The 115343-nt window shown below is 55.6% G+C and carries 94 protein-coding genes, 1 tRNA gene and 2 pseudogenes (2 of these 97 cut by a window edge); 45 read left to right on the top strand and 52 right to left on the bottom strand.

Translation table 11 applies throughout. The features are described from left to right. The 10 genes from EPE01S_RS07780 to fdnG form a co-directional block, all read right to left on the bottom strand. Positions 1-320, bottom strand: the 5' end (the start) of a protein-coding gene (locus EPE01S_RS07780) for a LacI family DNA-binding transcriptional regulator (protein WP_062744065.1). It extends 667 nt beyond the left edge of the window; 320 of the gene's 987 nt are visible here — the first part of the coding sequence; the start codon lies at positions 318-320; its stop codon lies off the left edge, out of view. Between the two features lie 125 nt (positions 321-445). After that, the gene (locus EPE01S_RS07775; RefSeq protein WP_062744064.1) at positions 446-1105 is read right to left on the bottom strand and encodes an OmpA family lipoprotein; all 660 of its coding nucleotides are present in this window, start codon (positions 1103-1105) and stop codon (positions 446-448) included. A gap of 113 nt (positions 1106-1218) precedes the next feature. Then, positions 1219-1782 carry a DNA-3-methyladenine glycosylase I gene (locus tag EPE01S_RS07770; RefSeq protein WP_062744063.1) on the bottom strand — a complete coding sequence of 188 codons (564 nt, stop codon included), beginning with the start codon at positions 1780-1782 and terminating at the stop codon, positions 1219-1221. A gap of 75 nt (positions 1783-1857) precedes the next feature. Next, a complete protein-coding gene (gene selB, locus EPE01S_RS07765; protein WP_062744062.1) occupies positions 1858-3696 on the bottom strand; it encodes a selenocysteine-specific translation elongation factor in 1839 nt (612 codons plus the stop codon). Beyond that, a complete protein-coding gene (gene selA, locus EPE01S_RS07760; RefSeq protein WP_373279666.1) occupies positions 3693-5072 on the bottom strand; it encodes an L-seryl-tRNA(Sec) selenium transferase in 1380 nt (459 codons plus the stop codon). Before selA ends, selB begins: the two co-directional genes overlap by 4 nt. A gap of 8 nt (positions 5073-5080) precedes the next feature. Next, positions 5081-5692, bottom strand: coding sequence for a glutathione S-transferase (locus EPE01S_RS07755; protein ID WP_062744060.1), 612 nt, complete (start codon positions 5690-5692; stop codon positions 5081-5083). A 3-nt stretch (positions 5693-5695) separates the two neighbouring features. Beyond that, positions 5696-6622: a formate dehydrogenase accessory protein FdhE gene (gene fdhE, locus EPE01S_RS07750; protein WP_062744059.1), complete on the bottom strand. Its 927-nt coding sequence runs from the start codon at positions 6620-6622 to the stop codon at positions 5696-5698. Further along, positions 6622-7272 (bottom strand): formate dehydrogenase cytochrome b556 subunit, encoded by a 651-nt coding sequence (gene fdoI / locus EPE01S_RS07745; RefSeq protein ID WP_062744058.1) that lies wholly within the window; start codon positions 7270-7272, stop codon positions 6622-6624. Before fdoI ends, fdhE begins: the two co-directional genes overlap by 1 nt. Beyond that, the gene (gene fdxH / locus EPE01S_RS07740; protein WP_062744057.1) at positions 7269-8153 is read right to left on the bottom strand and encodes a formate dehydrogenase subunit beta; all 885 of its coding nucleotides are present in this window, start codon (positions 8151-8153) and stop codon (positions 7269-7271) included. The genes fdoI and fdxH overlap by 4 nt, the downstream gene beginning before the upstream one ends. Before the next feature lie 3 nt (positions 8154-8156). Next, positions 8157-11204 carry a formate dehydrogenase-N subunit alpha gene (gene fdnG, locus EPE01S_RS07735; protein WP_157075999.1) on the bottom strand — a complete coding sequence of 1016 codons (3048 nt, stop codon included), beginning with the start codon at positions 11202-11204 and terminating at the stop codon, positions 8157-8159. Between the two features lie 175 nt (positions 11205-11379). Here fdnG and fdhD point away from each other — a divergent pair, with 175 nt between their 5' ends. The 3 genes from fdhD to EPE01S_RS07715 are packed head-to-tail and all read left to right on the top strand — an operon-like array spanning position 11380 to position 14152. Next, the gene (gene fdhD / locus EPE01S_RS07725; RefSeq protein ID WP_240043776.1) at positions 11380-12171 is read left to right on the top strand and encodes a formate dehydrogenase accessory sulfurtransferase FdhD; all 792 of its coding nucleotides are present in this window, start codon (positions 11380-11382) and stop codon (positions 12169-12171) included. Between the two features lie 34 nt (positions 12172-12205). After that, positions 12206-13555 (top strand): AAA family ATPase, encoded by a 1350-nt coding sequence (locus EPE01S_RS07720; protein WP_062744054.1) that lies wholly within the window; start codon positions 12206-12208, stop codon positions 13553-13555. Positions 13556-13567: 12 nt separating this feature from the next. Beyond that, positions 13568-14152: a retron system putative HNH endonuclease gene (locus tag EPE01S_RS07715; protein WP_062744053.1), complete on the top strand. Its 585-nt coding sequence runs from the start codon at positions 13568-13570 to the stop codon at positions 14150-14152. Here EPE01S_RS07715 and EPE01S_RS07710 read toward each other — a convergent pair. Next, positions 14149-14925, bottom strand: coding sequence for a DeoR/GlpR family DNA-binding transcription regulator (locus EPE01S_RS07710; protein ID WP_062744052.1), 777 nt, complete (start codon positions 14923-14925; stop codon positions 14149-14151). The genes EPE01S_RS07715 and EPE01S_RS07710 overlap by 4 nt on opposite strands. A 179-nt stretch (positions 14926-15104) precedes the next feature. Here EPE01S_RS07710 and EPE01S_RS07705 point away from each other — a divergent pair, with 179 nt between their 5' ends. The 5 genes from EPE01S_RS07705 to EPE01S_RS07685 all read left to right on the top strand — a co-directional run bounded on the left by EPE01S_RS07705 (position 15105) and on the right by EPE01S_RS07685 (position 21253). Beyond that, positions 15105-16445, top strand: a complete 1341-nt coding sequence (locus EPE01S_RS07705; RefSeq protein WP_062744051.1) for an aspartate aminotransferase family protein — start codon at positions 15105-15107, stop codon at positions 16443-16445. A gap of 262 nt (positions 16446-16707) precedes the next feature. Then, entirely contained in the window at positions 16708-17325 is a 618-nt protein-coding gene (gene sodA, locus EPE01S_RS07700) for a superoxide dismutase [Mn] (protein ID WP_062744050.1), read from the top strand. A gap of 331 nt (positions 17326-17656) precedes the next feature. Further along, positions 17657-19162: a sugar ABC transporter ATP-binding protein gene (locus EPE01S_RS07695; protein WP_062744049.1), complete on the top strand. Its 1506-nt coding sequence runs from the start codon at positions 17657-17659 to the stop codon at positions 19160-19162. Beyond that, positions 19159-20163 (top strand): ABC transporter permease, encoded by a 1005-nt coding sequence (locus EPE01S_RS07690; protein ID WP_062744048.1) that lies wholly within the window; start codon positions 19159-19161, stop codon positions 20161-20163. Before EPE01S_RS07695 ends, EPE01S_RS07690 begins: the two co-directional genes overlap by 4 nt. Before the next feature lie 22 nt (positions 20164-20185). Beyond that, positions 20186-21253, top strand: a complete 1068-nt coding sequence (locus tag EPE01S_RS07685) for a sugar ABC transporter substrate-binding protein (protein ID WP_062744047.1) — start codon at positions 20186-20188, stop codon at positions 21251-21253. Positions 21254-21319: 66 nt separating this feature from the next. On the opposite strand, the gene EPE01S_RS23610 is transcribed toward EPE01S_RS07685, so the two are convergent. Beyond that, positions 21320-21628, bottom strand: coding sequence for a FidL-like protein (locus tag EPE01S_RS23610; protein ID WP_162900999.1), 309 nt, complete (start codon positions 21626-21628; stop codon positions 21320-21322). Between the two features lie 170 nt (positions 21629-21798). Further along, positions 21799-22596 (bottom strand): winged helix-turn-helix domain-containing protein, encoded by a 798-nt coding sequence (locus EPE01S_RS22825; RefSeq protein ID WP_072277424.1) that lies wholly within the window; start codon positions 22594-22596, stop codon positions 21799-21801. Positions 22597-22970: 374 nt separating this feature from the next. Between EPE01S_RS22825 and EPE01S_RS07670 the strand changes: the two genes are divergently transcribed. Further along, positions 22971-23243, top strand: a complete 273-nt coding sequence (locus EPE01S_RS07670) for a FaeA/PapI family transcriptional regulator (RefSeq protein ID WP_062744045.1) — start codon at positions 22971-22973, stop codon at positions 23241-23243. Between the two features lie 106 nt (positions 23244-23349). On the opposite strand, the gene EPE01S_RS23240 is transcribed toward EPE01S_RS07670, so the two are convergent. From EPE01S_RS23240 to EPE01S_RS07635, 7 genes are all read right to left on the bottom strand, one after another. Further along, positions 23350-25761, bottom strand: a complete 2412-nt coding sequence (locus tag EPE01S_RS23240; protein WP_062744044.1) for an FKBP-type peptidyl-prolyl cis-trans isomerase N-terminal domain-containing protein — start codon at positions 25759-25761, stop codon at positions 23350-23352. Then, entirely contained in the window at positions 25761-26276 is a 516-nt protein-coding gene (locus EPE01S_RS07660; RefSeq protein ID WP_157075998.1) for a YuaE family lipoprotein, read from the bottom strand. Before EPE01S_RS07660 ends, EPE01S_RS23240 begins: the two co-directional genes overlap by 1 nt. A 63-nt stretch (positions 26277-26339) precedes the next feature. Then, positions 26340-26975 carry a response regulator transcription factor gene (locus EPE01S_RS07655; protein ID WP_062744042.1) on the bottom strand — a complete coding sequence of 212 codons (636 nt, stop codon included), beginning with the start codon at positions 26973-26975 and terminating at the stop codon, positions 26340-26342. 491 nt (positions 26976-27466) lie between these two features. Continuing rightward, positions 27467-27829, bottom strand: a complete 363-nt coding sequence (locus tag EPE01S_RS07650; protein WP_062744041.1) for a YibL family ribosome-associated protein — start codon at positions 27827-27829, stop codon at positions 27467-27469. 73 nt (positions 27830-27902) lie between these two features. Then, positions 27903-28484, bottom strand: coding sequence for a mannitol operon repressor MtlR (mtlR, locus tag EPE01S_RS07645; protein WP_373279667.1), 582 nt, complete (start codon positions 28482-28484; stop codon positions 27903-27905). Between the two features lie 44 nt (positions 28485-28528). Next, positions 28529-29677, bottom strand: a complete 1149-nt coding sequence (gene mtlD, locus EPE01S_RS07640) for a mannitol-1-phosphate 5-dehydrogenase (RefSeq protein ID WP_062744040.1) — start codon at positions 29675-29677, stop codon at positions 28529-28531. 99 nt (positions 29678-29776) lie between these two features. Next, on the bottom strand, positions 29777-31702 hold the full coding sequence (locus EPE01S_RS07635) for a PTS mannitol transporter subunit IICBA (RefSeq protein WP_062744039.1): 1926 nt from the start codon (positions 31700-31702) through the stop codon (positions 29777-29779). Between the two features lie 557 nt (positions 31703-32259). Between EPE01S_RS07635 and EPE01S_RS07630 the strand changes: the two genes are divergently transcribed. Further along, positions 32260-32523: a hypothetical protein gene (locus EPE01S_RS07630; protein WP_062744038.1), complete on the top strand. Its 264-nt coding sequence runs from the start codon at positions 32260-32262 to the stop codon at positions 32521-32523. A 55-nt stretch (positions 32524-32578) separates the two neighbouring features. Here EPE01S_RS07630 and EPE01S_RS07625 read toward each other — a convergent pair whose 3' ends face one another. Beyond that, entirely contained in the window at positions 32579-33292 is a 714-nt protein-coding gene (locus EPE01S_RS07625; protein ID WP_062744037.1) for a DUF3053 domain-containing protein, read from the bottom strand. A gap of 332 nt (positions 33293-33624) precedes the next feature. Here EPE01S_RS07625 and EPE01S_RS07620 point away from each other — a divergent pair, with 332 nt between their 5' ends. After that, positions 33625-33918, top strand: a complete 294-nt coding sequence (locus EPE01S_RS07620) for an HTH-type transcriptional regulator (protein WP_062744036.1) — start codon at positions 33625-33627, stop codon at positions 33916-33918. Between the two features lie 162 nt (positions 33919-34080). On the opposite strand, the gene glyS is transcribed toward EPE01S_RS07620, so the two are convergent. Together glyS and glyQ are read right to left on the bottom strand one after the other, a co-directional pair. After that, positions 34081-36150 carry a glycine--tRNA ligase subunit beta gene (gene glyS, locus EPE01S_RS07615; protein ID WP_062744035.1) on the bottom strand — a complete coding sequence of 690 codons (2070 nt, stop codon included), beginning with the start codon at positions 36148-36150 and terminating at the stop codon, positions 34081-34083. Between the two features lie 9 nt (positions 36151-36159). Beyond that, the gene (glyQ, locus tag EPE01S_RS07610; RefSeq protein WP_062744034.1) at positions 36160-37071 is read right to left on the bottom strand and encodes a glycine--tRNA ligase subunit alpha; all 912 of its coding nucleotides are present in this window, start codon (positions 37069-37071) and stop codon (positions 36160-36162) included. Positions 37072-37300: 229 nt separating this feature from the next. Between glyQ and EPE01S_RS07605 the strand changes: the two genes are divergently transcribed. Then, positions 37301-38296, top strand: a complete 996-nt coding sequence (locus EPE01S_RS07605; RefSeq protein WP_062744033.1) for an acyltransferase — start codon at positions 37301-37303, stop codon at positions 38294-38296. On the opposite strand, the gene EPE01S_RS07600 is transcribed toward EPE01S_RS07605, so the two are convergent. The 3 genes from EPE01S_RS07600 to EPE01S_RS07590 form a co-directional block, all read right to left on the bottom strand. Further along, on the bottom strand, positions 38289-38726 hold the full coding sequence (locus EPE01S_RS07600) for a SemiSWEET family sugar transporter (RefSeq protein WP_255210139.1): 438 nt from the start codon (positions 38724-38726) through the stop codon (positions 38289-38291). The genes EPE01S_RS07605 and EPE01S_RS07600 overlap by 8 nt on opposite strands. Before the next feature lie 214 nt (positions 38727-38940). Next, on the bottom strand, positions 38941-39861 hold the full coding sequence (locus EPE01S_RS07595; RefSeq protein ID WP_062744032.1) for a GlxA family transcriptional regulator: 921 nt from the start codon (positions 39859-39861) through the stop codon (positions 38941-38943). A 1-nt stretch (position 39862) separates the two neighbouring features. After that, positions 39863-40405: an isochorismatase family protein gene (locus EPE01S_RS07590; RefSeq protein ID WP_062744031.1), complete on the bottom strand. Its 543-nt coding sequence runs from the start codon at positions 40403-40405 to the stop codon at positions 39863-39865. A 170-nt stretch (positions 40406-40575) separates the two neighbouring features. Here EPE01S_RS07590 and EPE01S_RS07585 point away from each other — a divergent pair. The 3 genes from EPE01S_RS07585 to EPE01S_RS07575 all read left to right on the top strand — a co-directional run bounded on the left by EPE01S_RS07585 (position 40576) and on the right by EPE01S_RS07575 (position 42997). Then, positions 40576-40670 (top strand) — tRNA-Sec (locus EPE01S_RS07585). 539 nt (positions 40671-41209) lie between these two features. Next, positions 41210-41578 (top strand): SymE family type I addiction module toxin, encoded by a 369-nt coding sequence (locus EPE01S_RS22815; RefSeq protein ID WP_072277423.1) that lies wholly within the window; start codon positions 41210-41212, stop codon positions 41576-41578. Positions 41579-41962: 384 nt separating this feature from the next. Then, positions 41963-42997 carry a hypothetical protein gene (locus EPE01S_RS07575; RefSeq protein ID WP_062744030.1) on the top strand — a complete coding sequence of 345 codons (1035 nt, stop codon included), beginning with the start codon at positions 41963-41965 and terminating at the stop codon, positions 42995-42997. 60 nt (positions 42998-43057) lie between these two features. On the opposite strand, the gene EPE01S_RS07570 is transcribed toward EPE01S_RS07575, so the two are convergent. From EPE01S_RS07570 to EPE01S_RS07505, 14 genes and pseudogenes are all read right to left on the bottom strand, one after another. Next, on the bottom strand, positions 43058-43531 hold the full coding sequence (locus EPE01S_RS07570) for an anti-virulence regulator CigR family protein (protein ID WP_062744029.1): 474 nt from the start codon (positions 43529-43531) through the stop codon (positions 43058-43060). Positions 43532-43642: 111 nt separating this feature from the next. Next, entirely contained in the window at positions 43643-44854 is a 1212-nt protein-coding gene (locus EPE01S_RS07565) for an aromatic amino acid transport family protein (RefSeq protein ID WP_062744028.1), read from the bottom strand. A gap of 187 nt (positions 44855-45041) precedes the next feature. After that, positions 45042-45644, bottom strand: coding sequence for a helix-turn-helix transcriptional regulator (locus EPE01S_RS07560; RefSeq protein WP_062744027.1), 603 nt, complete (start codon positions 45642-45644; stop codon positions 45042-45044). Beyond that, on the bottom strand, positions 45641-47365 hold the full coding sequence (locus EPE01S_RS07555) for a PglL family O-oligosaccharyltransferase (protein WP_255210138.1): 1725 nt from the start codon (positions 47363-47365) through the stop codon (positions 45641-45643). Before EPE01S_RS07555 ends, EPE01S_RS07560 begins: the two co-directional genes overlap by 4 nt. A gap of 582 nt (positions 47366-47947) precedes the next feature. Next, positions 47948-48040: pseudogene (locus EPE01S_RS23905) on the bottom strand (hypothetical protein); the annotation flags it as partial. Between the two features lie 85 nt (positions 48041-48125). Further along, positions 48126-48395, bottom strand: a complete 270-nt coding sequence (locus EPE01S_RS23400) for a hypothetical protein (protein WP_137268951.1) — start codon at positions 48393-48395, stop codon at positions 48126-48128. Positions 48396-50491: 2096 nt separating this feature from the next. Continuing rightward, the gene (locus EPE01S_RS07540) at positions 50492-51019 is read right to left on the bottom strand and encodes a fimbrial protein (protein ID WP_084344170.1); all 528 of its coding nucleotides are present in this window, start codon (positions 51017-51019) and stop codon (positions 50492-50494) included. 14 nt (positions 51020-51033) lie between these two features. Continuing rightward, complete coding sequence (locus EPE01S_RS07535) at positions 51034-51510, bottom strand: fimbrial protein (protein ID WP_062744016.1); 477 nt, start codon at positions 51508-51510, stop codon at positions 51034-51036. 14 nt (positions 51511-51524) lie between these two features. Further along, positions 51525-52025 carry a fimbrial protein gene (locus EPE01S_RS07530; protein ID WP_062744013.1) on the bottom strand — a complete coding sequence of 167 codons (501 nt, stop codon included), beginning with the start codon at positions 52023-52025 and terminating at the stop codon, positions 51525-51527. Positions 52026-52035: 10 nt separating this feature from the next. Continuing rightward, positions 52036-52638, bottom strand: a complete 603-nt coding sequence (locus tag EPE01S_RS07525) for a fimbrial protein (RefSeq protein WP_062744135.1) — start codon at positions 52636-52638, stop codon at positions 52036-52038. 86 nt (positions 52639-52724) lie between these two features. Then, positions 52725-53474, bottom strand: a complete 750-nt coding sequence (locus EPE01S_RS07520; RefSeq protein WP_062744011.1) for a fimbria/pilus periplasmic chaperone — start codon at positions 53472-53474, stop codon at positions 52725-52727. Positions 53475-53480: 6 nt separating this feature from the next. Beyond that, positions 53481-56027, bottom strand: coding sequence for an outer membrane usher protein (locus tag EPE01S_RS07515; RefSeq protein ID WP_062744008.1), 2547 nt, complete (start codon positions 56025-56027; stop codon positions 53481-53483). Positions 56028-56079: 52 nt separating this feature from the next. Continuing rightward, entirely contained in the window at positions 56080-56625 is a 546-nt protein-coding gene (locus tag EPE01S_RS07510) for a fimbrial protein (protein WP_062744005.1), read from the bottom strand. A 93-nt stretch (positions 56626-56718) separates the two neighbouring features. Beyond that, positions 56719-57243 carry a fimbrial protein gene (locus tag EPE01S_RS07505; RefSeq protein ID WP_062744003.1) on the bottom strand — a complete coding sequence of 175 codons (525 nt, stop codon included), beginning with the start codon at positions 57241-57243 and terminating at the stop codon, positions 56719-56721. Positions 57244-57673: 430 nt separating this feature from the next. On the opposite strand from EPE01S_RS07505, the gene EPE01S_RS07500 reads away from it, so the two are divergent. From EPE01S_RS07500 to EPE01S_RS07485, 4 genes are all read left to right on the top strand, one after another. Beyond that, the gene (locus EPE01S_RS07500; protein ID WP_062744001.1) at positions 57674-58456 is read left to right on the top strand and encodes a transcriptional regulator; all 783 of its coding nucleotides are present in this window, start codon (positions 57674-57676) and stop codon (positions 58454-58456) included. Further along, positions 58453-58908, top strand: a complete 456-nt coding sequence (locus EPE01S_RS07495) for a FidL-like protein (RefSeq protein ID WP_062743999.1) — start codon at positions 58453-58455, stop codon at positions 58906-58908. Before EPE01S_RS07500 ends, EPE01S_RS07495 begins: the two co-directional genes overlap by 4 nt. A gap of 402 nt (positions 58909-59310) precedes the next feature. Further along, positions 59311-60072, top strand: coding sequence for a 2-dehydro-3-deoxy-D-gluconate 5-dehydrogenase KduD (gene kduD / locus EPE01S_RS07490; protein ID WP_062743996.1), 762 nt, complete (start codon positions 59311-59313; stop codon positions 60070-60072). Between the two features lie 58 nt (positions 60073-60130). Next, a complete protein-coding gene (locus EPE01S_RS07485; RefSeq protein WP_062743994.1) occupies positions 60131-60769 on the top strand; it encodes an RpiB/LacA/LacB family sugar-phosphate isomerase in 639 nt (212 codons plus the stop codon). 71 nt (positions 60770-60840) lie between these two features. Here the strand turns inward: EPE01S_RS07485 and EPE01S_RS07480 are convergent, their stop codons facing one another. Both EPE01S_RS07480 and EPE01S_RS07475 read right to left on the bottom strand, forming a co-directional pair. Continuing rightward, positions 60841-61161, bottom strand: coding sequence for a cupin domain-containing protein (locus tag EPE01S_RS07480; protein WP_062743992.1), 321 nt, complete (start codon positions 61159-61161; stop codon positions 60841-60843). A gap of 3 nt (positions 61162-61164) precedes the next feature. Beyond that, a complete protein-coding gene (locus tag EPE01S_RS07475) occupies positions 61165-62346 on the bottom strand; it encodes an oligogalacturonate lyase family protein (protein ID WP_062743990.1) in 1182 nt (393 codons plus the stop codon). Between the two features lie 516 nt (positions 62347-62862). Between EPE01S_RS07475 and EPE01S_RS07470 the strand changes: the two genes are divergently transcribed. The 3 genes from EPE01S_RS07470 (at position 62863) to EPE01S_RS07460 (ending at position 67289) form a co-directional block, all read left to right on the top strand. Continuing rightward, entirely contained in the window at positions 62863-64437 is a 1575-nt protein-coding gene (locus tag EPE01S_RS07470; RefSeq protein WP_062743988.1) for an MFS transporter, read from the top strand. An 85-nt stretch (positions 64438-64522) separates the two neighbouring features. Next, positions 64523-66565, top strand: a complete 2043-nt coding sequence (locus EPE01S_RS07465) for a right-handed parallel beta-helix repeat-containing protein (protein WP_062743986.1) — start codon at positions 64523-64525, stop codon at positions 66563-66565. A gap of 43 nt (positions 66566-66608) precedes the next feature. Then, the gene (locus tag EPE01S_RS07460) at positions 66609-67289 is read left to right on the top strand and encodes an oligogalacturonate-specific porin KdgM family protein (RefSeq protein ID WP_062743984.1); all 681 of its coding nucleotides are present in this window, start codon (positions 66609-66611) and stop codon (positions 67287-67289) included. Positions 67290-67393: 104 nt separating this feature from the next. Here EPE01S_RS07460 and EPE01S_RS07455 read toward each other — a convergent pair whose 3' ends face one another. From EPE01S_RS07455 to EPE01S_RS07435, 5 genes are read right to left on the bottom strand one after another with little or no spacing between them, the layout of a single operon-like run. After that, positions 67394-68374, bottom strand: coding sequence for a metallophosphoesterase (locus EPE01S_RS07455; protein ID WP_062743981.1), 981 nt, complete (start codon positions 68372-68374; stop codon positions 67394-67396). 12 nt (positions 68375-68386) lie between these two features. Next, a complete protein-coding gene (locus EPE01S_RS07450) occupies positions 68387-69214 on the bottom strand; it encodes a carbohydrate ABC transporter permease (RefSeq protein WP_167550582.1) in 828 nt (275 codons plus the stop codon). An 8-nt stretch (positions 69215-69222) separates the two neighbouring features. Further along, positions 69223-70134, bottom strand: coding sequence for a carbohydrate ABC transporter permease (locus tag EPE01S_RS07445; protein WP_062743979.1), 912 nt, complete (start codon positions 70132-70134; stop codon positions 69223-69225). A 10-nt stretch (positions 70135-70144) separates the two neighbouring features. Continuing rightward, a complete protein-coding gene (locus EPE01S_RS07440) occupies positions 70145-71425 on the bottom strand; it encodes an ABC transporter substrate-binding protein (protein ID WP_062743977.1) in 1281 nt (426 codons plus the stop codon). Between the two features lie 28 nt (positions 71426-71453). After that, the gene (locus tag EPE01S_RS07435; protein WP_062743974.1) at positions 71454-72557 is read right to left on the bottom strand and encodes an ABC transporter ATP-binding protein; all 1104 of its coding nucleotides are present in this window, start codon (positions 72555-72557) and stop codon (positions 71454-71456) included. Between the two features lie 849 nt (positions 72558-73406). Here EPE01S_RS07435 and EPE01S_RS07430 point away from each other — a divergent pair. Together EPE01S_RS07430 and EPE01S_RS07425 are read left to right on the top strand one after the other, a co-directional pair. Beyond that, positions 73407-76622 (top strand): autotransporter outer membrane beta-barrel domain-containing protein, encoded by a 3216-nt coding sequence (locus EPE01S_RS07430; RefSeq protein ID WP_062743972.1) that lies wholly within the window; start codon positions 73407-73409, stop codon positions 76620-76622. 65 nt (positions 76623-76687) lie between these two features. Next, entirely contained in the window at positions 76688-77149 is a 462-nt protein-coding gene (locus tag EPE01S_RS07425) for a CaiF/GrlA family transcriptional regulator (RefSeq protein WP_162901002.1), read from the top strand. On the opposite strand, the gene EPE01S_RS07420 is transcribed toward EPE01S_RS07425, so the two are convergent. Continuing rightward, positions 77144-77788 (bottom strand): hypothetical protein, encoded by a 645-nt coding sequence (locus tag EPE01S_RS07420; RefSeq protein WP_062743968.1) that lies wholly within the window; start codon positions 77786-77788, stop codon positions 77144-77146. The genes EPE01S_RS07425 and EPE01S_RS07420 overlap by 6 nt on opposite strands. A 130-nt stretch (positions 77789-77918) precedes the next feature. Further along, positions 77919-78503: an HD domain-containing protein gene (locus EPE01S_RS07415; RefSeq protein ID WP_062743967.1), complete on the bottom strand. Its 585-nt coding sequence runs from the start codon at positions 78501-78503 to the stop codon at positions 77919-77921. A 61-nt stretch (positions 78504-78564) separates the two neighbouring features. Between EPE01S_RS07415 and EPE01S_RS07410 the strand changes: the two genes are divergently transcribed. From EPE01S_RS07410 to EPE01S_RS07340, 15 genes and pseudogenes are all read left to right on the top strand, one after another. Further along, complete coding sequence (locus tag EPE01S_RS07410; protein WP_062744133.1) at positions 78565-79023, top strand: MarR family winged helix-turn-helix transcriptional regulator; 459 nt, start codon at positions 78565-78567, stop codon at positions 79021-79023. Positions 79024-79115: 92 nt separating this feature from the next. Further along, positions 79116-79544 (top strand): organic hydroperoxide resistance protein, encoded by a 429-nt coding sequence (locus EPE01S_RS07405; protein ID WP_062743965.1) that lies wholly within the window; start codon positions 79116-79118, stop codon positions 79542-79544. A 286-nt stretch (positions 79545-79830) separates the two neighbouring features. Beyond that, positions 79831-81507, top strand: coding sequence for a kdo(2)-lipid A phosphoethanolamine 7''-transferase (gene eptB / locus EPE01S_RS07400; protein WP_062743963.1), 1677 nt, complete (start codon positions 79831-79833; stop codon positions 81505-81507). An 801-nt stretch (positions 81508-82308) separates the two neighbouring features. Beyond that, entirely contained in the window at positions 82309-83919 is a 1611-nt protein-coding gene (gene dppA, locus EPE01S_RS07395) for a dipeptide ABC transporter periplasmic-binding protein DppA (RefSeq protein ID WP_062743962.1), read from the top strand. 203 nt (positions 83920-84122) lie between these two features. Then, a complete protein-coding gene (gene dppB, locus EPE01S_RS07390; protein ID WP_062743961.1) occupies positions 84123-85142 on the top strand; it encodes a dipeptide ABC transporter permease DppB in 1020 nt (339 codons plus the stop codon). Between the two features lie 9 nt (positions 85143-85151). Continuing rightward, positions 85152-86053, top strand: a pseudogene (gene dppC, locus EPE01S_RS07385) (dipeptide ABC transporter permease DppC). 8 nt (positions 86054-86061) lie between these two features. Further along, positions 86062-87048: a dipeptide ABC transporter ATP-binding protein gene (dppD, locus tag EPE01S_RS07380; protein ID WP_062743960.1), complete on the top strand. Its 987-nt coding sequence runs from the start codon at positions 86062-86064 to the stop codon at positions 87046-87048. Further along, entirely contained in the window at positions 87038-88039 is a 1002-nt protein-coding gene (dppF, locus tag EPE01S_RS07375; protein ID WP_062743959.1) for a dipeptide ABC transporter ATP-binding subunit DppF, read from the top strand. The genes dppD and dppF overlap by 11 nt, the downstream gene beginning before the upstream one ends. A gap of 582 nt (positions 88040-88621) precedes the next feature. Then, complete coding sequence (gene bcsO / locus EPE01S_RS07370) at positions 88622-89341, top strand: cellulose biosynthesis protein BcsO (RefSeq protein WP_062743958.1); 720 nt, start codon at positions 88622-88624, stop codon at positions 89339-89341. Continuing rightward, positions 89332-90129 carry a cellulose biosynthesis protein BcsQ gene (gene bcsQ / locus EPE01S_RS07365; protein ID WP_062743957.1) on the top strand — a complete coding sequence of 266 codons (798 nt, stop codon included), beginning with the start codon at positions 89332-89334 and terminating at the stop codon, positions 90127-90129. Before bcsO ends, bcsQ (EPE01S_RS07365) begins: the two co-directional genes overlap by 10 nt. 96 nt (positions 90130-90225) lie before the next feature. After that, positions 90226-92325 (top strand): UDP-forming cellulose synthase catalytic subunit, encoded by a 2100-nt coding sequence (gene bcsA, locus EPE01S_RS07360; RefSeq protein ID WP_062743956.1) that lies wholly within the window; start codon positions 90226-90228, stop codon positions 92323-92325. Beyond that, positions 92322-94928: a cellulose biosynthesis cyclic di-GMP-binding regulatory protein BcsB gene (gene bcsB, locus EPE01S_RS07355; protein ID WP_062743955.1), complete on the top strand. Its 2607-nt coding sequence runs from the start codon at positions 92322-92324 to the stop codon at positions 94926-94928. Before bcsA (EPE01S_RS07360) ends, bcsB (EPE01S_RS07355) begins: the two co-directional genes overlap by 4 nt. After that, positions 94928-98983, top strand: coding sequence for a cellulose biosynthesis protein BcsC (locus tag EPE01S_RS07350; RefSeq protein WP_062743954.1), 4056 nt, complete (start codon positions 94928-94930; stop codon positions 98981-98983). The genes bcsB (EPE01S_RS07355) and EPE01S_RS07350 overlap by 1 nt, the downstream gene beginning before the upstream one ends. Positions 98984-98985: 2 nt before the next feature. Beyond that, a complete protein-coding gene (bcsD, locus tag EPE01S_RS07345) occupies positions 98986-99450 on the top strand; it encodes a cellulose biosynthesis protein BcsD (RefSeq protein WP_062743953.1) in 465 nt (154 codons plus the stop codon). Positions 99451-99461: 11 nt separating this feature from the next. Next, the gene (locus EPE01S_RS07340) at positions 99462-100460 is read left to right on the top strand and encodes a glycosyl hydrolase family 8 (protein ID WP_062743952.1); all 999 of its coding nucleotides are present in this window, start codon (positions 99462-99464) and stop codon (positions 100458-100460) included. Between the two features lie 127 nt (positions 100461-100587). Here the strand turns inward: EPE01S_RS07340 and bcsG are convergent, their stop codons facing one another. The 3 genes from bcsG to bcsE are packed head-to-tail and all read right to left on the bottom strand — an operon-like array spanning position 100588 to position 103984. Then, on the bottom strand, positions 100588-102243 hold the full coding sequence (bcsG, locus tag EPE01S_RS07335; protein WP_062743951.1) for a cellulose biosynthesis protein BcsG: 1656 nt from the start codon (positions 102241-102243) through the stop codon (positions 100588-100590). Further along, a complete protein-coding gene (bcsF, locus tag EPE01S_RS07330; protein ID WP_062743950.1) occupies positions 102243-102431 on the bottom strand; it encodes a cellulose biosynthesis protein BcsF in 189 nt (62 codons plus the stop codon). Before bcsF ends, bcsG begins: the two co-directional genes overlap by 1 nt. Then, on the bottom strand, positions 102428-103984 hold the full coding sequence (gene bcsE, locus EPE01S_RS07325; protein WP_062743949.1) for a cellulose biosynthesis protein BcsE: 1557 nt from the start codon (positions 103982-103984) through the stop codon (positions 102428-102430). The genes bcsF and bcsE overlap by 4 nt, the downstream gene beginning before the upstream one ends. A gap of 288 nt (positions 103985-104272) precedes the next feature. Between bcsE and bcsR the strand changes: the two genes are divergently transcribed. The 6 genes from bcsR to hmsP form a co-directional block, all read left to right on the top strand. Continuing rightward, a complete protein-coding gene (gene bcsR / locus EPE01S_RS07320; protein WP_062743948.1) occupies positions 104273-104464 on the top strand; it encodes a cellulose biosynthesis protein BcsR in 192 nt (63 codons plus the stop codon). Beyond that, positions 104464-105195 carry a cellulose biosynthesis protein BcsQ gene (gene bcsQ, locus EPE01S_RS07315; RefSeq protein WP_062743947.1) on the top strand — a complete coding sequence of 244 codons (732 nt, stop codon included), beginning with the start codon at positions 104464-104466 and terminating at the stop codon, positions 105193-105195. Before bcsR ends, bcsQ (EPE01S_RS07315) begins: the two co-directional genes overlap by 1 nt. Continuing rightward, positions 105192-107801, top strand: a complete 2610-nt coding sequence (gene bcsA, locus EPE01S_RS07310) for a UDP-forming cellulose synthase catalytic subunit (protein WP_062743946.1) — start codon at positions 105192-105194, stop codon at positions 107799-107801. The genes bcsQ (EPE01S_RS07315) and bcsA (EPE01S_RS07310) overlap by 4 nt, the downstream gene beginning before the upstream one ends. 10 nt (positions 107802-107811) lie before the next feature. After that, the gene (gene bcsB, locus EPE01S_RS07305; protein ID WP_062744132.1) at positions 107812-110076 is read left to right on the top strand and encodes a cellulose biosynthesis cyclic di-GMP-binding regulatory protein BcsB; all 2265 of its coding nucleotides are present in this window, start codon (positions 107812-107814) and stop codon (positions 110074-110076) included. Beyond that, positions 110076-113354, top strand: coding sequence for a cellulose synthase subunit BcsC-related outer membrane protein (locus tag EPE01S_RS07300; RefSeq protein ID WP_062743945.1), 3279 nt, complete (start codon positions 110076-110078; stop codon positions 113352-113354). Before bcsB (EPE01S_RS07305) ends, EPE01S_RS07300 begins: the two co-directional genes overlap by 1 nt. Before the next feature lie 151 nt (positions 113355-113505). Further along, positions 113506-115343, top strand: partial view of a biofilm formation regulator HmsP gene (hmsP, locus tag EPE01S_RS07295; protein ID WP_062743944.1) — the 5' portion only. The gene runs 160 nt beyond the window's last position; the window shows 1838 of its 1998 coding nt (coding positions 1-1838); the start codon lies at positions 113506-113508; its stop codon lies beyond the right edge, outside the window.

Genomic DNA, 115343 nt, shown 5'->3' with positions numbered 1-115343 from the left:
CGATGATCATCGTGGGTTTCATCGGCGATGATGAGCAGGTCAATATCAAACCGCGCAAGCGATTGCGCGGTGGCCCCCATCATTTCGACGAAGCTGATATCGTTAAAGGGTAACGGTGTGACAGGAAACAGCAGACCCACGGCATTGGTCCGCCCGGTTTTCAGGCGACGCGCGACCGCGTTAGGCCGATATCCGATACGTCGGGCTTCCTGTTCAATACGCAGGCGGGTTTCCTGTGCCACATCATCATAGCCATTAAGGGCACGACTGATGGTGGTAACAGAGAGCCCAAGAGTGCTGGCAATAGCTTTAAGTGACATATTTACAGAGGGTGATCAATTTGTGCGCAGGTTAGCACAGATCCTACATGCTCACTATGATGCGGCGAAATTATTCGGAAAAACAGGAATAATCGCCCCGGCACAGACAGGCCGGGGCGGGTGTATTACAGCGGGCTGAGGGTGATCTCAACGCGACGGTTTTGCGCTTTGCCTTCCGCAGTGCTGTTGGAGGCGATAGGGTTATCCGGACCCATGCCGCTGGTACGAACGCGGCTGGCGGCGACGCCCTGGGTAATCAGCGCGCTACCCACGCCGTCCGCACGCTGCTGTGAAAGGGTCATATTCAGCTGACGGCTGCCGCTGCTGTCGGTGTAACCGACAACGTTCACTGCCGTTTTTGGATACTCTTTCAATACCATCGCCACGCCGGTGAGGGTGTTGGCACCCGCCGGTTTCAGCGTGCTGCTGCTGCTGTCAAAGGTGACATTGTTCGGCATGTTCAGCACGATATTATCGCCATTACGCGTTACGCTCACGCCCGTGCCTTTCATTTTGTCACGCAGCTTCGCTTCCTGTACATCCATGTAATACCCGGCTCCACCGCCCAGTGCAGCCCCGGCAGCCGCACCAATCAGTGCACCTTTACCCCGGTCTTTCTTGGAAGAGGAGAGCATCCCTACCCCTGCACCCAGCGCCGCGCCAATACCCGCGCCAATGCCGGATTTACCTGCTTCGCGCTCTCCGGTGTAAGGGTTGGTGGTACAACCTGCCACGCTCAGGGTGCCGCACAGCACCAGAGCCAGTGTGATGACGCGTTTTTTCATTGGGGGTTCCTTCTCATTGCAGCATCTGGACAACGTTGCCCATAAATGCGGCCATTATGCCGCTGAAATATGGAGGAAATACCCAGGCTTATTCTCAATTTTGTAAGCGAAAGCTACTTGTTGTTATCAGGATGACAAAAGCACGCCGTGGTATGCTCGCTGATCAGCCCACAGGCCTGCATAAACGAGTAGCAGGTTGTGGAGCCGACAAATTTGAATCCGCGCTTTTTAAGGGCTTTAGACAGGGCATCTGAGGTCGCGCTGGTGGTCGGGGCCGCCCGATAGTCCTCGAAACGGCTGATCTGTGTCTGATGCTCAACGAAGCTCCAGATAAAGGTGTTAAACGGTTCACCTGCGGCTTCCATCGCCAGCAGGGCATGTGCATTGGCCATAATGGCGGCGATTTTTCCCCGGTGACGGATGATCCCGCTGTCCTGCATCAGACGTTCGATATCCTCTTCATCCATGGCGGCAACGGCCCGGACATCAAAATGATGAAAAAGGCGGCGATAGTTTTCGCGTTTTTTTAATACCGTTAACCACGACAGTCCGGCAACCTGGCCTTCCAGGCAGAGCATTTCAAACAGCGACCGGCTGTCTGTCAGTGGAACGCCCCACTCTTCATCGTGGTAGGCAATATAGAGAGGATCCTGTGAAACCCAGCCGCAGCGTTGCATCGTCAATGTTCCTTATCCGAAGGGGATGCCATGGTAGCGTTAAACTCCGCCTCTGCGCCAGAGGCCCTTTCGGCGCTAGCGGAACATATCTTCATCGCGCAGCAGATGTTCATTACCGCGACGGCGGGTGAAGCCGCAGCGATCAAAATACTCCAGGATCTGCACCGCCAGCTTGCGCCCGATCCCGAGCTGGTCACGAAAATCGCCGGCGCTGGTACTCTGCTGCTGTACTGCCCGCTGGCGGATGATGTCAGCAAAACGCATAAGGCAGCCATGACTGTAATAACGGTCTTTTACGATGGCAGTGATCTCGCCGCTCTGCGCCGCCTTGCGTAACAGCTGCCGCATCTGCTCTTCGTCACAGTCATGTTTTAAGGCCATGTCGCGCACCCACCATGCGCCGGTGGTAAACAGTGGTTGGATCTGTAACCAGATCGCTTTCTCCCGGTCATCAAAACGGATAGAGAAATCGGGCAGATGCAGCCAGCCACGGTTATTCATCAGTTTGTTACTGCTCATTAACCCGTCGATTAAGCTAAAGACCAGTGATTCAGGCAGCGTCGGTAACGCCATACGGCGGAGGCGGTCACGGCCAATACCTGGCCGATCGTTATGATTGTTGTGGTAGTTTCCCAGCGCGACCAGCAGGTCGTTCTGCCACTCTCTGGCCTTTACCTGAGGGCACAGATACCCGCCTTCAACAGCAGGCATTACCGCCGTCAGCACATCAGACAGGGCCTGGTCCGTCATTTGCAGCAGCCACCCCAACGCCTGAGGGGTGAAGGGGTGCTGTTGCAGTAGCAGTCGCACTTTTTCTGCCGCATCCCGTGCGTGTTCCCGCTGCTGCAGCCAGGCAATAAATTCCGGCTGACGCCTTCCGCGCTTCGGTGGCGTCAGCAGCAGCACCCTTGCTGCGCCCAGTGTCTCCCGCGCGCTGATGTCGCGCAGGATCAGCCGGTCTTCATCGGTCAGCCACAGCGGTTTATCGAGGTGTAATTCGGCCAGGTTATCCTGCAGTAATGCGATGCGGCCGGTAACATGGCTGGCCGCGTGATGCAGATGCAGCGTCTGCCCCTGGCGTAGCGGCTGGCGCAGCGTCAGGGCGACTATGGCCCGATCGCACGGCTGCACGGGGGGGGCGGTCAGCAGCCAGTCGCCCCGGCCAATCTCATCCTTTTCCACGCCGCCGGTGAGGTTCAGCGCAATGCGCTGGCCGGAATGGGCGTGCTCCGTAGGCTGGTTTTGCGCGTGCAGGTTGCGCACCCGCACCCGCTTGTTCATTCCCGTCAGCCAGAGCGAATCGCCGGTGTGTACATCCCCGGACAGCGCGGTGCCGGTGACCACTACTCCAGCCCCTTTAACGTTGAAGACACGATCGATAGCCAGGCGGAAAGTACGGCCGGTTTTCGCCCGTGGGGCAGGAAGATGGCGCAGATGGTCGCTCAGTTCGGCAATACCGGCACCGCTCTGCGTGCTGGTGGTGAACAGGGTGAGGTTTTCCCAACCCGACTGGCGCACCAGCTCGCGGATCTGCTGCGCAACGGTGTCACACTGCGCAGGGTCTACGTTGTCACATTTGGTCACCGCGACGGTCAGTGAAGGTTGTCCGCTGAGTTGCAGGATCGCCAGGTGCTCGCGGGTCTGCGGCATAATGCCATCATCGGCAGCGACGACCAGCAGGGCATGATCGATACCGCCGATGCCACTCACCATATTATTGAGAAACTTCTCGTGGCCGGGGACGTCAATGAAGCCGATGACCTCTCCGTCGGATCGTGGCAGCCAGGCATAGCCAAGATCAATGCTCATTCCCCGGGCTTTTTCTTCCGGTAAACGGTCAGTGTTAGCGCCAGTAATGGCCTGAAGCAGAGAGGTTTTTCCGTGGTCAACATGGCCCGCCGTGGCAATAATCATGTCGTCATCATCCTGATAAAGAGAGTGTCATCTTCCAGTGTCCGCAGGTCAAACCACAGACTGCCATTAAAAATACGGCCGATCACCGGCACCTCACCGGCACGCAGCCTGGCGGCCAGCGCCATCAGCGTCCCACCGCTGTCGTCCAGCGGGGTAAGGGTGAGGGCGACGGAAGGGAGTCGTTCAACCGGCAGAGAGCCACTGCCAATTTGAGACAGGCATTCCGCGGTACTGACCCTGAACGAACCCGCCAGCGCTGCCGCCAGCGGCGGTAACAGGCGCTGGGCCTGAAGGGCGATGTCGGACTGTGGGCGGGTCAGTAGCCTCAGTGTGGGAAGCCGGTTCGCTAACTGTTCCGGGTGAAGATAGAGCTGTAACGTTGCTTCCAGCGCGGCCAGCGTCATCTTATCCACCCGCAGCGCCCGTTTCAGCGGGTGCTGCTGCAGCCGGTCAATCAGCGCTTTTTTGCCCACAATGATGCCCGCCTGTGGCCCGCCGAGCAGTTTATCTCCGGAGAAGCTGACCAGGCTGACGCCAGCGGCAATCAGCTCCCGGGGCATCGGCTCCTTCGGCAGGCCGTAGTGGCTGAGGTCAATGAGCGAACCGCTGCCCAGATCGCTGATGACCGGCAGGTTAAGCTCGTCGCCCAGCGCCACCAGTTCGGCCTCGCTCACCGCTTTGGTAAAACCCTGTACCTGATAATTGCTGGTGTGTACCTTCATCAGCAGCGCGGTCTGTTCCGTCACGGCGGCGCGGTAGTCCTTCAGATGGGTACGATTTGTGGTGCCGACTTCGCGCAGCCTGCAGCCTGCCTGTGTCATCACATCGGGGATACGAAATGAGCCGCCGATCTCCACCAGTTCGCCACGTGATACCACCGCTTCTTTTCCCGGGGCCAGCGCAGCCAGCATCAGCAGGACCGCCGCCGCATTGTTATTAACGATACAGGCATCTTCCGCACCGGTCAGCTGACAGAGCAGGTCGGCCAGCGCCCGATCGCGGTGCCCGCGACCGGCTTCATCCAGAGCATACTCCAGGGTCACCGGCTGGCGCATCACCCGGGTGACGGCGGCGACAGCGGACTCCGCCAGCACGGCCCGGCCAAGGTTAGTATGCAGCAGGGTGCCGCTCAGGTTCAGCACCGGCAACAGGCCGCTACGCCCGACTTTTTCAAGATGCTGGTGGGTATGGTGGGCCCAGTCCGAGCACCAGTCGGGGAGATGCTGATGCTGACGGATATGCTCTCTCGCCTGTTTTTGTAACTGACGGAGCAGTGTCACCACCTGCTCATGGCCCCAGCGTTCACTCAGGGCCTGAAATTCTGCCTGGCGCAGCAGGCGATCAATGGAGGGAAGTTGGCTGAACAGTGTCTTCATTAAGGGGCTCAGTTAGCGGGCGGTTCCGTACGGGCAAAGCTGTCACGCTGGAACAGGGTGGTAGCCAGTGCCACCAGCGTGGGCCGGTTCACATTCCAGGCGGGTGCTACGCGGCGATAATTGAGGTAACCCAGCGTGCAGGCGGTGGCGATATCGGCCAGGGTGATCTGCGGGCTGTTCAGCCATTTTCCCTGCGCAGCCGCCGCTTCGAGTGCATCCAGCCCACGCTGGATTTTATCGCGCTGACGCAGCATTTCACTGGCAGACTGCTGGTCCGGCGCTTTCTGCTGTTCGCGAACGATCAGCAGTGCGGCATCGCAGACGCCATCCGCCAGCGCCTCCAGCTGGCGAACTTCAAGCTGGGCGCGCGGGTCAACGGGCAGAAAGGCAGGGTCGATATGTTGGAGCTCAAGCCAGGCGGCGATAATCGACGAGTTATACCAGACCTCTCCGTCATCACTGACCAGCGCAGGAACCTTGCCCAGCGGAGTATAGTCCTTCACATGGCTGCCTTCATGCCACGGGGATTCGTTGATGAACTCGAAAGTCATGCCTTTTTCCAGCAGCATCACCGAAATTTTACGCACATACGGACTGGTGTAATTACCGATAAGCTTCATCGTCTAGTCTCCCGGGAATAAAAATGGATTCAGACTGCTGCGGGCGAAGCCTTCCTGCTCCATGCGCGCATCAAGAATTAATGAGGCGAGGTCGTCAGCCACCGGTTCGACCGCCGGGTCCTTTTCCTGATAGAGCATCTTCAGGTAGGTGCCGCAGTCACCGCAGCTTTCTGCCTTGATGGCTGCCGTTTCATTATCCAGTGACCAGTAGTGCAAGTCCTGGGTCTGTTCGCAGTTACTGCATTTGGCGCGAACCACATGCCATTCGCTTTCACACAGGTTGCAGTGCAGATAACGCAGCCCGTCTTTGTGGTTGCCCATATGGATCACGCTGGACACCGGCACACTGGCACAGACCGGGCAGAACTGACGTTGTTCACCGGCTTCCGCCCGGGCTTTGCCGGGGATCAGCGCGGCCATCTGCGCCCAGTACAGGGATAATGCCGCCCAGATAAACGGGGATTTATCGCTGCTGACCTGGGCAAACTCACTGGCAAACAGCGCGCTGGCCATGGCTTCCAGCTCGGCGGAGGAGGCTTTTTCCAGATTTTCCAGCACTGCCAGCGCCTGACCGGTCATTTCAGGTTTAAGTTCAGCGATCAGGGAATGCAGCAGGCGCTGCCAGTGGTTGTCGCGCGGCAGGGTATTGATATCCAGCGGAGGTTTGCCGAGACGGGCGCTTTCCTCCAGCCGGGCGTACAGATCCTTTTCTAACGGATGGTCGTAGAGCACGATCTCCTGAGCGGTCGCAATGACTGCCGCAAAGCGCAGATAGTCACCCAGGGGGTTCTTTTCTGCCAGCTGCCGTAAACGGGCGGCGCGGCGGCTGTAAAGCTGCTTCAGCCTGGGGAAAAGTAACGGCGGAATACTCGCCGCCGTTGTCGGGTCGCTTTTCTCCAGCCTGTCCTGCGGGATAATGCGAATAGTCATCAGGGACCTTTTTCCTGTTGTTTTTGCTGGTTTTGCTGCTCTCGCACGCTACGATACCAGCGCGGGTGATGCTTTTTAGCCCAGGTTGCGGTGACCCAGCCTTCGACCATCGCCGTTATCGTGCCTTTGATCCAGAGCGCGGCGTAGACGTGTACCATAATCACCACGATCAGAACCACCGCCGCCACCGAATGCACCACCAGCGCTCCCCGTATCAGGGGAATGCTGAAGAGGGGGGCAAAGTAAGGACGCCAGATCACCACGCCGCTGGCCAGCAGCAGAATTAAGCTGATGATAGCTGCCCAGAATACGCACTTCTGACCGAAATTATAGCGCCCGGTGTCGCCGGCCTCCTCGTTTTGAACAATTTTATGAATATTTTTTGCCCACACTACGTCCTGCCTGTCGAAAAGATTGTGTCGCCAGTAGCGGAAAAACATCAACAGAAAGGCAGCGAACATCACTACACCGACAAAAGGATGCAGGATGCGCGCCAGTTGCGGCGTACCGAGGATGTGCATCAGCCAGTTAAACGAGGGGAAGAAAAACCCCAGTCCGCTGACGGCCGCCAGGATAAAACAGAGCACTACCAGCCAGTGATTAAGACGTTCAGGCGCGCTGTAGCGCTGAATACGCTGATGGGGTTTCATCGATCATCCTCCTGATGTTCATCCTCTTCGGCCCGGTTCGGGCCGACCCCGACATAGTGGAATACCGAGGCGGCAAAGGTAGCGGCAAAGCCAAACGCAGCCAGTGGTTTCCAGATACCTTTCCAGAAGGTGACGGCCGGACTGATGGCCGGATCCTGCGGCAATCCGTGATACAACGTGGGCCGGTCAGCATGATGCAGCACATACATGACGTGTGTGCCGCCCACGCCTTGCGGATCGTACAGGCCGGCATGGTCATAGCCGCGTCCTTTCAGTTCCCCGACGCGCTCTGCCGCCACCTGCTTCATCGCCTCTTTACTGCCAAAGTGAATCGCACCGGTGGGACAGGTTTTCACGCAGGCCGGTTCCTGGCCAACGTTTACCCGGTCGACGCACAGGGTACATTTGTACACCCGGTTATCCTGCGGGTTAAGACGCGGCACATTGAACGGGCAGCCGGCAATGCAGTACCCGCAGCCGATACACTGTTCAGACTGGAAGTCGACGATACCGTTGGCATACTGAATGATCGCGCCCTCTGACGGGCAGGCTTTCAGACAGCCTGGGTCAGCACAGTGCATACAGCCATCTTTGCGGATCAGCCACGCCAGCCGGCCGTTTTCCTCCACTTCAGAAAAGCGCATCACGGTCCAGGATTTGGCGGTCAGATCGGCGGGGTTGTCGTATACCCCGACGTTAGTCCCGATTTCATCGCGGATGTCGTTCCATTCGGAGCAGGCCACCTGGCAGGCTTTACAGCCGATGCAGGTGGTCACGTCGATCAGTTTGGCCACCTCCTGCTGGTGGTCGCGGGCCTGCGGGGGAGGGGTCAGGTCATTGGTTGCCGAACGGCGAATGATGTCCTGTGATTGATAAGCCATCGTTTACACCTTCTCCACGTTAACCAGGAACGCCTTGAACTCTGGCGTCTGCGTATTGGCATCACCGACGAAAGGCGTCAGCGTATTGGCGAGGAAGCCTTTCTTCGCCGCGCCGAGGAAGCCCCAGTGGATCGGAATTCCAATGGTATCGACCGGTTTACCATTCACGGTCAGCGTCTGCAGGCGTTTGGTCACCACTGCTTTCGCTTTGATGTAGCCGCGATTCGAACTGACCTTCACCGTATCGCCGTGCCCGATGCCCAGCCTGTCCGCCAGCGCTTCTCCGATTTCAATAAACTGTTCCGGCTGGGCGATGGCGTTCAGCCGCGCGTGCTTGGTCCAGTAATGGAAATGTTCGGTAAGCCGGTAAGTGGTGCCGACATACGGGAACTGCGGTGCCTGTCCCATGTTATTCAGATCGTCGGTGAACACCCGTGCTGCCGGATTGGAGATCACCGACGGATGCAGCGGGTTAGTGCCAATCGGCGTTTCAAACGGCTCGTAATGCTCCGGGAACGGCCCTTCCGCCATTTTATCCAGCGCAAACAGTCGCCCCATGCCTTCAGGCTGCATGATGAACGGTCCGGCATCGCTGCCCGGTGGTGCATTACCATAGTCGGGAATGTCCTGACCGGCCCATTTGGCACCGTCCCAGTGCAGTAGCTGGCGTTTCGGATCCCAGGGGTGACCCTGCGGATCGGCAGAGGCGCGATTGTAGAGAATGCGGCGGTTCAGCGGCCACGCCCAGCTCCAGGCTGGGGTATTTCCCAGCCCGGAAGGATCGCTGTTATCGCGTCGGGCCATCTGATTGCCTTCCGGAGTCCAGCTTCCGGCGAAGATCCAGCAGCCGCTGGCGGTGCTGCCGTCGCTGCGCAGCTGGGCAAAGCTGCTCAACTGCTGGCCTTTTTTCACCAGGATTTCGCCCTGATCGTCCCGCAGGTCATGCAGCGCCCGGCCGTTACTTTCCCTCGCGACTTCCTCCGACGCCGGTGCATCAGGTGTCTGATAATCCCAGCTCATGTTCAGCACCGCCTCCGGCAGCGCACCGCCCTCCCGGGCATACAGCTCGCGCAGGCGGAGGTAGATCCCGGCCAGGATCTCGCCGTCATTCCGCGCTTCACCCGGTCCGTCAGCTCCTTTCCAGTGCCACTGCAGCCAGCGCGCCGAGTTGACAATGGAGCCGTTCTCTTCCGCAAAGCAGGTGGACGGAAGACGGAAGACTTCCGTGCCGATTTGTGACGGATCGGCGCGGTTGAACTCGCCGTGGTTTTCCCAGAAACTCGCCGTTTCGGTGGTGAGCGGATCGATAGTGACGAGGAATTTTAGCTTCGCCAGCGACTCCGCTACCTTTTGCTTGTGCGGGAATGACGCCAGCGGGTTAAAGCCCTGGCAGAGGTAGCCGTTGACCTCGCCCCGGTGCATCATGTCGAAATACTGCAGCACGTCGTAGCCTTTATCCCACTTCGGTAACCAGTCAAACCCCCAGCTGTTTTCCGGCCGGGCGTGGTCGCCATAGAACGCCTTCATCATGCTGATAAAGAACTTCGGATAGTTGCTCCAGTAGTTGACCTGGCCGGGCAGCAGCGCTTTTGGCGTGTTGGCGGCAAGGTAGTGCTCGAGATCGGCCTGTTTTTCGGAGGGTAGCGTCATATAGCCCGGCAGGCTCTGTGACAGCAGGCCAAGATCGGTCAGCCCCTGGATATTGGAGTGGCCGCGCAGGGCGTTAATGCCGCCGCCCGCCATGCCCATATTGCCCAGCAGCAGTTGGATCATCGCCATGGTGCGGATGTTCTGCGCCCCCACGGAGTGCTGCGTCCAGCCCAGTGCGTAGAGGAACGAGGCGGTCCGGTCCGGTGCGCTGGTCTCGGCCAGCAGTTCGCAGACGTGCAGGAAGTCTTTTTGCGGGGTACCGCAGATATTTTCCACCACTTCTGCGGTGTAGCGGCTGACGTGGTGTGACAGCAGGTTATAAACACAGCGTGGGTGGGCGAGCGTGGGATCGCGTCGGGCAAAGCCCTGCTCATCCAGCTCATAGTGCCAGCTGGTTTTATCGTAGCTGCGCGTTTCAGGGTCATAGCCACTGAACAGGCCATCATCGAAGCTGAAATCTTCCCGCACGATCAGGCTGGCGTTGGTGTAAGCCGAGACGTACTGATGCTGAATTTTGCCTTTTTCGAGCAGATAGCGCAGCACGCCCGACAGGAAGGTAATGTCGGTGCCGGAACGAATGGGCGTGTAAAAATCCGCCACCGATGCCGTACGCGTAAAGCGCGGATCGATAACGATCAGTTTTGCGTTGTTATGGATTTTGGCTTCCATCGCCCAGCGGAATCCTACCGGATGCGCTTCAGCGGCGTTGCCACCCATCACGACGACCAGATTCGCATTGCGGATGTCGACCCAGTGATTGGTCATCGCACCGCGACCGAACGTTGGAGCAAGACTTGCTACCGTAGGTCCGTGTCAGACGCGCGCCTGGTTGTCGACGGCAAGCATACCGAGCGACCGGGTCATTTTCTGCGTTAAGTAGCCGGTTTCATTGCTGGAAGCCGAGGCGCAGAGCATTCCGGTCGTAAGCCAGCGATTGACGGTCACGCCCTCTTTATTCTGTGCTACGAAGTGCGCATCGCGGTCATCTTTCATCAGCCTGGCGATGCGGTTAAAGGCATCATCCCAGCTGATACGCTGCCATTTATCGCTACCGGCCGCGCGATATTCCGGGTACTGCAGGCGGCTTTCGCTGTGAATAAAGTCGAGCAGCCCGGCCCCTTTCGGGCACAGTGCACCGCGACTTACCGGATGGTCGGGATCGCCTTCAATATGGAAAATGCGTTCTTTCACATTCTTTGCCCCATCACCCATGCTGTACATCAGCAGGCCGCAGCCTACCGAGCAATAGGTACAGGTATTCCGGGTTTCACGGGCACGTAACAGCTTGTACTGACGGCTTTCCGCCAGCGCTACGCCGGGCGTAAAACCGAGAGCGGCGGCGGTGGTGCCTGCCATTCCTCCCGCACAAATTTTAAAGAATCGTCTTCTGCTGACTTTCATCACGTCATTCCTGGTTCGACATTGGTCATTTATTTTGCCCCGCTCAACTGAGAGGTTCACAATAAGCGCAGGTACTTTTTAGCGTTTACGATGTGAAATAATACCACAAGATTAATGTGGTTGATGAGGCGAGTGGGATTCATTGAGCGACGAACAGCACAAAACAGAAGACAGCCTGCCGCCGGTCGCCGGCTTACGTCAGATTGCGGTCTGGCAGCGCGATGCACTGGATGACCCCCGGGCAGACTGGCTGGCTGAAGAAGTGCCGGTGGCGCTGGTGTACAACGGTATCTCACATGTTGTGATGATGGCGACGCCGAAAGACCTGGAGGCCTTTGCCACAGGCTTCTCCCTGTCGGAAGGTATTATTGCCTCACCTGCGGATATCTTCGGTATTGATGTGGTGCCGGGGTGTCAGGGAATTGAGGTGCAGGTTGAACTGTCCAGCCGCCGCTTTATGGCTTTAAAAGAGCAACGCCGGGCGATGGCCGGACGAACTGGCTGCGGCGTTTGCGGCGTGGAGCAACTGGCTGAGATCGGTAAACCGGTTCAGCCGCTGCCGTTTACGCAGCGCTTCGATCTCCGCCAGCTCGACAGCGCGCTGCGCCAGCTTAAGGATTTTCAGCCGGTAGGCCAGCTGACCGGCTGTACTCATGCTGCCGCCTGGGTCACGCCAGCGGGAGGACTGAGTCTGGGCTGTGAAGATGTGGGCCGCCATGTGGCGCTGGATAAACTACTGGGGCTGCGTAGTCAGGCACCGAAAGCGCCAGGCGCGGTGCTGGTCTCCAGCCGGGCCAGCTATGAGATGGTGCAGAAGTCCGCGATGTGCGGCGTGGAGATCCTGTTTGCCGTGTCTGCCGCTACGCAGCTGGCGGTGGAGGTGGCCGAACGCTGCAACCTGACGCTGGTGGGCTTCAGCAAACCGGGGCGCGCCACGATCTATACGCACCCGCAGCGGCTGGTGTAATATTAAGCAACGTGACACAGTGAGGATGTGACTTATGCGACAGCCCTATCGCCTGAAGAGCATAACGCTCAGGGATATTGGTGTTTTTGAACATACGCATTTTGATTTTCCGCCGATCGAAAGTGTAGAAAAGGATGCTGCAAAAGCGGAGATTCATATTTTTACCGGGCCGAATGGCTGCGGGAAAAGCACTATTTTGTATGCAATGGCGGCGATATTTGAGGTGGCTGAGGATAAGTCGCTAATCTTTAAACGTTTTCGCAATAATAAAAGTACCGTTGATTTCAGTTTTCTGCATGAGCACGGGCGTTATAGTGTCGAAAGTTCATCACCTCTTGATCGAACAAGTGACGGGTTGAACCCCCTTAAGTTTTTGGGAGAAAGTTCATTTTGGAGCAGCGATTCTGACAGCGTTTTTAAAACTTATTATGGGCGCTTTGATAAAAATAATCGTCTGAAAGAGTCTGTGTTTCCCTTTGCTGCTTTTGCCTATGCGGGCAATCGCTCTCCGCAGGGTGAATTCAATGTCAAGGCCATACAAAATATCACCGACTCACCGTTTGAAGACGCGCTCTCCTTTGATAAAACGGTGCGTCCAGACATTCTGGCGCAGTGGATTGCTAATAATCGTACCAAAGCGGCACTGGCGCAGGCAGATAACGATAGTGAGGACGTTAAACGTTATAATGCGGCATTGCTGGCAATCAGTGATTTTATCCAGGATGTGTGCCAACTCAATGTCAACTTCCGTCTGAAGCGGACGCCGCTTGAAGTGATTGTGGATGTAAATGATATTGCGGTGTCATTCGATGTCCTGCCCGAAGGCCTGAAGTCCATTATCTCCTGGGTAGCTGACCTGGCGCTGCGGCTGGAAGATATTCCCTTCGTTGAGCAGCGCGATATTTTCTCTCAGCCCATTATTTTGTTCCTGGACGAAGTCGATATCCATCTTCATCCTAAATGGCAGCGCCGTATCCTGCCTGCTGTCCAGAAACTGCTGCCTAATGCTCAGGTCTTTGTCTCCACGCATTCGCCGTTTGTCGTCGGTTCCGTTGAGGATGCCTGGGTCTATCGTCTGCCTGACCCACAACGCACCGTGTGTCTTGACCCGTCGATGCCTGAAACTATTATCCCGGAGGCCTCTGCAGCGGGGAAAAGCGTTCAGCTTATTCTTGAGGAAGTCTTCGATGTCAGCGAGCAGTTTGATGTGGAAACCGAAGGAATGCTGAACGACTTTTACCATGTCCGTGACGCGTATCTTAAGCACCCTGTTGACGATAGCGCACTGATGACTCTTGCCGATAACATTCGTCAGCGTGGGGAAGAGCTGGAACTGATTATCGAAATGGAACTGCGCCAGATCGCACGCCGCATTAAAGGATAGGGATCATCAGGGATGAGAAAACTGATACGTATTGCGCAGCCACCTTGTCTGGCTGCCAGATTTATGGAATGGACCGATCGCTATATGACCGCTCGTGAAGTGAATGCGGCGGCGGCTTTTAGCTGGTATTCCAGGGCCTGTTATCAGGATGTGCGAACGGCATTGCTCGCCATGACGCAGCATCATTGTGCGTTCTGCGACGGATTCGTCGGGACAGAAGGGCGCGAAACGGTAGAACATTTTCGCCCGAAGAGCACTTACCCGCAAGAGGCTTTCCTGTGGCGTAATTTATTCCCCTGTTGCGACGTATGCCAGAGTGCCAAGCGGGAACGTTATGATGATCTGCTGCTTAAGCCTGATGAAGAAAACTATCAGTTTGAACATTTTTTTATTTGTAATTATGGCACCGGAGAATTACAGCCTGCGCCGGAAATCAGCGCTGCGGATCAGGGGCGGGCAGAAAAAACCATTGAGTTTTATGGACTGAATCTACCATTAAGGAAACAGGCCAGAATCAGGGAACTCAAAAAATTTCTTGCCGTGGGCAATGATATACATATTGATGAATTCCCTTACCGCTATTTCCTTGCTATCTAAGCCAGCACCACCTGCGGCAACACTGCTTTCAGCGCAGCAAATGCTGCAAGGCTTTCCGCGCCGCTGTCGGTCACCAGCGTGCTGATCTGTTGCAGGCTGGCATAGCTGATGCGGCTGGTGTGGCCGAGCTTGGTGTGGTCGGCCAGTACGATCAGCCGTCCGGCCTGCTCGCGCATCGCGCGGGCGATCGCCGCCTCATGCGGCTGAAAACTGCTGGCACCCTGCCTGGCGTCCAGCGCCACCGGGGACAACAGCGCCACATCGGCACGATAGCGGTAGATCTCACCCACTGTCAGCTCGCCACGCGTCTCCTTTGCCCCGGCCAGCATGTTGCCGCCCAGCAGGATCACCTGATTGTTCAGTGATTCGTGTTCTTCCGCTGCGCACAGCATTAATGCAGCGTTGAGGCTGTTGGTGATAATCGTCAGGCCGGACATGGAGCGTAACTCTTCCGCCAGCATGGTGGTGGTGCTGCCCGCATCAAGAAACACTGTCTGACCGGACTGCAGCAGCTGCGCCGCCACGCGGGCGATGGCGCGTTTCTCTTTTGCCATCACGGCGCTGCGCACGGTCAGCGGCGGTTCCGGTGTGGCACCCGGCGCCATCAGGCCACCGTGTACACGGCGTGCCAGGCCCTGGGCTTCCAACTCAATAATGTCGCGGCGCGCGGTCTCCCGTGAGATCCCCAGTTCTTTTATGATCCGTTCGGTACTGACCTGGCCGAGCGTGCTGAGCAGCGCACGAATGCGGTGTAAGCGTGTTTCCTGCAACATGATTCCGATCCCCTGGCTCTCTCTGGGGCATAGCCTAACCGACAATGCGCCACTCTGCATGTGTATTTTATTGTGTTTGTGTATTTTGTTGCATTTGGTGAAAAAGTTGCCATGATAAGTAGCAGAAACCCCTGACTGCCTGCCACCGGGCAACCTTCAATTTTGCAACGGGAGTGATCATGGCTACACGTTCAACCATCATGGATACCAACAGTTTCCGCGCCGAACATGCCGACGGCCTGAGCGCTGACGTACGCAAGCTGACCGACAAGCGTAGCAGGGTGCTGGGTGAGTCATATCGTCTTTTCTACCGCAAGCCGGTGCATCTGGTGCGTGGTCAGGGCCAGTATCTGTGGGATGCCGCCGGTGATAAATACCTTGATGTGTATAATAACGTTGCCAGTATTGGCCACTGCCATCCGGCAGTGACGGATGCGGTGTACCGGCAGATGCAGCAGCTGAACACCCACACCCGCTACCTGCATGAAGCGATTCTTGACTACTCGGAACAGCTGTTAGCCACCGCTCCGGCAGAGATCGACCGTGCTATGTATATGTGCACCGGTTCAGAGGCCAATGACCTGGCGATCCGCGTGGCGCGTGCTTTCAGCGGCGGTAGCGGAATTATCGTCACCCAGGAGTCCTATCACGGCACCAGCGATCTGACCTCGGGCGTGTCTCCGGCGCTGGGCAGTGGACAGCCGCTGGCTGCGACCACCCGTCTGGTGCTGCCACCAGATCGTTACCGCGTTGATGCTCCCGATCTCGGTGCCTGGTTTGCCGCTGAAATTCAGAAGCAGATCGATGATATGGCCGCACATGGCATCAAATTTGCCGGTTTCCTTGCGGATTCCATCTTCTCCTCCGACGGTGTACTGCCCGGGCCAAAAGGTTTCCTTCGTCAGGCGATTGACGTGGTGCATAAGAATGGCGGCATCTTTATTGCCGATGAAGTGCAGCCGGGCTTTGCCCGGACGGGGGAGGCGTTCTGGGGCTTTGCCCGCCATGGCGTGGTACCGGATGTGATCACCACCGGCAAGCCAATGGGCAACGGCATCCCGGTTTCCGGCCTGCTGGCAAAAAGCGATGTGCTGGCGGCCTTCAGCGATGATATCCCTTACTTCAATACCTTTGGTGGTAATCCGGTGGCCATGGCCGCCGCGCAGGCGGTACTGAACGTGATTAAAACTGAGGGGCTACAGGAACACAGCCGCGTGGTGGGAGCGAAACTGCTGGCGGAACTGTCGACGCTGAAAGAGAAATATGCGTGCGTGGGCGATGTGCGTGGGGCCGGTCTGTTTATCGGGTTCGAACTGGTGAAAGATAAATCCAGTAAAACCCCGGATAAGCAGCTGGCGCTGGATGTCACCGAGATGCTGCGTGAAAACCACGTACTGACCTCTGTGGCAGGTCCGTATGGCAACGTGCTGAAACTGCGCCCGCCGCTGGCATTTCAGGCGAGCGATATCGACTGGCTGGTGGGGGCACTGGACAAATCACTGGCGGCGCTGGGGCGTTAACATGCCGGGCCGGTCGGAAAAAAGGAGGTCCCTGCTGGTCGTTTCATTCCGCGATAACGGGAATAATCCCTTAGATCATTTCGTTGTAACCTGAGGGGGATTGGATATAACCACCCGTTCCCGCCGGGCTTGCTGTATAACCTTATCAACGTCGGGGCATTGATAACCCTTTTCCCGATCATTTATTTAACTATAATGATCCGACTGCTTACGCGGTGCTGAACAGCGAGCGCCGCCCATAATCTGAATGGAGACGATGAACATGAGTTATTCACTGCCATCCCTGCCTTATGCGTATGACGCACTGGAACCGCATTTTGACAAGCAGACCATGGAAATTCACCACACTAAGCACCATCAGGCTTATGTGAACAACGCCAACGCTGCGCTGGAAGGCACCGAGTTTGCCAACCTGCCGGTGGAAGAACTGATCGCGAAACTGGATCAGCTGCCTGCGGACAAAAAAGGCCCACTGCGTAACAACGCGGGCGGTCATGCTAACCACAGCTTCTTCTGGAAAGGCCTGAAAACCGGCACCTCTCTGGGCGGCGACCTGAAAGCAGCCATCGAGAAAGATTTCGGCAGCGTTGATGCGTTCAAAGCAGAATTTGAAAAAGCGGCCACCACCCGTTTCGGTTCTGGCTGGGCGTGGCTGGTTAAAAAAGGCGACAAGCTGGCGGTTGTCTCAACGGCAAACCAGGACAGCCCGCTGATGGGCGAAGCGATTTCTGGCGCATCCGGAACCCCGATCATCGGCCTGGATGTGTGGGAACACGCCTACTACCTGAAATACCAGAACAAACGCCCTGACTACATCAAGGCGTTCTGGGACGTGGTTAACTGGGATGTGGCTGCCGAGAACTTTAAAGCAGCGAAGTAATCCTGAGCGCGCGGGCAAACCTTAAAAGAGGTCTGCCCCGGAAAACCGCCCCTGTTCTGATAAACCGGCGACCTGTTCGCCGGTTTTTTTATGCCCGTGCGGCAGCAGACCTTTCTGACAGGCAGCATAACTGTCTTATATCTGGCCAGAACTCCTCTCTTTTCCACTGGTTATCTTCCTGTGACCAGCGCTTCCCCCTGTAGTGTATGGACATCTGGATGGCTAATATTATTATGTGTTAGCTTATACCCTTTCGGTCGTTGCCTGCCGTGACAATCCATTAAAAAATGCAGCGCACCCCTTTATTTATTGAGCCTGAGAAAACACGCCCATGACCGCGATAAATCGCCTTGAAATGCGCCAGATCTCCATCGCTTTTGGCGGTTTTGCGGCGCTTAAGTCCGTCGATCTGACGCTGGACGGGCATTCCATTCATGCCCTGACTGGTGCTAACGGTGCCGGAAAATCCACGCTGATGGCGGTACTGTCGGGCGCTTACGATCATTACAGCGGCGAGATCCTGCTGGACGGTCAGCCAGTGAGTATCCGTTCCCCGCGCGATGCTAAACAGCTGGGTATTCACCTGGTACAACAGGAAGTCGATGTGGCGCTGGTCGCCGGCCTGACGGTGGCAGAAAACATCATGCTGGATCGGCTGGCGGAAGGGGGGCAGCTCTATCGCTGGGGCGAAATGCGCCGCCAGGCGCGTGCACTGCTGGCGCAGCTGGATGTGCAGATAGACGTCAGACGCAAGGTGGAGCAATGCACGCTGGCGGAAAAACAGCAGATTTTGCTGGCCCGTGCTCTGTCACATCACTGTCGTTTTCTGATCCTTGATGAGCCCACTGCGCCCCTGGATCAGCATGAAAGTGAAAAGCTGTTTGCCGTGGTTCGTCAGCTGCAGGATCAGGGTATTGGCGTGGTGTTTATCTCACATCGCATTAATGAGCTGAGCGCAATTTGCGACCGGCTGACCGTCCTGCGCGACGGCGCACTGATTGAAAGCGGCCCGATGCAGGGACTGAGCGGCGAACAGATCGTCGAGAAGATGCTCGGGCACCAGCTTGATGATATCTATCCCCCGCCGCGTCCACCGTTCAGTGAGGAGACGCTGCTGCATATTGCCGGGCTGCATGATGAACATTTGCTGAAAGATATCACCCTGACGCTGCGTAAGGGGGAGATCCTCGGGATTGCCGGACTGGCCGGTGCGGGAAAAACCGAACTGTGCAAAGCGCTGTTCGGTGCCAGTAAAAGCCGGGTTCAACAGGGCGAACTGCACGGTAAACCGTGGAAGCCGTCATCGCCTCATGCGGCAGTCGACAACCGTATGGCGCTGATCCCGGAGGAGCGCCGCAAAGAAGGCATCTTTATTGACGAGTCCGTGGTGATGAATCTCAGCGTGACGGCCGATAACAGCTTTTCGCGCTGGAGCCTGTTTGGTCATCGTCAGGCATGGCGCTGGGCAGAAGAGGTCATCGGCAGGCTAGGGATCCGCACCACCGGCCCCCGGCAGATGCTGCGCCGCCTGTCGGGAGGGAATCAGCAAAAGGTGGCGATTGGTAAATGGCTGCGTAATAACGCCGACGTACTGATTTTTGATGAGCCGACCAAAGGCGTGGATATCAAGGCCAAAACTGACCTGTTCGATCTGATCGACGGGCTGGCCCGCCAGGGAAAAGGGGTGATTTATGCCTCCGGCGAATTTTCTGAACTGGTTGGCCTGTGTGACCGTATCTGCGTGCTGTGGGACGGACGCATTGTGGCGGAAATGGCGGCCAGTGATGTTGATGAAGAGACACTTTTATTATATTCCACCGGAGGAACGCCTGCGTGAGCAGCAAAGAAATTTCCCAGAAGGCGGCACCGACCGCCAGAAACCAGCTGTTCGATTTTCTCTATAAATGGGGAATGTTGCTGACGGTCGTCGCGCTGATCGCCGGCTTTGGCCTGGCCTCGGACAGCTTCCTTGAGCCGACCAATATCATCAATATCTTACGCTCAATTGCCATTGTTACCGTTATCGCCATTGGCGTGTCGATCTCGCTGACGATCGGTGGTTTTGACCTGTCAGTAGGCTCTACGGCATCGCTGGCGAACTCGCTGGTGATCTCGCTGTTCGTCTGGTACGGCTTCGGTCCGACCCAGGCTATTGCCCTGACGCTGTTGCTCTGCACCCTGGTCGGGCTGTTTAACGCCTTTATGATCGTCGTCCTGAAAATCCCTGACATGCTGGCGACCCTTGCCAGCCTGTTTGTGGTGCAGGGCGTGGCGATGACCTACAGCTTTGGCGGCTCAATTACCGAAAATATGGTTCTGCCGAGCGGAGATATGGCGGAAGGCACGATCCCCGCAGTGTTCTCACTGCTCGGCCAGGTGCCCATTATTGTCATCGTGATGCTCGCGGTGACGGTGGTGGCACAGCTGCTGCTGTCGCTGACCAAGCATGGCCGCCGGATGTATGCCATTGGTGGTAACCCGGAAGCCGCGAGGCTGTCGGGCATCCGCACCACGCGCTATCGGGTGCTGGCTTACGTGATCTCTGCGCTGCTGGCAGGGCTGGGCGGTATTCTGCTGGCGTCGCGTATTGGTTCTTCACAGGTGAACGCCGGTGGCGGGTATCTGATGGATGCGGTGGCAGCGGCCTGGATTGGCCTGTCGCTGGCGGGAGCGGGAAAACCCAACGCGCTGGGCACACTGCTGGGTGCCGTGATCCTGGGGGTATTACAAAATGGCCTGGTGATGCTGTCCGTACCGTATTACGCGATGGACATTATTAAAGGCCTGGTGCTGGCGGTGGCGCTGGCAATTACTTACGTTCAGCGCCGCGAGGCGTAACTTTTCAGACAGGGTAATTATAATGAAAAAAATCACCACATCGCTGCTGGCTCTGAGCCTGCTGACGACAGTACCTGCTTTTGCTGCGGACACAGACGTACCGGCGGCTATTGCCAACCATGAAGGCCCGGTACGCATTGCGGTGATCCGCAATCTCGGGTCTGACGATAACACCACACAGTTTGTGGCCGGTGCCATTCAGGAAGGACGCAAACTGGGCTTTAAAGTCAGTACTTTCCTCAGCAACGGTGACGATGCGCGTTTCCAGGATTTTGTTAATCAGGCCATCAGCCAGAAATATGACGGCATCATCCTGTCACACGGCAAAGATCCCTACGCTACCGATCTGGTGAAACGTATTACTGACGCCGGTATTAAAGTCTCGGTGTTCGATACGCCGGTGAATAAACCGATTGAGGGGGTGACCGTGACCGCGCAGGACGATGCGTCGCTGGCGCAGCTCTCGCTCGACCAACTGGTGAAAGATACCCACGGTAAAGCGAATATCGTCAAGCTCTGGGTAGCGGGCTTCCCGGCCATGGAACGCCGCCAGGTGGTGTACGAGAAAGTCCTGAAAGCCAATCCGGGCATCCATCAGCTGGAATCCATCGGTGCAGTTTCCTCTGACGTGCAGGGTGACACGGCGAATAAGATCGGCGCTATTCTGGCAAAATACCCAAAAGGGAAGATTGATGCCATCTGGGGTTCATGGGATGCCTTTGCTCAGGGCGCGTATAAAGCCCTGCAGGAAAATGGCCGTACCGAGATTAAGCTGTACAGCATCGACGTGTCCAACCAGGATCTGCAGCTGATGCATGAGAAGAACAGCCCGTGGAAGCAGACTGTGGCTGTCGACAGCAAGCTGATTGGGGCAACCAATATGCGCCTGGTGGCAAACAAGATTGGGGGTGAAAGTACCCCGGCAACCTATCAGTTTACCGCCTCTGCTATTTCGCAGGAGCAGCTGGCCACCCAGAGTGGGGCCGTTAACGTGGCGAATCTGAATAAAATCATTCCGGGCTGGGGCACATCCAGTGACTTCGTGGCGCCGTGGTTTGCCACTCTGGAAGCCAAATACGCGAAAAAGTAATGATCGCCGCACCAGTCTGAAGTGAACGGCCTGTCCGCATAAGCGACCAGGCCGTTTGTTTTTGGCTCATTGTGCAATACAGACATACAGCGGTGATGTGTTATCAGAAATCAGCAGCGCATTGTTGCTGAACCGGGAAATTTTGAGTATTAAAGCGTTACTCCTTATGAAGGCATCATAGAAAATATCGTCAGGGGCCGTATCGATACCCCTGGCAATGTTGTTTACGTACTCTAACTCCAGAACATGATTTTCCGGATGATAGCGTGTGTTCATCATCAGTGTTCTGTCTAATATGAAGCGTCCCTTATCTGTTGATAACTGTCCGGAGAAGCCGATGGCAAGCCGCTGACTGCCAAGCGTCGTCAGACTCACGCTTCCCTCCATTGTCACTCTGGAATCGGGTATTTGAAGATCGAAATGCACGTTTCCTTTACAGAACAGGGTCAGCTGATTTTTATCTAAAGAGGTTTCACTCCCAAATATATTGGTAAAGTAAATGAATATAAAAAGAAGTATTGCCCCGCAGGTTAACATTATTTTTTTCATGGTTTTTTTAGCGTAGCTGAAAGATAATTTTCACAGTTTTCTATCTTATTGTCAGTGCGTGGGTAACACTGAGAGATAAAAGCGACTTTTTGTTCGTAATCCTTTTCGGGAAAAAAGTTGGTGAATCGAAAGTTAATAGTGCTTTTTTTATTCAGACAGTTTATTCCCTGCTCTTTAATGAGCCTTTTTAATGTTTTTAATTTTTCATCTGTAAAGTTGCGTGGGTTTTGAGATAAATCGACTAGCTGGCACAAATTGATAAAGTGACCAGGTTTTATTTTTGTGTTAAATAAGTAAGTGACTACCATCACGGAAGCTAAAATAAAAGCAATGCTCAACAATGCAGGCAGTAATATTTTTTTAATGTACGGGGCTATGGCATTTTTGAGGGGGGTGAATGCGAAATTCATGCCCTTTTTTTTATTGATGCCAGTAATAGTACTCTTGTCTTCTGAGGGTGTTGCTCGGGCCAGCGTGATGTCAGCTTCCAGTCTGAATCCTTTTTTAGGGACAGTATAAATAATATTTTCATTAAGGCCAAGCTGAGAAAAGGTTTTTCTCAGAAAACTAATATGGTTACTTAAATTACTTCCTGATGGCCGAAGGCCATGTGCTTCCCACACGCTTTTAAGTAATTCTTCGCGTGAGAGCGTTTTACCACAATGAGTAATCAACTCAGACAAAAGTCTTGAGCTTGGCCTGGACAGTTGCACAATAGAATTATGATTATCAATAAGGTTCAGTGATCCATTCAGCGCATCGAAATGAATGATCTGATTAATGAAATAGTCCATTTTTATTTTTCAGTAAGAATCCATTATCTATTATGTAAGTATCTTAATCGACAGCGGCTACGTCAACGTTTACACGATGAGCTTAAACTGCGAAGGTCATGGGATGAATATTTTTATTTTTTATTATTAATTTCAAGATAAGATTAATTGTTGCAGAAAAAACGCTTAATACTGGCACGAAGCCTCCCCTAGTTTAGATTTATATTCTTTGATTTTATTAATTCATAGCATTTAGTTTTGCAATTATTTAATAATTGATATTAAGTTTTGTTTTGAAATTCTCCGTACTATCATGTCGTCACTGTGATTTTGCAGCACTTATTTTTTTAGATATTTTATACGGCAGGAGCCGGTCATACCCTAAGGAGAAAAATATGAGTGGATCCACGAAGATGAGCATTCAACGCAGAGCCGTTGTAGAGAAAGTAATCACAGCATTGAATGACTTTTTTGAAGAAAATAATGCGAAAAACGCTTCTTCATCAGTACTTGCCAGTACCAGAGATGTTGCTAACCGTTCAGAGTTAAGCATTTATAATGCCCGGCATATTTTAATAAGGCTTGAGAAGGAGGGGGTGATCACCTCGATCAAAAAAGAAAAGAGTAAAAGCCTATTCTGGAATAAAACAGATAACTTCAAGCTGTAATGGTATTTTGTATGGTTTATCGTTTATCCACCGAACGGTGGATAAACCATTGTTGTTATTGTCATCAAAATGGATATGAGGAATACTTACTTTCATCATACTATCGTTAATGCGGATTAACCGTATCTTTATCAGAATAGGATTCTGAAATTCTTAGGGTGTACACCATGGTGGCATTCGGCGGTATTTTTGGCGGCATACCTTTATCCTTATAGGCCAGTTCAGGCGGTACCACAATGGTGATGGAACCGTGATTTCTTAGCTTGCTTAATGCTTCTTTAAAGACAGGAGGATAGTCGGCTAAAGGCTGAGTCAGCACCGTTCCTTTAGCATCCATATCGGTGATCACATCGCCATTCGTCAGGCTCTCTTTTACAACCACGTCCAGTGTGCCATTTTTGGGTAATGGCGAATCACCAATATAATCAATATGGTACCAGAATCCGGTAGGTGACTTCTGTGTGCCTTTCATCTTTGTAAAACGCTGCAAATACTCTTTCGTTGTTTTATCCAGGCGAGTAGTCCTTTTTTCATGATCTTTTTCAACACGCTGGCTGACTTCTTTTAACGTCTTCCGTAATATATCGGTTGACAGCTTCGCCTGGCCCTGGAAAGCATCGACTATTCCTGCAAGGACGATAGTCTGATCGTTCGACGTGCCCCAGTTCAGATTTTCTGCCTGCATCTGCAAAATTTCATCCCCGAGCGACATACCGATAGCATAAGCCTCGCGGGACTCTTTTTTATTCAGTTTTTCCGGGGTGAGGGCGGGCAGCGAATTTCCGGGTTTCACCTCTTTCTGTTGTTTTTCGCTCGCGGCGAGTTTCGCTAATGCATCGTCAAGTTTCGCCTGTAGCGCAGCGAGTTTTTCATCATTGATACGGCGGGTGTCGACTTGTTGATTATTGTCGTTAGCAGCCGGTGTATCAGGTTTTGAGGCACCATAGAGTTGAGTCTGGTCCAGCTTCGACTGAAGTGATTTCACCATAAGCTGGCTTTCAGCTAATTGTTCAGGTGTTGGTCGGGCGTTAAGTTGCGATTCAAGTTTCGCCTTATCGGTTTCAAGTCTCGATTTTGACTGCTGCGCTTCCAGTAACTTTGCTTTTAGCTCCTGAATCTGCGGCGTTTCTTCAGCTAACACCTGCTGTGAACGGCTCTGTTTTTCCGTCATCGCCTGCAGTTCGGTCTTAATATTATTCCTTTCAGTGGTAAGGTTTTCGAAATCCTTCCCTTGGGCAGAAAGATGATCTTCCAGCTTCGTAATCTGTTGCTGATATTGGGTAACCTGCTGTTGAAGTTCAGCTTCACGTCTACCGGCATCATTTTCTTTACTCTTGCTGGCAGTTTTAAGCTGCTCACGCAGTGACGTTACTTCAAGCTGTGCATTATTCAGTTTTTCATTGAGCGCCTGAAGCTGCGTTTTACCCTCGGCAAAGGTTTGCTGCTCACGGGCATTTTTCTCGGTCAGCGTCTGCAGTTCGGTCTGAATAGCGGTTTTTTCCGCCGTAATTGTATCGACATCTTTGCTTCTGGCAGAGAGACGCCCTTCTAACTCCTCGGCTTTGCGGCGATAATCCTCAACCTGCTGCTGAAGTGCGGCCTCATTAACGCTGGCGTCGCTATGCTTATCATCGCCGGCTTTGCTGAGCTGGTTATGTAGCGCCGTTATCTGGCCCTGAGCGTCGTTCAGTTTCTGATTCAATGCTTCCAGGGCTTTTTTATCGTCAGCAAATTTCTGCTGCTCGCGGGTATTTTTCTCAGTCAGCCTTTGTACCTCTGCCTGAATAGTCTCCTTTTCGGCGGTGACTTTTGCGACATCCTGGCCTCGTGCAGAGAGGTCATCCTTTAACGTCGCAATCTGTTGCTGGTATTGCTCAATCTGCTGTTGGAGTTCGGCTTCACGAGCTCCTGCATCATTATCCTTGCTCACGCTGACGGTCTTGAGTTGGTTACGCAGCGCCGTTATCTCGAGCTGTGCGTCACTCTGCTGTTTTTTAAGCTGAGTTAATTTCTCCACCAGGGCTTTATCCCCAGGTGTCAGGCTGAAGAGTTTGCGTAAATCGCCCACCATATCCAGCATCGCCTGCTTATCCGCCGGATTGAAATGCGGAGCATCGTCAGCCTCGACTGGCTGCTTTAAGGTGGTCACCGACTGTTGTAAGGCCGCAATTTGCTTCTCGAGCTGGCTGATATCTTTATTTTTTTCGGCGATTTTCAGTTCTTGCCCGGCAATAATATTCTGCAATGTCGTCAGTCGGTTACGATCGGCGTAGGCGACCGGCGGATTAACCACGGGCGGGCGGCTGGGTTTAACCGACCCCTCCTGCCTGGCAGGGTGAGGAGAAGAATGTTTTGAGGAAGTCGCAGGTTTAATGTGCTCCGCATAAGTTGTAGCAAACTGCAGAACGGCGGGTTCTTCCGCCTCTGCGGCACAGGCGCGATTATTCGTTGCGATGAGACAAGCCACCAATAAGGTGGCGGCTGACAAAGCAAAGGGCAGAGGGTTTTTTTCCATCATTAACGTGCTTCACCTTTACTGACCAGGCTATCCATCAAGGTTTGTGCAATGCGTGAACAGAGTTGATTCGCTCGATAGTGATAGAGCGAATCAACCGTGTCCTGAGTATTCGGATCGATATTTTTACGCAGGCCGTTGTACTGCGCTGCACTTTTCATCAGGTAATCAAATGTGCCATGAAATTTTTTATATTCAGGCTGGCTTACGGACTGTAGTGCTTCAAGCTGTGCCTGACATATTTTCAGCTTTTCACTTTCTTCAATGTATTTAACACTGTGTGTATTGGCATTGGCATTGGCATTGGCATTGGCATTGGCAATTTCACTGGTATTTGCACTTTCACTTGTACTGAGATCTTGCGGCTGAGGTGTGACGCGAACAGAATGCGGTGTTTGCTGACAGCCACAAACGAGAAAAATTAAGGGCAAGGTTATCCCATTGATTAGTCGTCTTAATGAAGCTTTGGAGATTGTTATCATAGGTAACTCTAAAATAGGTATTTTATAAGTGATCATTTACATGAGCTGATGAAATCATGTAGATATCGTATGACAGAACACAATCATGTCTTTCCAACATTAATGGAGCGGTTCGACTTTCCGTAGAGACTCACACCAACCTTCCTGAATCAGCCAGTAATTCAGTTCCGCAGGGCGAACCATATTGAGCTTCGTCATAATGTTTCGCTTATGTGCGCTAACCGTTTTTTCACTAATATTAAGGAAACGTGCCACGCCACCATTGCTGATACCACGGGCCAGATAACGAAGGATCTCGGTTTCCCGCCTTGTCAGGTTATGGTGAAAGCGGTTCGAGCAGGGTTGAACAAGAATGTTCCGTAAGTTTTGCAGCTGTTCCATCTGACTGGTGATGAGGGATAACGTGCTCTCAACAGGCTGATCGCGGTAGATAGTGGCATAATGATTAATGTCTGACGTTTTCGTCTTGATATGGCTGTCAACATCTTCACGATCTTTGATGACAAAGATGCAAATGGGGCGCATTGACATACGGCGATTCAGATAATGAATATTGGCAACCGACAGAGATTCCTCTGCCAGGAAAATCATTTTTGACCGACCGTTAAAGATACAATCTGTAAATTCGGTATGGATACCGCGGCCGGAAAAATCTTCAGAAATACACTTCGCTAACCCGTCAACATAAAAACGATTAGCGTCATTAATGACGATAGTGATGTTATTCTTTCTCATAATTCATTACCTGAAGTTATCCTTAACCAGGGCGCCATTATCGCGTCCTTTGGGCCTGTCTCCGTACTTCTGAACAGCGTGTCTATGATACATTATATTGAAAAAGTAACATTAACGGTATCTATGTTCTAGTGATTATCTTATTGCGATATTTATATCTGTTTTTTATCATTATCGCGAGTTGATAAATCGCAATTGAGAATTAACGTCTTTTTTTCGATACTTAATATCGGTTTAATTTATCTGGCGATAATAATATTTGAAAGTGTCAGCTGGTGTAATTTTTTTTAACCGGATTAATTTTCTGGAAGAGGTGTGAAAAGTGAGGGTAGGGGTAATTTGTTGTTTTTGCAGAGTAAGGAAGAGTCTAAGAAAAAGTTATAAATTGCTTTTCTTTTTGCACACAAACAGGGGAAGGGAATTCAGGATAAGATGATTTTGTAATAAAAAACAGGATGCTTGCATCCTGTTTTTTATCGAAAAATCTGCGTTTAGAACGCTGTTTTAGCGAAGCCGGTCATCTCTTTCAGGCCCATCTCACGGCCCAGAGCCGTCGTTGGATGCACCACCACAATACCGCGCACGCTTTTTTTCAGTGCTCCCATGTTCGCCTGCTCTTTCTTGGTGATCGGGCGACTGAAAGGCAGTTTCTGCAGTGCCTGTGCTTCTTTACTCAGTTTCTCGGCACGCACGCCACGCAGACGTTCGATTTCTGCTTCTAACTTGTCTTTTTCTTTCAGCAGTTCACCCAGCTTTTCACTTTCACCGGATGCCAGCAACACCGGCTCTTTGTGATTAAGGGCATCCAGCTTGTCACTAAGATCTTTGATTTCTGACTGTACTTGTTCTTTCATCACGATTGACCATTAAATTGATTCATTACTGCAAAGGATACACGAAAGCGAAGCAAAGAGGGAAAAGGGCAGGTTACTTTTTGAAAGCCTGCTTCAGACTGATACGTGAGATCAGCGCGGTCAGCGACAGCACCATTGTGGAACGCACCACCTGTTGATAACGCTGCTGCTGCATGGCGCGCAGCTCTGCATCCTCACTGGCGAGATCAGGACGCGGGGGCAGGCCACTGACGCAGTGCAATTCATCAAAGGGGCCGAGAATTTCGTCATCAGTAAACCGATACTCGTTGCCGTCATGGTTCAGCTCTTCCCGCAGGGCCATCAGCAGTTCGCAGTCTTCATATTCACTGCGGTTTATCATTCCTAAACCGTAAATAAGCTTTAGCCGCACTGACAGCTCGCCCAGAGGACCATCGCCAAGCAAGAGCGGCTCCACGGCGTATTTAACAGCGTAATCATCCTTACGAAACACCTGCACCACCAGTATATTGACTGCCTCTGCCAGCAGTTCAACGGCAGCGATAAGAAAGCTTCTTACCGATCGTCCGGCATTCAGGCGTTCGAGCACCCGATTTTCAAAAGCCTGTGGTTGTTCCATGAGTGCCTGCATATCATTCATATGGCGTAAAAACGCCTGCGCGGGCACAGCGGCGATGCTGTGCCCTGGTTGTTCGTCCCTGAGGAGCGCTTGCGCCGACATTATGCCATAGCGTTCCAGGCCTTCACTACTGCCTTAACCACATCGCTGTCGCTATCCAGGCCGGAGATCTGTGCGAGGGTTGTCGCCACATCCTGTTTTTCCAGCAGAGCAGTCAGTTCCTGCGCCTGCGGATCCTGATCGCTGCGGTAGTGCAACGCGGCGGCAATCCCGGTGACCAGGTGGTTGTGTGGCAGTTGGTATTCCAGCGTACCCAGAAGAGGCTTGATCAGACGATCGCCCGCACTGAGTTTACGCAAGGGCTGACGACCCACTCGTTCAACGTCATCCTTCAGATAAGGATTTTCAAAGCGGCCCAGGATTTTCTGGATGTAGCTGGCATGTTTCACCGCATCAAAATCATATCGTTTGATCAGTACCGCTCCGCTCTCTTCCATCGCCCCCTGCACGATGGTGCGGATTTTCTCATCCAGAATGGCATCGCGTATGGTCTGGTGCCCCGCCAGCTGGCCGAGGTAAGCGGTAATGGCATGGCCGGTATTCAGGGTAAAGAGTTTGCGCTCAACGAAAGCCATCAGGTTGTCCGTCAGTTCCATTCCTGGAATGGAAGGCAGGTCGCCTTTGAACTGCGTTTTGTCGACAATCCATTCGCTGAAGGTTTCCACCGTCACCGCCAGTGGATCGCTGTTGCCCGCTGCAGAGGGAGGCACGATGCGATCCACGGCGGAATCAACGAAGCCAACATGTTCTTCCACCCAGGCATGATACTGCTCTGGTAGTGCTTTCAGCACGTGCCCTTTTAGCTGCGTTGTACCGCGTACCATATTCTCGCAGGCAATAATATTCAGCGGGCGGGGGTTCGCGCTATCACAGCGTTTGGTCAGCCCGCTGGCAATGCTGGTAGCAATCCGCTCCAGGATCTGTGGGCCAACCGCCGTGGTTACAATATCCACCTCTGCGACCAGAGTCATGATCTCATCACTGGTGCTGTTCACGGCATTGACGCCTTTGACGATCTCGACCTTTTCCTGCTCACCGACGACCTGCACCGGATACTCCCCCCGGGCATTGAGTGCATCCAGTACCCCCTGGTTGACGTCAGCAAACGTCAGCTGAATACCGGCATCAGCCAGCAGTTTGCCGATAAAGCCACGGCCGATATTACCGGCGCCAAAATGTAATGCTTTCATAATTATTCCCGTATCAATGAGGTCAGGGTCAGACATGTCCCGACCAAAAAAAGGCCGGGCATGCCCAGCCCTTCACAGAGGTGCGTTCGTTAAACCGGCTTACGTGCGGGGTTTACCAGACAGAAGCTCAAGGACTTCCTGCACATCGGTGGTGGTCGCCAGACGGGCGATCACGCTGTCATCGTCCAGTGCATTCGTCAGGCTGGTAATCACCTGAATATGCTCGTTGTTACGTGCAGCAATACCAATCACCAGGCGAGCGATGTCGTCCGGCTCTTCGCCGAAGTGTACGCCGGCCGGATACTGACAGAACACCACACCGGTTTTCAGCACGCGGTCTTTCGCTTCCACCGTGCCGTGGGGAACGGCAATGGATTCTCCAAGGTACGTCGGCGTCAGCTTTTCACGTTCCAGCATGGCTTCAATGTATTCCGGCTCCACGTAGCCCCCTTTCACCAGTTGCTCACCGGCAAAACGGATAGCCTGTTCTTTACTGTCAGCATGATTGCCAAGGAAAATATTGGCGGCACTCAGTTTGAACAGATGATCCTGACCGTCATCAAAGCTGTCACTCAGCGCGCTGCTGACTTTTTCCCGGTGACCGGCGCTGCGTCCGGCTTCCACCAGGCGAGCCGTCAGATCGTTATACAGTCCGCTGTCGAGGAAGTTGGTCAGTGAGATGTGCTGGGCATGAGGCGCCTGGCGCATCGCACGTTCAGTCAGGTCACGGTGGGTAATGACCAGGTCAACGTCGCCTGGCAGACTGTTAATGGCCGTATTCGTCACGGAAATCAGCGTCAGACCGGCATCGTTAACTTTTTTACGCAGTACGCCGGCACCCATGGCACTGGAACCCATTCCGGCATCGCAGGCGACGATAATTTTGCGCACGTGGCTCAGGTCGCCGTGCAGGCCATCAGCCGCAGGCGTCCCAGACTGACCTTTAGACTGTGCTTTCATTTCCTGCACACGGCGGGAAGCGGCTTCGATATCGTCATCTTCTTTCACTTTGCTGGTTTTCAGCAGAATGGCAGAAACGACGAAGGAGACGGCAAAGGCAGCAAAGATGGCGGCGATGTTCGCGAAGTAAGCGCCTTTTGGCGTCATGGCCAGTACCGCAAGAATAGAACCTGGAGAGGCCGGAGACACCAGGCCACCGTTCAGCAGCGTCAGGGTAAAGACACCGGTCATCCCACCGAGGATCACCGCCAGAATCAGGCGCGGGTTCATCAGTACGTACGGGAAGTAGATTTCGTGGATACCGCCGAGGAAATGGATAATCGCAGCGCCACCGGCAGACTGCTTCGCATTACCACGTCCGAAGAACATATAGGCCATCAGCACGCCCATACCCGGACCCGGGTTCGCTTCGATCAGGAAGAAGATGGATTTACCGGCTTCACTGGCCTGCTGGATACCCAGCGGTGAGAAAATACCGTGGTTAATGGCATTATTGAGGAACAGGATTTTCGCCGGTTCAACGAAGATAGAGGTCAGTGGTAGCAGATTGTTCTGCACCATCAGGTTCACACCCGCCGCAAGAATATGGGACAGGCCTTCAACCAGGGGACCAATCGCAAGGAAGGCGAGGATAGCCAACAACATGCCGATGATACCGGCAGAGAAGTTGTTCACCAGCATTTCAAAGCCGCTTTTGATTTTACCCTCTACCATGCGGTCGAAGGTTTTAATCGCCCAGCCGCCCAGCGGGCCCGCAATCATTGAGCCGAGGAACATTGGCATATCAGCACCAACAATCACGCCCATGGTGGTGATGGCTCCCACCACGCCGCCGCGATCGCCGCCGACCAGACGGCCACCGGTATAACCGATCAGTAACGGCAGCAGGTAAGTGATCATTGGGCCAACCAGCTTCGCCATCGTTTCGTTTGGCAGCCATCCGGTTGGAATAAACAGCGCGGTGATAATACCCCAGGCGATAAACGCGCCAATGTTTGGCATTACCATATTACTCAGAAAACGACCAAAGTTTTGAACTTTGATCTTGATATCTGATGAGGACATATAAAACACCCCTTATGAGTACGCGCCGACAAATAAGAGAGCGCGTTGATTTTTGTTTTAGACCTGACTGTGTGAAGCCACCCGTATCACTGTATGCAGGCGGACTCTATCACGCGAATTTGACGCTGCGTAGGTGTCGGAATATGTGTGATCAATATCACGTTTTGTGGGCGATTAAAGGGGGGTAATGAGTGATGTAGATCACAAATATGCAGGCATCATCAAAATAACGCTGAAAAAATAGCCGGATAAGCTCATGTTTTGTGATTGAAATCACCTTTTCATTTTGTTGATTTGTTCTGTTTTTGTGATGTAAATCACAAGTTATTTTCAGCATAAAAACGTCAGATCACACTTTCCTCAATGGTCTTTCACTTTCCTTATCCTGCAACTCACTCAACGTCGGTAGCGAAGGGAAACACTGTAAAGCGAACGAATAAGCATTTGCCTTAAGTTATGGCTTTAATACGATTATATTAACAGCAGCATTCTATTAGTCTTAGCTCGCCGATAATATCGATCGGTAACGGATTTCATTTTAAATACAAGGGAGAATCATGACTATTCGTGAACTGAATATGGAAGAAGTGACATCTGTCAGCGGTGCAAATTTAAACCGTGTTGATTTTATTCAATATATGAAAGGTGTTGAGCAAATGGCCAATCTGTATGCTGCCGTGAACCCGGCATATGCAGGTAAAGACTGGCATTATATTGCTGCCGTTGAGCCTGGCCTGATGGGGGGCACGAGCCAGCTGATTGATATGTTTGGCTACGCTGGCAAAGAAAGCCTGGCTAACTGGGCACGTGATTACGCCTGAGTTAAGATTGTGCAAGAAGGGCCACGTTGTGGCCCTTTTTTAATTCTGTCCGGTCTTAGCGACTGGCATTTAGCACGCTTTGCGCCTGGGTCAGTGCCCTGGCATTAGCGCTGAGATTACTCATCAGTGCGTTATATTGCGTGGCTTGCGCCTGGTTCGGGAACTGGATCGCCGAGCCGCTAAAGCTCACGTTCGCCCCCTGCTGCTGCAGGAAGTCGCCGGTCTGAACGGCATCCTGGCTCAGCGCCTGGAGCGCAGGAAGAAGAGGGGCCAGCGTTGTGGCTGGCTGAGTGACAACCGTGGTGTAGACGTTGTCATAGACCGTTTTCAAATCAGACGGCTGCTTCAGTGCGGCCTTGCTGCTGTCGGCCTGCGTTTTTGCTGCCTGTATTTGCTGAGTCAGCACGCCCAGCGAGCCACTTGCCTGGCGCAGTGCATCACGGCGCGTCAGATAATCCTGTGGCGTGCGGATGGCGGACAGTTCTTCCACGACGGGCTTCAGCCCGGAATCCACGGCGCGGTTTACCTGCTGTGAAAAACCAAAAAGAATGGCGTAGTCGCTAACGTAGGGGCCGAATTTCTGCTTCTGGTCTTCACTCAGGCTTGGCAGATGTTCACCGCTACGCATGACGGTGTTTTGCAGAAAATCGATAAACGCTTTGCGCTGATCGGCTTCATTATCGCCACAGCCGGTAAGCTGTAACACCATGAACAGCGCCATAAAAGGCACCAGCAAACGGGTCCAGATGCGTGATGATCCTGTCATCATAAGAAATTAACTCCTGTTAACAAAGACTTATTGGTTTTATTCAAACAACAAATGTTGCGTAAAGAATAGTCGAAATCAGTTTTGATGGATAGCGATGTCTGTGTAACTTATTTTTTCGTTGTATTTAACCGGCCAGGTTTTCCGCAAGTTGAAAAAATAAACAAAAAATATGATCCAGATCTCTCAAAATGATCTAATACTTATGATCCTGGCTTTCCCCTGTGCTGCCCCAAAAAGCGTCCCAGTGGCTGTTGTATGCCAGCATTGAGAATCTGGGTATAAGGTTCTTTCCCTCTGGTTGTTCACGTTTAGTGAGTTTTTGAGGAGTGCTTATGGAGACTAAAGATCCGATGTCTGAACTGCTTTCCAGTCTGGAGCAGATTGTTCTGACCCGTAATGTTATGCATACCCTGCCAGCCATGAAAAGTGAAGTGGCACCGCCTGAGCCAAAAAGAGTTCGGGAAATTACCGGTATGCAGATTGCTGAGTTTGCCCAGGCACTGGGTGTCAGTGTTTCTTCGGTGAAAAGCTGGGAAGCGAAACGCACCAAGCCGTCTGGTAGCGCGCAGAAGTTAATGCAGTTGATTCACTCGAATCCGTGCCTCAGCAGACAGCTGCTGGGATGACAGAAAAAACCCGCCAACGGCGGGTTTTGTATTTTCGGGGAGCGGTGAATCATTTCCCGGCTTTCCTGCCAGTGGCAAAGCTTCAGCCTGCGTTCTTCCCGCAAACGATCGTAATGTGAATGACGGACGCCGGTGTTGCAGTGCGCCCGTCACGACATCACCTCACTGCAGCAGAGAGATATCCGCCACCTGCAGGAACAGCTCGCGCAGTTTCGCCAGCAGAGTCAGGCGGTTAATACGGATTTCTTTCTCTTCGGCATTGACCATCACATGCTCGAAGAAGTTATCCACCGCTTCACGCAGCTGTGCCAGCTCAATCAGCGCATCCTGGTAACGGCCTTCCGCGAAGAACGGCTGCAGTTTGCTGCTCAGTGCTGACACATAGGTCGCCAGCTTGATCTCTTCATTCTCTTTCAGCAGGGACGCCTGCACGCTGTCGTTCAGCGGCTCGGTGGCTTTAGCGAGAATATTAGAGACACGCTTGTTAGCGGCCGCCAGGCTGGCTGCCTGCTCCAGCGTACGGAAGTGCGATACTGCCTTCATCCGCGCATCGAAGTCTGCCGGGCGCGTTGGGCGGCGGGCCAGCACGGCCTGAATGGTGTCGACGCTGTGGCCCTCTTCCTGGTACCAGGTGCGGAAACGGCCGAGCATAAAGTCGATCACTTCATCCACTGCTTTGGCGTTAGACAGCTTGCTGCCATACAGGCGCACGGCTTCTTCCGTCAGGGTTTGCAGATCCAGCGACAGGTTTTTCTCAACGATGATGCGCAGCACGCCCAGTGCAGCACGGCGCAGAGCAAACGGGTCTTTATCGCCTTTCGGATGCTGACCAATACCGAAGATCCCTGCCAGGGTATCCATCTTGTCAGCAATCGCCAGCGCGCAGGCCACCGGGTTGGACGGCAGCTGATCGCCGGCAAAGCGCGGCTGATACTGCTCGTTCAGCGCCACGGCCACGTCTTCCGCTTCGCCGTCGTGACGCGCATAGTGCATGCCCATCACGCCCTGGGTGTCGGTGAACTCAAACACCATGTTGGTCATCAGGTCGCATTTGGACAGCAGGCCCGCACGGGTAGCGTGATTCACATCGGCCCCAATCTGCGCGGCAATCCAGCCAGCCAGCGCCTGAATACGGTCGGTCTTGTCACGCAGGGTGCCCAGTTCTTTCTGGAACAGCACGGTTTCCAGACGCGGCAGGTTATCTTCCAGACGGCGCTTACGGTCACTGTTGAAGAAGAACTCGGCGTCGGCGAGGCGTGGGCGGACCACTTTCTCGTTGCCGGAGATAATCTGCTGCGGATCTTTTGACTCGATATTGGTGACGAAGATAAAGTTCGGCAGCAGGTTGCCTGCTTTGTCGTACACCGGGAAGTATTTCTGGTCGCCCTTCATGGTGTACACCAGCGCTTCGGCCGGCACCGCGAGGAACTTCTCTTCAAACTTCGCCGTCAGCACCACCGGCCACTCCACCAGGGAGGTCACTTCTTCCAGCAGGCTCTCGCTCAGGTCAGCCATGCCGCCAATCTTCGCGGCAGCTTCTTCGGCACCCGCTTTGATCAGCGCTTTACGCACTTCGAAGTCCGGCTGGACTTTGCCGCGCTCAACCATAATCTGCGGATACTGGTCGGCGCTGTCGATAGTGAACTCAGGTTCACCCATAAAGCGGTGGCCGCGGAGGGTACGCGCTGAATCAATACCGAGGATTTTCGCCGGGATCAGCTCATCACCCAGCAGCAGTGTCACGGTGTGAACCGGACGCACGAACTGCACGTCGGACGCGCCCCAGCGCATCAGTTTCGGGATCGGCAGCTTCGCCAGCGAAGTGGCAATCATCGCCGGCAGCAGGGCCTGGGCGCTTTCGCCGGTCACCTGAGCGCGATACAGCAACCACTCGCCTTTGTCGGTGCTCAGGCGCTCGGCCTGGTCCACGGTGATACCACAGCCGCGGGCCCAGCCTTCAGCGGCTTTGCTCGGCACGCCATTGGCATCAAACGCGGCCTGGATTGCCGGGCCACGTTTTTCCACTTCGCGATCGGGCTGCGCTGCGGCCAGGTTCGCCACTTTCAGCGCCAGACGGCGCGGGGCCGCAAACCAGCTCACTTCGCCGTGGGCCAGGCCTGCAGCATCCAGTTCAGCGGTAAAATTGGCCGCAAAGGATTCCGCCAGGTTACGCAGGGCTTTTGGTGGCAGCTCTTCGGTGCCGATCTCCACCAGGAAGGTTTTTTCAGTCATGGCTGCCTCTTATTTCTTGTTATTGCACATCGGGAAGCCCAGTGCCTCGCGGGAGGCATAGTAGGCTTCAGCCACGGCTTTCGTCAGGGTGCGGATGCGCAGAATATAGCGCTGGCGCTCGGTGACGGAGATCGCTTTACGCGCATCCAGCAGGTTAAAGCTGTGTGCGGCCTTCAGAATACGTTCATAGGCAGGCAGCGGCAGCGGTTTTTCCAGCGCCAGCAGGCTCTGCGCTTCTTTCTCGTACTGCTCGAAGCAGGTAAACAGGAAGTCGACGTCAGCGTATTCGAAGTTATAGGTAGACTGCTCCACTTCGTTCTGGTGGAACACGTCGCTGTAGGTAGTTTTACCCAGCGGGCCGTCGCTCCAGACCAGATCGTAGACGCTGTCCACGCCCTGAATGTACATCGCCAGGCGCTCGAGACCGTAGGTGATCTCGCCGGTGACTGGCTTACACTCCAGGCCGCCAACCTGCTGGAAGTAGGTGAACTGCGTCACTTCCATGCCGTTCAGCCACACTTCCCAGCCCAGACCCCAGGCACCCAGCGTTGGGTTTTCCCAGTTATCTTCCACAAAGCGGATATCGTGGATGGTCGGATCCATGCCCAGCTCTTTCAGGGAACCGAGGTACAGTTCCTGAATATTGTCCGGGGACGGCTTGATGATCACCTGGAACTGGTAGTAGTGCTGCAGGCGGTTCGGGTTTTCACCGTAACGGCCATCGGTCGGGCGACGTGAAGGCTGCACATAGGCAACGGCTGTCGGCTCCGGACCCAGCGCACGCAGGCAGGTCATGGGGTGAGAAGTACCAGCGCCGACTTCCATATCCAGAGGTTGGATGATGGTGCAGCCCTGGCGAGCCCAGTAATCCTGTAAGGTCAGGATCAGCCCCTGAAAGGTCTTGGTATCAAACTTTTGCATTTGGATTCGCACGCGATACGAGTGGTGATAAAAAGTGGGAGTCAGTATACCCTTTGACCGGGGCTATTACCAAAATGCCGTGATCATTGATTGGGGAATTTTTTGTCGCCCCCGCCACATAATCCCTTCATCCTGGTCCTATTTTTCCCGTCTCTGGTTGTTGAAGCGTGGCCGCCTGGCTACCCTCAATCTCGCATAAGTGCAGATGTTCCCGTGAAATGAGGATGAAATGTCGCAAAAGATTGGATGGATAGAGAATTTACGCGCAGTGGCCTGCCTGATGGTGATTATGATCCACACCACCACCTGGTATGTCACCACCGGACTGTCGGTGGGGGAGCACAGCTGGGATCTCTCCAACCTGTTGAACTCAGCCTCGCGGGTCTGTGTGCCGATCTTCTTTATGATTTCCGGTTACTTATTCTTTGGCGAGCGCAGCGCCCGGGGGCGACATTTTCTGCGCATTGTGCTGTGCCTGCTGTTCTACAGCACGGTGGCACTGCTCTACATCACCCTGCTGACGCCGATTAATGAAGCCCTGTCGGTGAAGCACCTGCTGCAAAAACCGGTGTTCTACCACCTGTGGTTCTTCTTTGCGATCATCGTCATCTATATGCTGTCACCGCTGATTCAGGTGAAGCCGGTGCGGGCGCGCTACCTGGCGGTGGTGACGCTGGTGCTGGCGCTGCTGGCCAACCCCAATACCATCGACAGCTCGGTGGCCCGTTTCCACTGGCTGCCGATCAACCTGTATATCAACGGGGACACCATCTACTACCTGCTGTACGCGCTGTTTGGCCGGGCGATTGGCATGATGGAGACGCAGAAGCGCGGCGTGTCCTGGCTGGCCGGGGGCGTGTTTGCTGCCTGCGTGCTGATGATCGCCTTTGGCACTAAGCGGCAGTTCGCCATCAATGGGGCGTTTGCCGATACCTGGTATCTGTACTGCGGCCCGGCGGTATTTTTCGCCGCCGTCAGCCTGCTGGTCCTGTTTAAGAACGCCATGAACGACCGCGTGAATCCGTTTTTTGCCCTGATTTCCCGCTGCTCCCTGCCGATCTACGGCTTTCACGCGCTGTTTATCCACTATATGCGCACCCATGACCTGGACAACACTGACCATCCGCTGATCGACATCCCGCTGATTTTCGGCATTACCCTGGGCGGCAGCCTGCTGCTGGCGCTGGGCCTGCAGACGCTGGATAAGCGCCGCCTGGTCAGCTGACCTTTTCCTGCGCGTCTTTCGCCACCTTCAGCGGGCGCAGCCGACGGATGCGCGGGTTAAGGATCACCTTCGGCATGCGCACCAGCCTGCGGCGGTTCGGGTTACGCACCGGGCGCTCGTGCCACAGCTTGAGCATAATCACCGTTAGCGCCAGCAGCGCGGTAATGCCGTTGGCCGCCATCACCGGCACGTCGTGCATACGGTGGCCATACCACGTCCAGCAGGCAACCCCGAAGAACAGCGCCGCCCACATTCCCAGCGACAGGCCGCTGGTGTCTTTATTCTTCACGATATGCAGCACCTGCAGGCAGAACGAGCCGGTGGTCACCCAGGCCGCCAGCGTGCCCAGCCAGACCGGCCACGGTGACAGAAAAATAATCGACAACAGGGCCAGCGCGACGGTGGCGGCCACAATGAGCAGGTTATTCATAACGTTTGTGCCTCGTGTCAGTAAGCAGTGGGTTAGTGCTTTTTTTATAGCTAAATCGGTTTAGCTTTTGATGTAAAAAAAAGCGCAATGTTACGTGTAACACTAGCACAGGCGTTGAGCGAATTAAAATCGGGCAGGGTGCTCCCTGGTGAAAGTGAGCAGCACGGCCTTTTTCTGACGACGATTATTTCAGGGTGTTATCCCCCTCCTTTTTTTACGTCTCCCAGCGCTGCAATGCCCGACGCAGCTGGCGCGAGGAGGAGAACCCGGCCGACAGCGCGGCGCGCTCGTTGCCTTCGCCCTGCTGCAGGCGCTGCTGGGCAATCGTCAGCCGCAGCTGTTCATGATAGTCACGCACGCTGATGCCGAGATGCTGACGGAACAGCCGCGTCAGATGGCGCGCGCTGACGTGAACTCTGGCGGCAATCTCCTCCAGCGGCCACTCCTGCTCCGGCTGCAGGGTCAGCAGATCCTGGGCGCGGTGAATGGCGGGGTGAATGTGGTTGCGATAGCGCAGCCAGGGGGACAGCTGCGGATCTTCCCCCGAACGACGAAAATAGACCACCATTTCCCGGGCCACATCCATCGCCGTCTGCGCGCCGCACAGGCGGTTAATCAGATGCAGCGACAGGTCGATACCGGCGGTAATGCCCGCGCTGGTCCAGATGCCGCGATCTTCAACGAAGATGCGGTTTTCTTTCACAATCGCCCCCGGTTCCGCTTTTTTAAGCCGATCTATTACCTCATGGTGCGTGGTGCACTGTACGCCGTTCATCAGCCCGGCTTTCGCCGCCAGCAGGGAGCCAGAGCAGATGCACACCAGCGACACGTCACCGGCATGAATGGCGGGCTGAATGCGCATCAGCCAGTGACGCGCGGCCACCGCCTGCGGCGTGTCGAACCACACTTTAGAGTCGCTGACGCCCGGGAGCACCAGCAGGCTCCCGGCTGGCAGGGATTCCGGCAGTGGCTCAATGCGGCTGATGTACATCTCGGTGGAGGTGAGCACGGATTCATCCGGGCCGATATAGCGCAGCGAAAACGCCCCTGCTGCCAGCTTCAGCGTTTCCGCCGGACCAGTGAGATCCAGCGTCATCACACCGGGCAGGGTTACAAACCACACCGGGATCGTCATATTATGCAAGCTCCTGCAGGCAGCCCTCAGCGGTGCGGATATCGGCAAAACGATGGATCAGCACGCTTTCGGTACGGTGGCGTAAGTCGGCAATGCTCAGGGTAATCCCATCATGGGTGATTGGGAAGGTCAGCGTTGCCTCGGTGACATAGGTCACGCGGTAGCCGAAGTCCGACGCCACGCGGGCGGTGGTTTCACAGCACTGCTCAGTGCGCAGGCCGCTGATAATCACATGCTTTACGTCGTTCTGTTCCAGCCACTGCTGCAGACCCGATTCGGTCAGGGCGTTATGCACTTTTTTGCGGAAGCTGGCGACCGGCTCATGGGTCAGAAACGGCAGACGCACCACCAGACCGGATTCCGGCGCAAAGGCTCCTTCGCTTTCGACATGGAACACATCCACCACCGGGATCCCCTTCGCCTGACAGCCTGCCACCAGGGTGCTTAATGCTTTTTCGAATGCCGGGGTTTCTGGCGTTTCCCTGTAGCCACGCTCATAGAAGGATTGCTGGGCATCAATCACTAACAGTACGGTATCGGTCATTTCTGGACTCCTGCTGGATGGGGTTAACGCTATGATGGACGGGATAAGGCAGGGAAAGAAGACCAAAAACGGACAGCTTGCTGCCGGTGGGGGACATCACTGAAATGAGGCACAAACCCGGAGTTTATTTGTGGTCATTGGCGATGGTATACTCAGCCCCTCTTCAAAAGGGAAGATCGTCGTCTCCGGTGAGGCGGCTGGACTTCAAATCCAGTTGGGACCGCCAGCGGTCCCGGGCAGGTTCGACTCCTGTGATCTTCCGCCAAAGCGTATCTGTATTTACCATATTGATCGTTATACTGCCTGACATCGATTCATCACAGGCACATCCCATCTGCTTTATCGCCGCTTCCCGTTCCGTCAGTGTGTGATCCAAACCCGGTAAGCACTGAGCAAGGCGACATTGCACATGAGGATACCCGTCACTCTTCCTGGCAGGTTCAACAGAAACGAACCTGTAAGGCTAATCTTTAATGTCTATGCATGCATTGTTTTAATAAATTTCGTTTTTTATTTATTCAGGGTGTTAAGGAATAAGCTGATCTTTTATATTTATTTTATTAATTAATTTCTATTTTTTATTCCACTAATTTACGCCAGCGTGAAGGCTCCCCGTTATTTCCCCATTCTGGAATTCTCCTCGCATTTTATTTTCTCTGTTACAGCGATTTATCATTCTTTTTTCGCTATTTTAGGGTGAGTCATCAGTGTGTTTTTATACAGGAAGGTTTTTATGAATCGCGGTGCTAACGGGCGGCAACCCGTTAACACCGCTGACCACAACAACTAACAGGACTAGTTATCATGGCTAAATACGATTGTAAGTCAGAACCCGTTATTTCCAAAATCCAGCGAAAGTTGAAAGTGGGCTATATCAGCATTCGACATGAGGATGCCAAAACCGGGTTAACGCATCATTATTCGCGCAGCCCGTCGCTGAATCTCAAGGGGCTGTGGCTGGAGGCGTGTGGTTTTGCCACCGATACGCCCGTCACGGTGCGGGTGATGCCGGGCTGTCTGGTGATCACCGCACAGCCCGCCCCGCCGCCCGTTACGCCTGCGCGTGAGCTGCTGGCCCGCAGCGAAGCGCTGCCGGAAGCGGCACTGAAGGAGCTGCGCACGGTGATGGAAGCGCTGCTAATTCGCGAAGGACTGGGCAAGGTGACGGTTTAAAAACCAAAGTGGCTTCGGTATTAAGGGGAGGGGGATAGTGAGGTCAGCGGACCCCATCTCCTCAACCATTCTTGCCCGCTGTGGGTCTGGAAACAGCCACACCGGGGGTAGCGGGTGAAAGAGGAAGGGCTGATTGCAGCAGGCTGCCGGCCAGGGAAGGCCGGCCGCCAGGCCACAGGGACGTGTTTATGCCGTTGCAGCAAGCAGCCCTTCCTCCGGAAACCGGGTATCGTGCCTCCCGCGATAGCGCCCTGGTGATTTTCTGGGGACACCTCAGGGGCCGACCCGACGATACCCGTTCCGGTAAAACGGCGTATCGGTCACCCCTTGCATCTTCCCGGCACTGGCCTAAAATTTCCCTCTCTTTAGCGCAAGGAACATCGGATGTCACAGTACTGGTGGAAGGATCTGCACGACCGCAATCAGGCCTGGCTGGGGCTGGCATTACACAGCCAGAGGCCGCTGACGTCGCCCATTCTGGAAATGCACAGCGGGCATCATGGCCGCATGGCGCTGTCGCTGCGCGGTGTGCCGCTGTTCTGGGCCTCAATGCTGAAGGATCACTCCGGCCTGTGGCTGGTGTTCAACACTGAACATCCCGAGCCGCAGGCCGTCTTCCCTCCCATTACCTCACCGGCGCTGGAGTCCATTCTTCGTACCGGGCCGGAGGCGTGGATCGGTGAATGGTGCCGTTACTTTGCCCGCTATCTGCTGACGGCGGATGTTCCGCTGCTGCCGGCGGGCCGCTGGCTGCTGCGCCCGATGCTGCCCGCTGTTCCCACTGCACCTTACGCGCTGCAGCGACAGCCCGCGCTGAAGGACTGGCGTTTTCACGCGCCCGCGCAGAGCGGCAATATCGGGTTTAGCTGGTCACTGTTCGCGGAGGATATCCCGGATCTGACGGCCCCGGTGCGCGTCGTGCAGGTGGACTGGTGGTGGAACGGCACGCCGCTGCTGGCGCGCTATGCTATTCAGCCCGACGCCGGGCGCCTGAAGTGGTGGCGCAAAAAGAGCCGGGAAGGGACGCTGCCGCCGGTGCTGGTACGCTTTTTTGCCGGGCTGGGTTCGTTCGTGATTCTGGACGGGCATTACCGCTTACAGGCCGCTATCGAAGAGGGCATTCCGCCATCGTTCCTGGTGCTCAGTGAACTGGGGGAAAGGACCTTTCCGTCCAATCCGGAACATCAGGCGAAGATCGTGGCTGCGCTGGCAGCACAGCAGCAAAAGAACCCCGTCAGCAGTATCGACGGCATGAATCAGACGCTGATCAACCTGTATGACAATGCGGAGATTTACGCTCCGGGCCAGAGCCGGGCCGTGCTGGGTGAGGGGGAGCGCTGGGCGCGGGAGGTGACGGCATATCTGCGCAGGTACGGAGAAGACGCGGTGCTGGAGAAAATAAAGCGCCGTAGCGCATAACGTTCCGGCATCTTGTACGGCACCGCGGAAATAAGGCGGGCAGGGCTGCCCGCCTGTTCTTTAATCAAATACCCCGTTAATCACCGCCGTCACTAAGGCGGTACTCAGCGCAATCAGCACCAGATTGTCACCGACAATCTTCCACTCATAGCCCGGATAATAGGGCAACTGGTCGAGCATTGAGGCGGGAACGGCTTTTTTCGCAATGCCCGGCGGCAGCGGCTTGCCGCGCGCCAGGTTTTTCGCAATGCCGGGGGGCAGGGAGCGATAGCCGGTCAGGCCATAGTTCAGCGCCAGGTGGCGCGCGGCATCAAAGCTGATATCGTCACTGACCCGATCCGGCTTACCGTGATTTTTACGGTTTGAGGGGCCGCCCTCATTTTTGCCCGGCTTGTCTTTCTGGCTGTGGCCGTGCTTGCCATTGCCGTTACCCTTTCCATTCCCGTTACCCGGATCCGCCAGCGCCGGTGTGGCAAGCAGTGAACAGGAAATAATAGCGGCTAAAACAGCCGTTAAACTGCGGCGTCTGAACATGATCGTTTCCCCAGTGGTTTTATCTTAATAATATTAGGACAGGCGCGCGTAAATCACCCTATCCTGTCGTCTGATTTTACCGGGCAGCGATGTCTTTCTTATCCCCTCTCCTCAGACTTTGATCATGTTGACCAGCATGGCCACCCACAGCAGAAAGCCTGACAGGAAGTAGCCATAGAGAAACTTATTGCCCGCCGGGAACTGATAAGGCCCCTCAATGCCCGCCTTTCTTGCTTTTAACAGCAGCAGAGGAGGAAGAAGCACACTCCAGATCACCAGCGCAATCCCGGCATAGGCCAGCGCCGGGATAAAGCCGTCAGGGGTGATGATGCACAACAGTGCAGGGGGCAGATAGGTCATCGCTGCGGCAGGGAAGGACGATGTTATCCCTAAAAAGGAGCTCAACAGGTCATGAAGATAGTCAAAAAGACCGAGGGAGGCGGACAGTAAAGACGAGGTCACGGCAAAAAAGGCAAAGAACAGTAACAGCCCGTTGATGTAGTGGCTCAGTTCATTTTGGCTCAGGGCGGTCATAAAGACATTAATATTGCCTCCCTGGTCTTTGATGGCGGCAAATGCCCCGCGATCGAGGATGCCCATCGTCATGCCCAGCCAGTAGATATAAATGAGTGCGGAAATCCCCACGCCGAAGCACAGGGACTTAACCACTAATTTGTGTTCCTTCCCGCCATACATTTTGATTAATGAGGGGATGCTGCCATGAAATCCGAATGAAATGATACAGACAGGGAGCGTTAATAATATTGCGGAAAAGCTGCCGAACGCCGGGCTGGTGAATACCAGTTCCGGGGAGATGCGATGCAAATGTCCTGCCGTTGCCATAAAAAAGGCGGTGAATTTAGCGGCAATAAAAAAGGAGATGATGTGGGCAGAGAACCGCCCGCCCTTGCAAACCACGGCGGAGACAAACAGGGTGATCAGCATGACGGAAAGCACCGGATAGCGTTTCCCCGTCAGGTCAGATTGCAGGGTGGAAAAGACCGCAGAGGCCCCGGAAAGATACGCATAGGTCACCAGGTAGAGCACAAACACCAGGCTCAGTCCAACGATGAAATTGACCTTTCTGCCGAGCAGTTTTTTTGTAAACGTATGGAAGCTCGAACCCTGCGGAAATCTCATGTTCACATCGACCAGCATCAGACCCGACGCGAGCATAAATAATGCGGAGAGCAGGAGAAAAAGAACGCCTTTGGTAAACCACAGTGCTTCTAACGCGATCGGCAGCGCAAACATTCCGCCGCCGACGATGGTTGCAACGACCAGGACGGTGCCGTGAAACGCGCTGTTACTGTACTTCTGCATCGCTATACACCATAAAAAATCCCGGCAGGCCCGGGTTAACATTGCCTCTCAGCATCAGGCTTTGGAGGAACCGTAAAACCTGTCACGCCCCTCCTGTACGGATGGGGCCGACAGGGCACGCCGTAGGATAGCATGGCCTTCTCACATAATTGAAAGGCAGCCAGTGGGGATAATGAGAAGCCCGGCATCACAGCAGGGTGCTCAACTCATCCCGCAGATCGCCCTGGCGGAGCCAGTTCAGCAGTTCTGTGTTGCGTTTAAACCCTAATTTTTTCATGGCTGACCATTTGTGGGCGCTGATGGTTTTGACACTCAACTTGAGCTCGGTGGCAATCTGGCCAGGAGACTGGGCCCGACGTATCGCCAGCAGAACTTGCTTTTCCCGTAGCGTCAGCGTCAGTGCACAGCGCGGACACGCCCAGGGCTGGGCAGCAGGCGTGTCATGCTTCATGATACGTTCAACCTCGTTTAACAGCGCCCCGGTGCTTATCAGGCGATTAATCACACTTTTTTCGCTCAGGCAGGGGACAAGCCGCTGGCGGTAGCCCGGCGGAACGGGCTCCTGGATGGTGATCAGTGACTGGTAGTGAGCGGGTTGTCTGTGGCAGTACTGCGCAGTCTGGTTCAGATTTTGTTGCTGGAACACGAGGTCGGCTTTCCAGTAATGCTGGGCGGGTAAAAACGCCGTCGTACAGCCCACTCTGATGAAGTAGGATGCCAGAAGGGCTTCCAGCCCCTGGGAAAAATACTGGTCGTTATCCAGAATGACGATATCGATATGTGATTTCATAGCGTGACCTGCCCATCACTGCTGGCGGGGGAAAACCGTGCGTCGCGTGGGAACAGGCGTTCTGCCTCCTGACGATAGCGCTCCGCCAGCGCAGGTTTTTCTTCGTGGCGAAAAATGAGCAGCAGGTTGGCATAGACATTTTTATCAATGCGATGGCTCAGATAGCCCTGAGCCCAGTCGGCGTACTGATGCAGTTGCTGTTCATCGCGAGTGTGATTAAACGCCAGCAGCCCGGCCAGCTGGCGATCAAAACTCAGACGGTCGCGATGTATCCAGCTTGTCCAGGCGGGCAGCGCCTCAACCGGTTGCATATCCTGCAGGTCGCTGCGCTCCGCCTGGGTCAATACCCGCCCGCTGTATCCCCCCCCGATCACCATCGCCAGCGCTGACAGAGACAGCGCCAGCATCGGATATTTCCAGCATTGCAGTCTGTTCTCTTGCCACAGACGCGGGCTGACCAGCCGGTCCAGCATCGCCAGTAACAGTAAGAACACCAGCCAGTGCAGTGTGGAGAGATAAAACGGGTATTCAGTCTGCGTGTGCAGCGTCACAGGCAGCAGCGCCAGGCAGAGCGCTATTGCTTCGCCGGCCGTCGACTTACGACAGGCAAAGGCCCGCCGGTCACGCTGGCGCGCGCGCGCGATCAGCTTTATACCGCTCCAAAGCAGTAGCAGGATGCCCAGAAGGGCAATAACCCCTCCCTCCACCCACCATAGCAGCAGCTCATTATGGGGATGACGGGCGATCTCTGTCACGACGATGGGGGGATCCTGATCAATGCGAAAATGCTGAAAGCTGTATTCAAAGCCACCGTAGCCCCAGCCTGTCAGCGGTTTATCGGCAATCATCGTCAGCGTGTCGCGCAGCATGGTATACCGCGCGTGGTTAGAATGGGCGTGGCTGGTATACGCCAGCGCATCGCTTAGCCCGCTGCCCAATTTCATCACGACGGCCCCGACAGCAACGCCAGACAATGCTAACAACGCCGCCACCACTATTCGCTGCGGAAAACGGCGGCCAAAAAAGAGGACAAACAGCCCCAGTACCAGGAGTGCGGCAAGCCAGCCCGTCCGCGACTGTAACCAGGTCAGCACCATGGGCATGACCAGCAGCGCCAGTGCGATGGCCCGAAGTCGCCAGCTCTCCATGCGCGCAGAAGCAAGGCAGAATCCCGGCAGCAGAAAGGTCGCCAACGCTAACGCCAGGCCGGTAGCGATAAAGCTGGCCACGACATTAGGCTGTTGAAAAATGCCCAGCGCGCGATGCTCACTGACCGGCACCCAGCTTTGGGCGACAGAGGGCGCAAAGAGCTGCAGCATGACAATCAGCGCCTGACCGGCGGCGGCCAGCAGGATGAGGTAGAGCACCCCATGGCGCTGGCGTGCCGTCAGGTGCATCTGCAGCCAGGTAAAATAGAAGCCTGCCCCGGCGAATAATCCTGCCAACCGCCACAGGGCGGTACTCTGCCACTCTGCCCGGGTAAAGAGAGCCGGAAGCGCCATGAGCAGGCAGGCCGCCAGAATCAGGCGACAGGTCGGCGTGATCGTTATGCGGCGCGGCGGTGCGTGATACCAGCAGACGGCGATCAGCAGTGCTGCCGCCCCGCTGAACAGCAGGTTAAACGGCAGTGCCAGTCCCACCCCTCCGGGGTTGGGAAGATAAATAATGCTGGGGATAAACAGCAGACTCAGGCAGAAAAAAACAACGCGATTGGCTATCACGATAATGACCATTAATAAATAAAAGGTTAATGAAGCATGGCGTTATGACTAACGTCATCGTTTACGATAAATACTGCACCGCTGATGTCAGGCATTAATGGTAATTAATATTCAGAACAAGACTTTTACTGGCGACGCCCGGCACGGAAAATATCAAGGTCACGCCCGGTTGATCTCCTGCGCCGCATGGCTGGCTTTTCGTTCTGTTTATCGGGAGCTTATTCATTAACTGAATAAACACGCCATACCGTAAAGCGCCTCAGCGTATTTATCCGCTGCCAGGGTTTTTCAAAAAATGATAAAAGTGCGTTATTTTCAGGCGCTCACCATTTACGCTTAATCTCAACAGGCACGCGCAATCAGTCATGAGTTCGGGTTACCCGGACAGTGATGATGGCGATCGGCAACTTAAGAAAATTCTAACCGCATACCCATTAAAAAACGATATAAGCTGTATAATTGTAAAAAATTAGGATAAAACTCCAGGTAGGGGCATATAAACCTTAATTAAAAGATAGTTAAACCAATTCGTAAAAGGTTAAAAGCCATTCCGCCTTTGTAATTTTAATAAAACGCCGGCCCGTCGCGTAAAAAGACCTGCTGACGGCGACGGGCCTGATGCCCGGCAAAATCCAGCCACATGTTAACCAGGCAGTTGAGCTCACAGGCTTCATCGTAACGCCAGCCACAGGCCCTTAATATTCAGCAACGGGCTGCGGGAAAAATGGATCCCACATCAGCAAAATAAGCCACGCGATCCTCATTGAGGATCCACCACAATGATCGCATTACCCTCGTACTGCCCGGGCATTGCACCGTACGTCGTCATCTCTGACGACACCACGATTTCTTTCTCTGTTACAGCGGCGGCATCCAGGTGCGTTTTAATCCCCGGAGCAAGTTCTAAATCGCCCCCTCCGACGATCGTCACCTTAGGGGTGCTCCCGCAATCGATCGTCCCACGGATAGTGACCGAACTGGTGCTGTTCGGCAGCACGTTGCCATGACTCAGCGTTGGGCTAAGGTTCACTTCGCAGTGGACTGTGGGCGGGAGGGGTTTGATACAGAATGAGGAACCGGCATTGGCGGCGGTTATCGCATTTATTATCCCAAAGGGCGTTAAGGCATTACCGCGGTCGATCTGTTGGCCGAAGACGACGCATTCACCTCCGGGCCCTGCCCCCTGATGGACACCCCACGATGACAAAAACGTACAGCTTGCCGGGTTTTTAAGCGTCCAGTCGTCCCCCGCTGTGGATCGTAGCTCACATTTAGACATATGGGGAGAGTGTCCACTGGTTTCCCATGAGCAATCCCTGAACGGGCCAAGAGACCCGCCAGCCGGCCCCGCACAATGGATCCCGAGAGACTTAAATTTAACATCCGGTAGAGGCTTCGTTGTAGGTACCCCAATTTCCAGCATTGACACTTTGCCAGCATAAAAGACCTGATCACTACATGGCCCGTTTACCGGAGAGGGTTTACAAGTCGTTATACGGGCCTCAGTCAGAACAGGAAACATAATTGCACGAGCCGGATGATAAGATACCGAAGCGACTAAAAGCACAATCGCCAGGGCCATGGACTGACTGAGGGAGAGGGTTTTATTTTTCATGATTTATTGGTTCAGCTTTGTAGGTATTAAATCCTCCGTGAGGAGGGCATATATGATGAAGTGAAAAGCATTAAGCTAATCGCCAAACGGCTGCACTGTGCCATTCGGGTCGGGAAAAATTACTGGCAGCATCAATGTGAAGCAGACTGCCAAAGATATCACTGAAGGTTGGTGTAATGGTCGCCCGGAACATCGGTACGACACGCCAGCAGACAATAACCAACAGAGCAGTTCCGCTATATAACTACAAATTAGGGAATTATTTCTTCATGGCATACTCAGCCTTGTAGGACTGCAGCCTGGCGGCAGCCCTACATTACCGAGAGTTATGTCGGGGAGGACGTTTTTAGTTCTTTATATCAGACCAGTCATTAACGTGCTGCCCCGCTCAAAGGTAAAATACTCGAGTCATCGATCATTGGGGTGAAACAACGATAATTACATTCGAAGAGTACGCTCCCGGCTCTGCGCCAAGAATCGTCAAGTTCGACGTGACCACAAGTTGTCCCGTTTGCGTAATGGCCGCCTGCACCTGCGTTGATACCCCCTTCGCCAGGTTCAAGTTGCCTCCCCCGACGATAGTCGCTACCGGCGATCCACCGCAATTTACGGACCCTGTAATCGTGACAACGTCCTGGCCGTTTATCGGCATTTCGCCGTGGTCTATTTCCGGGGGTATGGACATTTCACATACCAACTCTGGGGGTTGAGCTTTTATACAAAAACGGTTTCCGGCATTCGCTGCTACAGTCGCATCGTAGACACCGGTTGGCGTTGTTATGGTCGGTGTACCGGCCGAAGACATATTGCCTTGCCCGAACATAACGCATTCTCCGCCAGGCTGGGCCCCAGTGTGTTTACCCCATGTTGACCCGAAACTACACCTCTCAGGGTTGGCAATGGTCCAATCCCCTGTATTGGGATGGGCCAGATTACAATTGCTCATGCTGGGACTATGATCCCGCGTGGGAGCCCATATGCAACCTATGAAGTTTCCCGGAGGAAATCCGTCGTCACAATGAATCCCAAACGGTGCTAAAGGTAGTCCCTCGACTGCCTTAGTCTGGGGGATCCCAATCTCGATCATGGCGACAGTCCCGCTGTATTCAACATACTGAGAACAAGGGCCTTTGGAACCGTCTTCACACGAGGTAATTTGGGCGCTAATCAGTGTAGGAAAAACGATGGCCCTGCACGCCTCGGAGTAGCCAAGTCCCATAAAAGTAATGGCAGCAACCCAGGCAGCCAGTGTGTATTTCTTCACGTTTGTGTGCATTCATACTGTCCGGTTTAGTTGAGATGAGTGTCGATAACCGCCTGTTGGCGGGTCTGCTCGTAAAGCCGCGCGCGTTGCGCACGATGGTTTTCCCACGATCTGGGCGCTATGGTGGTTCCCGGGGGGGGAAGCCATTTACCAGCCAGTCAAACCCCTGTGCAATCCTGTCCAGTTACGTCTTTTGCTAGTGGGTTTCAAAACCGCTCCGCTCAAAAAATTCATGCCGCCGCGCGGCTTATTCATATTCCAGGCTAAAGGTTGCCACCGCGCTGAACGGCCCGCGTTCGATGGTTTTATGCTTCAGCGCCTCCGGTTCACCCTGCACATAGGCGCGCGCCGTCAGAATGTTGGTCCCGCTGACCAGTGCCTGCGCCTTGCCCGGCTGGTTAACTGGCAGCGGCTCGCCCTGCGGGGTTTCCATACCGATGGCGATGCCGCTGGCCTGGCTGGCGCCGTTCAACGCCAGCAGCCCCGGCATTGCCGCGCTTTCATTGCCGCTGAACGTCACCCTGACCGTTTTGCCCAGGCTGAGATCGCACTGCGCCAGATGCAGCCTGAATGTCTGACCCCGGGTGCGGGTATTTATATACAGGTACTTGTCGAGTACCGTGTCAAAATCCAGCACCACCGTTTCATCGCCCGGCGGGATCACGCAGGGTTCGGCGACCAGCGCGCCGTGCAGGCGCATATTCTCCGCCGCCAGGCTCAGATGGCTGCACAGCAGCAGTACCGTCGCCGCCCCCCAGGCCCCCTTGTTAAGCATGGTTTTTCTCCGGTTCATTGGTACACCGCCAGCAGGGTGGCCGTGGCTTCAAACGCGCCTTCCTTCAGCACGGTGCCCGGCCGTTTCACCGGAACGGCTTCCAGCATGGGCAGTGCATTGAGCGTGACAGGGATCGGCTTATTAAGAACAAATTTCCTGCTGTTGATCAGCAGACGGACGGCCAGATTGTCCACGTTGCTTGCAATTGCCGCCTCGTCGTAATCCGCCGGCGTGCCGGCCACTTCCAGCGTCATGCTCCATTTCCCGGCACTGGGGCTGCAGGTGATGCGGTAGTTCACCTGCTGCAGGTAGTTAACGCCGTCTAGCTTGGTGACCCCGACTTTGTCGCCGAAATCAACCTCCACCTCGTCGCCGTCGTTGATGGTGCACGGCGGCGGTTCGATCAGCGTGCCGGAAAAACGCATGTTGTCCGCCGCCGCTGCCGGGCCGCCGAGGGCCATTAACAGAATAATGCTGCCGTATCGCGCCATTGCCTCAGCCCCTTTCACTGGTATTCCACCTTCATGGTTGCCCCGGCGGAGAAGGCCCCGCCGCTCAGCGTGGCCCCGGCCTGTTTGACCGGCACCACCTCAAACGTCGGCATATTGGGGTAGGTAAACTTCACCCAGCTGTTGATTGGCTGCCGGTTGCCGTTGTACAGCAGCGCCACCCCCAGATCGTCCATATTGGTTTTCAGCACCTTGCTGTCAAACCCCGCGCCGGTCCCCTGAATCTGCATTTTCATCGCATTGTCCGGCGCGTTTTTGCACTCCACCGAGTACACCACCGACTGTTTCCTGTAGCTGCCATCGATGCGGTTGGTCATCACGTCATTGCCGAAATTCACTTCGATCAGGTTATTGTTATTAATCACGCACGCCGGCGGTGCCACGATGGTCACCGACACCTTGATGGTGGAGCTGGCCGCCTGCGCCAGTGGGCCGTAAAACAATACCAGTGCCGCCAGTACGCAGCCGGATAAACACTGTCTGTACGTTGCCTTCATGCCCCTTCCTCTAGTCATAGCTGAGCTGGAAATCTGCCACCGCCGCATAGGCGCCGGGCAGCAACGGCGCGCGGGTGCGTTCCGGCGTAATGCGGTAGTTCAGCGCATTTTGCCCCACCGCCAGCGCCAGCGGTGCGCCGCGGCTGCCGGGGCGGATATCCCTGCCGTGCTCGTCGGTGATGCGCAACGCCAGCCCGGAGGCACCCTGCACCTTTAACAGTTCAGGGTTATCGGCATCCACCGGGGCGATAAAGCGGACCGACACCGCCGGCTGATGGGCGTTCCACAGCAGGTTGCCCGTCTGTTGATCCCGGTTGGCTGCGGGGCTGCGCAGGCAGTCGCGCAGCTGCAGCTGCACATTTACCGGCTCGCCACGATCCCCGGCCTTTGCCAGCTGTGCCGTAGAGGTACTGCCCAGCCACACCGACTGGTACGCGCTTGTCATCTCCAGCCGGCAGACGCTTTCGGTCAGTTCGCCGCGTACCTGCAGCACGCCGTGGGCACCGTCCACCTGCCAGTTATCCGCTGCCGAGGCGGCAGGAAGCAGCCACAACAGTACCCAAAGGCACAGCGGCAGCATGATCAGAGCTATCAGCATCACCAGAATTTTCATTGCGGTATAGAGGGTGCAGCCCTCGATGACAAACCACGGAGAATGTTTATGTATCATTGTGTTCCGCCTGTTGTGTGCGTGAGCTGTTATTTACGGCCCGCAGCGACCTGGCAGCTTGCGCCGTGGCAGCTGAAAGTCAGCTGCGGCCGGCCGCCGTAGTCGTTGACGTAGGTCAGGACTGGTGTGTTGCCCAGCGCCGGGGCGGCCACCTTAAGGGGGGCGCTGCTTTTCGGCGCAACCATCAGCGGTTCAAAGCCCGGCGCGCTGGCACCGCCTTTTTTGCTGCTGGCATCGACCAGCGTGACGTAATAGGGCGTCGGGTTATTCACCTGGTAGCTGTCGCCCTGTTTGGTCAGGGTCAGTTTTTCCTGCCAGGGTGCACTGGACTGCGGGTTGGTGACGGCAATCGCGTCTGGCCGGTAGAACAGCTTGATACGGGTTTGCAGCGCCAGCTGCAGCGTATTCGGCTTAGTGCTCTTCGGCGGGATTTCACGCAGGTTAAAGTAGAACAGCGTTTCGCGATCCTGCGGCAGCGTGCCGACGGCCGGCAGCCCCTGTACTTTTATCTGGCTTTTGGCACCCGGCTCCAGGCGCTGTACAGGAGGCAATACGGTTAACGGGTTGCTGATTTTTTTGCCGCTGGCGTCTTCAATCCAGCCCTGCGCCAGGTAAGGTAACTGCTTGTTCTCATTGCTGATGCTCATGCTGGTGGACTTGTCATTGCCATTAAAAATAATGCGGGTACGATCCAGCGAAATAGCGGCTGTTGCCTGCTGGGCGCACAGCAGGCCCGTCAGGCCGCCGGCAATTAATGTCACTACAGGGTTAGTTTTCATTGCTCTCTACTCTTCAAAAGTGGGTTTAGCCTTGCCGTGTGATAACGGACGGCAAGGCAGTAACAGATTGCTCAATTGGTCCGGTGACAGCGTCTGCGGCAGGGTAAACCCGCACTGCTCCGCGCCGCCCCAGCTCAGGCTCATCGCTTCCCCGGCGTTGATGCCGCTCAGGTACACTTCGCCGTTGTCGCTGATAATGCCCACCTCCTGCTGCTTAAGGTTGCGCACCGTGGCGCCAAACGGGGGGGCAGAGCCGTCGGCCAGCCGCACCACCGCCATTGCCTTCTCGCCGGCAATGACATCGAAGTGCCGGTAGCCAATGGCACCTTCGGTCAGGGTGGCCTGCGCCACGCTCTGGCTGACGTCGGCGTTTTCCGGCAGCGTGTTCAGATCGATGCTGTACTGGTTGCGGTAGTAGCTGCCGACATCCACCACCACCGCCTTGCCGAACGCATTGGTCCGGGTCGGTGAGCTGTAACCGCGGATCGGGATCCCCGGTACACCGTCGGTATCCAGCAGCATGCGGGTACCGCCGCTGACGCTGTTGCGGTGTAAAGCCGCCCCTTTCAGGGTGGCGGTCGCGCCGCCCTGCAGCGACAGCCCCAGCGAGCTGTACTGCCCGGCCTGATAGCTGCCACTGGCGTTTACCTGGCTGAGATCGCCGCTGTGGCTGTAGTAGCCGCTGGCGGTCGAGCCGCTGCGCGCAGTACCGACGTTCACCTGATAGGTGTCGCGCTCATTGAGCCGGTCGTAATAGCCGACCTGATGAGTGTTATCCGTGCGGTTGTAGCTGCCGCTGTAGCTCAGTGAGCCATTGTTGCCCCACGGCAGCGACAGCGACAGGTACATGCCGTCGTCGCTGGCGCCGTTATATTTGTTGCGATAGCCAGTCAGCGACAGGCTGATATTGCGAAAATGCCCCAGATCGAAATAGCGCGACAGCGTCAGGTTGTAACGATCGTTCGCCGGCCGGTCCCAGTAGGTCTGGTGGTTGTAGTTGAGATAAGCACTCAACCCCAGATCACGGAACTGCTGGTTAAAGGTGATGGTGTACATCTCTTTGCTGCTGTTGATCCGCGTACCGTCGCGGCGTGCATCCAGGTATTCGCCCATCGACATATAGTTGCGCTCCGAGAAGCGGTAGCCGGCAAACGTCACCTGGCTGTCATAGTCGTCAAAGCGCTTGGAATAGCTCAGGCGGTACGAGCCGCCGCTCAGGGTGCCCTGCTGAGGCAGGCTGGCACGTGACTGAGTGACGTCGAAAGACAGGGCGCCAAACATCATCAGGTCGCGGCCCATACCCAGCGCCAGCGCGTTGTAATCACCGCCGGCCACGCTGCCGCCGTACAGCGACCAGCCGTTGCTTACGCCCCAGGAAAACTCGCCGGTGGCGAACAGCGGTCCGTTACTGTGGTGCTCCCAGTCCGCCGGCCGGCCGGCCGCTACCTTGTAACGCACGGAGCCGGGCCGGGTCAGATATGGAATGCTGGCGGTGTCCATCTTGAATTCCTGCACGCTGCCGTCCTGCTCTTCCACCCGCACGTCCAACTGACCGCTGACCGCATCGTTAATGTCCTGAATGCGGAACGGCCCCGTTGCCACCTGAGTTTCATACAGCACGCGGCCCTGCTGGCGAATAATCACCCTGGCGTTGCTGCGCGCGATCCCCGTCACCTCCGGCGCATAGCCGCGCAGATTGGGCGGCAGCATGTTGTCGTCGGTCACCAGGCTGGCACCGGCAAAACGTACGCTGTCAAAGATGTCGGAGTTTAAATAGTCCTCGCCCATCGTCAGCCTGGCACCCAGCTTCGGCAATGCACGGTAGGCGTAATAGCGACTCCAGTCCCAGCTGGTGCGGGTCGGTTCGCCGGAGCCGCCCTGGTGATCCAGCCGCGACTGCCAATCTGCCCGCAGCCGCCAGGCCCCCAGGTTGCCGCCCAGCGTGCCGTTACCGCTGAGGTTATAGTTCTGCGTGCCCTGCCTTTGCTGACGCTGGCTTTGCGCATTCAGGTTGTAATCAAACAGCAGCCCCGGGATCCCCTCGTCCCAGCGCGAGGGCGGATCCCAGTTTTCTGCGGTGTATTCCAGATATGCCTGCGGAATATTCAGGTACAGGGCTGCTGCGCCTAAATCGGCACGCACTTGCATCCCCTCCAGGCTGCGGGGGTTCAGACACTGGTTTTGGTGCCACCAGGTCAGTTTCAGTAATGCCGCCTCTTTAAACCCCAGTTGTTCAGCCAGCTGCGGCGTAATACAGGCTTCACTGCCTTTGGCATCGTCATCCGGCGGGTAAAACGCCACCGACTGTTCCGGTAAAGTCTGTTTATTAATATGGATGGTGAAAAGATAATCACCGGGCATAATAAAGTTGCCGCGGGAAAACTGTTCGAGGTCAATGTTGGCCCGGTCCGTCACATCCAGTACGTCGGTATTGAATTCAATATCCTCGGCCACGGAATACGTGCTGTTACTCGTAAGTATGGAGGTGATTAACAAAACCAGAATGCGAGGTTTCATTTTTCCCTTACAGCCGTATGACGGAATAGTCGACATCCAATGACCCTTATCAATAGTTATTTAAATTTTTTCTTCTGTTCAGAGAAGGTTAGTAATAATCCATCTTGAAACGCACGGTGGAGGAATAGCTTCCCGCTTCGAGTATCTGATGGTTTCCAATCAAACGAAGCCCGTAATGAAATTCCATGTTGCCTGGCTGAATGTCATTCTTATCCATGGGGATACCCGGGATGGCAATATTTCCTTTTCCATCTGAAATTTGAAGGCCAATGCCTTTCGCATTACCATTAATAGCAAAAAGACCGGCATCACTCCTGCCGTCAAACGTCACTTTAAAATATTGCCAGTCATCAAGTGTCGGATTGAGTTTTTCCAGAATACAATTCACAAGCTTAATGCTGAAGGGATTAACATCCCCTTGCCCATCGCGGATAATCTGACTGACAGGAAGCGTCGTCATAATAATCGTCTGATCTACACTTTTTGTATCAATGGCACAGGCTGAAGCGATAATTTGGCCATTGACGGTCACCTCACCGCGTCCCTGATTAGCGGACATAGCCAGATGAGAACACAGTAAAAGTTGGATGAAGACTGAATGCTGTAAAATTCGTTTTCCCCGCTGTGAAACCATATGTTATCCCCGGGTCACATTAGGTGGACCTGTTAATAAGCAGCATGCGGGTTATCCCGCATGCAATTAACTGTGCTAGAGGTTCACACGGTCTTACTGGTAAGACAGGGTAAAGTCGGCAACAGAAGTGAATCCACCCGGGGTGATGGCCGCTGAAGCACCGTCACCCTGCAGGTGAGCACTGAAGCGCAGAATCGTATCGCCATCTTCGATTTTCTGCGTTTTACTGGCTTTGTTCAGTGGCAGCAGTGAGCCGTCAATATCATTGATCGCGATGCTGGCACCACGCGCGGTACCTCTCATCGCCAGCAGGCCTGGTGCAGATTCAGATTCAGCACCTGTAAAGGTGGTGGTCACGTTTTTCGCTGTCTGTACATCACAGCCAACCAGGCTGATCAGGATATCCTGCGGCGTAGATTTCCCGCCGTTTTTCAACTGAGCTGAAGCGACGTCACCCAGCTTAACAGTCTGATCATCTGTGCCTGGATCAATAGAGCAGGGTGCGTCAACGATTGAACCTTTAAAATTCACAGTACCAGAACCCTGGTTAGCCGCGTGAGCCATTGAGACAGTCGCCAGAGTCATTGCTGCAGCCAGCATGATTTTATTCATTTTCATCAAGTTAATTCCTTATAGACAATAAATTAAAGAAATTCCTCGCATACATGACAGAGAACTTTCTTACTATCTTTCGTATGCAATAGGGAGATTTTTCCTACGCTAGTATTCGCCTAAACAAAGTATTGAACGCATTTGGCGAGGTGGAAATGATAGGGCTATCGAGAGCAAATCAGCAATATAAACTATATAATTCCTAATCTACGATATTAAACACCAATTATTACGGCATTGTTATTTGTATGTTCTGTTTTTTTTGTTCGTTTTATATATTAGATGGGTGTAAGCCATCTGGATAAAAATCAATAAATCATCTTTCATGGGGGTTTATTTTACATCAGCCTATATTTTTCTTGAAAAGGGGAATTTTTAACATAGGATAATGCCTCCTTGATTTCTTTGATTTATAAAAACAGAAAAGAAGATAAAAATGAAATATATCATAAATGATAAGTTTATATTTAATCCGAATGATCTTGTTTTATTTGACAGCAAGCATCCTGAGATAGTAACAAAGATAAAAAAACCAGTTGGTCGCTTATTGTTGGAGCTATTGCACAATAATAAAATCAACGTATCCAGAGATTATTTACTGGAGAAAGTCTGGTCCACTAACATGTTTACCGCGTCTAATGCGGGGCTCAATAACTACATCAGTGAGCTTCGTAAGGCATTTAGTTTGGTTGGGTGTGAGGATGATATTATTATCACGCTGCCGAAATTCGGGTTTAGGTTTGAGGCGGATGTGGCTTCGTACAGTTTATCAGAAGATCATTCAGATGATATTAACCTGAGTAACGATGCTGAACCTTCGGAACCTGATGAACAAATTCAGCCTAAAAAATCATTTCCTCCTAAGGCAATTAAATTTCTTCTCATTGCTTCAGGCATAATGGTTATCATTATTTTCTTATGGATGGTATTAAAAAAGGATGAGGTTCATCGTCTCGAGAAGATTGCCAAGGTAGGCCAGTGTGATATTTATTCGATGAGTAAGGTCTATTTTAAAGATGAGACAATATCGTACATCAAAAAAACGCTCGATCAAGAGGGTTTTGACTGTACCAACCGTCAGCTCGACGTTTTTTACATAGAAGACAGGATTAACAGAAAAAGGGTGCGTGCGGATCTGGTCTCGGTGTGTGCCAGAAATCCTGACCAGAATTATAATTTTTGTTTTAATGTGAAAAATCAAAGGAATAATGCAAAATGATTAAAAACATAATTAACACTTTCTTTATTTTATTTATCTCTTTCGGCGCGAGTGCAGATGAGTCGTTCAAGTGCATATCTCAGTATAAAACTCATGTAGAGGACGACACTGAGTCGGTCAATTTTGAAGGAAGAATTACCGTGTTTCTTCAAAATGATAATAACGGGTTTTTTAGCCTGGCAGGACACGTCAGTACTAAAGATAACCACTATCTTTTGTCCCGGACTGCCAACTTCACACTGGCTTCGCAAGAGGTCAATCAGGTGAAAAAAGTAAATATTATCAAGGTTATAAAACATCCTACTGATACGACTCCTGAGGACATCTGGATGGATTATATTTTGCCAGAATTACCCGGCATCGACTTTCATATAGAGATATGGTCCCTCAAGGATAATCTGATACTGATCAAATCGATCAATACTGGCTATCTTGTCTGCGCCAAGACATGATCCTTAAGATTTCTCTCTGATTGTTCTTACCTGACCCCTCACGGCTTAACTTTACGTGACGTTTCGATCGCTGAGGGGTCCCATGACTTTAACGATATCGATCTCTGCCCTGATAACACAGGTATGCTGATTTTCATCCGGTTATCGCTGCCGTATAACATCCCTCACCCATGCTGCACTACTCTGCAATACATGACCTGGCTGTCCAGGCATACGATGATGTGATCCCCACGACAAAATTCAATCCTCAGGTTCATATAAAATGAAATGCTGTTTCATTTTGTTGAGTTTCTGCCATTTTGCCGTTAAGCTGTTTTTATCAGTTTTGGCATCGGGCACGCTCCGCCACCTGTCAGGGTCACGGAAAGCGCCTGAATATGTGGGTTAACTCAAGGAAACACCATGATTCTGGATAATTTCTCCCTGGCGGGAAAAGTGGCGGTGGTGACCGGGTGTGATACCGGTCTGGGGCAGGGGATGGCGCTGGGTCTGGCGGAAGCGGGCTGCGATATTGTCGGCATTAATATTGTTGAGCCGGTGGAAACCATTGAGCGCATCGCGGCCACCGGGCGTCGTTTTCTCAGCCTCACCGCTGACCTTAGCGATACCCAGGTCATTCCGGGTCTGCTGGAGCGTGCGGTCGCCGAGATGGGCCACCTGGATATTCTGGTGAATAACGCCGGGATCATCCGCCGTGAAGACGCTATCGATTTCAGTGAAAAGAACTGGGACGATGTGATGAATCTGAACATCAAGTCGGTGTTCTTTATGTCGCAGGCGGTGGCGAAGCAGTTTATCGCCCAGGGAACGGGCGGGAAAATCATTAATATCGCGTCGATGCTCTCTTATCAGGGCGGCATCCGCGTGCCCTCGTATACCGCATCGAAAAGTGCCGTGATGGGCGTCACCCGTCTGCTGGCGAACGAATGGGCGCAGCACAAGATCAACGTTAACGCGATAGCGCCCGGTTATATGGCCACCAACAACACGCAGCAGCTGCGGGCGGATGAAGCGCGCAGCGAAGAGATCCTCGGCCGTATTCCGGCCGGGCGCTGGGGCCTGCCGGCCGACCTGATGGGGCCGGTGGTGTTCCTCTCTTCCCCGGCATCAGACTATGTTAATGGCTACACCCTCGCCGTCGATGGCGGCTGGCTGGCCCGTTAATTTCCCTGTTTACTGACCTGCGGCAGCCAGGCCTGCCGCACACAAGAGGACGACGAATATGAAAATTGCACTGATGATGGAAAACAGCCAGGCGGCAAAAAACGCGATTATCCTGAAAGAACTGAACGCGGTTGCCGGGGAGAAAGAGTATCCGGTGTATAACGTCGGCATGTCTGACGAGCAGGATCACCACCTGACCTATATTCATCTGGGGATCATGGCCAGCATTCTGCTGAACTCGAAAGCGGTGGATTTTGTGGTGGCGGGCTGTGGCACCGGTCAGGGGGCGCTGATGTCGCTCAACCTGCATCCGGGCGTGATCTGCGGTTACTGCATTGATCCGGCAGATGCGTTCCTGTTTGCGCAAATCAACAACGGCAATGCGCTGTCGCTGCCGTTCGCCAAAGGCTTTGGCTGGGGTGCCGAGCTGAACGTGCGCTTTATCTTCGAAAAAGCCTTTGCAGGTGAGAAAGGTCAGGGTTACCCGGCCGAGCGTAAAGAGCCGCAGGTACGCAATGCGGGCATTCTCAATCAGGTAAAGGCAGCGATCGTCAAAGAAAACTACCTGGATACGCTGCGCGCCATCGACAAAGAGCTGGTGAAAACCGCCGTTTCGGGGGAACGCTTCCAGAAATGCTTCTTCGAAAACAGTCAGAACAAAGAGATCGAAAACTTTGTGCGTGAAATCCTCGCGTAAAATTTTTCCTTTTTTACGCGGATAAAAAAACCGGTGCTCTGTGAGCACCGGTTTTTTTTATGCCGGATAAATTACAAAAAATCCTGGCGCTGCGGGGTGAACGTATCCAGCAGCACCCCTTTCTCCAGGCAGACGCAGCCGTGAACGATGTCCGGCTTTTTATACAGCGTGTCGCCGGCGGTCACCTCGTGGGTTTCGTCACCGATGGTAAAGCGAAAGCGGCCGGACAGTACATAGGTCAGCTGTTCGTGGACGTGATGGTGCAGCGGGCCGACGGCTCCGGTCTCAAAGCTGACCTCTACCGCCATCATGCTGCCGCCGTGTGCCAGTACGCGACGGCTGACGCCGTCGCCTAAATCCTGCAGGGGTCTGTCCTGTCTGTAAATAAACACGGGTTAATCCTTCTGTAATGAGTGGCGAAGCGCGTCCGGGATCTCAGCAAGATAGAGCGCGGGCTGCCCTTCGTAATCGGTGGTGAACAACACGTGACGATCGTCTGGCGAGAAAGAGGGGTGCGGATGAGTCACCTGCCGGTCACCGTCCAGCACCTGCCAGGAGCTGTTATGTGCTGCCAGCGGCGCGTATTTCCTCGTGCGCGCGTCGAACAGGTACAGCCACGGGTCATTCTCAATGGTGTGGCTGGCGGTGTCCTTCACGTCCACCGGCGTTCCGGAGCCGTCACCGACCAGCAGCGTGCCGTTATCATTGCTCATCAGATGTGAGCAGGCAGGCATGGTCATCAGGCTGACGTCTTCACCTGTCTGTGGGTCAAAGCGGCGGATATGGCGGTCGTGCTGGCCTTTCAGGTAGGAAACATACATGAGCGCAGAGCCGTCCGGCACCCAGAACTCATGAGTGCAACTTTCTCCCGGAGCATGTTCCTTCACTTTCCGCACATTGCTGCCGTCTTCATTGACCAGCCACATCCTGGCGTCTACCAGGTCGTGCGGGCCTTCGTGGCAGAACGCCACGGTACTGTCGTCAAACGGCCGGTAGATCGGGTGGCCCAGCCATTCGTTTTTCTCGTGGATAACGTGTGACTGGCCGCTGTGCAGGTCAATGCGCAGCAGACGGCAGTGCGGGTTACTGTGGTAGAACGTCTGGAAAATTTTCCAGTCAGAGAGCGGCGTCCAGTCCCGGCGGTCGATCTCAATCCCTACCAGGCTGGTGCATTCGCTGTTGGCGACCCAGGTACCGTAGCCGACCCAGGCTTCCGGCACCTGATATACCGTTGTTTCGCTGTAGTCCGCCAGCGTGACGCGCTGCAGCAGGCTTTCATTTTTCACGTAATAAAGGTACTGGTCATCCGGGGAGAGGAAACCGCCAAAAGTATTATCTCCCGGGCCTTCGGTAAGCTGGACGGCCTGCTGTGTGCCCAGGTCGAGCAGATAATAGTTGCGGTGACCGTCAAACTCCCCGGCAAACAGCAGCTGGCTGCCGTCGCGGGTAAAGCATTTCTGGTAGAAGTAGTTGCGGTGGCACAGCACGTCAGGCGGCGTTAAACGCGTAACCCGTGCGCCGGTCTGCGCATCCTGAACGGTGTGGAAGTCGAATGAGATCTGAGAGCCTTTAGCCATGATTCACTCCATCGGTGGCAAGGGGTATCACCCGTGAGGGGGATAATCTTATTAAAATGAAATGGTGTTTCATAAATATGAAAACAGATTACCACTGTGACGAATGAAACAGCGGGAGTGGCTGACAGAAATGCTATGCGGATCACAAAAGTGCGGCATATTCTGCAGAAATGCAGGATGATCCCCCCGTCATGGGCGGTAAGACGTCGGCTTTGCAGCTTATGCCCGGTGATCCACTTCTTGTGCACTGTTGAATTTAAGTGACTGTATTGTAGTAAAAAATAACAGGCTTTTTACCGTGTAAAGCGTATAGAAACACGTGCGGAGAGAGGCAAATTGGATGTTTTACTATTAAGAATGCTACACGTATCGCAAATCTGTCTGAGAAATCACCGGCCGCTGTTTTAACTGTGAGTTAATTCACATCTATTCCGTCTGGAGATCTATATAAAACACCGTATCTATAAAAATAAAACAACGGTTCATTTTTATAAAATCTCTCTGGGCGGGGCTCACATGAACGCAGAAAAACCAATTCTCTTCAGACATCAGCTGGCATACGGCGGTGGTAATTTACTCGGTAGCGGGGCGCTGGCCATTGCCGGTATCTGGCTGCTTTACTTCTATACCACCTTTTGCGGGCTGACGCTGTTGCAGGCTTCAGCCATCTTCTCTGTTGCCAGCATCATTGATGCCATCAGCAATCCGCTGATGGGCTATCTCTCGGATAACTTTGGCAAAACGCGGCTGGGCAAACGCTTTGGGCGTCGCCGGTTCTTTATCCTGCTCGGTATCCCGCTGATGATGGTCTACCCGCTGCTGTGGGTGGAGGGCTTCGGTTTCTGGTACTACCTCTCTACCTACGTGCTGTTCGAGCTGATCTATACCTCGGTGATGGTGCCGTACGAAACCCTCGCCACCGAAATGACCACCGACTTCTCGGCGCGCTCTAAGCTGACCGGTTACAAGGCGATTTTCGGTAAAGTGGCCAACTTCCTCGCGGCATTTATCCCCGGCCAGTTCATCCTGATCTACGGCAAAGAGTCGGCAGAGCCGTTCTTCTTTACCGCGCTAACTTACGGAGTGATTTTATGCGTTGCAATGATCATGCTGTATATCTCCTCCTGGGAACGCCCGGTGGAAGAGACCACGCCGGTTGATGAGAAGAAAATGACGCTGGCGAAAACCATGGTGACGCTGGTGCGCGATATGAAGTCGACCTTCCATCTGCGCGTCTTCCGCAAGCATCTGGGCATGTACCTGTGCGGGTTTGGCGCGGAGTGGCTGTTTGCTTCGGTCTTCACCTACTTCATTATCTTTGTGCTGCAGTACGATCCGGCCATGGTGGCGGGATTAAGCAGTCTTAACTCCCTGTTACAGCTCTTCTCCACTGCCATCTTTATCGGTATCTGCGTGAAGCACGGCTTCAGCAAGCCGTACATTCTGGCACTGAGTATCGTGGTGTTCTCCGTGGTGTGTTACAGCCTGCTGCACTTCCTGCATCTGCCGCAGCAGTACGCGACGGCGGCGATGCTGGCCATCACCGTGGTGTTCGGCATCGGTACGGGTGGCGTGTACTACATCCCGTGGACGGTCTACACCTTCCTTGCGGATATCGATGAAGCCTTTACCGGCCGTCGTCGTGAAGGCATCTACGCCGGGGCGATGACCTTCTCCGGCAAGCTGATGCGCTCGGTGATTGTTTTCGCGATGGGCGCCATCCTCAGCTTCTATGGCTTCCAGTCTAAATCGCAGACGCAGCCGGAAAGTGCCGTTACGGCGATCGCGCTGGTGTTCTGCGTGGGGGTGATTGCACTGGCGCTGATGGCCATGGTCTTCAGCCATCAGATGAAGCTGAACCGCAAAACGCACCTGGTCGTGCTGGGTGAAGTCGCCAGGATCAAGGCCGGTGGCCTGATTGGCCACGTGCAGCCTGAGGTGCGTGCGGTGATGGAAGAGCTGATCGGCTACCCGTATGAAGAGTGCTGGGGCAACAGTAAAGTGTGCCGCAAAATCTTTGATACGCCCGCCGTTGAGGTGCTCCCCGTGGCAAAACCTGAATCGCTGGTGAGCCGCACGCAGCACCCGTAATCCTTCGTTTTTACCAACCCTTTACTGACTCTCCGACTGGCCGGGAAACCGGCCAGCGGCCCCCTGCGCATTGAGGATGGGAACCATGAACTGGGAACGTCAACTGTGTATCGTCACGTTGTCCCTCGGGCTGAGTACGCCCGCCGTCGCCGCCCTGCCGGACAGCAGCCGGCTGGTCTGGCACAGCATCACCTTCGGTCAGTCGACCGACGTTAATTTCGCCACCAACGTGCTGGCGGAAAAAATTGGCCGCAATGAAACCCGTCTGGCTGGCGGCGATCCCGTCCCGCCGGCAGGCAGTGCGCTGAGTGTCCCCTTTACGCTGGAAAGCCGGGGCGGCAAGGTCGGCAACAGCCACGACGGGCTGACGTATTACTACACGCGCCTGCCGGCGGATGCCAACTTCCAGCTGGACGCGGAGGTGACGCTTAACCAGTTTGGCCCGGAAAACGGTGCCAGACCGGCCGGACAGGAGGGCGCGGGCCTGCTGGTACGCGATATCCTCGGGCCGGCACGCTCCCCGGAGGTCATTCCTGGTAATGAAGAGCTCCCGGCCGCGTCGAATATGGTGATGAACACGGTGATGGCCGTCGGTGATAAGCCGCCAGTGGTGGCGCTGGTGGCCCGGCAGGGCGTGCAGCAGCCCTGGGGCAATACCGGCATTGGCATCGTGCGTGAGCCGTATCAGCCGCTGGCCAGCCCGCAACATTTTTCACTGCGCCTGAGCCGCACGGATGCCGGCTTTGAGGTGGCGTATGCCCCGCAGGGCAGCAGCGCGTGGATCAGTAAAACGGTGGCAGGTGCAGATCGCATCACGCAGCTGGATAAAGCGGGTTATTACGTCGGTTTTTTTGCCGCGCGCAATGCCCGTCTTACGGTTAATCAGGCCACGCTGACGCTCAGTGAGGCACATCCGCAGCCCGGCATCCCCTATGTGGCACCGCCGCTGAAGCCGCGCATCGAAGTGATGTCATCACCGGTGCTCACCCGTTCTGCCAGCCTTTTCCAGCTGCGTACTAACGGTAACGGCCAGATTGCGGTTGCACAGGGCAGTAACACGCTGCTCAGCCAGACGGTACACGGCGGGCAGGTGGTGACGGTGCCGGTACAGGCTACGGCGGGCGGTAGCGAGCTGACGGTGACGTTCACACCGGACAGCGGCCCGGCCCTGACGCAGATCCTGCCGGTTCGCCTGGCGAAGGTGAGCAATCCGCTGGTGCTGTACGCCTCAGTGCAGGGCGTGGCCGGCAATGACGGCTCGCCGCAGCATCCGCTGGACGTTGCCAGTGCGGTGAATCTGTTAGCCCCGGGAGGCACCCTGTGGCTGGCGGACGGTGACTACCCGGCCAGCGTGATACCGGCCACCGCCAGCGGCACAGAAAAACAGCCGAAAACCCTGCGTCCTCAGGGCCGCAGTGTGGTGTTTCACGGGCTGAAGCTTGACGGAAGCTACTGGCAGGTACAGGACATCACCGTGACGGAGAAAAGTTTTCATATTGCCGGCAGTTATAACCATATCGATCGCGTTCGCGCCCATCACGCCGACGATACCGGCATCTGGGTCGCCTCGCCGGAGGGGATTGGCCGTGCCCTGTGGGCCAGCCATAACCTGATCAGCAACTCGGAATCCTGGGGCAATCAGGATCCGGGGCGGAAAAATGCCGACGGCTTTGCGGTGAAAATGCGCGTGGGCGAGGGCAACCGGCTGGTGAACTGTTACGCGCACGACAACATCGACGACGGTTTCGACCTGTTCAATAAGATTGAAGACGGCGCGAACGGTCGCGTCACCATCGAAAACAGCCGCTCCGCGCATAACGGCAGCAACGGCTTCAAGCTGGGGGGCGAAGGCCTGCCGGTGGCGCATACGGTTCGCAACAGCCTGGCGGAGGAAAACGGCATGGACGGCTTCAGCGATAACTTTAATCCCGGCGCGCTGATAGTTGAGGGGAACCGCGCGCGGGATAACCGGCGCTTTAACTTCCTGTTCCGCCCGTCACCTTATGTCACGCCGGATCAGCAGGGGCACTTTCGCGGCAATATCTCGCAGCGGACGACACCGGGAAAATATCCTGATGTGGTCAGCGGCAATATCGCTGCCGGCAATGATTTTTATATGAGTAATTAACACGAAGTTCTAAAAAAAACATCAATATCTCTGGGATAACATAATGAAAAATAACAGACTGCTGCTCTGCGGTCTGCTGCTGGCCAGCGCCGGCAGTCAGGCTGTGACAATCGATCTTCGCCACGAGTGGCTGGATGACAGTAAACAACATAAAGACCGCGCCATGGTGTCGCACCGTTTTGCTAACGGCCTGGGTTTCTCGCTGGAGGCAAAGTGGAAATCAGGCGGAGATAATTCGAATAAAGCTTTTAATAATCTGGTGGATAACGGCACGGAAAGTACCGTCAGCTATCAGTACAAAGTGACGCCCGCCTGGTTTTTACAGCCGGGGTTTACGCTGGAATCCAGCTCTGACAGCAGCATCTATAAGCCGTTTTTAACCACCGGCTACCAGTTTGATAGCGGTATTTATTTTAACGTGCGCTATCGCTATGAATATACGCGCTATACCAAAGAAAATACCGACGATAAGAAAACTAACCGGGGTGAGTTCTGGCTGGGCTATCGTCTGGCCGACTGGCGCTTTGAATATAACTATATTTATAAGCACAGCGATCAGGTGTTGTATGACAACGATAAATGGGATTACGAGCAGGATCTGAAAGTGGCCTATAACATTAATAAGCAGTGGACGCCGTATGTGCAGGTGGGTGATGTCTCCGTCAGGAAAACGGCGGATGACCGGCAGACGCGGCTGCGCGTCGGCATTCAGTATAACTTTTAAGGCGGCTTAACCTGCGCCATAAACCGCCCGCCGGACGATCCTGCGGGCGGTTTTGTCATGTGCCGATCAGCGCCCGGCGCGGCAGACTGATGGGATAAGACCGGTTAGTCCGCCGGACTTGATGAGAAAGCGTCAGATTCGTGGATGTCTGCAGTCAGTATCCGGCTGATTTCGCTGCCATATCCCCGCACCGTCAGCACCCCATCCAGCAGCTCCACCACCGCAAACGGCACGTCTTCCGCGCCGTCGAGCATTCCTTTCATGATGATAAAGTCGGTATTCTCACGCCGCACGTAGCCGCCACGATGGTCGTGCCCGGTAAAGCAGGCGCGTACCTGATAGCGGCACAGCAGATCGGCCAGCTCGCCGCCGTTCCACAGAATATGCCCGGTATGCGGGGCCAGCGGATAGTGGCCGAACACCACCACCGTTTCTCCCAGCAGCCGGGCCTGTTTCAGTTGCTCCTCAATCCAGGCGAACTGGGCGCCGCCTACGGCACCGTTCCACAGCTGGCCCTGCGGCTGCTGACGAGCGATCAGATCGGCCAGCATGGCCTTCGCCTGCTGGCGGTCGTCGCCGTTACCCTGATTGCAGTACAGGCTGATGTCGTTACCGTCGAAAATAATAAAGCGGTAGCCCGCGAGGCGAAACTGATAATAGCTTTTTGGTAAACCGGCGGGGGGCGTGTGTGCCGACGTCAGGCGGTCGGAAATGACCTGTGCGTCATGGTTGCCGATGACCATCGCATGGGGGTGATGCAGCGTTTCATACAGCGGCAGCAGCGCCTGATAGCTCGGCCAGTGGCGATCCACCATGTCACCCAGGGTGACGACAAAATCGAGTGGCTGTCGGTTAAGGGCGGCGATCGCCTTCGGCAGCTTGTGCAGGGCGTGACGGTAGTAAAGATTTTTCGGCACGTCGGCATCAACGTCGGCGTACTGCGGGTCGGCCATCAGCCCAAAGCGCAGCGTGCGATCGGCCGGATGCGTGGCGCGCATCCGGGGTGGCTGGTACATCACGGCGGCAGCGCCCAGTGCCTGGCGTTGCAGGTCAGAAAGGGGGTGAGGCAGGGTGTCAATGGACATGATGAAACTCCGTTAGCGGATACCGGCACGCATAAAAGACTGAACAAACTGACGCTGGAAGACCAGAAACAGCACCAGCAGCGGTAACGAGGTCATCAGCGTTGCGGCGCCCACCAGCGCCCACTGCACGCCCTGCTCCGGCGCAGAGAAAAGCTGAAGCCCGACGGTAATCGGCCGCACGCTGACCGAGTCGGTGATCACCAGCGGCCAGAGGAAATCATTCCAGTGGAAGCTGATCGACACCAGGGCAAAGGCGATGTACACCGGCTTTGCCAGCGGCACATAAATACGACGCAAGATAGTCCAGCGGCTGGCACCTTCAACAATGGCCGCCTCTTCCAGCACCAGCGGGATGCTTTTAAAGGTCTGGCGCAGCAGAAAGATGGCAAATGCCGAGGCAAGGTAAGGCAGCGCAATACCCCACAGGCTGTCGCGCAGGCCCAGGGCGCCGACGGTTTTGTAGTTACTGAGGATCAGCACATCGGGGCTGATCATCAGCTGCAACAGGATCAGCGCAAACAGCAGGCCAGAAAATTTCAGCCTGAACCTGACCAGCGCATAGGCCGCCATGGTGGCCAGCACCAGTTGACAGATAACAATCATCAGCACCAGCAGCGTGGTGTTGAGAAAGTAACGGGCAAACGGGGCGGCATCCCAGGCGTCAATAAAGTTCTGCGCCGTCAGCGGTGAAAACAGGATAAAGGTGCCCTGATCGGACGCCGGGTGAACCGCCACCCAGATGGCCACCAGAATGGGTAAAAACCACAGCAGCGCCGCCAGCCAGATCGCCAGGTTCAGGCTCAGGCGGCCCACGGAAAACGGGCGTGCAGGACGTATCATCGTCAGGCTCATTGGTAGTGGGCTCGCTTATCCAGCAGGTGGAATTTGATGAGAGCCACCGCGCCGAGGATAACCAGCAATACCACGGTCATCGCGGAGGCGGCCGGTAAATCCCAGAAGCTGAAGGCGGTGCGGTAGATATAAAACAACAGCAGGCTGCTGCTGTTATTAGGCCCGCCGTTGGTCATGGCGATCACCTGATCGACGATGCGGAAGGCGTTCATCGAGGCATTGATCAGAATAAACAGCGTGGTCGGCATCAGCAGTGGCCACTGCACGCGGCGGAAGAAGTAGCGGCGGGATGCCCCCTCAATCTCTGCCGCCTCGCTCAGACGCGGGTCAATCTGCTGCAGCGCCGCCAGGTAGAAGATCATAAAGAATCCGGCCTCACGCCAGACGGACACCGCCATCAGGCTCCAGAGCGCGCTGTCAGGATCGCCCAGCCAGTTGACGGGCGGCAGCGAAAACAGCGCCAGCAGCTGATTCAGCAGCCCGAGCTGCGGCGTGTAAAAAAACAGCCATAAATTGGCGATGGCAATCATTGGCAGCAGCGACGGAATGAAAAAGGCGGCGCGGGTCAGCGCACTGCCGCGCAGGCGGCGATTAACCGCCAGCGCCATCAGCAGCGCCAGCCCCACCGCCAGCGGAATGGTGATCGCCGCGTACAGCAGGTTATTGCGCAGTGACAGCATAAAGATGTCGTCATCCAGCAGCGCGGCATAGTTATCCAGCCCGACAAAATGGGCCGGATGACCGTTGCGTGCGGCAGAAAACAGGCTCTCCCACATCGTCGCCACGGCCGGGTAATGGGTAAACGTCAGGAGAAAACCCAGCGCCGGGAGCAGCAGCAGATAACCGTAAATCTGCAGCGACAGGCCGCGCTGACGCGCGGCAGGGGCAGAGATATGAAACGTGCTCATCTTGTGCCCGTTACTGGTAAGGTTTCAGCAGGCGGTCGGCCTGCTTCTGCGCCGATTTCAGCGCCTGCTCAGGGGTTTTCTCCTGAGTGACGGCCGCTTCGATCGCATGGTTCAGGGCTTCCTGAATCTGTACGCTGTTATAGGTCGACAGCTCGGGCTGGGAGTATTTGAGCTGCTCACGTGCCACCAGAGCCTGCGGTACCTGCTTCACGTAATCCTGCATCACGGCGGTATCCCATGCTGCCGGGGAGGTGGCTACGTAACCCGTAGCGATACTCCAGCGTGCCGCCTGTTCCGGTGCGGACACCCAGCGGATAAAGGCCATGGCGGCTTTCTGCTGTTCCGGGCTGGCGTTTTTAAACACGTAAAGGTTGCCGCCGCCGGTCGGGCTGCCGCGCTGCGTTTTCTCTGGCAGCATGGCGACGCCAAACGGGAACTTTGCATTTTCACGTACCGTGGTCAGATTACCGGTGGTGGTAACCATCATGGCCGTTTTGCCGCTGATAAAGTCCTGTGGGGTGGTGCTCCAGGCGATAGCACCTTTAGGGGATACGCCCTCTTTCTGCCCAAGGTCGGTCAGCCACTGCAGGGTTTCAATATTAGCCGGCGTGTCGAAGGTCACGGCGGTGCCTTTGCCATTATCCAGACGGCCACCGTTGGTGGCAGCCAGCCCCTGGAAGTTCCAGTAGCCGTTCGGCGTGGACGGGATCTCAATACCCCACTGGCTCACGCCTTTATCGTCTTTCACCACCAGTTTTTTCCCGAAGTCGACCACCTGCTGCCAGCTGGCAGGCGGCGTATTGCCGTCGAGGCCCGCTTTTTCAAATGCCTGTTTGTTCCAGTACATCACCACGGTGGAACGCTGAAAAGGAATGCCCCAGACCTTGCCATCGATATGACGCAGGAAGGCCGGATAAAAACTGTCGATCCACTTTTTCCCTTCATCATTATTTGCCAGGTCGCTGGCAGCGCTGATGGCACCGGCGTCAATCAGCGAATAGGCCTCAATGTCACCAATTACTGCCATCTGCGGGGCGTTGCCGCCGCGAAATGCGGTCAGAGCCTTGGTTACCGTGGTGGCGTAATCACCGGTATAGACCGGCTGAATGCTGATGTCCGGATGCAGTTTTTCAAAGTCCGCGACCAGCGTATCGACGGTGTGGCTGACCTTGCCGCCCACCGCTATTGGGTAGTACATCTGTAGTTTCACCGGATCGGCGGCGAAGGCCGACGATGCCGCACAGAGCAGCAGGGCAGAGGTCAGACGTGAAAAATGGCGAACTGGAGACATGGTTTTCCCTTAGGCGATAAAATGATGATTAAACAGCATATTTTTGTTCTGACGGTAAAGCGGTCTGTTCCGCACCGTAGCAGCGTTTGCCGCTGGCGGTGACGAAGAAATAGTGCCGGGAGGCTGACCACTGCAGCCCGACCAGGCTGTGTTCACTGAAACGCCTCATGCCGGCGACCTTGACGGTGATCGGCTCCCGGCAGGCGGCGATCTGACAAACCAGCAGGGTGTCGGCTCCCATATATTCGTAGCTGATGACCCGGGCGGTGAGCGCCGCCCGGTCGGCAGCGGTCAGCTGAATATCTTCCGCGCGCAGCCCCAGGCTCAGGGCCTCTTCATGGCGGTGCTCCACCACCGGGATCGGCATTTCTCCAAGGTAATGGTGCTGGCCCTCGCGCCGGAGCGGAATGATATTCATCGGAGGCGCGCCAATGAACTGTGCGGCAAAAATGCTGGCGGGGTTGTTGTAAAGATTATCCGGGGTGTCGTGCTGTTCGATAGCGCCGTCGTTCAGCAAAATAATCTTATCGGCCATGCTCATGGCTTCAGTTTGATCGTGAGTGACGTACAGCATCGTCAGGCCGAGCTTCTTCTGTAGGGCGCGAATTTCGCGGCGCATGCTCTGGCGTAGCTTGGCGTCCAGGTTAGAGAGCGGCTCATCCATCAGACACAGTTTATTGTTGGCGATCACCGCACGGCCCAGCGCCACGCGCTGCTGCTGCCCGCCTGACAGCTGGGACGGCAGCCGGTCAAGCAGCGGTGCCAGCTCCATCAGGCGGCTGACTTCCTCCAGACGCGCGGGGAAATGACGCTTGTCTTCGCCACGGGCGCGCAGGCCAAACAGCAGATTTTCCCGCACGTTAAGGTGGGGGAAGAGCGCATAAGACTGGAACACCATCGACAGCTTACGCTGCGATGGCGGCAGGGTGGTGACATCGGTCTGCTGAAAGCAGATAGCGCCACTGTCGGCAGACTCCAGTCCGGCGATGGTACGCAACAGGGTCGACTTGCCGCAGCCGGAAGGCCCGAGGAGCGCGATAAAATCGCCTTCTGCCACCCCGAAGCTGATGTCGTTGAGCGCGGTTTTGCTGCCCCAGGCTTTGTGAATATGGTGAAGAGAGAGATAGCTCATACCCGCTGTGCATCTTTGCAATAATAAGTGGGCTTACGCTAGCGGGGCGGAATGACGTTTTTATTAACGGTGGATGACGCTTGTAAGACAGGAAGCATCAGGCCTGGCCGGATGAGGGGGCAGACGGCCTGAAACGGCCAAATTTTCTATTTTTTATTATTGGTATGAATAAAAGTAAATCCTTTTCCCTGTGCTGGAATATTATAATTTCTGTCTCTTTTTTTAGTGCGCAAAATAGCACGCGAACGTTAAGAGTGCATGGTGTGGGATTCTGGCCCGAAGGTTTTTTTGCGGGAAATAGCTTTTTTTATGATTTGTTCTGATGATAAAGGTGGCTGTTGTGCCTATTTATGTTCTTTTGCCGTTAGTGCTTAATATGCCGGAAAGGTCAGTTTATCCTGATATTGAAATGAGTAGGGATAACCAGGAGAGTCTGTTTTTTTTGCGATTATTTTATCATGTTATTTTTTTACGATACGTTCACCTGCCCTTTTTTAAGCGTATATTCTTTTTTAATGCATTTTAATAAACTATTTATTTTTATTTTATGCTGTTGAGTGGCCTGTTAGTTGATTGCCTTATCGATTAATAAAATTTATCGAAATGATCATTTATTGTCACTTTACATTAATTACCTGCAGTCCACAGACTTCTTCATACTCTATCTTATTTAAAGAGGCCATTAAGACTCAGTATAACGATTCCCGTAAATTATATTGCGTCATTACCTGTCACTGAAATAGCGATTATTTCTGGTGTGGAAGACTTTGCTTTAAATAAATGGATGAGCAAAAGCAGCTGCCAGTGAGGCGACTGTTTAATTGTTTTTTATAAAAAGGAATTGCAGTGATGAAAAAAAACAGTTTCAGGCTGAGTGCACTGACGGTCTCCGTTATCGTTGGTATGAGTAGTGCTGCTTTCGCCGCCGGCGTAACGCCCGCCGTAAAAGATATCACCGCACTAAGCCATAACGGCCAGGGTCAGTACACCGGCGGGGGCTCAGTCTTTATTGGTGGCGATAACCTGACCGTGGTTAACAACACGCTGACCGGTTCCCGCTGGGTGAATATCAACCCGCACACGCCGGGATTTGAAGCCCTGCTGAACAGCAGCGGTTATAAAGGTTACATGGATGCCAGTGCAGCCAGCCTGCAGGGCGACGTAAATTATCTGATCAATGAAGACGATCAACGTGCACTGCACGGTGAACGTCAGGCCCATGCCGTCAGCCAGAACGGCTATTCGGTGCCGGTTGGCGTTGTTAACGGTCTGAAAATGGGCACGGCCGATCAGCGATATCAGAAAACGCAGTCCGTTACGCTTTACCAGCGTGATGCGGCGGGGGTTATCCAGTATAAGAAAAATGCAGATGACACCTTCGTGCTGGATCCGAGTGGCAATAAAATCCCTCTAACCGTGACCTCCTCCCTGGTACTTGATCGCAATTCGGATGTTTACCTCAAGCCGGTGACCAGCGTGGGCGGCGATTTTGGCCTGCTGAATGCGGCGATCTATTCTAAAGTGGTTAGCCTGCAGAATGATGTTACTGCGGCGGTTGCCGTTAACGGTGATCTGCAGGAGAACACCGGCAATCAGCGCGCCCGCGATGTGCTGGTAATGAAAAATACCACCATCGACAACACCCTGGATAAAGATGCCGTGCCCGTGGGCGCTTCCGGAATCAATGGTGACCAGCACGGTGATGAGCACACATATAGTGAGCGTCCGTTTGCCACCGGCCTGAGCATCAACAGCAGCAGCGTCAACCATCAGTTTGATAAAGACGGACAGGTCGTCTCGTCCGGCGTGTTGACTCATCAGGTCGCCAGTTCGGCCAACGTGGTGCTGGATAATGCCCAGATTACGGCAAAAAACATCGCCGCCGTACGCTCTGATGACAACAATAACGGCAGTCATCGTGGTGACGCCTACGACCGTTATGCTGATAAGCGTTCCACGGCAGTGGCGATTACCGGTTCTGGACTGTTTGTCTCTATCGCCAACCAGTCTACCCTCTCCGGTGGGGTAAACCATGCCGGTAATGCCCTGAGCCTGTCCGGCCATGCCAACCGTGTTGATGTGAATCATTCAACGCTCAATGGTAACGTCCAGTTGGATCATGACGGCTATCGCCCGACCATCACCGTGACGGTGGTGCGGGACAGCAAGACCGGCCATTACATCGCCAGTGGTGCGGCCGTGGCTAACAACAGCCTGCTTAACCGTGAGCATAACGGCACCACCCTGAACATCGCCAATAACAGCGTGGTTAATGGCGATATTACGGCTTCTGGCCAGACGGGGTACTTCGTACAACTGGTTGACGTGACGGCGTCGGATGCGCCGGTGACGCTGACCGGGGACGTGATCACCGGTTCCAGCTCGGCGACGGCGATTTACAAAAATGCTGTCAGCAGCGCTAATCAGACGCTGCTGGCCAACGCCGGTGCCGCCTGGACGCCAGCGACCGTTAACCTCAACCACAGTACCCTGAATGGCCGCGTGGCGGGTATTACCTCTGTCGCGCAGCCTGATTTCATTGTGGGGGGCACCGATGTGTTGTCCCGCCATCCGGATTTGAACGTCACTAACGGTTCCGTATGGAATGCAGCAGCAACGGCAGAGGGTGGCCTGGCAATCAGCGACGTGCACGATCTGAATCTCTCCGCTTCCACGCTGAACATGATCAACATGGAAACTGACAATGCGACACTGGGTGACCGTGGCCGCTATGAAGATGTCGGCGCAGCGCGCGTTGTGGTGCACGGTAACCTGATGCAGGGTAAAGACAGCCAGGGCAACAATCTGACATCACTGATTAATATCGGTAAGGCGGTGGCCGATCCGCTGCTGAACCTGGGCGGTGAGTACACCTATGGTTCGATGCAGGTGAAAGGATCTGCGCAGGGCTCCTACAAGCTGGCTATCGCTAACTCGGGCGTGGAACCCTACGTGAAACAGGGATATATCGCCGATCGCGGTGACAAAAATGCGGCCAGCAAGTACAACCCGCACAGTTTTGTTAACTATCAGGCCAGCGGTAGCAATGCCCACTTCTACGGACGCACCGAAATGGGTGTCTGGCAGTATGATGCGGTCGATCAGTTAAATGACAGCGTGCACAACGAACATAATGTGTACTTCAAAAATAATGGTCACCTGTCGAACAGCGCTGCTACGGCGTTAAGTATGGCGGCATCTCAGGTAAATGTGGCCAGCCTGGAAAATGAAGCGTTATCCCAGCATATGAAAGCCTCACGTCACGCGATGGACGATGGGGGTGTCTGGGTTTCTTACTTTGGCGGTAAGAGCAAAAATACCACCAGCGCAGGGGCAGACTACTCTCTGGATACCAACGGCGTCATGTTGGGTGTGGATAACCTCTTTGATGCCAAAAATGGCGGCAGCTGGTTAGCAGGCCTGGCGTTCTCTTCTGCACGTTCAGATATGAGCGTAATGAACAGCAGCGGCGACCTGGACAGCTACGGTGCGCAGTTCTATCTGTCCCGTCACTTTGACAATGGTCTCTTTGTCGATACCACCGCGCAGTTTGACCACTTCAGTAACAGCGGTGACGCCCGCACGCTGGATGGTCAGCGTTCACGTTCTGATTTCTCGGGCAACGGCTACGGTCTGGGTATGGCCGTGGGTTACACCTGGGCTGATAACGGTTACTTCGCAGAACCCTATATCAAAGCCACCGGCCGGACGATTGATGGTGCCCACTACACCATGAACAACGGGATGGTGGTTAACAGTGATGACTACAAATCGCTGCAGGGTGAGATTGGTGCTGACGTGGGGTACACCTTTGATATTAATCAGGGTTACATCAAACCTTATTTCCACCTGGCGGGTCTGAACGAATTTGCTGACAGCAATGAAGTGAAGCTGAATAACGTCACCATGAACAACAGCATTGATGGTGCGGCGGTTCAGGTGGGGGCAGGTGCCGAGGTGAAACTGATGAAGGATGTCGGTGGTTTCGCCAGCTTCAACTATACCAAAGGCGATGACATTGAGCGTCCGTGGCAGGCAAACGTAGGGATCAGTTACTCCTGGTGATTGCCTGTTAATTTTCCCCGCCTTGGGTCTGAGGCGGGGACTTTCCGGCTATGGATGGCAACTATATGATGAAAAAGGTCGTAGCGTCGGCGCATAAGCAGCAAGAGAAAGTCGTCAAAACTGTCTCACAAAGTAACCATGATGGCGGGCTCATTCCTGAAGAGCTGAGTGAATATGCTGACAGGCCGCTTTATATCCTGATCGCGCTGTGGTGCCGCCATCAGCATAAATGGATAGACCGCAAACAAATCTCCACCGCGTTTGCGATCACCGAACGCCGTGCTTCCTTCCTGATGTCTTACATTATCCGTAAAAATGAGATTATTCATTGCCAGACGCGTAAAACTAAAGCGAAGGGCTCACGCCATCTGTGTCATGAGATCCTCATTGAAAAGGTCTTTTTAGCGCCTGAAAACGGAAAAAAGACCCCTGAAAATCAAGCCAGTTCTAAGCGCCGTCCGCGTGAAAATACCTGTCGTCACGAAATGCGCTGGCTACTCAGCCGCGTAATATCCGGTAAATCATAACGTGGTGTCAGGTGCGGTCCGTGAGTGCCTGACGTTGTGCTTTCCCTGCCACAGGTAACTGAGCGTGGCAAACAGGCACAGGGAATACCCCAGCAGCTCACTCCCTTCTTCCGCCATGTTTTTAACCGTACGGTTATAGCCTTCCAGCATCAGGTGTTCCCACAGTTGATGCATACCAAACAGACGGGAGAACACCAGGATGGTTAGCATGCCGGCGGCCATTACGCCCCATGCCGGGTGTGACATAAAGGCTGCCAGGCCAGCGACGATGCCGCGCGGTTGTCGCAATGCCTGAGCAAGGCAGGCCAGCGCCAGTGCCAGTGCAAACCAGAACCAGCTGCCGTGCGTAATCTTATCAAACAAAAAATCCAGCTCGCGGATCAACATGCAACTGAAGAAACCGCCTACCAGCACCATCACCGGGCGCTGTACCGGGGAACGCCAGGCACGGTGAAAGAACATCAGCGCGATCGCCGCCAGCATTGTTTCCTGAGCGATTTCCGTGAATGAGGTTTCATGGAGGGCATTGTTCATCCAGACAATATCAATAAATACCAGCCCCATCATGATACTGAGGAACAGGGCGGCCCCTAAGAATGCGAGTGTTTTATTTTTTATTATTGTTAAGTCAGTAGACATGTTGCCTCCCAGTGATTAATTGGGGGGCAATGATAGGGATGTTATCTGGCAGAACTAGCCATTTTATGCGGTTGTTGTTACTACCGCACATAATGTCACGCATTGCATGACTTTTAATATTAACCGGTTGTTATATATTGTATTTTTTTTCCTGTTTTTCAAACCACTCGCCAGCGACATGCCAGGGCGCATGCTGCAGCTGCGCGATCCCCTGTTCGATGACCTGGTCTGCCATCTGGTGCAGGGTGGCATTGCCGTCGGTTAACAGGCGAATTTGTACTCGTTTTTCAATCAGATAGACGCGCGCAAAATGCGGGTCGAAGTGAACAATGGAGCGCGTATTGTCGATAATATCAGCCAGCTTAATGGTCTGCGCATCGGCAGAGGCCTGCTGGGTATGGCGAAAATGAGCCACTTTGCGTGCCGTGCGGTTCTGCCCGGTGGTGGCACCTTTGTTGGTCAGCATCCCGACCAGCGATGCCACCCTTTCACCGAAGTGGGTGCGGATATCCTCCAGCGTACTGGGGGTATCCTCAACGGTATCGTGCAGCCATGCGGCGGCCAGCATCTCTTCATCGTCACTGACGCTGCGCACCAGTTCAACTACGGCGGCCGGATGCACTATATAGGGTTCATCGGTATACTTTCGTCGCTGCCCGGCTTCGGCATGGGCTTTACTGGCATAGCGCTGTGCCTGTTCTTCCAGTGTCTGCATATTACACTCCCTGATAATAAAGTTGCTTGCAAATATATAGCGCACTATTTATATTATGGCGATGACTACAGATAAAGATGACAAAAAAGCGGCGGATGCGCCACTGTTGCTCGATCAGCAGATGTGCTTCGCCCTTTACTCCGCTAACCTGGCGCTGCATAAGCTCTACCGTCAGCTGCTGGCTCCGCTGGAGATCACCTATCCTCAGTACCTGGTGATGATGGTGCTGTGGGAGCGTGATGACGTGACGGTATCGGAAATCGGAGAGCGGCTGTTTCTTGACTCCGCGACCCTGACCCCGCTGCTGAAGCGTCTGGAGACGGCGGGCCTGTTACATCGCCTCCGCTCCCGTAAAGATGAACGGCAGGTGGTGGTCACTCTGACCGACGCCGGGCGTGAACTGCGCATGAAAGCGCTGGATATTCCCGAGTCAGTCCGCTGTGCTTCGGCCTGTGAGCTGGAGACACTTCAGTCCCTGAAGGGCGAACTGGAAATACTCCGCGACAACCTTAACCGCTGACGGCGGTGAAGGTTGCGCATGATGCTATGCTTGAATCATATATATAGTACGCGATTTAATAGCTCGTTAAATAAACTAACAGGAAGCTCACCATGTCTTTAGAAAAAGTTGTATACCGTGCAAAAGCAAAAGCCACCGGTGGCCGTGAAGGCCGTGCGACCTCCTCCGACGGCGTGCTGGATCTCCAGCTTGGCCTGCCAAAAGAGATGGGCGGGGCAGGCGGTAACGTCACTAACCCGGAACAGCTGTTCGCTGCCGGCTACTCGGCCTGTTTCCTCGGGGCGATGAAGTTTGTTGCCGGGCGTGACAAACTGGCCATGCCAAAAGACGCGTTCGTAGAAGGCGAAGTGGGTATCGGCCCGTTGCCAACCGGTTTTGGCATTGAAGCCACGCTGAACATCCACCTGCCGGGCATGGACAGCGCCGACGCCCAGAAACTGGTTGATGCGGCTCATATCGTTTGCCCTTACTCTAATGCCACCCAGGGCAATATCGACGTGACGTTAACGATTATCAACTAACGCCCCTGACCGGGGTTACGGCCCCGGTTACTTTCCCTTCCCGGATCTTCCCTGTTCAGCCCCCCCTCTGGGCTTAACCGTAAAATGCCTAAATTTTCGTTGTTCACAGACTAACGTCCCTGAGTATGGTTAACTATGCCCCCAACTTTTCTTATCAGATTCCTCTGGTTATGAGCGGCCTTAAGGTTTATCGGCGTTATTACCGAACTCTGAGGCGGTGCCAGGGTCTGATTAGCGTTCAGATCGTGTTAGCACTCGTTTAGGTTACGCCAGGATTAAAGGTCGAATGAATTCTATTAAAATGTATTCCCAGCAAAAGTTGTCGCTGTTGCTGGCTTTCTACGTCGGACTGTTTTTGAATCTTCCGGTGTTTTATCGTCGATTTAGTCCCTTTTTCGATAAATTTCACATCATGCAGTGGCTGTCTGCGCTGGCAGAAGGGATGGCGGCCGTACTGCTGACGTTCTTCCTGTTTCGCCTGCTGTCGCTGGGTGGAAAATGGTTCTGGCGGATAACCGCCACGCTGCTGGTAGTGGTTTCCGTTTCTGCCAGTTACTACATGGCCTTCTTTAATGTGGTGATTGGCTATGGCATTGTCGCCTCGGTGATGACCACGGACACCGATCTGTCGAAAGAGGTGGTGGGTTACCACTTTATTCTCTGGATGGTGCTGGTCAGTCTGCCGCCGCTGGTGCTGATCTGGTGGAGCAGCCTGCGCATGACGCTGCTGGAACAGCTTAAAACGCCGGGCCAGCGCATAAAGCCGTTGCTGACGTTGCTGCTGGCCCTGCTACTGACCTGGGGGCCTATCCGCTATTTCGATAAAATCCAGAGCGCCAATGAGAAGATCACCAACGTTGATCTGCCGAGCTATGGCGGCGTGGTGGCACACTCCTATCTGCCGTCTAACTGGCTGAGTGCGGTAGGGCTGTTTGCCTACACCACCTATGATGAGCGGATGGACAGCGGAAACCTGCTCGATCCGGCGAAAAAATTCACCTATAACGCACCAGAAGGGCTGGATGACACCTACGTGGTGTTTGTTATTGGTGAAACCACGCGCTGGGATCATATGGGCCTGCTGGGCTACGAGCGTGATAACACGCCGAAGCTGTCGAAGGAGAAAAACCTGGTGGCGTTCCGTGGGGAGTCCTGCGATACCTCGACCAAGCTCTCCCTGCGCTGCATGTTCGTGCGCGAAGGCGGTACCATGGATAACCCTGGCCGCACGCTGAAGGAGCAGAATGTCTTTGCGGTGCTGAAGGAGCTGGGCTTTAGCTCCGATCTCTTCGCCATGCAGAGTGAGGTGTGGTTCTATAACAACACCGACGCTGACAGCTACGCCTTCCGCGAGCAGATTGGTTCAGAGAAGCGCAACCAGGGGAAATCAGTGGATGACATGCTGCTGATCCCGGAGCTGAAGGCCTCTATTGACGATCACCCTAAGGGTAAACACCTGGTGATCCTGCATACCAAAGGCTCACATTACTTATACTCTCAGCGTTATCCGCGCGAGTTCGCCCGTTACCAGCCGGAGTGCCTGGGCGTGGACGATACCTGCAGTAAAGAGATGCTGATCAACGCGTATGACAACTCGATTCTGTATGTCGATACGATGCTGGACAGCGTCTATGACCAGCTGCGCGATAAGAAAGCGATCGTGTTCTATGCTGCCGACCACGGCGAGTCCATCAGCGAAAACATGCACCTGCACGGAACGCCACGCAATATGGCGCCGCCAGAGCAGTTCCGCGTGCCGATGATTGTCTGGGCTTCAGATAAGTACCTGGCTGATCCGACGAACAAACGCGCCTTCGAACAGCTACAGGCAGAACAGAAGGCGGGCAAAACGCATCGTCATGTTGAGCTGTTTGACACCATCATGGGATGCCTGGGCTATACGTCACCGGACGGTGGGATTAAGCAGGCGAACAACTGGTGTGCGGACCCGAAAAAACCGTAACCGTTACAGGGGACGACCGGCAAAAGGTCGTCCCCTGAGCTCCCCCCTTCTTTATTCCCTCCCTGATGCCCGAGCGGCAAAAGACGCCTCCCTGCGTGCCCAGCCCCCTCAAACATGCTTACCCGCAGTGGTGGTTTACATCGCCAGGGTATGACGTTCTTACCGGCCCCTGCCGAATAATCTGCTGCCGCTCAGCCCTGGGGAACGGGGATTTATCGAGAAATCTCTCCTGTAAAACGGCATAAAAGCCTTATCCCACCTGCGATAAATCACTTAATTCGCGTCGCGTTTTTCTTATGACCGATTGTGGCTTGTTGCTCATTACTTATCTCTACGTTGCAGCATTTTTATCTATAAGTTAGCCATATAGCCCACTTTATCGGGTAATAATCGACTTTTTGTGGATTATTTTTTGGGTTTTTTCCCGACGCGATGTGCTGCTCTGGCGACAGTAAGCCAGGGTTTAATGTGGTTAAGATCACATTTAATAACGTTTAACACTGGAAATGTTATTGAATTGTTTTTTTTATATTTGCTTGCTGTTTCTCACAGAAAGAGTAAATACCCGACACTTGTATTGACGTTCCCTGAAACTATTGACAAATTGAACCCTCAGTACAAAAGGTAAGGGGATTTGTCTGATAGTTTCATTTCGTCAGCATCTCTCTGATCCTGTCCTTTTGACTGATGCCGCAAGGCGCCACGCACAGACCACCTAAAAAAATTATCGGTCGGCGTGAATACCCGGCAACACATTGCCGGGTAACGCACACAACATCACATCACTACTGGAGCATAAGCATGAGTATTTCCCTGGCTAAATCCGGGATGCTGAAGGTCGGTCTCAGCGCCATCGCGCTGTTAATGGCTACAGGTGTTCAGGCGAAGACCCTGGTTTACTGTTCTGAAGGTTCGCCTGAAGGTTTTAACCCACAGTTATTTACCTCTGGCACCACTTATGACGCTAGCTCGCGTCAGATCTATAACCGTCTGGTGGAATTCACCATCGGAACCACGGAATTACACCCCGGGCTGGCGGAAAAATGGGATGTGAGTGCAGACGGGAAAACCTATACCTTCCACCTGCGCAAAGGCGTGAAGTGGCAGACCACCAAAGACTTTAAACCGACGCGCGATTTCAACGCTGACGATGTGGTGTTTACCTTCGAACGCCAGCTGGATAAAAACAACAAATATCACGGCGTTTCCGGCGGCAGCTACGAGTATTTCGAAGGCATGGACATGCCTGCGCTTATCAGCAAAATTGTTAAGGTTGATGACAATACGGTGCGTTTCGAACTTACCCGCCCTGAGTCACCGTTCCTCGCTGACCTGGGGATGGACTTTGCGTCGATCCTGTCAGCAGAATACGCCGACAATATGCTGAAAGCGGGTACCCCGGAAAAAGTGGATCTGAACCCGGTGGGAACCGGCCCGTTCCAGCTGCTGCAGTACCAGAAAGATTCCCGCATTCTGTATAAAGCGAACGCAGAATACTGGGGCACCAAGCCGAAGATTGACCGTCTGGTGTTCTCTATCACCCCGGATGCTTCCGTGCGCTACGCCAAAATGCAAAAAGGCGAATGTCAGGTGATGCCGTACCCGAACCCGGCTGATATCGCACGTATGAAGCAGGACAAAAATATTAACCTGCTGGAGCAGCCTGGCCTGAACGTCGGCTATCTGTCGTTTAACGTTGAGAAAAAACCGCTGGATAACCTGAAAGTCCGTCAGGCGCTGACCATGTCAGTAAACAAGAAAGCGATTATCGAAGCGGTCTACCAGGGCGCAGGGCAGGAAGCGAAAAACCTGATCCCACCGACCATGTGGGGCTATAACGACGCCGTTCAGGACTACCCGTACGATCCGGTCAAAGCGAAAGCGCTGCTGAAAGAAGCCGGTATGGCTGACGGGTTCACTATTGACCTGTGGGCGATGCCGGTACAGCGTCCTTACAACCCGAATGCGCGCCGCATGGCAGAGATGATCCAGAGCGACTGGGCGAAGATTGGCGTAAAAGCCAAAATCGTCACCTACGAGTGGGGCGAGTACCTGAAGCGTGCTAAAGCCGGTGAACACCAGACCGTAATGATGGGCTGGACCGGTGACAACGGGGACCCGGATAACTTCTTCGCCACCCTGTTCAGCTGCGCTGCGGCGAAAGACGGTTCGAACTATTCGCGCTGGTGTGACAAGTCGTTTGAAGATCTGATCCAGCCTGCACGTGCGACCGACGATCACAACAAGCGTATCGAACTGTACAAGCAGGCTCAGGTGGTCATGCACGATCAGGCCCCTGCACTGATTGTTGCCCACTCCACGGTGTATGAGCCGGTGAGCAAAAAAGTCTCCGGCTATGTTGTCGATCCGCTGGGTGGTCACTACTTCGCTCAGGTCGATATCAAGGAATAATGTTACGGGCCGGGCTGTCCGGCTCTGATAACTTTCCCCAGGGCCGGGTCTTCCCCGGCCCTTTTGCCAGGATGCAAACAGGTCGTCAAGGCGCAGTTCGCTGCGTCGCGGGTGGATGTCCCCTGCGGATATTCGCGCGCAAGATGTGAGCAATAATAATCCTGTCGGTTACGGCTGGCAGGAACTAAAAGAGAATACGGAATATGTTGCAGTTCATACTCCGACGCTTGGGTCTTGTTATCCCAACGTTTATCGGTATCACCCTGTTAACCTTTGCGTTTGTTCATATGATCCCCGGCGATCCGGTGATGATTATGGTGGGCGAGCGCGGTATTTCCCCGGAACGTCACGCCCAGTTAATGGCCCAGCTCGGTCTGGATCAGCCTCTCTGGCAGCAGTACCTCACTTATATCAAAGGCGTTCTGCACGGCGACCTCGGTATGTCACTGAAAAGTCGCGTACCGGTGTGGGACGAATTTGTCCCGCGCTTTAAGGCCACGCTTGAGCTGGGCATCTGCGCCATGCTGTTCGCCGTTGCCGTCGGTATCCCGGTCGGCGTGCTGGCAGCCGTTAAACGCGGTTCCATCTTTGACCATACGGCCGTGGGGATCTCCCTGACCGGTTACTCGATGCCGATTTTCTGGTGGGGCATGATGCTGATCATGCTGGTTTCGGTGCAGCTTAATCTGACCCCGGTTTCCGGGCGCATCGGGGACACGGTGTTCCTTGATGACACCATGCCACTGACCGGCTTTATGCTGATCGACACCCTGTTCTGGGGCGAACCCGGCGATTTCAACGATGCCGTGATGCATATGATCCTGCCGGCCATCGTGCTGGGCACTATCCCGCTGGCGGTGATTGTGCGTATGACGCGCTCGGCGATGCTGGAAGTCTTGGGCGAGGACTATATCCGTACCGCACGCGCTAAGGGACTGACCCCGATGCGGGTCATTGTGGTCCACGCGCTGCGCAATGCCATGCTGCCGGTCGTCACGGTGATTGGTCTTCAGGTCGGTACGCTGCTGGCAGGTGCCATCCTGACGGAAACCATCTTCTCCTGGCCAGGCCTGGGGCGCTGGTTAATCGACGCACTGCAGCGCCGCGACTACCCGGTTGTGCAGGGTGGGGTACTGATGGTGGCCACGTTGATTATCGTCGTCAACCTGCTGGTCGACGTGCTTTACGGCGTGGTTAATCCACGCATTCGTCATAAGAAATAAGGGGCCAACATGTCTGTTGTGGATCCAGGTAGCGTTAACGCTGCACCCAAGCCGATGACCCCGTTACAGGAATTCTGGCACTACTTTAAGCGTAACAAAGGCGCGGTAATCGGCCTGGTGTACGTGGTTGTGATGATTTTCATCGCGGTCTTTGCCAGCGTGCTGGCACCTCATGCCCCGGCGGAGCAGTTCCGTGATGCGTTGCTGAAGCCTCCGGCCTGGCAGGAAGGCGGTAGCTGGCAGTATGTATTCGGCACGGATGACGTCGGCCGTGATGTGCTGTCGCGGCTGATGTACGGTGCCCGCCTGTCGCTGCTGGTCGGCTGTCTGGTGGTAGTGCTGTCACTGATCTTTGGCGTGATTTTTGGTCTGATTGCCGGCTATGTGGGCGGCGCGGTAGACGCAGCGATTATGCGTCTGGTCGATATTATGCTGGCGCTGCCAAGCCTGCTGCTGGCGCTGGTGCTGGTGGCTATCTTCGGCCCGTCGATTGTTAACGCCTCGATAGCGCTGACCTTTGTCGCCCTGCCGCACTATATTCGACTGACCCGTGCGGCGGTGCTGGTAGAAGTCACCCGCGACTACGTCACGGCTTCCCGCGTGGCCGGAGCGGGTGCCGTGCGTCAGATGTTCATTAATATCTTACCAAACTGCCTGGCACCGCTGATCGTGCAGGCGTCTCTCGGTTTTTCCAACGCGATCCTCGATATGGCCGCGCTGGGTTTCCTGGGTATGGGGGCACAACCGCCCACGCCGGAGTGGGCACCATGCTCTCCGACGTGTTGCAGTTTGCGCAGAGTGCCTGGTGGGTGGTCACCTTCCCGGGTGTTGCCATTCTGCTGACGGTACTGGCATTTAACCTGATGGGCGACGGTTTACGCGACGCTCTCGACCCGAAACTCAAACAGTAGGCGACGAGATGGCACTATTAACGGTAGATAAACTCTCGGTGCATTTCGGCGACGAAAAAGCACCGTTCCGCGCCGTCGACCGCATCAGCTATCAGGTTGAGCAGGGTCAGGTGGTGGGTATTGTCGGCGAGTCCGGCTCCGGTAAATCGGTCAGCTCGCTGGCGATTATGGGGCTGATTGATTACCCCGGCAAGGTGATGGCGGATAACCTGGTATTTAACCAGCGTGACCTGAAACGCATTTCGGAAAAAGAGCGCCGCCAGCTGGTGGGATCGGATGTGGCGATGATTTTCCAGGATCCGATGACCAGCCTTAACCCCTGCTACACGGTGGGCTTCCAGATCATGGAAGCCATCAAGGTGCATCAGGGCGGGAATAAGCGTACCCGCCGTCAGCGCGCCATTGACCTGCTGAACCAGGTGGGGATTCCCGATCCAGCGTCCCGTCTGGATGTCTATCCGCATCAGCTGTCCGGCGGCATGAGCCAGCGCGTGATGATCGCCATGGCGATTGCCTGCCGTCCCAAGCTGCTGATCGCTGACGAGCCCACTACGGCGCTCGACGTGACGATCCAGGCGCAGATCATTGAACTGCTGCTCGATCTGCAACGTCAGGAAAATATGGCGCTGATCCTGATCACCCACGATCTGGCGCTGGTGGCCGAAGCCGCACAGCACATTATCGTGATGTACGCCGGTCAGGTGGTAGAAACGGGTAAAGCGGTGGATATCTTTAAGGCCCCGCGCCATCCGTATACTCAGGCGCTGCTGCGTGCGCTGCCGGAGTTCGCGGTGGATAAAGCCCGGCTGGCGTCACTGCCGGGTGTCGTCCCCGGCAAGTACGACCGCCCGAACGGCTGTCTGCTCAACCCGCGCTGCCCGTATGCGCAGGATCGCTGTCGCAGCGAGGAACCGCCTTTACGTGATATTGCCGGGCGTCAGTCCAAATGTCATTTCCCACTGGATGATGCCGGGAGACCTGCTTATGAAGCCTGAACACGATAAACCGACCCTGCTGATGCAGGCCATCGATCTGAAGAAGCACTACCCGGTTAAAAAAGGCCTGTTCGGCCAGGAGCGGCTGGTCAAAGCGCTGGATGGTGTGTCATTTGACCTGGAACGCGGTAAAACACTGGCCGTGGTGGGCGAGTCCGGCTGCGGTAAGTCGACCCTGGGCCGCCTGCTGACGATGATCGAAACGCCAACCGAAGGGCAGCTGTTCTACCAGGGACAGGATCTGCTGAAGCACGATCCGGAAGCGGAGAAGCTGCGCCGTCAGAAAATCCAGATCGTTTTCCAGAACCCGTACGGTTCCCTGAATCCGCGTAAAAAGGTCAGCCAGATCCTGGAAGAGCCGTTGCTGATTAATACCCAACTGAGCAAAGCCGAGCGCCGGGAAAAAACGCTGGAGATGATGGCGAAGGTTGGTCTGAAGACCGAGCACTACGACCGCTACCCGCATATGTTCTCCGGCGGCCAGCGTCAGCGTATTGCCATTGCTCGCGGGCTGATGCTGGATCCGGACGTGCTGATCGCCGATGAGCCGGTTTCCGCGCTCGACGTCTCGGTGCGGGCGCAGGTGCTGAACCTGATGATGGATTTGCAGCAGGACCTCGGCCTCTCCTACGTGTTTATTTCTCATGACCTGTCGGTGGTCGAACATATTGCGGATGAAGTGATGGTGATGTACCTGGGCCGCTGCGTGGAGAAGGGAAGTAAGGAGCAGATCTTCTCAAACCCGCTGCACCCCTATACTCAGGCACTGCTGTCGGCCACGCCACGCCTTAACCCGGATGAGCGCCGCGAGCGCATCAAGCTGACCGGCGAGCTGCCCAGCCCGCTGAATCCGCCGCCGGGCTGTGCCTTTAACGCGCGCTGCCGCCGCCAGTTCGGCACCTGCGTGCAGCTCCAGCCGCAGCTGAAGACCTGGGGCGGACAGCAGGTCGCCTGCTTCGCCGTGGATCAGGATGAAAATCCCGGCGCTTAACCCCTGTGGGCAGGCCGGAAGAAAGGGTCGACCCCGACGGCTTAACCTATGACCCTGGCCCGCCCCCTGCCGTTCACCGTATCGCGCAGGGGCCGGGCTGCTTTTCCGGCCCGCCCGCTGTTACACATCGCATAAAATCCTTAAGCAAAATGCATCATTCCCTAACCACTGCTATGCTGTATAAAAAGTCTCCTTATCTGTCGTACTTAAGCCGAATCTGCAGGCGTCGAAGATTCGGTCTGTCACAGGGGCTTTTGCAAGAGACTTGTGTCAGCTTTTCTTCATCCGGGAGAGGATTATGGGATAGTCTTGCCAGAAAAAAGGGGACGTTGTATTAAGCAGGGGTAAGCAGCAGAAAGATATTTCAGTGACAGGAAATAGCTTTTAATTAGCCTGTGCAAAATAATTAACTAAACCAAATAATCACTGTGTTGATATATAACTGTCGCAATGAATAATTGAAATCTATTGACGTGAATTAATCGTTCAACGCCTTTTATCTGGGGTATGAGATTAGTCTGAGTAATTCAAAATTTATATGTTATATTGCCGCGAAATCCTCCACCTTGCGCGATCATACTCATGAAAAGCTATGATGACCTGCAGCGTTTTAAAGAAAAAACGCAAACAAACCACATTGAATTCAAAGACATGTCTGAGCAGGTGCTGAACGCTGATACCACCAACTGGAGCGTGATCCGACAGTTGCTGAAAGAGGGCGCAGGGTCGGTTTTGGATAACAGTCAGCGTATTGACAGAGCAGCGCCTCAGCCCGCCGATCCGGCCGCCTTTACGCCGCCTCTGGCCGCGTCTGAGCCGGCCACGTCGCATCTGCCTGTTCAGTCTTTTAAGGCGGTCGCACCCGCGTCTTCGGGGCGGGTGGGGGCTTCACTGCTGGACAGTATCTCTGCTTCATTGCCGCCTGCTGCCACGTCTCCTGCCGTGCCTGTCCCGGTGGCAGCCCCGGCTGACGGGGGCGATACCGCTCCCCTGCAAGCCATGCCGATCGCACAGCAAACGGCGGTATCCGGCAGTTCACTGTTAGCGCAGCTGGCCGCCCGTTCAGCCCCTGCGGCACAGCCCGTGGCCGACATTGCATCGGCACCCTCAGCCGTTCCGACACCCCTGCATATTGCGCCAGCGGCCACACCGGCCATCGCGCCGCGCTCATCAGCGTCAGAGGCTACCGCTAATGTCAGTTTTAAGCGGCTGTTCAGCCCTGCTGCCACCCCGTCTTCCGCGTCGCTTCCGAAAGATATATTGCTACATCCCCTGCTGGAGAAAATCGCCTCATGCCGTTAGTTTGTGTCTGCTCACCGAAAGGCGGCGTGGGGAAAACCACCATGGCAGCCAATCTTGCTCATGCCCTCGCCCGTGGCGGCAGCAAGGTGCTGGCGATCGATTTTGACGTGCAAAATGCCCTGCGCCTGCACTTTGGTGTTCCACTGGCGGACAGCCGGGGTTTTGTCGCAAAATCTGCCGAATCCTCTGACTGGAGTCAGTCCATTCTCACCACCGGGGGCAATATTTTTGTCCTGCCTTACGGTGACGTGACGGAAGATCAGCGTCTCGGGTTTGAAGACAACCTGACCCGGGATCCTAACTTCCTGTCCCGTGGCCTGCACACGGTGCTGAACTACCCCGGGCTGGTGATTATCGCTGATTTCCCTCCCGGCCCCGGGCCGGCGCTTAAAGCCATGACGGCGCTGGCCGATATGCATTTAGTGGTGATGCTGGCAGACACAGCATCCTTGTCGCTGCTCCCGCAGATTGAAAAAGAAAAAATGATTGGTGGGGCGCTGAATCACCGGGGAGGTCATTATTTCGTCCTGAATCAGAGCGATAGCCGCAGAAATATCAGCCGCGATGTGACCGCATTTATGCAGCAGCGCCTTGGCGACAGGCTGATGGGCGTCGTGAATCGTGATGAAAGCGTGGCAGAAGCCAATGCGTCCCAACAGTCGATTTTTGATTTTAGCCCTGTCTCCGCCGCGGCGTTTGATATTGAGTTGATCGCTAAGCGCCTTGCTGCGCTGCTTGATATTAAAGTCGGTGACGGAGAACTGCATGCTCCGCTAAAGCCCCGTTAACGGCCGGATTATGACCAGGCAGGGAGGCCTGAATACGCGTAATCCGATTATGTTGGGATTGCCACGAATTATAACAATACATATTCAGGATGACTTATGAATAAAGTCCTCTTTTATCTCCTGCTGCTGGTATTATTCCCCGTCGCAGCCGTCATCGTGACGACACCGATGGATAGCGCTAAGCAATATATTTTTGGCTTAATCTCGATTGCTATTCTGTTTTTATTAGGTATTAGCAAAAGCAAAAAAATCACCATCGTGATGGTGATCCTCTCAGCGATGATGTCCACACGCTATATTTACTGGCGGGCGACGGAAACACTGCATTTTAATTCTGAGGTCGAAGCCATTCTTGGCATCGGGCTATTTATGGCCGAGCTTTATGTCTGGCTGATATTAATCCTCGGTTATCTGCAAACCTCATGGCCGCTGAAGCGCACCATTGAGCCGTTGCCCGACGATATCAGCCTGTGGCCTACCGTTGATGTCTACGTCCCCAGCTATAACGAAAGCCTGGACGTGGTACGTGATACGGTGCTGGCGGCACAGTGCATCGACTATCCGCGCGATAAGATCAAAATCTATCTGCTGGATGACGGTAAGCGCAGCGAGTTTGCCCGCTTTGCCGCCGATGTTGGCGTGGGTTACATCACGCGTGATGACAATCGCCACGCCAAGGCCGGTAACCTTAACCATGCAATGAAAATCACCAAAGGTGAGCTGATTTGCATTTTTGACTGCGACCATGTGGCAACACGCACCTTCCTGCAGGCCACCGTCGGTGCTTTCCTGAAAGATGAAAAGCTGGCCCTGCTCCAGACGCCGCACTACTTCTATTCACCGGATCCGTTTGAGCGCAACCTGAAAGCCGCCCGCGACATTCCGAACGAAGGGGCCCTGTTCTACGGCCCGGTTCAGCAGGGTAATGATAACTGGAATGCGACCTTTTTCTGTGGCTCCTGCGCGGTCATTCGTCGTTCAGCGCTGGAAGAGATTGGCGGGTTCGCGGTGGAAACCGTGACAGAAGATGCCCACACCGCGCTGAAAATGCAGCGTCTTGGCTGGGGCTCTGCCTTCCTCGCTATCCCGCTGGCCGCCGGTCTGGCGACCGAGCGTCTGGGTCTGCATATTGTCCAACGTACGCGCTGGGCGCGAGGCATGACGCAGATTTTCCGCGTCGATAACCCGCTGTTGGGTCGCGGGCTGAAATGGCAGCAGCGGCTCTGCTATCTCAACGCCATGCTGCATTTCCAGTTTGGCCTGCCGCGTGTTGTCTTCCTGACGGCGCCGCTGGCGTACCTGCTGTTCAATCTGAATATCATCCACTCGTCGGCAGGCCTGATCTTTGCCTACGTTCTGCCGCACCTGGTAATGTCGCTTTACGTTAACTCTCGTATGAACGGTCGCTTCCGCGCCACCTTCTGGGGAGAGATTTACGAAACCGTGATGGCTTTCCATCTGGTGATCCCGACCCTGTTAACGATGATTTCACCGAAGCACGGTAAATTTAACGTGACGGATAAAGGTGGCCTGTTGGACGTCGGTTTCTTTGACTTCAATATCGTGCGCCCGCACGTGATCTGCGCTCTGCTGTTACTGGTGGGCGTAGTGAGTGGCATTGTCCGGGCGACAGCGCATGACTACTTTGGCGTGGATCCCTACGTTATTGCGCTGAACGTCGGCTGGGCGACCTTCAGCCTGATTATTCTGATGGCAGCCATTGCCGTGGCGCGTGAAACCAAACAGGTGCGTAAAACCATCCGTGTTGATGTCAATCTTCCCGTGGTGGTGCACTACGCCAGTGGCATCTCATCGCGTTCAAATACCGTTAACCTGTCGATGGGCGGTGCGCAGATCGATGCGCCAGACTCGCGTCATGAGAAGGACGAGATTGAAGCCATTGACCTCATCCTGCAGTCCGGGGTGATCTCCATTCCGGTTCAGGTGATTGGTGCGGAGGATGGCGTTATCCGACTGCAGTTTGATGAGATGCCGCTGCCACGCCGTCGTGAGCTGGTTCGGGTGGTGTTGTCGCGCGCCGACGCCTGGATCCAGCCTGTGGGGCCTAAAGATAAACCGTTGCGTTCGTTACTGAACATTATTCGTACCGTGTTTGAGCTGTTCTGGCTGACATTCCAGGATCGGCGGGCAAGAAAAAAACGTCGGGCACAAGTGGAAGAGGATAGCGCGGTATGAAGCCACTCCTCCTCCGGGCATTGTGCCTGAGTACCCTGCTCACGCTGGGCAGCGCGCAGGCCGATCCGGGCAGCGTCACCCGCGACAGCAGCGCATTATCGGATATTCCGCCGCCGGCAGATGTGGGGGCTGAAGTCACGCCGCCAGCGGCAGACGCCGCTCCCCCGGCGCAGACCGACACCCCGGCCACGGCGACGGAAACCCCGGCCATGCCGGCACAGGCGCCTGCTGGCTCCCTGCCTGCGGAGACGTCTCCGCCGGCGGAGGGCCAGGCCGTAGCAACGGATCTGCCTGCCGGATCGGCGGAAAGCAGCCTGCCAGCGGGTGATGAAGCCGCGCTACCACCGGGCACCAACGAAGGCCTGCCTGCGGGCCTGCCGCCGCTGCCGGCCCCGGTCATGGACGAGGCTGAGACGCAGCCTGCCGTATCGCTCAATCAACCGCTTTCCAGCACGGTCAGCGTGGCGCAGATGGGCCAGAAGCAGGGGATCACGCTGACCGGGGGGCAGCTGCAATCCGGGATTGTTTTCACCCTGCCGACCGATGAAGTGGTCACCAATGCGCGCCTGAACCTGTCGCTGAAAGTGTCCCAGGCGCTGGCGGCGCGGAATACGTCGCTGCAGCTGATGCTGAACGGCCAGCCGCTGGGGACCCTGCCGCTGAGTGCCTCCGATCGTGCCAGCGAGGATTATCAGCTGGATATTCCGGCGGCGATGGTGGTGTCCAGCAATAACCTGAGCTTTAAAATTAACGATGCTGACCAGCTGCTGTGTGAGCGCGACAGCGCCCGGCAGTATCAGGTGACTATTCTGCCGAATACCACGCTGGCACTGGAAGGCCAGCAGCTGAATATCGGAACCAACCTGCGCAATTTCCCGCGTCCGTTTATTGACCCGCTGCGCATGAGCCCGGCCAGCGTAGCCATTATCTTTGGCAATGACATCACGCCGGGTGAAGTCAGCGCGGCGGCGATCCTCTCATCCTGGATGGGAATTCAGGCAGACTATCGCGGCATCAGCTTTCCGGTATTACGTGGCGCGCTGCCGGAGAAAAACGGCGTGGTGTTTGGTCACCCCGGTGAAAAAATCGGTAGCCTGACCTTACCGGAAAGTGACGGTCCCTCCCTGCATATGGTGAGTAACCCGGATAACCCGGTGTACAAATTGCTGCTGGTGACTGGCAAAACCGACGATCAGCTGCGTCAGGCTGCGTGGCGTCTTCTGCAGCCGATGACGGCAGATGAACCGTCGCTGGCCGTCACGCCGCAGAGTATGCCGCTGCGCAAGCCGTACGATGCGCCGCGCTGGATCAATACCGAACGTCCGGTACGTCTCAGCGAACTCCTGCGTAAGGATCAGAATCTGACCACCACAGGCATCTGGCATGATGCGCTGCGCGTTAACTTCCGTGCGGCACCCGATCTGTTTCTGTGGGACGGTGACAGCATTCCTGTCCAGCTGAACTATCGCTTCCCGTCAGAAAGCTGGATTGATGAAGATAACTCTCTGCTCAACGTCACGCTGAACGGAACCTTCCTGCGTAACCTGACAGTCAATAAGGTCGGCCTGCTGGAAAATATCTGGCACCGCCTGGGTGGGGATGCGCGCCAGGAGAAATATACCCTGAAACTGGATCCGTACCTGATTTACGGTGACAACCAGATGCAGCTCTATTTCAATATCAAACCTAAGGCCACGGCACCGTGCAGCGTGCTGACCAATAACAATATCAAGAGCCGGATTGAAGATGATTCGTTTATCGATCTGAGTCATACCCGTCACTTTACGTTACTGCCGAACCTCTCTTACTTTGTCGGAGCCTCGTTCCCTTTCTCGCGTCTGGCTGATTATTCTCAGACGGTACTGATGCTTCCTTCAAACCCGAGTAACGCCGAGATCAGCACGCTGCTGGATATGGCAGGCCGTTCGGGCAATGCAACCGGCGCCGCGCTGAGTCAGAACAGCGTCATGTTTGGTATTCCGGCTGCCGGTACGCTGCGTGGCCGCCTGGAAAACAGCGATATTCTCTCGGTTTCCACCCTGGCACAGACCAGTTTTAACCGCGAGTTGCTGGCAGGCTCACCGTACGAACTGAATAATCATACCCTTGGCGTTAAAGTGCCGAATATGCTGGATAACCTGCGTAGCTGGCTGACCGGTAACTGGTATCGTCAGACGCTGGACGCTGACCGTTACTTCTCGTCGAACGAAGACTGGCGCGGTTTTATCAGCTACCGCTCACCGTGGAACAGCAGTCGTCTGGTGGTGATGACAGTCGCGACCGATGATAACCAGCTGGCGCGACTGCATAACGACATGACCTCATCACGGATTAACGCGGGTATCCGGGGGGATACGGCGATCATTACCGATGAGAATGGTATCCGCAGCTTTAGCGTGGGCGCTCAGTTCCCGAGCGGGCAAATGCCCTGGTACATGATGGTTGTATGGTATGCCAACCAGCATGCCGTACTGCTGGCGTTACTGGCGCTGTTCTGTGCCACCCTGGTGGGACTCAGCGCCTGTGTTCTGCTGAAGCGCCATGCATGGCGTCGTCTGCACCCGCAGGATCATTCCCGTACCTCTGGCGAGAAGAAAGAATAATGAAAACAACACTCACCCCCTTAACCGCCAGAATTCGCCAACGCTGGATGTTTGGCAGCGGCCTTGTGCTGTCGGTGATGACGTTCCCGCTGCTGGCCGCAGAGAACAATCCCGCCGTTAAGGCGCTGTTTGACCAGGCAAATTACTGGCATCAGAAAGCGCATGATGAGCTGGCCCGTGATGCGCTGAATAAAGTGCTGATGGTGGATGGGAACAACGCCCAGGCATTGTTCCTGATGGCGCTGTGGTCTCAGCAGGGCGGGGATGGTGCGGCCGCGGCCAAATGGCGCGCGCGGCTTAGTCAGGTTTCGCCACAGGATCCGCGACTGTCAGAACTGGACGCAGCCCGTCAGATGCAGACTATCCCGGCGGCGCAGCTGTCTCTGGCCCGACAACAGGCGCGCAGCGGCAATACCGCGGCGGCCCTGCAGACCTGGCGCAACACCTTCAGCGGGAATACGCCACCGGCCAGCGTGGCGGCGGAGTATTACCTGACCATGGCCGGTGACCGCACCCTGCTGCCGCAGGCGGTGGACAACCTGCGGCAGTTCGTGGCGCAGCACCCGCAGGATACCGGCGCGAAGCTGGCGCTGGGCAAGGCCCTGACCTGGCAGGAATCAACCCGCCGTGAGGGGCTGCAAATGCTGGAAGGACTGGCGGGCGGCAATGCCGACGCCGATCGTTCCCTGCGTCAGGCGCTGCTGTGGCTGGGACCGCAGTCGGGCGATGCGCCGCTGTATCAGCACTACCAGCAGCGCCATCCGCAGGATACGGCGGTGATGGATCACTTCCGGAAAAACGTCGGCGGCGCGGCCAAAGGTGAGGGCTTTAACGCCCTGAACAGCGGCGACGTCAGCGGCGCACAGACCGCTTTCGATCGGGTGCTGCAAACCAACCCGGAGGATGCCGACGCGCTGGCGGGACTGGGCTATGTGGCGCAGCGCAGCGGCGACTATGCCAGAGCGGCAGACTATCTGGAGCGTGCAGCGAAGCTCGGCGGCAGCAACAGCGAACAGCGCCAGCAGCAGGCAACCGATGCCCGCTTCTACGGTCAGTTAGCCGCCGCCCAGCAGGCGATGAAAGCCGGGGACAGCGCGCAGGCTTTAAGCCTCAGCGCGCCGTTAACCCAGGCAGCGGGCGAGAAGGGCGTGGCAGCGAAGCTGTTCCGTGCTGACGTGCTGCGCCGTAATAATCAGCTGGATCAGGCCGCGCAGACCTACCGTGACGTGCTGTCCGGCGATGCCGCTAACCGTCCGGCGAAAGAGGGGCTGTTCTACGTGCTGCGGCAGCAGGGTAACACCGCCGAAGCTAACACACTGCTGGCCTCTCTCCCGTCCAGCGTACGCGAGGCAGTGACGCCGCGCCCGGTGGCCACCAGTGAACCGGTGCGCCGTGACGCGAAGCAGGCGCTGGCGGCCGGCAACCCGCAGCGGGCCATTACGATCCTGCAGCAGGGCATGCAGCGTTTCCCGGCCGACGGCTGGCTGCGCCTCGACCTTGCGCGTATTTATCAGCAACAGGGCAATACCGCTGCGGCGGCAGGCGTGATGCAGCCTGCTTTCCGCAACGGTGCCAGCAGCAATGAAGTGTATGCGGCCGCGCTGTTTGCCAGCGAAAGCGGGGCCTGGGGGCAGGCGCAGAGCCTGCTGTCACGCATTCCGGCCCGCAGTCAAAACGCAGAGATGCGCGCGCTGACCCAGCGTGTGAACTTCAACCAGCAGATGTCCGTGGCGCAGCAGTATCTGGCCCAGGGCGCCAGTGCGGCGGCGGCCAACACGCTGAAAGCGCTGGCGGCGAACCCGCCGCAAAATCCGGCGGATGCGGGTAACCTGGCGAAAGGCCTGGCACAGGCGGGTGATATGACCACGGCGGTCTCCGTTGTGCGCGCCAGTATGCAGCGCGGTGTGCAGGGTAACGCCGGTGACTATGCGGCCCAGGTGGCGGTACTGAATCAGGCGGGACTGGGCGGTGAAGCGCAGGCCTTCCTCAGTAACCCGGAACTGCAGTCACGCAGCACCAGCGCCCAGCTGGCGGGGATCCGTAACGGCGGGCTAATTAATGAAGTGGATGAACTGCGTGAACGCAAACAGTATGCGGCGGCCTACGATAAGCTGATCGGCGCCCTGCAGAAAGATCCGCAGAATTCCGACCTGATGTTTGCCATGGCGCGCCTGTACCAGTCCGGCAAGATGAACAAAGAAGCCGCAGTGGTGTACGACTACCTGATGACGCGCGACACCGACACTCAGGATGCGCGCGAAGGGGCGATTAACACCGCGCTGGCGCTGAATGATGTGCCCAAAGCTCGCGCTCTGGCCAGCGGCCTGCGCGGCGAGCCGTCGCCGGAACGCCTGCTGTTGCTGGCGCGGGTTTCCGAAGCGGAGGGCGATCATCATCAGGCCCTGAGCTATCTGCGCACCGCCAAAGGTAAGATGATCGGGCTGGACGGCAGCCGTGTCGGCAGTACCGCCGGCATTGGCGGCCTGACGCTGTCCGATAACCCCTTTATCAACCGCACGACGATGTCGGTACGCAAATCACCGTCGGTGTACGGCAATACCATGCCCTGGCAGCAGGCGCCGGATGCGCGAGACTATCGTGATATTGACGGGGCTGAAGGCGGGCTGACCCTCGTCGGCGGCGGTACTGAAGCCGCGACCCGACAGAATCAGACGCTGCATCAGATTGACACCATGATGGATGAGCTGGAGAAAGATACCGGCACCTGGATGCAGGGCGGCATTCAGATCCGCGGTCGCGACGGCGAGAACGGCCTGAGCAAGCTGACCGAGGCGAAAGCGCCGCTGGTGTGGTCCAGCTCCCCGCTGGGTGACGCCCGCTTTGACTTTACCGTGACACCGATGACCCTGAGCGCCGGCAGCGCCAGCGGTGATGCTTATCGCCGTCTTGGCACCGGGGCGGCCGGAGTCGCGGTCGCTAACCTGATTCAGAACATTAAAAATGAACAGACCAGTTACAGCGGGCTGACCGCGGCGGAGAAAGCGACGTTTGATGCGGCTAATCCGGGCGTGGGCGCGGCGCTGACGAATCTTACCGGTATCGATAGCGCGGACTACAATCCGTTCACCAACAGCGGCGTCAGCAACTTACAGAGCCTGAATAACAACGCCACGCTGGCGAAATACCTTGCGGCTTCTTCGCGTAAGGTCAATGTTGATACGGCATCGTCATCGTCGACCGACTCGCAGACGGCCTCCGGCGTGGAGCTGAACCTGGCGTTAAGCGGTGACAGCTACAGGATTGACCTCGGCAGTACGCCGCTGGGTCAGGATCTCAGCACGATGGTCGGCGGTGTGAAGTGGGCACCGAAGCTGACGGACTATCTGACCCTGATCCTCACCGGCGAACGCCGTGCGGTCACCGACAGTCTGCTCTCATACGTTGGGGTGAAAGATAAGTTTTCCGGCAAGAGCTGGGGTCGCGTGACCAAAAACGGCGGTAACGCCATGCTGAGTTACGACGATGGCGATGCCGGATTCTATGTCGGTGCCGGGGGGTACAGCTATGTCGGGGAAAACGTGGCCAGTAATACCTCGTTAATGGGTAACGCCGGCGCCTATGTGCGTCCGTTTCACTTTAACGATCGCGAACTGAAAACCGGCATCAACATCAGCTGGATGGACTTCTCGAAGAACCTCAGTAACTTCAGCTACGGTCAGGGGGGCTACTTCAGCCCGCAGAACTATATCAGCGTATCGTTCCCGGTAGACTTCACCCAGACCTATGACGATCTGAGCGTAAAAGTGGGCGGTTCGGCGGGTTATCAGTCCTATACCCAGGATCGCAGCGCGTACTTCCCGAACAACAGCGATTACCAGTCACTGCTGGAAGATGCTGTGACGGCAGGTTATGCCAAAGAGGCGTACTTCAGCGGCGGCAGCAAGAGCGGTATCGGCTATAACCTGCACGCGGGTGCGGATTATAAGATCAACAAAGACGTCACCATCGGCGGTCAGTTGGGCTATGACACCTTCGGCGACTATAACGAAAGTACAGCGCAGCTCTACTTCCGCTACATGCTGGGAGGCAAATAAGCATGAGTCAGTTACAGGAACGCACCCTGCAGTATTACCGTCAGCAGCAGTACCAGCCCGGCTGGTTTGATCTGCTGAGCGTGATGATCAACGGGATGCTGAATAACGCCGGCGAGCAGGAAAGCCAGGCGTTTTTACGCCAGATGGGCGATAACCTCGCCAGCCGTTATCCGCTGGCTACCATCGCGACCGTGGCGGATCTGGAAGCACAGATCAATCTGGTACTGGGGCAGTTTAACTGGGGGTTTGTGGATCTGCAGCCTTCAGATACCGCGATCGTGATCGATCATCTGGCGTTACCACCGGGTGATGGCATTATGCCGGATCGCCAGTGGCGGCTGGCGCTCGGTGCGGTTTTACTGGGCCTGTATGCCCGTTGGCTACGTGTTCAGGGAGGCGGTGAGAACGTCGCCCTGACCTGTGAAGAAACCGGTGAAAGTTCACTGCGTTTTCACTACCAGAGGTGAGAAATACCATGATGGCAATGTTCAGGGCAGGCATCATCCTGCTTGCGCTGGTGCTGGGCCTGTCTCAGGCCAGCGCCGCAGAGGGCTGGGGTACGTTTAAAACACGTTTTCTGACTTCTGAAGGCCGTATTCAGGATACGGGCAACAACAATGTCAGCCATACGGAGGGGCAGGGTTATGCCATGCTGATGGCGGTGTATTACAACGACCACACCACCTTTGACCGCCTGTGGCGCTGGACGCAAACCCATCTCAGTAACCCGAAAAATGACCTGTTTTACTGGAAATATATTCCGGGGAACGCCGATCCGGTCAGCGATAAAAACAACGCCTCTGACGGCGATGTGCTGATCGCCTGGGCGCTGCAGAAGGCCGGGGAGAAATGGCAGGATCAGTCCTATTTACAGCATTCAGATCGCATTCAGCGGGCGATTATCGCCCATAACGTGATCACCTTTGCGGGCCGCACAATCATGCTGCCCGGCGCGCAGGGCTTTAACAAGACCAGCTATGTGGTACTGAACCCGTCCTATTTTATCTTCCCGGCGTGGCGTGATTTTGCCCGGCGCAGCCATCTGAAAGTGTGGAATACGCTGATCGACGACGGGGTCGCCCTGCTGTCTGAGATGCGCTTCGGGGACAGCGCGCTGCCGCTGGACTGGGTGGCGATGAACGCCGACGGGTCACTGGCTCCGGCCACGGCCTGGCCACCGCGCTTCAGCTACGATGCAATCCGTATTCCGCTTTATCTGTACTGGTATGATCCCGCGTCGTTACAGCTTGTGCCGTTCCAGCGTTTCTGGATGAACTTCCAGCGCCTGCAAACGCCCGCCTGGATTGATGTCATGAGTAACGATAAAGCCCCTTACGCTATGGCGGGGGGACTGCTCGCCGTGCGCGATCTGACGCTCGGGGAAACGGGTTATCTGAATGATTCGCTGAACAGCGACGAGGACTATTTTTCAGCGAGTCTGCGGCTGCTGACATGGCTGGCGTTTAAAGACCACTAAAGAGCGGGAAAACCGTCACAGGGGCCGGCCAGAAAAGAAGGCCGGCCCCTGTGACGGGTCAGAAAGTCTAACGCCCCTGACCTGGCTGTCCGGGGCCGGCCTCTTGCGCTGCACAGGGCAAACGTCCCTAAAGCGGATAGGCCACCCAGTCTCCACCATTCAACCTGATCCAGGGTTTGCCCTGATACATCATCACCACCGCATTATCATTTTCGGAAATCACCGGCGTCTGCGGCAGGTCGGCAGTCAGCGTAGCCATGTTCACGTTAGCCGCATTAAATACCTGCCCATCCACCACGCGGGAAATCAGCTCAGAGACCGCCAGCAGGCTGGTCGGCGTACTGACATCAAGCGGCTTACCGGCGTGAGGGGCCTTCATACCGACAAACTTGATACCCACCGGAACATGGGTAATCGACGGGCTGGGGATATCTCGCAGGCCGGACATCTGCATCCGGTCGCCTTCCAGCGCGGCACCGTGCTCCGGCACCACCAGCACCATTACCCGGCGGCCAGATTTTTCCAGGTTGGTCAGGAATTCATCCAACTGGTCGAAGAGCAGTTTTGCGCGCGGCTGCCAGGCGGCGGTTTTACTGCTGCCCAGGTCGCGCGTACCGTCGTGCAGCGGGATCAGGTTATAGAAGGTCGCGCTACGGGTATCGCTGCTTTTTTGCCGATCGTCCAGCCAGCGCTGCATCAGCTGCGCGTCGTTAAACACCGGTTCGCCGTCGAAAGAGGTCAGCTCGGGCTTAATGCCGGCTTGTGACATCAGCGGTGCCTGCAAATTACCGTCCTCACGCAGCTCCTGCAGATAGCCGCCAAACACGCCGGGATGGTCGAGCATCAACTGCTGCTTAAAGCCCAGTTTCGCCAGGTTATCGAACAGATAGCAGCGCTCATCGGCGGGCTTGTACAGGTCGCTGTGCGAACTCTGGCCGCAGCTGGCGCGCAGCAGGCGGATCCCCGCCGGGCCGCTGTAGCCGGTGGCGGAATTATAGTTATTCAGCACCACGTCGAAGTGCTGCCACAGCGGATGCTCGCGCAGTCGGGCAAACTCAATATCAGACCATGCCAGCGAGCAGATATTGATCACCAGAATATCAAATGGCGCAGCGTCGGCAGGCAGCGCGTCCGGGAACGGCGTGATACGCTGTTTTTCGCTGTTATAAAAGGCGTTGAGATGAGCCGTCAGATTCGCGCTGGTCGGTGGCAGCGTCTCTTCCATGCCGCTCACCGTCTCCTTCTTCGCTGCCGGCGTAACATTCGCCGCCGCCGGCGGTGCGGTTTCCCGGGTCGGCAGCAGGCTAAAGGCCGGGCCGGCAAGGTTTACCACGTTGACCCAGAGTAAAAACAGAGACACCACCACCGTCACCCTGATCCACTGGGCAATAAAGAGATACAGCACCAGCAGCACGAAGGCACCGCCCACCATCTGCCAGTTAATAAAACGGGTGGTTAAATCCAGCAGGTAGTCGGCAGAGAAGCCTGCCAGCTGGCCGCCCTGACTGAGCAGCGTCTGCAGGCCCGGTAACCAGGTATCATGCCAGAACAGCGCGATGCCGATTGGAATGGAGAGCCCGTGGCGCAGGCGATGCAGCCTGAGTGACGGCATCGGCATCAGTAGCCAGGCGAGAAAAACCAGATTCGTCAGCGCATGAAAATTCAGATAGCCGAACCACAGCAGCGCAAACTTAAGCAGAAAATAAAAGTTCCAGCCACCCAGCCCGCGCCAGTTGCGCCATGCAGACGGCGTTGCCGGAATTTGAGAGTCACGATCGGTCATCACTTTTTGGTATCCGAACCAGAGGATTTACGCCGCCACGTCCCTTCATATTTAAGAGAGCGGGGAGGAAGAACGCGGTGTAACACACCGTGCCATTGCCTGGGCAGCCAGCGGGTGTAAAGCGGTTTTAACAGTAATAAAACCAGTAGCAGCAGAATGGTGATCTGCACGCCATCCATTAACGTCATGGTTGATCCTTTCTGTCTGCAGGGGTCGTCAGCGTAATTTCCTGCGGCATCAGGCGAATGTCTGGCGAAGCCGGGGCGGCCGGAGGGGCATCAGGGAGATCACTCCCGGTCGCAGGCGCATCACGCCAGGCGCTGGGCACCATGCCATTGATTTGCCGGATTTCAGAGAGGATTTGTAGATCCTCGAACCACACCATACGGTTGGTAAAAATCTCGTCATGCGGCAGATGAAAAATATAGTGCAGCGCGGTATCCAGATCGTTGTAACGACAGGAGGAGAGGAAAAGATAGAGCCGGTCTTCAATGCGGGTGATCAGGTCACCGTAGCGCCGGGGCTTACACAGCGTTAGCGCCTGTTCCGGGCTGAGTTCCGGCACCGGGCGTAGCGCAATGAGCAGACCTTTTCCGTTTTCCGGCAGCATAGTGTTGTCGATTAATCTCTTCACCGAACGGCAGAAATGCTCCAGTGGAAGATAGCCTTTTTCCTGCAAGGGTTGCATGGATTTCAGGAGAATACTGAGGTCCGCAGGCACATGACGATTATAGTGCTGCCCCTGTAAACCTTCGATGGCGGTCAGAAAGCGCGACAGGGTGGCATTAAAGGGGACGATGGCGTTGACGCCGCACGCCAGCAGCAGGCGTTCATCGCTGTAGCGCAGGGCCGTCTGCATTTCGCGCACCACAATCTTCAGGGCGCTGCCGCGCGTGCGGCGCAGTCCGTGAATATCGCCTGCCAGCGTCGCCACCTGGTCGTTATGACTCAGCGTAAAGATGATGGTGGCGGCACTGGCCTGCTGCGCCCGGCTTGCCAGCTGGCTGTTATCTTCAAACAGCGTCCATGCACTGGAGAGGGGGGGCGCACCTTCAAGGGCACTTTTTTCAGCCAGATACTCGTTTTCATCATTCAGTGTTAAGGGCGTATTGTGATCGGTTTCATTAATCTGAATGAACGCCTCGTCATGTAAAGTGAGACGCAGCGCACGATCGGCCAGCATCCCACTTTTATTACACCACCAGTTAATTCGGTAATTCCAGCTGTCCTGTTGCCATTCAAGATGTGATAATCCTTCTAAATGACGATAACGCGTTTGTAAATCACTGCGCAGGGCATTTAGGCCAGCCCCGGATGTGATAATCAACAGCGTTGACTTTCGCACGGTTAACCATTTTTGCATTTCCCTCAGCCAGCGATTTAATTCTGCTGAAGATAACTTTTCCCATGTACTGAATGCTGTGTAAAATATCAGTAAGCGGGGTTTGTTGACCAGGGTTCGGGACAGATCTTCCATTAAGTCCATTAGCGCTTCCGCCGTTTCAGGCAGAGAGAATAACGGGATCTTGTTGGGGCCGCCCTGGGGTGCAGGCGAGAGCAGACTTTGTGGTTTATCCGCGCTACTGATCAGGGTCAATGCACGTTGCGAGGCGATTGTCTGGCGCACCAGCCGTCGTGCATCTTCCTGACGGTTAACCGTTATCCAGTAACAGCCGGGCGGTTGCATCAGCGCTAATTCGTGTTGAACCTGTCCCAGCCCTAAGGTATATGAAATCGTCATAAGATACTGTGCACCAGGGATAATCCAGCGGGGTGATAGCCTGGAAAAAAAAGCGTACCAATTGTTATGCTGTAAATATACATTACTACTTAACACGTTTCAGTGAATCATTTATATCGTGCTCATCTTTTATGCGCTAAGTATCCCAGGATAAGTCTCGTGCCTTACTTTTTCAGCCAGTAATGCTTTTTCCGCTACGGTTCCCCGGTGCGTGGCACATTTTTAAATCTTTAACCGGATAACTTCATATTAACAAACCGGCAGTACTCTGCATAATGACTGGAAAAGATGAATAAAAATCAGCGTCCTGCTTTATCCCATGAGCGCGAACAACCCGACGATATCAGCGCGTTGAGTGAGGCATTTTCACTCGGGGCATTCCGTTATATCGATATTGCCCGTCATGAACGACTGGCCGAAATTTATATCCGTTGGCCGTTACTGAGCGAATTGGGTTCACCGCAAAAAAAGGAGGGATAATGCCGATCGTTGCCTTGTCGGGACTTCGCGGGGGCGTGGGAACCACCTCTGTTACGGCTGCGCTGGCCTGGGCGCTCAATCGTCTGGGGGAAAGGACGATGGTCATCGACTTTTCGCCCCATAACCAGCTGCGGGCTCACTTTAATATGCCGGTAACGCACTCCCGAGGCTGGGCATACAGCGATCGTCAACAGCAGCCCTGGCAGCAGAGTGCAATGCGCTATACCGAACAGCTCGACTTCATTCCATTCGGTGACCTCCCGGCTGATGAAAAACAGAATGTTATGCATCAGCCCGAAGCGTTACTGACGCCGTGGGCTGCGCGTCTGGCTTCCCTGCGCAAAACGTATCGCTGGATACTGCTGGATATGCCGGCAGAGCTGCCCCGGCTCAGCGACACGCTGCTCGCTCAGGCCGACCACAGCCTGGTGGTGCTGAATGCTGATGGCAACGCTCATCTTCGCCTGCATCAAACCATTTTCCCGCCAAATACCCTGTTTCTGCTTAACCAGTTTAGTTCCCTTAGCAAGGCGCAGCAGGACTTGCATCAGCTGTGGTTGAGTTCACTGAAAGGAATGGTGCCATTATTGATCCACCGTGATGAAGCCCTGGCCGAAGCGCTGCTGTGCAAACAGCCGGTGGGGGAATATCGTCCCCTCAGCCTCGGGGCGGAGGAGATCGCGACGCTGGCAACCTGGTGTCTGATCAATCTCACAGGTAAAGCGGCATGAGCCCACTTCGCTGGCTTCTGATCCCTCCGGTGTGGCAGGCATTACACCAGCGATATGGTCAATACCGCCACCATCGTACGCCGGTGCTGACGGCCTCGCTCCAGTGTCTGCTGGTGATGCTGGGCTGGGCATTACTGCGTTTTGAATCCCCTGAATGGCAGTCTGTCCGTGCCCGTCGCCGTGACCTCTACCCGCAGGTTTCGCCAGAACGCCCCCGTCCGGCTGATCTGCTGCGTTACCTGGTGCAAAGCCTGTGGTTGTTGCTGTTTATTCCGCTGGACGCCTCGCGGCGCAGCGAGCGCCAGCGATTGAATGCCTTTCGCCCGCTGGCCCGCTGGCGTAAACGATTTTACCGCTGGCTTGAGCGTTTACCGCAGCGGGCGCAGCGCAACAGGCTGGAAAGTCGCAGTGAGCGCTGGTTAAGCCAGCTGCACCCGCTGCTGCGTAAGGGGTTGTTTAGTGTGGCGGTGCTGGTGGCAACCGCGCTGGCTCTGCTCTGTATCTCCCAGCCTTTCGACATCTGGACGCAGTTTATTTTTGTGCTGGTGCTCTGGAGTGTGGCGATGGTGGTTCGTCGTATTCCTGGCAGACTGCCCACCATGATGATGATTGTTCTGTCGCTGACCATCTCCTGTCGTTATCTGTGGTGGCGCTATAACGCTACCCTGAACTGGGATGATCCCCTCAGTCTGACCTTCGGTCTGCTGCTGGTCGCGGCTGAGACCTACGCCTGGGTGGTGTTGCTGCTGGGGTATTTTCAGAGTCTCTGGCCGCTGAACCGTCAGCCGGTGTCGATGCCGGAGGATATCAGCAGCTGGCCGACCGTTGACCTGCTGGTGCCCACCTATAACGAGCCGTTAAGCGTGGTAAAACCGTCCATTTATGCGGCGCTGGGTATCGACTGGCCCCGGGATAAGCTGACCATTTATCTGCTGGACGATGGCCAGCGCCCGGAATTTCGAGAATTTGCTGAAAGCGTGGGGATTCAGTACGTCGCCCGTGACGTCCGCGATCATGCCAAAGCGGGTAATATTAACCATGCCCTGCGTACCGTCTGCCGCAGTGAGTATGTGGCGATTTTTGACTGCGACCACGTGCCGACGCGCTCATTCCTGCAGATGACCCTCGGCTGGTTTATTAAAGATCCCAGACTGGCCATGTTGCAGACCCCGCATCATTTCTTTTCGCCGGATCCCTTCGAGCGCAATCTTGGCCGCTTTCGCCGTACCCCTAACGAAGGCACCCTGTTCTACGGCCTGGTTCAGGACGGGAACGATGTCTGGGATGCCACCTTCTTCTGCGGCTCCTGTGCGGTATTACGCCGGACGGCTCTGGATGAAATTGGCGGCATCGCGGTGGAGACGGTCACGGAAGATGCTCACACCTCCCTGCGCCTGCATCGAAAAGGCTACACCTCGGCCTATATTCGTATTCCGCAGGCCGCCGGACTGGCGACGGAGAGCCTGTCGGCGCATATCGGCCAGCGCATCCGCTGGGCGCGCGGCATGGTGCAGATTTTTCGCCTCGACAACCCGCTGTTTGGCAAAGGCCTGAAGCTGGTGCAGCGTCTGTGCTACGCCAACGCGATGCTGCATTTCCTGGCGGGGATCCCCCGGCTGATTTTCCTGCTGGCACCGCTGGCCTTCCTGCTGTTCCACTCGTTTATCATTTACGCCCCGGCGCTGGCCATCGCCATCTATGTGCTGCCGCATATGCTGCACACCAGCCTGACCAACTCGCGTATTCAGGGGCGCTGGCGTCACTCGTTCTGGAGTGAAGTCTATGAAACCGTACTGGCCTGGTATATTGCCCGACCGACCACTGTGGCGTTGCTCAATCCGCATAAAGGGAAATTTAACGTGACCGCTAAAGGGGGGCTGGTCGAGGAGCAGCACCTGGACTGGGTGATCACCCGGCCGTATATGTGCCTGGTATTGATTAACGTTGTCGGGGCGATGGTAGGTGTCTGGCGTATCGCCTGTGGGCCGACCAGCGAGGTGCTGACGGTACTGGTCAGCCTGGTATGGGTGTTTTATAACCTGATTATTCTGGGGGGCGCGGTGGCGGTGTCTGTTGAAGCCCGACAAATCCGCGAAGCCCACCGCGTGGAGATGGCGATGCCTGCCGCAATTGCCCGTGCAGACGGGCATCTGCTGCCCTGCACCCTGCGCGACTACTCCGACGGTGGCGTGGGCGTTGAGCTGCGTGAGCCTGATGCCCTGAACAGCGATGAAACCGTCTTTTTACTGCTCAAACGCGGCCAGCAGGAGTTCAGTTTCCCCTGTGTGGTGCAGCGAACCTTTGGCCGCCGGGCGGGGATCCGCCTGGATAACCTCACCACTCAGCAGCACGTTGAATTTATTCAGTGTACCTTTGCCCGTGCCGATACCTGGGCGCTGTGGCAGGACAGCTTCCCGGAAGATAAACCGGTACAGAGCCTGGCTGATATCGTGGTGCTGGGCTTTAAAGGCTATCTGCGTCTGGCGGAGTACGGGCCGCCGCGCCTGCGCCAGCTGTTTATTGCTTTAACCACGCTGGCGGCGTGGGTAACTTCCTTCCTCCCTCATAGTGTGGGGCGCGCGCGCCGCCCCGTGACGCAACCGTGAAGACAAGATGATGATGATAAAAAAAAGCTGGTTTACCGCGCTGTTGATCGGTGTGATGCCTCTGGGGCAGGCGGAAGAAGCCCCGGTGCCTCCGGTCTCAGAGCCTGCACCACAGCGGCCTGCTGCCCCGGTACGCGAGTCGGTGCTGAATTTTGAGAAGATTGCCCCGCCGCCCGGAGCACTTGCCCTGCGCGGTACCCGGCCTGACGGGCAGATCGAATTCGGCGTACGCAGTGATGAGGTCGCCACAAAGGCGTTGCTGACACTGAACTTCCGACCGTCGCCGGCACTGCTTCCCACCCTGTCACATCTGAAAATCTACCTGAATGATGAGATGGTCGGGCTGGTTACGCTGACGGCAGAGCAACTGGGTAAAGAAAATCAGGTACAGGTGCCTGTTGACCCGCGCTTTATCTCCGACTTTAACCGCATTCGCTTCGAGCTGGTGGGCCATTACACCAACGTTTGTGAAAACCCGGCCTTCAGTTCGATCTGGCTGGATATTGGTAAAGAGAGCCGCCTGGATCTGACGCTACAAAAGCTGCCTCTGACTGACGATCTGTCGCACTTCCCGGAACCGTTCTTTGACCGTCGCGATAACCGACCCATGTCACTGCCGGTGGTGTTTGCCGCCACACCGGATGTGACGGAGCAGCGTGCTGCGGGGATCCTGGCCTCCTGGTTTGGCACGAAAGCGCAGTGGCGGGGGCAGCACTTCCCGGTGCTGTACAATCAGCTGCCGCAGGATCAGCATGCGGTGGTGTTTGCCACGAACGATAAGCGACCGGATTTCCTGAAAACCTGGCCTGCGGTGAACAAGCCGACGGTGACGATTGTCAGTCAGCCTGATAACCCTTATCAGAAGATGCTGCTGGTGATGGGGCGTGATGATAACGACCTGATCATGGCGGCACAGGGTATCGCCCAGGGAGAGCTACTGTTGCGCGGTCAGTCCTCTATTATTGAGGCGCTGAAACCGCTGGCCGACCGCCAGCCGTACGATGCGCCAAACTGGGTGCGTACCGACCGCGTCACCACTTTCGCCGAGCTGCAGCAGTACCAGGGCCAGTTGCAGTCTGACGGGATGCAGCCGTCACCGATCAGTCTCACGCTTAATCTGCCGCCAGATTTGTTCCTGATCCGCGCGCGCGGCATCGATATGAACCTGCAGTATCGCTACACCTCACCGATCCTGAATGACAGTTCGCGGCTGGCCGTTCACCTGAATAATCAGTTCGTGCAGGACTATCCGCTGGTGGTGAAAAAAGATCACAGTAAACAGCTGCTACGTATTCCGCTGATCCAGGGACTGCAGGATGACTCGACCAGCCTGACCATTCCGGCCCTGCGGCTGGACGTGGTGAATCAGCTGCGCTTTAGCTTTGACTATGGACTGACATTTATTGGGGGAACCGCTGACGGTCGCTGTGAAACGGTGGTGCCGGTGAATAATCATGTGACGATCGATGGCAGCTCTACCGTTGATTTCTCCGGCTATCGTCACTTTATTGAGATGCCATCATTACGTGCCTTTGCTTCCGCCGGTTTCCCGTTCAGCCGTCAGGCCGATCTGGCCAGCACACTGGTGCTGGTGAACGCCAGGCCACAGCCTGAGCAGGTATCCGCGCTGCTGGATGCGCTGGCAACCATCGGTGCGCAAAGTGGTTACCCGGCGCTGAAGGTGCGCCTCACCGATGACTGGGCACAGGCAAAAAACCAGGATGCCGATCTGCTGATGATCGGCACCCTGCCGGCTGACTTAAAGGATGACAGCAGTATTAACGTGCTGGTGGAGGCCGCAAAAAGCTGGATTAACAAACCAGTGCGTCAGCCTGCGCTGGACACGGTTGACGGCCCGGCTGCCGATCGCCAGCCGGAAAGCCAGACCACCATCGTTTCTGCAGGGCCAATGGCGGCAGTGGTCGGCTTCCAGTCACCGTTCTTTGAACAGCGTAGCGTGGTCGCCCTGCTGGCTGACAGCCCGCGTGCATGGCAGTTGCTGGCTGACGCAATGAACGACAGCGGTAAGCGGGCGGCAATGTCTGGCTCGGTATCGGTGATCCGTGAGTCCGGTGTTAACAGCCTGCGGGTCGGGGAGACTTACTACGTGGGCCATCTGCCGTGGTGGGAACGCCTGTGGAATGCCCTGGCCACTCATCCGCTCTGGCTGGCGGCGCTGGCCGGCGTGGTCGTCATCCTGTTTGCGGTACTGGTCTGGCGGGTGATGCGCGCCGTCAGTCGTCGTCGCCTGTACGATGAGGATGATGAAGAGTGATGCGTCGACTGCCCGGGCTGCTGCTGCCTGTAATGCTGTTGCCGTTCAGTCCCGGCAGCCTGGCAGAGGATGTCGCGCCCGTGGCGTGGCTGCTGCAGCAGGTACGCACCGGCGAGGCGACTAACAAGTACGATCTGGTCACCCAGTCGCTCTACCGGCTGGATAAGATCGCCCCGGAAAACCCGGACGTGCTGGCGGCAAAGCTGCGGCTGGCGCTGCATCAGGGCGACCAGGCACAGGCCGCGCAGCTGATGGCCCGTTTGCAACAGAACGCTCCCGACGCGCCGGCGACGCGCCAGGCAGCGGCCAGTATGCTGCTGATCACCCCGGAGGGGCGGCAACAGCTGCAGCAGGCACGGCTGCTTACCGCGTCAGGGCGGCTGGAGGAGGCGCTGCACGCCTGGGATCGGTTGTTCAACGGCGTATTTCCGTCAAATGATATCGCGCTGGAGTACTGGCGCCTGGTGGCCAGACTCCCCGGGCAGCAGGCGCATGCCCTGGCGCAGATGCAGGCCCTGGATCGCCAGGCGCTGGGCAATGTCAGCCTGCGCATGGCGATTGCCCAGATGCAGTTGAGTAACGATAACGTGCCGGCCGCCGTTAAGCAGCTGCAGTCCGTCGCGGAGAATCCGGCGGGCCGGACGCAGGCGGCAGAGCTGTGGCTGAGTCATATTCAGTCCCGCCCGGTCAGCGAGCAGAGCGTGGCGGAGTTAAAAAACTACCTGAAGACATTTACCCGCGATAAGCCGCATGAGGACGGCCAGGCCGAGCTGGCAAGGCAGGAGAAGAGGATGGCCGACCCGGCATACCGGCAGCGGCTGCGCGGGCTGGCCCTGATCGACAGCGGGGCCGGCGCCACGGCGATCCCCGCCCTGACGGCCGCCCTGCGCGGCGCGCCTGACGATCCGGCACTGATGGGGGCGCTGGGTCAGGCCTACTCGCGGGCCGGCAACCGTGCCTCCGCCGATCTCTGGTTACGCCGGGCGGTGCAGGCGGATGCCGGGGGAGCCGATATCGATAAGTGGCGGAGTCTGCTGCGCTCCAATCAGTACTGGCTGATGATTGCGCAGGGCGATAAAGCGCTGGAGACGGGGGATATCGCCACGGCGGAGCGCCTGTATCAGCGTGCCCGTCCCCTCGATCCGGCAGACGGCTACGCCCGTATCGGCCTGGGCGACGTGGCGCTGGCGCGGAAAGATAACGGCCAGGCAGAACAGCACTTCCGCGACGCCCTGCGCGTTGACCCCGGCAATACCACGGCAGTGCGTCGTCTGGCGGGGGCCTATCAACAGCAGTCCCCGCAGCGGGCACTGGACTTTCTGAATACGCTGCCCGCCGCACAACAACGGGCGCTGGGCGAAACCCTCAGCCGCCTGCGCAGCAATGCCCTGAGTGATGAGGGCGACAGGCTGGGGCAGCAGGGCAAATGGACGCAGGCGGTGGAGAAATACCGTCAGGCGCAGCCGGGCGCCGTGGATGATGTCTGGCTTAACTATCGCTACGCCGGGGCGCTGCGTGAAAGCGGGCAGCCCGGTGCAGCAGAGGCGCTGATGGTGGCCATGGCCCGACGCCAGCCGCAGGATCCGGCGCAGGTCTATGCTTACGGGCTGTGGCTGTCCGGCAGCGGCCGGGATGACGAGGCACTGAAGCAGTTGAACACATTGCCGCAGGCGCAGTGGACGCCGAATATTCAGGCCCTGTCGGACCGTCTGCAAAGCCAGCGTCTGCTTGATAACATCGATACCCGGATGGCTCAGCATCAGCCTGCTGCCGCCCGTCGCCTGTTGCAGGCGCTGCCGCCTGCAGTGATCGCGTCCAGCGTCAGTAACGGACGACGGGTGGCGAATGCCTGGCTCAGTGTGGGGGAAACCGGCCGCGCGGCGGCGCTTTACGCCGGATTAAAACCGCAGGCCGAAAAAGCGATGCCGTCGGAGCTGAGCGCGCTGGTGTTCCGTGACGCGGCGAGGCTGGAAACCCGGCAGGGCCAACCCGATACGGCGCTGGCTGATTACCGACAGGCGATGGTTGCCAGTGGGATTGCCGCGCAGCGGCCTGACGGAAATGATGCGTTTACCCGCCTGACGCGCACTGATGTACGCGATGACTGGCTCAGGCGCAGCATCCGCAGCGACAGCGCAGACCTCTATCGCCAGCAGGACACGGTGTTCACACTGGAGGAGGACTATTCGCGGAATAAGGGCACCGGCGGGATTTCTGATTTCACGGCGCATACCACCATGCTGCAGGCGGAAACACCGTGGAAGGACGGCCGCAGCTGGCTGCGGCTGGACAATGTCGACGTCTCGGCGGGCACGTTTTCCCGCAGCAGCAGCGGCAATATTACGGAGAATTTCGGCACCTGTGGCAATGATGACGCCCGGTGTGACCGGGATTTCAGGCAGCATCAGAATGGCACCAGTATTGGCGCAGGCTGGCGCAGCGACCGCTGGTCGGCCGATATCGGCACCACGCCTCTTGGTTTCGAGGTGACCAACTGGGTGGGCGGATTGACCTGGAACACTGACGCAGGCGATGTCGGCGTGTCGCTGACGGCTTCGCGGCGGCCCATTTCCAGTTCGCTGCTGGCTTTTGCCGGCGCGCGCGATCCCAACCCGGCCAGCGGTAAAACCTGGGGCGGAGTGGTCGCCACCGGCGGGGCGATCGGCCTGAGTTACGACCGGGGGGAGGCACACGGGATCTGGGCCGATATCAGCGCCCACCAAATCAGCGGAACCCACGTGGCGGATAACTCACGTGAGCGGCTGATGAGTGGTTACTACTATAAGCTAATCAACGAAAATAACCGGCGTGCGACCATTGGCCTGAATGGGATGCTGTGGCACTACGCGAAAGATCTCAGCGATTACTCCCTTGGCCAGGGCGGTTACTACAGTCCGCAGAGCTATGCCTCACTGTCGGTGCCGGTCACCTGGCGTCAGCGTTCTGAAAACTGGTCCTATGAACTGGGGGGATCCGTGTCCCTTTCCCATTCGAAAACCGACGCGCAGTCGCGTTATCCGTTGAGCTTCGGCGCACTGACCCGTGATAATCCGCCGGGCAGCAATGGCGGCGGCAGTGGCGTGGGCTACACGCTGCAGGCGCGGGTGGAGCGGCGGTTATCCTCACACTGGACGCTCGGGCTGGGTGTCGATATACAGCAGGCGAAGGATTACACCCCAAGCCACGGGCTGATGTACCTGCGTTATTCTATGGCAGGCTGGCAGGGCAATCTCGATATGCCACCGCAGCCGCTGACACCGTATGCGGACTATAAATAGGCACGATCCGGGTATAAATACCAGGAAAACGCCTAAACGAACGATTGCGGTGCGTGATAGCTTAAAAAGCGGAGCCCATAGGATATACTCAGGGCTGTTTTTTTTGCCCTATATGCGTTGAACAGTAAATTCTGCGCTTCGGAGAGCAGGCTTGCGCGTCAGTCGTTCGTTAACGATTAAGCAGATGGCGACGATTTCCAGCGTCGCGGTCGTCACCATTTGCATTTTTATCGTCATACAGCTTTTTCATTTTGTGCAACAGCGCAGGATTGACTACGCCCAGCAGATGGAGAATGTGGCGCATACCGTGCGTCAGCCGCTTTCCCAGGCCGTCCTGAAAGCGGATATTCCTCAGGCTGAATTTATACTGAATTCGCTGCGTCCGGCAGGGATTCTTGCCCGCGCCGAAGTGGTGCTTCCTAACGGCTTACAGGCGCTGCATACGGATTTTGAACCTGAGAAACCCATACCGCGTTTTATCATGGATCTGTTTGAGCTGCCGGTGCAGATCACCGTTCCGCTCTATTCGGTGCAGCCGGCCAACCCTAAGCCGCTGGCTTTTCTGGTATTGCAGGCTGACTCCTGGCGCGTCTATCAGTTTATCCTCAGCGCGGTCTCAACCATGGTTACCGCCTACCTGCTGCTGGCACTGATCCTGTCGGTCTCTATCAGCTGGTGTATTAACCGGCTGATGGTGCGCCCGCTGCGAAACATTGCCCGTGAACTGCAGGATCTCACGCCACAGCAGGCGCTGACTCATCAACTGACGCTGCCACGCTATCACCGCAATGATGAAATTGGCTTGCTGATCCGTAACTACAACCGCAATCAGCAGATGCTGGCCTCGGCACACGATGAGATGAGCCACCTGAGCACCCGCTTCCAGGTCACCGATCTGCCGAATAAGACCCTGTTTCTGGCGCTGCTTGAGCAGCATCTGCTGGCGGTGAATACCGTCGGCGCGTTCACCGTGATGGTGGTGCGCATTGAAACGTTACAGGACACCAATGGCCTGGTGACTGACGACCAGCGTGATGCGCTGCTGCTCACGCTGGTGGACAAAATGCGTGACTGCATTGATGAACGCACGGTGCTGGCGCAGCTGTCGATCAGCGACTTCGCCCTGCTGGTGAAACGCGCGAATAACCCGTTTCGCGGGCTGCGGCTGGCGCGAAACCTGATGCTGCGTCTGAACCAGCCGGTGACGTTACAGCATATGCAACTGCGGCCCAACGTCAGCATTGGCATGGTGCAGCATGAAGGCGGTAACCTGAACGCAGCCGAACTGCTGGGGCGGGCGACATCAGCGATGATGTCAGCCCGCCATGAAGGTAAAAACCAGGTTCGCTTCTTCGATCCGGCGCTGACCGAACGGGCGCAGAAACGGCTCACGCAGGAGCATGATATTTTACAGGGCCTCATCGATCAGCAGTTTGCCCTGTGGCTGCAGCCGCAGATCGATATGAACACCGGCGCGCTGGTGGGAGCCGAAGCACTGCTGCGTCAGCGTCAGCCGGATGGCAGCTGGAGCCTGCCGGAAGACCTGATTGCCAGCGCGGAAGAGATTGGCGTGATCACCGCCCTCGGGCGCTGGGTGTTTGAAGAGTCCTGTCGCATTCTGGCGGCCTGGCAGCAGCAGGGCATTATGCTGACGCTGAGTGTCAACCTGTCGGCCATTCAGCTGCGCGAACCTTCCATGGTCACGCACCTGCAGGAGCTGATTGAACGTCACCGCATCTGTCCCGGCAGCCTGATGCTGGAGATCACTGAAACCGCCGAGGTGGGTAAACCTGAGCAGGCACTGCAGTTGTTGCAGGCCCTGCAAAAAACCGGGGTTGCCGTGGCGCTGGATGACTTCGGTATGGGGTATGCCAATCTGAACTGGCTGAATCAGTTTAAATCCCTGCCTGTTGCCAAGCTGAAGATGGATCGCAGCTTTGTTGCGGTACTGCCGCAGGATGACACCATGGTGCGGATTGTCTCCTCGAT

It is taken from the genome of Erwinia persicina NBRC 102418 (assembly GCF_001571305.1).
Classification (GTDB): Bacteria; Pseudomonadota; Gammaproteobacteria; order Enterobacterales; family Enterobacteriaceae; genus Erwinia; species Erwinia persicina.
The sequence above is the reverse complement of the archived record's forward strand: the minus strand, read 5'-3'. Positions and strand labels throughout refer to the sequence as shown.

Bases quoted from the DNA above. Each gene is read 5' to 3' on its own strand.
- EPE01S_RS07775 (WP_062744064.1), bottom strand. From the start codon at position 1,105: ATGAAAAAACGCGTCATCACACTGGCTCTGGTGCTGTGCGGCACCCTG.
- EPE01S_RS07770 (WP_062744063.1), bottom strand. From the start codon at position 1,782: ATGCAACGCTGCGGCTGGGTTTCACAGGATCCTCTCTATATTGCCTAC.
- selB (WP_062744062.1), bottom strand. From the start codon at position 3,696: ATGATTATTGCCACGGCGGGCCATGTTGACCACGGAAAAACCTCTCTG.
- selA (WP_373279666.1), bottom strand. From the start codon at position 5,072: ATGAAGACACTGTTCAGCCAACTTCCCTCCATTGATCGCCTGCTGCGC.
- EPE01S_RS07755 (WP_062744060.1), bottom strand. From the start codon at position 5,692: ATGAAGCTTATCGGTAATTACACCAGTCCGTATGTGCGTAAAATTTCG.
- fdhE (WP_062744059.1), bottom strand. From the start codon at position 6,622: ATGACTATTCGCATTATCCCGCAGGACAGGCTGGAGAAAAGCGACCCG.
- fdoI (WP_062744058.1), bottom strand. From the start codon at position 7,272: ATGAAACCCCATCAGCGTATTCAGCGCTACAGCGCGCCTGAACGTCTT.
- fdxH (WP_062744057.1), bottom strand. From the start codon at position 8,153: ATGGCTTATCAATCACAGGACATCATTCGCCGTTCGGCAACCAATGAC.
- EPE01S_RS07720 (WP_062744054.1), top strand. From the start codon at position 12,206: ATGCGACAGCCCTATCGCCTGAAGAGCATAACGCTCAGGGATATTGGT.
- EPE01S_RS07715 (WP_062744053.1), top strand. From the start codon at position 13,568: ATGAGAAAACTGATACGTATTGCGCAGCCACCTTGTCTGGCTGCCAGA.
- EPE01S_RS07710 (WP_062744052.1), bottom strand. From the start codon at position 14,925: ATGTTGCAGGAAACACGCTTACACCGCATTCGTGCGCTGCTCAGCACG.
- EPE01S_RS07705 (WP_062744051.1), top strand. From the start codon at position 15,105: ATGGCTACACGTTCAACCATCATGGATACCAACAGTTTCCGCGCCGAA.
- sodA (WP_062744050.1), top strand. From the start codon at position 16,708: ATGAGTTATTCACTGCCATCCCTGCCTTATGCGTATGACGCACTGGAA.
- EPE01S_RS07695 (WP_062744049.1), top strand. From the start codon at position 17,657: ATGACCGCGATAAATCGCCTTGAAATGCGCCAGATCTCCATCGCTTTT.
- EPE01S_RS07685 (WP_062744047.1), top strand. From the start codon at position 20,186: ATGAAAAAAATCACCACATCGCTGCTGGCTCTGAGCCTGCTGACGACA.
- EPE01S_RS22825 (WP_072277424.1), bottom strand. From the start codon at position 22,596: ATGGACTATTTCATTAATCAGATCATTCATTTCGATGCGCTGAATGGA.
- EPE01S_RS07670 (WP_062744045.1), top strand. From the start codon at position 22,971: ATGAGTGGATCCACGAAGATGAGCATTCAACGCAGAGCCGTTGTAGAG.
- EPE01S_RS23240 (WP_062744044.1), bottom strand. From the start codon at position 25,761: ATGATGGAAAAAAACCCTCTGCCCTTTGCTTTGTCAGCCGCCACCTTA.
- EPE01S_RS07660 (WP_157075998.1), bottom strand. From the start codon at position 26,276: ATGATCACTTATAAAATACCTATTTTAGAGTTACCTATGATAACAATC.
- EPE01S_RS07655 (WP_062744042.1), bottom strand. From the start codon at position 26,975: ATGAGAAAGAATAACATCACTATCGTCATTAATGACGCTAATCGTTTT.
- EPE01S_RS07650 (WP_062744041.1), bottom strand. From the start codon at position 27,829: ATGAAAGAACAAGTACAGTCAGAAATCAAAGATCTTAGTGACAAGCTG.
- mtlD (WP_062744040.1), bottom strand. From the start codon at position 29,677: ATGAAAGCATTACATTTTGGCGCCGGTAATATCGGCCGTGGCTTTATC.
- EPE01S_RS07635 (WP_062744039.1), bottom strand. From the start codon at position 31,702: ATGTCCTCATCAGATATCAAGATCAAAGTTCAAAACTTTGGTCGTTTT.
- EPE01S_RS07630 (WP_062744038.1), top strand. From the start codon at position 32,260: ATGACTATTCGTGAACTGAATATGGAAGAAGTGACATCTGTCAGCGGT.
- EPE01S_RS07625 (WP_062744037.1), bottom strand. From the start codon at position 33,292: ATGATGACAGGATCATCACGCATCTGGACCCGTTTGCTGGTGCCTTTT.
- EPE01S_RS07620 (WP_062744036.1), top strand. From the start codon at position 33,625: ATGGAGACTAAAGATCCGATGTCTGAACTGCTTTCCAGTCTGGAGCAG.
- glyS (WP_062744035.1), bottom strand. From the start codon at position 36,150: ATGACTGAAAAAACCTTCCTGGTGGAGATCGGCACCGAAGAGCTGCCA.
- glyQ (WP_062744034.1), bottom strand. From the start codon at position 37,071: ATGCAAAAGTTTGATACCAAGACCTTTCAGGGGCTGATCCTGACCTTA.
- EPE01S_RS07605 (WP_062744033.1), top strand. From the start codon at position 37,301: ATGTCGCAAAAGATTGGATGGATAGAGAATTTACGCGCAGTGGCCTGC.
- EPE01S_RS07600 (WP_255210139.1), bottom strand. From the start codon at position 38,726: ATGAATAACCTGCTCATTGTGGCCGCCACCGTCGCGCTGGCCCTGTTG.
- EPE01S_RS07595 (WP_062744032.1), bottom strand. From the start codon at position 39,861: ATGACGATCCCGGTGTGGTTTGTAACCCTGCCCGGTGTGATGACGCTG.
- EPE01S_RS07590 (WP_062744031.1), bottom strand. From the start codon at position 40,405: ATGACCGATACCGTACTGTTAGTGATTGATGCCCAGCAATCCTTCTAT.
- EPE01S_RS22815 (WP_072277423.1), top strand. From the start codon at position 41,210: ATGGCTAAATACGATTGTAAGTCAGAACCCGTTATTTCCAAAATCCAG.
- EPE01S_RS07575 (WP_062744030.1), top strand. From the start codon at position 41,963: ATGTCACAGTACTGGTGGAAGGATCTGCACGACCGCAATCAGGCCTGG.
- EPE01S_RS07570 (WP_062744029.1), bottom strand. From the start codon at position 43,531: ATGTTCAGACGCCGCAGTTTAACGGCTGTTTTAGCCGCTATTATTTCC.
- EPE01S_RS07565 (WP_062744028.1), bottom strand. From the start codon at position 44,854: ATGCAGAAGTACAGTAACAGCGCGTTTCACGGCACCGTCCTGGTCGTT.
- EPE01S_RS07560 (WP_062744027.1), bottom strand. From the start codon at position 45,644: ATGAAATCACATATCGATATCGTCATTCTGGATAACGACCAGTATTTT.
- EPE01S_RS07540 (WP_084344170.1), bottom strand. From the start codon at position 51,019: ATGCTTAACAAGGGGGCCTGGGGGGCGGCGACGGTACTGCTGCTGTGC.
- EPE01S_RS07535 (WP_062744016.1), bottom strand. From the start codon at position 51,510: ATGGCGCGATACGGCAGCATTATTCTGTTAATGGCCCTCGGCGGCCCG.
- EPE01S_RS07530 (WP_062744013.1), bottom strand. From the start codon at position 52,025: ATGAAGGCAACGTACAGACAGTGTTTATCCGGCTGCGTACTGGCGGCA.
- EPE01S_RS07525 (WP_062744135.1), bottom strand. From the start codon at position 52,638: ATGAAAATTCTGGTGATGCTGATAGCTCTGATCATGCTGCCGCTGTGC.
- EPE01S_RS07520 (WP_062744011.1), bottom strand. From the start codon at position 53,474: ATGAAAACTAACCCTGTAGTGACATTAATTGCCGGCGGCCTGACGGGC.
- EPE01S_RS07515 (WP_062744008.1), bottom strand. From the start codon at position 56,027: ATGTCGACTATTCCGTCATACGGCTGTAAGGGAAAAATGAAACCTCGC.
- EPE01S_RS07510 (WP_062744005.1), bottom strand. From the start codon at position 56,625: ATGGTTTCACAGCGGGGAAAACGAATTTTACAGCATTCAGTCTTCATC.
- EPE01S_RS07505 (WP_062744003.1), bottom strand. From the start codon at position 57,243: ATGAAAATGAATAAAATCATGCTGGCTGCAGCAATGACTCTGGCGACT.
- EPE01S_RS07500 (WP_062744001.1), top strand. From the start codon at position 57,674: ATGAAATATATCATAAATGATAAGTTTATATTTAATCCGAATGATCTT.
- EPE01S_RS07495 (WP_062743999.1), top strand. From the start codon at position 58,453: ATGATTAAAAACATAATTAACACTTTCTTTATTTTATTTATCTCTTTC.
- kduD (WP_062743996.1), top strand. From the start codon at position 59,311: ATGATTCTGGATAATTTCTCCCTGGCGGGAAAAGTGGCGGTGGTGACC.
- EPE01S_RS07485 (WP_062743994.1), top strand. From the start codon at position 60,131: ATGAAAATTGCACTGATGATGGAAAACAGCCAGGCGGCAAAAAACGCG.
- EPE01S_RS07475 (WP_062743990.1), bottom strand. From the start codon at position 62,346: ATGGCTAAAGGCTCTCAGATCTCATTCGACTTCCACACCGTTCAGGAT.
- EPE01S_RS07470 (WP_062743988.1), top strand. From the start codon at position 62,863: ATGAACGCAGAAAAACCAATTCTCTTCAGACATCAGCTGGCATACGGC.
- EPE01S_RS07465 (WP_062743986.1), top strand. From the start codon at position 64,523: ATGAACTGGGAACGTCAACTGTGTATCGTCACGTTGTCCCTCGGGCTG.
- EPE01S_RS07460 (WP_062743984.1), top strand. From the start codon at position 66,609: ATGAAAAATAACAGACTGCTGCTCTGCGGTCTGCTGCTGGCCAGCGCC.
- EPE01S_RS07455 (WP_062743981.1), bottom strand. From the start codon at position 68,374: ATGTCCATTGACACCCTGCCTCACCCCCTTTCTGACCTGCAACGCCAG.
- EPE01S_RS07450 (WP_167550582.1), bottom strand. From the start codon at position 69,214: ATGATACGTCCTGCACGCCCGTTTTCCGTGGGCCGCCTGAGCCTGAAC.
- EPE01S_RS07445 (WP_062743979.1), bottom strand. From the start codon at position 70,134: ATGAGCACGTTTCATATCTCTGCCCCTGCCGCGCGTCAGCGCGGCCTG.
- EPE01S_RS07440 (WP_062743977.1), bottom strand. From the start codon at position 71,425: ATGTCTCCAGTTCGCCATTTTTCACGTCTGACCTCTGCCCTGCTGCTC.
- EPE01S_RS07435 (WP_062743974.1), bottom strand. From the start codon at position 72,557: ATGAGCTATCTCTCTCTTCACCATATTCACAAAGCCTGGGGCAGCAAA.
- EPE01S_RS07430 (WP_062743972.1), top strand. From the start codon at position 73,407: ATGAAAAAAAACAGTTTCAGGCTGAGTGCACTGACGGTCTCCGTTATC.
- EPE01S_RS07425 (WP_162901002.1), top strand. From the start codon at position 76,688: ATGATGAAAAAGGTCGTAGCGTCGGCGCATAAGCAGCAAGAGAAAGTC.
- EPE01S_RS07420 (WP_062743968.1), bottom strand. From the start codon at position 77,788: ATGTCTACTGACTTAACAATAATAAAAAATAAAACACTCGCATTCTTA.
- EPE01S_RS07415 (WP_062743967.1), bottom strand. From the start codon at position 78,503: ATGCAGACACTGGAAGAACAGGCACAGCGCTATGCCAGTAAAGCCCAT.
- EPE01S_RS07410 (WP_062744133.1), top strand. From the start codon at position 78,565: ATGACTACAGATAAAGATGACAAAAAAGCGGCGGATGCGCCACTGTTG.
- EPE01S_RS07405 (WP_062743965.1), top strand. From the start codon at position 79,116: ATGTCTTTAGAAAAAGTTGTATACCGTGCAAAAGCAAAAGCCACCGGT.
- eptB (WP_062743963.1), top strand. From the start codon at position 79,831: ATGAATTCTATTAAAATGTATTCCCAGCAAAAGTTGTCGCTGTTGCTG.
- dppA (WP_062743962.1), top strand. From the start codon at position 82,309: ATGAGTATTTCCCTGGCTAAATCCGGGATGCTGAAGGTCGGTCTCAGC.
- dppB (WP_062743961.1), top strand. From the start codon at position 84,123: ATGTTGCAGTTCATACTCCGACGCTTGGGTCTTGTTATCCCAACGTTT.
- dppD (WP_062743960.1), top strand. From the start codon at position 86,062: ATGGCACTATTAACGGTAGATAAACTCTCGGTGCATTTCGGCGACGAA.
- dppF (WP_062743959.1), top strand. From the start codon at position 87,038: ATGAAGCCTGAACACGATAAACCGACCCTGCTGATGCAGGCCATCGAT.
- bcsO (WP_062743958.1), top strand. From the start codon at position 88,622: ATGAAAAGCTATGATGACCTGCAGCGTTTTAAAGAAAAAACGCAAACA.
- bcsQ (WP_062743957.1), top strand. From the start codon at position 89,332: ATGCCGTTAGTTTGTGTCTGCTCACCGAAAGGCGGCGTGGGGAAAACC.
- bcsA (WP_062743956.1), top strand. From the start codon at position 90,226: ATGAATAAAGTCCTCTTTTATCTCCTGCTGCTGGTATTATTCCCCGTC.
- bcsB (WP_062743955.1), top strand. From the start codon at position 92,322: ATGAAGCCACTCCTCCTCCGGGCATTGTGCCTGAGTACCCTGCTCACG.
- EPE01S_RS07350 (WP_062743954.1), top strand. From the start codon at position 94,928: ATGAAAACAACACTCACCCCCTTAACCGCCAGAATTCGCCAACGCTGG.
- bcsD (WP_062743953.1), top strand. From the start codon at position 98,986: ATGAGTCAGTTACAGGAACGCACCCTGCAGTATTACCGTCAGCAGCAG.
- EPE01S_RS07340 (WP_062743952.1), top strand. From the start codon at position 99,462: ATGGCAATGTTCAGGGCAGGCATCATCCTGCTTGCGCTGGTGCTGGGC.
- bcsG (WP_062743951.1), bottom strand. From the start codon at position 102,243: ATGACCGATCGTGACTCTCAAATTCCGGCAACGCCGTCTGCATGGCGC.
- bcsF (WP_062743950.1), bottom strand. From the start codon at position 102,431: ATGACGTTAATGGATGGCGTGCAGATCACCATTCTGCTGCTACTGGTT.
- bcsE (WP_062743949.1), bottom strand. From the start codon at position 103,984: ATGACGATTTCATATACCTTAGGGCTGGGACAGGTTCAACACGAATTA.
- bcsR (WP_062743948.1), top strand. From the start codon at position 104,273: ATGAATAAAAATCAGCGTCCTGCTTTATCCCATGAGCGCGAACAACCC.
- bcsQ (WP_062743947.1), top strand. From the start codon at position 104,464: ATGCCGATCGTTGCCTTGTCGGGACTTCGCGGGGGCGTGGGAACCACC.
- bcsA (WP_062743946.1), top strand. From the start codon at position 105,192: ATGAGCCCACTTCGCTGGCTTCTGATCCCTCCGGTGTGGCAGGCATTA.
- bcsB (WP_062744132.1), top strand. From the start codon at position 107,812: ATGATGATAAAAAAAAGCTGGTTTACCGCGCTGTTGATCGGTGTGATG.
- EPE01S_RS07300 (WP_062743945.1), top strand. From the start codon at position 110,076: ATGCGTCGACTGCCCGGGCTGCTGCTGCCTGTAATGCTGTTGCCGTTC.